This is a genomic window from Streptomyces ochraceiscleroticus, from assembly GCF_000720485.1.
In the GTDB taxonomy this organism is placed as follows: Bacteria; Actinomycetota; Actinomycetes; order Streptomycetales; family Streptomycetaceae; genus Streptomyces; species Streptomyces ochraceiscleroticus.
On sequence record NZ_JOAX01000006.1, the window covers coordinates 1 to 115343 of the forward strand.

The 115343-nt window shown below is 70.7% G+C and carries 87 protein-coding genes and 6 pseudogenes (1 of these 93 running past the window's edge); 56 read left to right on the forward strand and 37 right to left on the reverse strand.

Annotated elements, in window-relative coordinates:
* Window positions 1–463 precede the first annotated feature (463 nt).
* The 3 genes and pseudogenes from IG84_RS37825 to IG84_RS0109935 form a co-directional block, all read right to left on the reverse strand.
* Window positions 464–1502, reverse strand: a pseudogene (locus IG84_RS37825) (NAD(P)-dependent alcohol dehydrogenase).
* A gap of 53 nt (window positions 1503–1555) precedes the next feature.
* Window positions 1556–2494 carry a PQQ-dependent sugar dehydrogenase gene (locus tag IG84_RS0109930; RefSeq protein WP_245659295.1) on the reverse strand — a complete coding sequence of 313 codons (939 nt, stop codon included), beginning with the start codon at window positions 2492–2494 and terminating at the stop codon, window positions 1556–1558.
* A 256-nt stretch (window positions 2495–2750) separates the two neighbouring features.
* Entirely contained in the window at window positions 2751–3416 is a 666-nt protein-coding gene (locus IG84_RS0109935) for an SDR family NAD(P)-dependent oxidoreductase (protein ID WP_031054014.1), read from the reverse strand.
* A gap of 267 nt (window positions 3417–3683) precedes the next feature.
* On the opposite strand from IG84_RS0109935, the gene IG84_RS0109940 reads away from it, so the two are divergent.
* The gene (locus IG84_RS0109940; RefSeq protein ID WP_031054019.1) at window positions 3684–4883 is read left to right on the forward strand and encodes an MFS transporter; all 1200 of its coding nucleotides are present in this window, start codon (window positions 3684–3686) and stop codon (window positions 4881–4883) included.
* A 78-nt stretch (window positions 4884–4961) separates the two neighbouring features.
* On the opposite strand, the gene IG84_RS0109945 is transcribed toward IG84_RS0109940, so the two are convergent.
* Window positions 4962–5846, reverse strand: coding sequence for a helix-turn-helix transcriptional regulator (locus IG84_RS0109945; RefSeq protein ID WP_031054020.1), 885 nt, complete (start codon window positions 5844–5846; stop codon window positions 4962–4964).
* A 244-nt stretch (window positions 5847–6090) separates the two neighbouring features.
* Here IG84_RS0109945 and IG84_RS0109950 point away from each other — a divergent pair, with 244 nt between their 5' ends.
* The 5 genes from IG84_RS0109950 to IG84_RS0109970 all read left to right on the forward strand — a co-directional run bounded on the left by IG84_RS0109950 (window position 6091) and on the right by IG84_RS0109970 (window position 13152).
* Entirely contained in the window at window positions 6091–7416 is a 1326-nt protein-coding gene (locus IG84_RS0109950) for an MFS transporter (protein ID WP_031054022.1), read from the forward strand.
* Between the two features lie 73 nt (window positions 7417–7489).
* Window positions 7490–10033, forward strand: coding sequence for a beta-glucosidase family protein (locus tag IG84_RS0109955; RefSeq protein WP_078648728.1), 2544 nt, complete (start codon window positions 7490–7492; stop codon window positions 10031–10033).
* A gap of 353 nt (window positions 10034–10386) precedes the next feature.
* Window positions 10387–11403 (forward strand): zinc-dependent alcohol dehydrogenase family protein, encoded by a 1017-nt coding sequence (locus IG84_RS0109960; RefSeq protein WP_031054027.1) that lies wholly within the window; start codon window positions 10387–10389, stop codon window positions 11401–11403.
* A gap of 105 nt (window positions 11404–11508) precedes the next feature.
* Window positions 11509–12276: an SDR family oxidoreductase gene (locus tag IG84_RS0109965; protein WP_031054028.1), complete on the forward strand. Its 768-nt coding sequence runs from the start codon at window positions 11509–11511 to the stop codon at window positions 12274–12276.
* Between the two features lie 111 nt (window positions 12277–12387).
* Window positions 12388–13152, forward strand: a complete 765-nt coding sequence (locus IG84_RS0109970; protein WP_031054029.1) for an SDR family NAD(P)-dependent oxidoreductase — start codon at window positions 12388–12390, stop codon at window positions 13150–13152.
* Between the two features lie 218 nt (window positions 13153–13370).
* Here the strand turns inward: IG84_RS0109970 and IG84_RS0109975 are convergent, their stop codons facing one another.
* The 7 genes and pseudogenes from IG84_RS0109975 to IG84_RS0110010 form a co-directional block, all read right to left on the reverse strand.
* Window positions 13371–14060, reverse strand: coding sequence for an N-acetylmuramoyl-L-alanine amidase (locus IG84_RS0109975; protein WP_031054032.1), 690 nt, complete (start codon window positions 14058–14060; stop codon window positions 13371–13373).
* Window positions 14061–14293: 233 nt separating this feature from the next.
* A complete protein-coding gene (locus IG84_RS0109985; protein ID WP_031054034.1) occupies window positions 14294–14761 on the reverse strand; it encodes a PPOX class F420-dependent oxidoreductase in 468 nt (155 codons plus the stop codon).
* 190 nt (window positions 14762–14951) lie between these two features.
* Window positions 14952–16154, reverse strand: coding sequence for a MarP family serine protease (locus IG84_RS0109990; protein WP_031054035.1), 1203 nt, complete (start codon window positions 16152–16154; stop codon window positions 14952–14954).
* A gap of 324 nt (window positions 16155–16478) precedes the next feature.
* Window positions 16479–17958: pseudogene (locus IG84_RS37830) on the reverse strand (SulP family inorganic anion transporter).
* Between the two features lie 13 nt (window positions 17959–17971).
* Window positions 17972–18561: pseudogene (locus IG84_RS37835) on the reverse strand (carbonic anhydrase).
* Between the two features lie 151 nt (window positions 18562–18712).
* A complete protein-coding gene (locus tag IG84_RS0110005) occupies window positions 18713–19129 on the reverse strand; it encodes a hypothetical protein (RefSeq protein WP_031054036.1) in 417 nt (138 codons plus the stop codon).
* Between the two features lie 44 nt (window positions 19130–19173).
* Window positions 19174–20460, reverse strand: a complete 1287-nt coding sequence (locus IG84_RS0110010; RefSeq protein WP_078648729.1) for a multidrug effflux MFS transporter — start codon at window positions 20458–20460, stop codon at window positions 19174–19176.
* 175 nt (window positions 20461–20635) lie between these two features.
* On the opposite strand from IG84_RS0110010, the gene IG84_RS0110015 reads away from it, so the two are divergent.
* The 10 genes and pseudogenes from IG84_RS0110015 (at window position 20636) to IG84_RS0110060 (ending at window position 33419) form a co-directional block, all read left to right on the forward strand.
* Window positions 20636–21526 carry a helix-turn-helix transcriptional regulator gene (locus tag IG84_RS0110015; protein ID WP_031054039.1) on the forward strand — a complete coding sequence of 297 codons (891 nt, stop codon included), beginning with the start codon at window positions 20636–20638 and terminating at the stop codon, window positions 21524–21526.
* 439 nt (window positions 21527–21965) lie between these two features.
* On the forward strand, window positions 21966–22601 hold the full coding sequence (locus IG84_RS0110020) for a (2Fe-2S)-binding protein (RefSeq protein ID WP_031054041.1): 636 nt from the start codon (window positions 21966–21968) through the stop codon (window positions 22599–22601).
* Between the two features lie 12 nt (window positions 22602–22613).
* On the forward strand, window positions 22614–23591 hold the full coding sequence (locus IG84_RS0110025) for an FAD binding domain-containing protein (RefSeq protein WP_031054042.1): 978 nt from the start codon (window positions 22614–22616) through the stop codon (window positions 23589–23591).
* Window positions 23588–25783, forward strand: a complete 2196-nt coding sequence (locus IG84_RS0110030) for a xanthine dehydrogenase family protein molybdopterin-binding subunit (protein WP_031054043.1) — start codon at window positions 23588–23590, stop codon at window positions 25781–25783. The genes IG84_RS0110025 and IG84_RS0110030 overlap by 4 nt, the downstream gene beginning before the upstream one ends.
* 117 nt (window positions 25784–25900) lie before the next feature.
* A complete protein-coding gene (locus tag IG84_RS0110035; protein WP_031054044.1) occupies window positions 25901–27049 on the forward strand; it encodes an XdhC family protein in 1149 nt (382 codons plus the stop codon).
* Window positions 27050–27140: 91 nt separating this feature from the next.
* The gene (locus tag IG84_RS0110040) at window positions 27141–28460 is read left to right on the forward strand and encodes a metallophosphoesterase (protein WP_031054047.1); all 1320 of its coding nucleotides are present in this window, start codon (window positions 27141–27143) and stop codon (window positions 28458–28460) included.
* Between the two features lie 90 nt (window positions 28461–28550).
* Window positions 28551–28845: pseudogene (locus tag IG84_RS42135) on the forward strand (helix-turn-helix domain-containing protein); the annotation flags it as partial.
* A gap of 1314 nt (window positions 28846–30159) precedes the next feature.
* Complete coding sequence (locus tag IG84_RS0110050) at window positions 30160–30846, forward strand: DUF488 family protein, N3 subclade (RefSeq protein WP_051861578.1); 687 nt, start codon at window positions 30160–30162, stop codon at window positions 30844–30846.
* Between the two features lie 92 nt (window positions 30847–30938).
* Window positions 30939–31754: a hypothetical protein gene (locus tag IG84_RS0110055; protein WP_031054049.1), complete on the forward strand. Its 816-nt coding sequence runs from the start codon at window positions 30939–30941 to the stop codon at window positions 31752–31754.
* Between the two features lie 477 nt (window positions 31755–32231).
* Window positions 32232–33419 carry a restriction endonuclease gene (locus tag IG84_RS0110060; RefSeq protein WP_031054051.1) on the forward strand — a complete coding sequence of 396 codons (1188 nt, stop codon included), beginning with the start codon at window positions 32232–32234 and terminating at the stop codon, window positions 33417–33419.
* A 201-nt stretch (window positions 33420–33620) separates the two neighbouring features.
* On the opposite strand, the gene IG84_RS0110065 is transcribed toward IG84_RS0110060, so the two are convergent.
* Window positions 33621–35009, reverse strand: a complete 1389-nt coding sequence (locus IG84_RS0110065) for an AlbA family DNA-binding domain-containing protein (RefSeq protein ID WP_031054052.1) — start codon at window positions 35007–35009, stop codon at window positions 33621–33623.
* A 465-nt stretch (window positions 35010–35474) separates the two neighbouring features.
* Entirely contained in the window at window positions 35475–36737 is a 1263-nt protein-coding gene (locus IG84_RS0110070) for an MFS transporter (RefSeq protein WP_031054054.1), read from the reverse strand.
* Window positions 36738–37399: 662 nt separating this feature from the next.
* Here IG84_RS0110070 and IG84_RS0110080 point away from each other — a divergent pair.
* From IG84_RS0110080 to lacZ, 4 genes are all read left to right on the forward strand, one after another.
* Window positions 37400–38152, forward strand: a complete 753-nt coding sequence (locus IG84_RS0110080) for a (Fe-S)-binding protein (protein WP_031054059.1) — start codon at window positions 37400–37402, stop codon at window positions 38150–38152.
* A gap of 46 nt (window positions 38153–38198) precedes the next feature.
* Window positions 38199–39695, forward strand: a complete 1497-nt coding sequence (locus tag IG84_RS0110085) for a lactate utilization protein B (RefSeq protein WP_031054062.1) — start codon at window positions 38199–38201, stop codon at window positions 39693–39695.
* Window positions 39692–40336 (forward strand): LutC/YkgG family protein, encoded by a 645-nt coding sequence (locus IG84_RS0110090; RefSeq protein ID WP_031054063.1) that lies wholly within the window; start codon window positions 39692–39694, stop codon window positions 40334–40336. Before IG84_RS0110085 ends, IG84_RS0110090 begins: the two co-directional genes overlap by 4 nt.
* Before the next feature lie 132 nt (window positions 40337–40468).
* The gene (gene lacZ, locus IG84_RS0110095) at window positions 40469–43654 is read left to right on the forward strand and encodes a beta-galactosidase, LacZ type (protein WP_031054065.1); all 3186 of its coding nucleotides are present in this window, start codon (window positions 40469–40471) and stop codon (window positions 43652–43654) included.
* A gap of 17 nt (window positions 43655–43671) precedes the next feature.
* Here lacZ and IG84_RS0110100 read toward each other — a convergent pair whose 3' ends face one another.
* Both IG84_RS0110100 and IG84_RS0110105 read right to left on the reverse strand, forming a co-directional pair.
* Window positions 43672–44304: an AAA family ATPase gene (locus IG84_RS0110100; protein ID WP_031054067.1), complete on the reverse strand. Its 633-nt coding sequence runs from the start codon at window positions 44302–44304 to the stop codon at window positions 43672–43674.
* Window positions 44305–44314: 10 nt separating this feature from the next.
* The gene (locus IG84_RS0110105) at window positions 44315–46165 is read right to left on the reverse strand and encodes an ABC transporter ATP-binding protein (RefSeq protein WP_031054070.1); all 1851 of its coding nucleotides are present in this window, start codon (window positions 46163–46165) and stop codon (window positions 44315–44317) included.
* Between the two features lie 156 nt (window positions 46166–46321).
* On the opposite strand from IG84_RS0110105, the gene IG84_RS0110110 reads away from it, so the two are divergent.
* Together IG84_RS0110110 and IG84_RS0110115 are read left to right on the forward strand one after the other, a co-directional pair.
* Complete coding sequence (locus tag IG84_RS0110110) at window positions 46322–46780, forward strand: MarR family winged helix-turn-helix transcriptional regulator (RefSeq protein WP_031054071.1); 459 nt, start codon at window positions 46322–46324, stop codon at window positions 46778–46780.
* 52 nt (window positions 46781–46832) lie between these two features.
* Window positions 46833–49775, forward strand: a complete 2943-nt coding sequence (locus IG84_RS0110115) for an FAD-binding and (Fe-S)-binding domain-containing protein (RefSeq protein WP_031054074.1) — start codon at window positions 46833–46835, stop codon at window positions 49773–49775.
* A gap of 52 nt (window positions 49776–49827) precedes the next feature.
* Here IG84_RS0110115 and IG84_RS0110120 read toward each other — a convergent pair whose 3' ends face one another.
* Window positions 49828–51207 (reverse strand): alpha-amylase, encoded by a 1380-nt coding sequence (locus IG84_RS0110120; RefSeq protein WP_031054077.1) that lies wholly within the window; start codon window positions 51205–51207, stop codon window positions 49828–49830.
* A gap of 277 nt (window positions 51208–51484) precedes the next feature.
* Here IG84_RS0110120 and IG84_RS0110125 point away from each other — a divergent pair, with 277 nt between their 5' ends.
* On the forward strand, window positions 51485–53020 hold the full coding sequence (locus IG84_RS0110125) for a Gfo/Idh/MocA family protein (RefSeq protein ID WP_031054079.1): 1536 nt from the start codon (window positions 51485–51487) through the stop codon (window positions 53018–53020).
* A gap of 88 nt (window positions 53021–53108) precedes the next feature.
* Here the strand turns inward: IG84_RS0110125 and IG84_RS0110130 are convergent, their stop codons facing one another.
* Both IG84_RS0110130 and IG84_RS0110135 read right to left on the reverse strand, forming a co-directional pair.
* Window positions 53109–54515 (reverse strand): cation:dicarboxylate symporter family transporter, encoded by a 1407-nt coding sequence (locus tag IG84_RS0110130; protein ID WP_051861579.1) that lies wholly within the window; start codon window positions 54513–54515, stop codon window positions 53109–53111.
* A gap of 230 nt (window positions 54516–54745) precedes the next feature.
* Window positions 54746–55510 (reverse strand): L,D-transpeptidase family protein, encoded by a 765-nt coding sequence (locus tag IG84_RS0110135; RefSeq protein WP_031054082.1) that lies wholly within the window; start codon window positions 55508–55510, stop codon window positions 54746–54748.
* Window positions 55511–55820: 310 nt separating this feature from the next.
* On the opposite strand from IG84_RS0110135, the gene IG84_RS39720 reads away from it, so the two are divergent.
* Together IG84_RS39720 and IG84_RS0110145 are read left to right on the forward strand one after the other, a co-directional pair.
* The gene (locus IG84_RS39720; protein WP_078648749.1) at window positions 55821–57977 is read left to right on the forward strand and encodes an ABC transporter transmembrane domain-containing protein; all 2157 of its coding nucleotides are present in this window, start codon (window positions 55821–55823) and stop codon (window positions 57975–57977) included.
* Window positions 57974–59755, forward strand: a complete 1782-nt coding sequence (locus tag IG84_RS0110145) for an ABC transporter ATP-binding protein (RefSeq protein ID WP_031054087.1) — start codon at window positions 57974–57976, stop codon at window positions 59753–59755. Before IG84_RS39720 ends, IG84_RS0110145 begins: the two co-directional genes overlap by 4 nt.
* 302 nt (window positions 59756–60057) lie before the next feature.
* Here IG84_RS0110145 and IG84_RS0110150 read toward each other — a convergent pair whose 3' ends face one another.
* On the reverse strand, window positions 60058–60849 hold the full coding sequence (locus tag IG84_RS0110150) for a metal-dependent hydrolase (protein ID WP_031054089.1): 792 nt from the start codon (window positions 60847–60849) through the stop codon (window positions 60058–60060).
* Between the two features lie 154 nt (window positions 60850–61003).
* Here IG84_RS0110150 and IG84_RS0110155 point away from each other — a divergent pair, with 154 nt between their 5' ends.
* Window positions 61004–63517 carry a DEAD/DEAH box helicase gene (locus IG84_RS0110155; protein ID WP_031054092.1) on the forward strand — a complete coding sequence of 838 codons (2514 nt, stop codon included), beginning with the start codon at window positions 61004–61006 and terminating at the stop codon, window positions 63515–63517.
* A gap of 142 nt (window positions 63518–63659) precedes the next feature.
* Window positions 63660–64529, forward strand: coding sequence for an acyl-CoA thioesterase (locus IG84_RS0110160; protein ID WP_031054094.1), 870 nt, complete (start codon window positions 63660–63662; stop codon window positions 64527–64529).
* Here IG84_RS0110160 and IG84_RS38810 read toward each other — a convergent pair.
* From IG84_RS38810 to IG84_RS0110185, 5 genes are all read right to left on the reverse strand, one after another.
* Window positions 64460–65938: a DUF6397 family protein gene (locus IG84_RS38810; protein WP_051861580.1), complete on the reverse strand. Its 1479-nt coding sequence runs from the start codon at window positions 65936–65938 to the stop codon at window positions 64460–64462. The genes IG84_RS0110160 and IG84_RS38810 overlap by 70 nt on opposite strands.
* Before the next feature lie 79 nt (window positions 65939–66017).
* A complete protein-coding gene (locus IG84_RS0110170; RefSeq protein WP_031054099.1) occupies window positions 66018–66425 on the reverse strand; it encodes a roadblock/LC7 domain-containing protein in 408 nt (135 codons plus the stop codon).
* Window positions 66426–66732: 307 nt separating this feature from the next.
* Window positions 66733–67350 (reverse strand): GTP-binding protein, encoded by a 618-nt coding sequence (locus IG84_RS0110175; RefSeq protein WP_031054102.1) that lies wholly within the window; start codon window positions 67348–67350, stop codon window positions 66733–66735.
* Window positions 67351–67627: 277 nt separating this feature from the next.
* Entirely contained in the window at window positions 67628–68050 is a 423-nt protein-coding gene (locus IG84_RS0110180; RefSeq protein ID WP_031054104.1) for a roadblock/LC7 domain-containing protein, read from the reverse strand.
* Window positions 68050–70230 (reverse strand): sensor histidine kinase, encoded by a 2181-nt coding sequence (locus IG84_RS0110185; RefSeq protein ID WP_051861581.1) that lies wholly within the window; start codon window positions 70228–70230, stop codon window positions 68050–68052. The genes IG84_RS0110180 and IG84_RS0110185 overlap by 1 nt, the downstream gene beginning before the upstream one ends.
* Window positions 70231–70522: 292 nt before the next feature.
* On the opposite strand from IG84_RS0110185, the gene IG84_RS0110190 reads away from it, so the two are divergent.
* Complete coding sequence (locus IG84_RS0110190; protein WP_051861603.1) at window positions 70523–71191, forward strand: class I SAM-dependent methyltransferase; 669 nt, start codon at window positions 70523–70525, stop codon at window positions 71189–71191.
* Window positions 71192–71198: 7 nt separating this feature from the next.
* Here the strand turns inward: IG84_RS0110190 and IG84_RS0110195 are convergent, their stop codons facing one another.
* Complete coding sequence (locus IG84_RS0110195) at window positions 71199–72101, reverse strand: oxygenase MpaB family protein (protein WP_031054111.1); 903 nt, start codon at window positions 72099–72101, stop codon at window positions 71199–71201.
* Window positions 72102–72197: 96 nt separating this feature from the next.
* Here IG84_RS0110195 and IG84_RS0110200 point away from each other — a divergent pair, with 96 nt between their 5' ends.
* The gene (locus IG84_RS0110200; protein ID WP_031054115.1) at window positions 72198–72509 is read left to right on the forward strand and encodes a hypothetical protein; all 312 of its coding nucleotides are present in this window, start codon (window positions 72198–72200) and stop codon (window positions 72507–72509) included.
* 127 nt (window positions 72510–72636) lie between these two features.
* Window positions 72637–73449, forward strand: coding sequence for a hypothetical protein (locus IG84_RS0110205; protein ID WP_245659297.1), 813 nt, complete (start codon window positions 72637–72639; stop codon window positions 73447–73449).
* A 97-nt stretch (window positions 73450–73546) separates the two neighbouring features.
* Here the strand turns inward: IG84_RS0110205 and IG84_RS0110210 are convergent, their stop codons facing one another.
* Entirely contained in the window at window positions 73547–73729 is a 183-nt protein-coding gene (locus IG84_RS0110210; RefSeq protein WP_030612121.1) for a hypothetical protein, read from the reverse strand.
* Window positions 73730–73876: 147 nt separating this feature from the next.
* On the opposite strand from IG84_RS0110210, the gene IG84_RS0110215 reads away from it, so the two are divergent.
* From IG84_RS0110215 to IG84_RS0110300, 19 genes are all read left to right on the forward strand, one after another.
* Window positions 73877–76846: a DEAD/DEAH box helicase gene (locus IG84_RS0110215; RefSeq protein WP_031054119.1), complete on the forward strand. Its 2970-nt coding sequence runs from the start codon at window positions 73877–73879 to the stop codon at window positions 76844–76846.
* Window positions 76843–78210 (forward strand): SWIM zinc finger family protein, encoded by a 1368-nt coding sequence (locus IG84_RS0110220; protein WP_031054121.1) that lies wholly within the window; start codon window positions 76843–76845, stop codon window positions 78208–78210. Before IG84_RS0110215 ends, IG84_RS0110220 begins: the two co-directional genes overlap by 4 nt.
* Before the next feature lie 125 nt (window positions 78211–78335).
* Complete coding sequence (locus IG84_RS0110225; RefSeq protein WP_031054122.1) at window positions 78336–79304, forward strand: aminoglycoside phosphotransferase family protein; 969 nt, start codon at window positions 78336–78338, stop codon at window positions 79302–79304.
* 294 nt (window positions 79305–79598) lie between these two features.
* Complete coding sequence (locus IG84_RS42905) at window positions 79599–79694, forward strand: putative leader peptide (protein ID WP_382467494.1); 96 nt, start codon at window positions 79599–79601, stop codon at window positions 79692–79694.
* 222 nt (window positions 79695–79916) lie between these two features.
* Entirely contained in the window at window positions 79917–81056 is a 1140-nt protein-coding gene (sfnG, locus tag IG84_RS0110230; protein ID WP_031054124.1) for a dimethylsulfone monooxygenase SfnG, read from the forward strand.
* Window positions 81053–82291 carry an acyl-CoA dehydrogenase family protein gene (locus IG84_RS0110235; RefSeq protein WP_031054127.1) on the forward strand — a complete coding sequence of 413 codons (1239 nt, stop codon included), beginning with the start codon at window positions 81053–81055 and terminating at the stop codon, window positions 82289–82291. The genes sfnG and IG84_RS0110235 overlap by 4 nt, the downstream gene beginning before the upstream one ends.
* 110 nt (window positions 82292–82401) lie before the next feature.
* Window positions 82402–82953, forward strand: a complete 552-nt coding sequence (ssuE, locus tag IG84_RS0110240; RefSeq protein ID WP_031054129.1) for an NADPH-dependent FMN reductase — start codon at window positions 82402–82404, stop codon at window positions 82951–82953.
* Window positions 82950–84143 carry an SfnB family sulfur acquisition oxidoreductase gene (locus IG84_RS0110245; RefSeq protein ID WP_031054130.1) on the forward strand — a complete coding sequence of 398 codons (1194 nt, stop codon included), beginning with the start codon at window positions 82950–82952 and terminating at the stop codon, window positions 84141–84143. Before ssuE ends, IG84_RS0110245 begins: the two co-directional genes overlap by 4 nt.
* Window positions 84144–84214: 71 nt before the next feature.
* Window positions 84215–87157 (forward strand): glycoside hydrolase family 2 TIM barrel-domain containing protein, encoded by a 2943-nt coding sequence (locus IG84_RS0110250; RefSeq protein WP_051861582.1) that lies wholly within the window; start codon window positions 84215–84217, stop codon window positions 87155–87157.
* Between the two features lie 13 nt (window positions 87158–87170).
* The gene (gene mmuM, locus IG84_RS0110255) at window positions 87171–88091 is read left to right on the forward strand and encodes a homocysteine S-methyltransferase (RefSeq protein WP_031054134.1); all 921 of its coding nucleotides are present in this window, start codon (window positions 87171–87173) and stop codon (window positions 88089–88091) included.
* Window positions 88092–88277: 186 nt separating this feature from the next.
* Complete coding sequence (locus IG84_RS0110260; protein WP_031054135.1) at window positions 88278–89075, forward strand: ABC transporter substrate-binding protein; 798 nt, start codon at window positions 88278–88280, stop codon at window positions 89073–89075.
* A 34-nt stretch (window positions 89076–89109) separates the two neighbouring features.
* The gene (locus tag IG84_RS0110265) at window positions 89110–89895 is read left to right on the forward strand and encodes an amino acid ABC transporter permease (RefSeq protein WP_031054137.1); all 786 of its coding nucleotides are present in this window, start codon (window positions 89110–89112) and stop codon (window positions 89893–89895) included.
* Window positions 89896–89900: 5 nt separating this feature from the next.
* Window positions 89901–90743 carry an amino acid ABC transporter ATP-binding protein gene (locus tag IG84_RS0110270; protein ID WP_031054138.1) on the forward strand — a complete coding sequence of 281 codons (843 nt, stop codon included), beginning with the start codon at window positions 89901–89903 and terminating at the stop codon, window positions 90741–90743.
* 125 nt (window positions 90744–90868) lie between these two features.
* Complete coding sequence (locus IG84_RS0110275) at window positions 90869–91834, forward strand: acetylxylan esterase (protein WP_031054140.1); 966 nt, start codon at window positions 90869–90871, stop codon at window positions 91832–91834.
* A 55-nt stretch (window positions 91835–91889) separates the two neighbouring features.
* Window positions 91890–93320 carry a xylulokinase gene (gene xylB / locus IG84_RS0110280; RefSeq protein ID WP_031054141.1) on the forward strand — a complete coding sequence of 477 codons (1431 nt, stop codon included), beginning with the start codon at window positions 91890–91892 and terminating at the stop codon, window positions 93318–93320.
* Between the two features lie 261 nt (window positions 93321–93581).
* Window positions 93582–95000: a family 2B encapsulin nanocompartment shell protein gene (locus IG84_RS0110285; protein ID WP_051861583.1), complete on the forward strand. Its 1419-nt coding sequence runs from the start codon at window positions 93582–93584 to the stop codon at window positions 94998–95000.
* A gap of 145 nt (window positions 95001–95145) precedes the next feature.
* Complete coding sequence (locus IG84_RS0110290; RefSeq protein WP_031054144.1) at window positions 95146–96561, forward strand: family 2B encapsulin nanocompartment shell protein; 1416 nt, start codon at window positions 95146–95148, stop codon at window positions 96559–96561.
* Between the two features lie 334 nt (window positions 96562–96895).
* The gene (locus IG84_RS0110295; RefSeq protein ID WP_031054146.1) at window positions 96896–97507 is read left to right on the forward strand and encodes an N-acetylmuramoyl-L-alanine amidase; all 612 of its coding nucleotides are present in this window, start codon (window positions 96896–96898) and stop codon (window positions 97505–97507) included.
* Between the two features lie 136 nt (window positions 97508–97643).
* A complete protein-coding gene (locus tag IG84_RS0110300) occupies window positions 97644–98903 on the forward strand; it encodes a phosphodiester glycosidase family protein (RefSeq protein ID WP_382467495.1) in 1260 nt (419 codons plus the stop codon).
* Between the two features lie 11 nt (window positions 98904–98914).
* On the opposite strand, the gene IG84_RS0110305 is transcribed toward IG84_RS0110300, so the two are convergent.
* The 5 genes and pseudogenes from IG84_RS0110305 to IG84_RS0110325 form a co-directional block, all read right to left on the reverse strand.
* On the reverse strand, window positions 98915–99109 hold the full coding sequence (locus IG84_RS0110305; RefSeq protein ID WP_031054150.1) for a hypothetical protein: 195 nt from the start codon (window positions 99107–99109) through the stop codon (window positions 98915–98917).
* A 99-nt stretch (window positions 99110–99208) separates the two neighbouring features.
* Window positions 99209–99600, reverse strand: a pseudogene (locus IG84_RS39270) (ATP-binding cassette domain-containing protein).
* Window positions 99601–99610: 10 nt separating this feature from the next.
* Window positions 99611–99937, reverse strand: a pseudogene (locus IG84_RS37850) (oligopeptide/dipeptide ABC transporter ATP-binding protein); the annotation flags it as partial.
* Complete coding sequence (locus tag IG84_RS0110320; protein ID WP_031054155.1) at window positions 99924–101351, reverse strand: hypothetical protein; 1428 nt, start codon at window positions 101349–101351, stop codon at window positions 99924–99926. The gene IG84_RS0110320 and the pseudogene IG84_RS37850, both read right to left, overlap by 14 nt.
* A gap of 130 nt (window positions 101352–101481) precedes the next feature.
* Window positions 101482–102597: an FAD-dependent monooxygenase gene (locus tag IG84_RS0110325; protein ID WP_031054158.1), complete on the reverse strand. Its 1116-nt coding sequence runs from the start codon at window positions 102595–102597 to the stop codon at window positions 101482–101484.
* A gap of 183 nt (window positions 102598–102780) precedes the next feature.
* On the opposite strand from IG84_RS0110325, the gene IG84_RS0110330 reads away from it, so the two are divergent.
* The gene (locus IG84_RS0110330; protein WP_031054161.1) at window positions 102781–103722 is read left to right on the forward strand and encodes a TetR/AcrR family transcriptional regulator C-terminal domain-containing protein; all 942 of its coding nucleotides are present in this window, start codon (window positions 102781–102783) and stop codon (window positions 103720–103722) included.
* Window positions 103723–103790: 68 nt separating this feature from the next.
* Here the strand turns inward: IG84_RS0110330 and IG84_RS0110335 are convergent, their stop codons facing one another.
* The 4 genes from IG84_RS0110335 to IG84_RS0110350 all read right to left on the reverse strand — a co-directional run bounded on the left by IG84_RS0110335 (window position 103791) and on the right by IG84_RS0110350 (window position 107898).
* Window positions 103791–104963 (reverse strand): acyl-CoA dehydrogenase family protein, encoded by a 1173-nt coding sequence (locus IG84_RS0110335; RefSeq protein WP_037799840.1) that lies wholly within the window; start codon window positions 104961–104963, stop codon window positions 103791–103793.
* The gene (locus tag IG84_RS0110340) at window positions 104960–106165 is read right to left on the reverse strand and encodes an acyl-CoA dehydrogenase family protein (protein ID WP_031054164.1); all 1206 of its coding nucleotides are present in this window, start codon (window positions 106163–106165) and stop codon (window positions 104960–104962) included. The genes IG84_RS0110335 and IG84_RS0110340 overlap by 4 nt, the downstream gene beginning before the upstream one ends.
* Window positions 106162–107160 carry an NADPH:quinone oxidoreductase family protein gene (locus IG84_RS0110345; RefSeq protein ID WP_031054166.1) on the reverse strand — a complete coding sequence of 333 codons (999 nt, stop codon included), beginning with the start codon at window positions 107158–107160 and terminating at the stop codon, window positions 106162–106164. The genes IG84_RS0110340 and IG84_RS0110345 overlap by 4 nt, the downstream gene beginning before the upstream one ends.
* Window positions 107161–107262: 102 nt before the next feature.
* Entirely contained in the window at window positions 107263–107898 is a 636-nt protein-coding gene (locus tag IG84_RS0110350) for an SAM-dependent methyltransferase (RefSeq protein ID WP_031054169.1), read from the reverse strand.
* Window positions 107899–108002: 104 nt separating this feature from the next.
* Between IG84_RS0110350 and IG84_RS0110355 the strand changes: the two genes are divergently transcribed.
* A complete protein-coding gene (locus tag IG84_RS0110355; RefSeq protein WP_031054172.1) occupies window positions 108003–108596 on the forward strand; it encodes a helix-turn-helix domain-containing protein in 594 nt (197 codons plus the stop codon).
* Window positions 108597–108609: 13 nt separating this feature from the next.
* On the opposite strand, the gene IG84_RS0110360 is transcribed toward IG84_RS0110355, so the two are convergent.
* On the reverse strand, window positions 108610–109092 hold the full coding sequence (locus IG84_RS0110360; RefSeq protein WP_031054174.1) for a phosphatase domain-containing protein: 483 nt from the start codon (window positions 109090–109092) through the stop codon (window positions 108610–108612).
* A 3-nt stretch (window positions 109093–109095) separates the two neighbouring features.
* Entirely contained in the window at window positions 109096–109782 is a 687-nt protein-coding gene (locus tag IG84_RS0110365; RefSeq protein WP_051861604.1) for a winged helix-turn-helix transcriptional regulator, read from the reverse strand.
* Window positions 109783–109888: 106 nt separating this feature from the next.
* Between IG84_RS0110365 and IG84_RS0110370 the strand changes: the two genes are divergently transcribed.
* The 5 genes from IG84_RS0110370 to egtD all read left to right on the forward strand — a co-directional run.
* On the forward strand, window positions 109889–111100 hold the full coding sequence (locus IG84_RS0110370; RefSeq protein WP_031054180.1) for a pyridoxal phosphate-dependent aminotransferase: 1212 nt from the start codon (window positions 109889–109891) through the stop codon (window positions 111098–111100).
* Between the two features lie 167 nt (window positions 111101–111267).
* Entirely contained in the window at window positions 111268–112632 is a 1365-nt protein-coding gene (egtA, locus tag IG84_RS0110375) for an ergothioneine biosynthesis glutamate--cysteine ligase EgtA (protein WP_078648732.1), read from the forward strand.
* Entirely contained in the window at window positions 112629–113945 is a 1317-nt protein-coding gene (gene egtB, locus IG84_RS0110380; RefSeq protein ID WP_031054185.1) for an ergothioneine biosynthesis protein EgtB, read from the forward strand. The genes egtA and egtB overlap by 4 nt, the downstream gene beginning before the upstream one ends.
* A gap of 61 nt (window positions 113946–114006) precedes the next feature.
* Entirely contained in the window at window positions 114007–114768 is a 762-nt protein-coding gene (gene egtC, locus IG84_RS0110385) for an ergothioneine biosynthesis protein EgtC (RefSeq protein WP_031054188.1), read from the forward strand.
* A protein-coding gene (gene egtD / locus IG84_RS0110390) for an L-histidine N(alpha)-methyltransferase (RefSeq protein WP_031054190.1) crosses the window boundary here: on the forward strand, window positions 114765–115343 show its 5' portion. 384 nt of this gene lie beyond the right edge of the window; only the first 579 of its 963 coding nucleotides appear in the window; the start codon lies at window positions 114765–114767; its stop codon lies beyond the right edge, outside the window. Before egtC ends, egtD begins: the two co-directional genes overlap by 4 nt.

Genomic DNA, 115343 nt, shown 5'->3' on the forward strand with positions numbered 1-115343 from the left:
GCATCCAGGTCGTGCTCGGCACCACCCAGCCCCAGCGCGTCACCGACGCCGCCGCCGGCTCGGACATCCCGCTCTCCCGCAGCGAGTGGTACGGGCTCATCCAGGCCGCCGGCCACAACGTCCCCTGATCCCGCGTCCCGTGCGCGACCTCAACCACGAAGAGGAGGTCGGGGACCTGCCCCACAAGCTGTCCACCAAGGACGCCCCGACGGGGGCCGCGTGTCACCTATTCCGCCCCGGCAGCAGGACTGCGAGGTCCGCGAGGTCGGCATTCCAGGGGAGCTGGCTGTAGCTGGTGCTGCCCGGTTCCCTACCGACAACCACTGGCCGGTCCACTGAGGCCCTTGGCGATCCCGCCCCGTGCCTGGACCACCGTATTGCCCCCGTCCCTCCGACTGCTGCTGGAGGGACGGGGCAATGTGTCGAACAGGACGGCGAAGCCTGCCGATTCAGCTGACCGCCTTCAGCTCGCCAACGTCGAGTTGTCGACCACGAACCGATATCGCACATCCGAGGCGAGGACCCGGTCCCATGCCTCGTTGACCTGGTCGGCGCGGATGATCTCGACGTCCGGTGCGATGCCGTGCTCCGCGCAGAAGTCGAGCATCTCCTGGGTCTCGGCGATGCCCCGATCTTCGAGCCGGCGAAGGAGCGCCCGTTCTCGAAGAGGGTGAACAGCGTCACCGGGACCGGCTCCGGCGGCGCTCCCACGCTGACGATCGTTCCGCGGAAGGCCAGCAGCCTGAGGTAGCTGTCCAGGTCGAGCGGGGCGCTGACGGTGTTGACGATGAGGTCGAAAGTGTTCGCCAGGTTCTCGAACGTGGCCGGGTCACTCGTCGCGTAGTAGTGATCCGCGCCGAGGCGCAGCGCGTCGTCCTTCTTGTTCATGCTGCGTGACAGGACGGTGACCTCCGCGCCGAGCGCGTGGGCGAGCCGGACGGCCATGTGGCCGAGTCCGCCGAGCCCCATGACGGCGACCTTCTTGCCTGGTCCGGCGTTCCAGCGGCGCAGCGGCGAGTAGGCGGTGATTCCGGCGCACAGCAGCGGCGCGGCCTTCTCGAAGGGGATCGCCTCAGGGATACGCAGCACGAAGCGCTCGTCGACGACGACGTGGGTGGAGTACCCGCCCTGTGTGACACTGCCGTCGCGGTCGACGCCGTTGTACGTGTCGGTGAACCCGTTCAGGCAGTACTGCTCGTATCCGGCTCGGCAGTTGGTGCACTCCCGGCACGAGTCGACCATGCAGCCCACCCCGACCCGGTCACCGAGCTTGTGCCGGGTGACCTCGGAGCCGACCTGGGTAACGACCCCGGCGATCTCGTGACCGACCGTGAGCGGGTACGGGACCTCGCCCCCCGGACGGTATGGATGTCGGAGTGGCAGATGCCCGCCCAGGAGATGTCGATGAGCACGTCCTTCGGGCCGACCGGGCGCCGTTCGACCGTCCCGGGTACAAGCGGCCCCGTGGCGGACGTGGTGATATAGGCATCTCCGCGTGACATGAGTTCCTGACGTGAAACGGATGCCGTGCTGCGGCATCGGTGAGCTTGCCGTGTCAGTCGTCGACGCGGATGCCGAGGACACGGTCGTCGTCGGGGCCGGGGTCTCCCCGGCCGTCGGTGTTGTTGGTGAGCACCCAGAGCGAGCCGTCCGGCGCGGGCACGACGTCCCGGAGCCGCCCGTGCCGGCCGGCGAGGAGCTCGGTCGATGTCCCCGGGTCCGACAGCGGAACCTCCCGAAGCCGCTCCCCGCGCAGGTTCGCCACGTACAGGGCGTCTCCGACGACGGCGATGCCGCTGGGGCTGGCGTTCGCGGGAGCCCACTGCTGCACGGGGTCGATGAACTCGTCCTCCCCCGCGATGCCTTCGACCCTGGGCCAGCCGTAGTTGCCGCCCGGCTCGATGACGTTGAGTTCGTCCCAGGTGTCCTGCCCGAACTCCGAGGCGTACATGGTGCCGTCGTCGGCCCAGGCGATGCCCTGCGGGTTGCGGTGGCCGTAGCTCCAGGTCAGGGACGCACGGAAGGGGTTGTCGTCCGGTACCCGGCCTTCGGGGGTCATGCGGAGGATCTTCCCAGAGAGTGCGCGCCGGTCCTGGGCGCGGTCTCCGTCGCCGGCGTCACCAGCGGTCGCGTACAGCATTCCGTCCGGGCCGAAGGCGATGCGTCCGCCGTTGTGGTAGCTCGCCGCGGGAATCCCTCCGAGGATCTCCTCGGGCGGCCCCAGGCGCAGTGATCCCGCCCGGCCTTCGATTGCGTACCGCTCAATGCGGTTCTCGTCGATGGCGGTGAAGTACGCGTAGAGGTGGTCGTCGCGCACGGCGAGCCCCAGGAGTCCGCCTTCGCCCATGGCCCGGGCCCCGGCGATCGTGCCGACCTCGCGGCTGTCGCCGTCGCGGCCCAGCTCCAGGACTCTGCCCGAGTCGCGCTCGCTGACCAGCGGGACATCGCCGTGGAACGCGATCGACCACGGCGCTTGGAGTCCCTCGGCGACCACTCGAGGTTTCTCAACTCCGGGCTCTGCCGAGGCACTTCGACTCGACGAGGATGGCGGTCCGCCCTCGGTACCGCTTACACACGAGGTCACCGAGACGGTCACGACGAGGGCACCGAAGAGAAGCCCGAACCGCCGCCTGACACCGAACAGTCGGGCTGCCCGCCTCCGGGGGCGGACGCCCCTCGAGGGAGTGTCCCCCGTCGTCAAAGACCGCGGACAGCCTGTTACTGGTCGATGCGCCGGTGACCGCACGGTGTCAGTCCGTTCCAGCGCCGACGGTCGTACGGAACGGTCCTCGCTCGGCGTGGATCGCCCACAGCCGGTCCGCCAACGCTTCGGGGGCATAGAGCGGATCGCCGCCCCCGATGGCGCCAGGGATGATCAGCTGTCCGACGTGGATGTTCCGCTCGGCAAGGGCGTCATGCAGCATCTGCCCGTACGCGGACTCGCCGGCGAAGGCGACCGAGGTTCCCGCCACGTTACCGTTGGGACGCGCCGCACTCGCCCCGTTGACCAGCAGGATCGTGCCGCGTCCCTGCTCCGTCATGCCTGGCAGCACCTGCCGCACCGCGGTGGCCGGTCCGAGGATGGAGAACTCGGCGGCAGCGGCGAGGTCGTCGGCCGCCGTCTCCAGGACGGGACGCAGGAAGTCCCGGCGCGGGACCGGGCTGTACTGCAGCACGTCGATCGGGCCGAGATCCTCGGTGGCCGCTGCGAGCGCAGCACCGAGGCCGGCCCGGTCCTGTACGTCGGCCGCATAGCCGCGCGCCTCGATGCCCTCGGCGGAGAGGCCGGCGGCGAGCCGCTCGACGTTCTCCTTGGTGCGCGAGATCAGCGCGACAGAGAATCCTTCGCGGCCGAAACGTCGGGCCACGGCGGCACCGAGTCCCGGACCAGCACCAATGATGGCGATCGTCGTCATGACATCCCTCCTGGCCAGCGGCAGGGCTGCAGTGCATGGCTCTCTTGCGTGGGTCGGGGGCGACCAGGGGCGGCCACAGTCCACTCAGGTCTCCCACGCTAGGCAGCGATCTCTCACGCCGGGAGTCCCTCTCAGTACCCCCCTCGACCGGGACTCCCTTCGTCACAGAAAGACTGATGTCCTGTACAAGCAGACGGCCGCCGTCGCCACGGACGTTCCCGGCCTCTCCTTCCGCTTCGCTGATCAGAAAGTTTTTCTCCCCCCGCCATGACGACCGTCATAAGCCCGAGTCAGACCACACCCACGATTCCCCGAACACGCCTGCCGCTGGTGATCTACGTGCTGGCCGCAGGCACCTTCCTCATGGGAACGACAGAGTTCGTCGTCGCGGGCATCCTTCCGGAGATCGCCCACGACCTGGACATCTCCATGGCGAGTGCGGGCTTGGTGATCACCGTGTTTGCAATCGGCATGATCGTCGGCACCCCGTTGATGGCCATCCTCACCCTCAAATTCGCCAGGCGCCTGACACTCAGCCTCTCGCTGCTCGTCTTCACCGTTGGCCACGTCATCGTCGCGCTGACCTCGAACTATGCACTGATCCTCGGCGCCCGCTTCCTCACCGCCTTGGCGACGGGCGCCTTCTGGGCTGTCGCAGCTGTTGTGGCCGCCAAGGCCGCGGGACCTGCGGCGAGCTCTCGCGCGCTGGGCATCGTGCTGGGCGGCGGGATGCTCGCCAACGTGCTCGGTGTCCCGCTCGGAGCCTTCGCCGGGCAGATCGTCGGCTGGCGCGGCCCGTTCTGGGCGCTCGCCGCCCTGGCCACGCTCGGCGCCCTCGTGGTCTACCGCCAGGTGGCCCCGGACCCGACATCCAGCCCGCTGCCCTCCGTGCGCGCCGAGCTGGCCAGTCTGCGGGACGGCCGCGTCTGGCTCGCCCTGGCCTGCTGCGCCATCGTCTGCGGCTCCTCGCTGGCCGCGTACAGCTTTATCTCGCCGCTCCTGGTCACCAACACCGGCCTGCCCACCTCCGCGGTGCCGCTCGTCCTGGTCGCCTACGGGGTCGGTGCGCTGATCGGCTCCTACCTCGGCGGACACCTCGGTGCCCACCGGCCGTACCGAGTTCTGTTCACCTGTGCCGCGATGACGTTCCTGGTGCTCGGCGCGCTGGCGCTGTTCTCCCACAACGCCATCGTGACCGTCATCCTCGTGGCACTGCTCGGCCTGTTCGGGATGGCCACCAACCCGATCCTCATCGGCAAGGCCGTCGGCTACGCCGACCAGGCACCCACACTCGCGTCCGCGCTCAGCACCTCCGCGTTCAACTTCGGCACGGCGGTGGGCTCGTGGATCGCCGGTTTCGCCCTTGAATCCGCACTCGGCGCGACCGGCCCCGTCATGGTCGGCACGGCCATCGCCGCCCTCTACTTCCTCCCGCTCACGGTCCTCTTCGCCCGCGACCGTCGCTGAGCGCACCGAACCGCCAGCGACACGGAAGAGGGGCGGGGCCGCTATGGCGGTCCCGCCCCTCCTTCGTGTTGTTCAGCGCTACGTACGGTGCCGCTGCTCCGGCGACGCCGTCTCGAACTCGCCCGCAGCCCAGGAGGAGAGCAGGCGCAACCGCTCCTCGGACGCAGAGCCCGGCTCCGCGCTGTAGATCGTCAGGGTCAGGCCGGGCTCGGCGGCCATTTCCAGGCCCTCGAATGCCAGTGTCATCTCGCCCACGACAGGGTGCCGGAAGGTCTTGAAGCCGGTGCCGTGGTGGCGGACGTTGTGCGCACCCCAGCGACGGCGGAACTCCTCGCTGCGTGTGCCGAGCTCGCCGATCAGATCATGCAGCTCTTTGTTGTGCGGATCCCGGCCGGCCTCGGCCCGCAGGATGGAGATCGTGACCTCCGCGAAAGCGTCCCAGTCCGGGTAGAACTCGCGCGCCCGGTCGTCCAGGAAGACATGCCGGGCGATGTTCGGCGGCTGGTCGGGCATGTCGTACAGCTCCATGTAGAACGCCCGCGCGAGCTGGTTCACCGCGAGGAGATCCATACGGCCATTACGTACAAACGCAGGCCCTGCGATGACGGCGTCCAGCGCCCATTGCAGGCTCTCGTGCGGGGTCCAGCCCTTTGCACTGCGCCGTCGCGGCGGCCTGGCGACCGGGCTCGCGGCGTGCGCGAGGTCGAAGAGATGGGCTCGCTCGGCGTCGTCCAGGCGCAGCGCCTTGGCAAGCGCGTCGAGCACTTCCGGGGACGCTCCGCTGATTGCGCCGCGCTCCAGGCGGGTGTAGTACTCCACACTCACCCCGGCGAGCGCGGCGACCTCGCTGCGCCGCAGGCCGCTGACCCGCCGGTTCGTTCCGGCCGGCAGTCCGACGTCTTCGGGCGAGACTCTGGCACGTCTGGAAGTGAGGAACTCGCGGACCTCTGCACGGTTATCCACGCTTTCCACGATAGCCCGCGCAAACGGCTCCGAAGGAGACCCTCGCGGTACCCCCCTCCCCAGGGACTCCCCGTGGAATTCCCGACGTGGTCATCTGCATGTCAGCGGCCTGCTACCGCCTCCGCGAGGCATCCACCTTCTTCGCCCGCGATCCCGCTCTTCTCTCCCCCTTCTCTTCGCCGCTTCCCCGCCGCCGGCGCCTGGTCACAGCCGCTGCGGTCGCCACCGGACCCCGGAGACAATGATGTCCACTACTTCGACGAGCAAGGCCCCCGAGGACCCGCCCACGGTCGAGGCGTCCTCCCAACCGGCCGCGCAGCTCCCAGGAGAGTCGCCGCAGCCGAAGCGCGTCCTCTTCATCTCCGCGTTGGCCTTCGGTCAACTGGGCCTGTTCATCGCCCTGTTCGCACCGATCATGATCGGCATGTCGGTCAAGGCAGGTGAGCTGGCGCAGAGCGACACGGAGCTCACCACCATCGTGGGGAACGTGCTCGGGTACGGCGCGATCGGCGCCTTCCTCGGCAACTCGATCTTCGGTCGCCTCTCGGACCGGTCACGCTCGCGCTTCGGGATGCGCCGCCCGTACATGATCAGCGGTGTCGCGATCATGGTAGTGGCGTTCTTCCTGATCGCCGTGGCCTCGAACGTCTGGATGCTCGCGGCCGCCTGGTTCGTCGCCCAGTTCGGCGCGAACGCGGCGTACGGCCCGTTCACCGCGACGCTGGCCGATCAGCTGCCGGAGAAGCAGTACGCCCGGGTCTCCGCAGTGCTCGGCATCATGCAGAACATCGCGATCTTCCTCGCGACGTGGATCTCTTCGCTGCTGTCGACGAACACGCTCGCCATGTTCATGGCGCCTGCCCTTGTCGGTGCCCTGGCGATCGTGATGTACGCACTGGTGCTGCCGGACAAGGTGCAGCGGCACGGGGAACCGGAGCCGTTCCGTCTCGGCGTGCTGCTCCGCACCTTCTGGGTCAACCCCATCAAGCACCCCGACTTCGGCTTCGCCTGGCTGTCGCGGCTCTTCGTGATCACCGCCAACATGCTGTTCGTCACCTTCCGGTTCCCCTACGTGATGAACCGGCTCGACGTTCCCAGGGCCGACGTGCCGGGCATCGTCTCCCAGGGCGTGCTGTGGTACACGATCTCCCTGATCATCAGCGGCTTCGCTGCGGGCTGGCTGTCGGACCGCCTCGGGCGGCGCAAGGTGTTCGTGTTCGCATCAAGCGCGATCTTCGCGATCGGCACGTACCTGCTGCTGCACATCGACACGGTCGAGCAGTTCTACCTGGTGGAGGCGCTCATCGGCGTCGGCTACGGCATCTACATGGCCATCGACCTCGCCCTGGTCCTGCAGATCCTCCCGAACCCGGAGGATCGCGGGAAGGACCTCGGCGTCTTCAACATCGCCAACGCGCTGCCCTCCTCGTTCGCCCCGTTCATCGGCGCGGGCCTGCTCACCGTAGCGACCACCGCCGGGGCCCCGAACTACGACCTGCTGCTCACCACGGCCGCACTGGCAGCTCTGGCCGGCGCCTGCGCCATCCTCCCGATCAAGAAGGTGCGGTGAGCGGAGAACGCCCTCCCCCGCCGTCGGCGGCTGCACTGCGCCCCGAACACTCCACGCCTGAAAGAACGCCTCGATGAACGCCCCTTTCAATGACTCGACGATCACCACGGACGACACCGATGAGACCGTCCTCCCCGACTCGCTCGTACGGCAGCTGCCGCTGATCGCCCGCCTCTCACTGGAGGAGAAGGTCCGCCTGCTCACCGGGGAGACGGCCTTCACCCTCCCCGGCGCCGACTCCATCGGACTGGCACCCATGGCATTCTCCGACGGCCCCACGGGCGTACGGGGACTGAAGTTCGCCGGCGGCGAGCCAGTGGCGCTCTTCCCCAACGCGACGTTGATCTCCGGCTCCTGGGACGACGACATCGCCCGGGAGGTGGGCGAGATGCTCTCCGACGAGGCGCGCCGCCAGGACATCCATGTCGTCCTGGGGCCGACCGTCAACCTGCACCGTTCGCCCCTGGGTGGCCGTCTCTTCGAGGCGTACTCCGAGGATCCGTATCTGACCGGCCGTACCGCTTCCGCGTACGTGTCCGGGATGCAGGCGCGGGGGACGGCCGCCTGTCTCAAGCATCTCGTCGCGAACGAGTCGGAGACACTGCGCAACTTCGTCGACTCCCGGGTCACGGAGCGGACGCTCCGCGAGGTGTATCTGCTGCCGTTCGAGATGGCGGCGGAGGACGCCGGGGCCTGGTCGATGATGGCGGCGTACAACGACATCAACGGCGTCACCGCCACCGAGCACCGCGAGATCCAGCAGGACATCGTCAAGCGCGAGTGGGGCTGGGACGGGCTCATCATGAGCGACTGGTTCGCCGTCAAGCGCACCGTCGCTTCCGCGAACGGCGGCCTGGATCTCGTCATGCCCGGACCTGACGGCCCCTGGGGCGACCTGCTCGTCGCCGCCGTCCGCCGGGGCGAGGTGCCCGAGGCAACGGTCGACGAACACCTCGCGCGCCTGCTTCTCCTCGCCGAGCGCACCGGCGCCCTGAACGCGGTCACGGCTGGCGAGGGGCCCTGGCCCGCACCCGACTCGGACCTGCGCCGCGAACAACTGCGCCGGATCGCGACCCGGGGCATGGTCCTGGTCAAGAACAACGAGAATGTCCTCCCACTGGATGCCCCGGACGCGCTCGCGCTCTTCGGGCGGCACGCGTACGAGACGCAGGGGATGGGCGGCGGCTCCGCACAGGTCAACCCACCTCACCTCACCAGCATCGCCGACGCGCTCACGGCCCGGCTGGGCGACCGTCTGACCGTCGTGGACGGTGTGGACGTGCGCACACGGCCGGTGCCCGCCGATCCCACGTTCGTCAGCGACCCGGTCACCGGGGAACCCGGGGTGCGCGTCACCTACCTCGCCGCCGACGGCTCCGAGCTCCTCAGCCGGCACGAGGACGGCACCACGATCACCATCGGCTGGGACGACGACTTCACCGAGGAACCCGCCGCCGTGACGTTCACCGCGCGGCTGAACAACCAGGAAGGACCTGTACGGCTCGGCGGGATCGCGGCCGGAACCTGGACCGTGTCGGCCGAGACCGGTGCCGTCCAGCGCCACGAGCTGCCCATCACCGGGTACGACCCCGCCGAGGCGATGCTGCGCCCGCCCTCCTGCGTGGCGGCCTTCAACCTTCCCGCCCATGCGCTCGTCACGGCACGGCTCGACATCGCCGGTGTCGACTGGGCGGCGATGTTCGCGGCGAACCCGGCCCTGGACATCGCGGAGGAGAGCCATCTGCTCGCCACGGGCTCCTTCGGGTCCGTCGCCCTCGTGGCCGAGCAGCGGACCACCACCGACGACGAGGCGCTGGCTGACGCGGAACGTGCGGCGCGGGCGGCCGACACGGCGGTGGTCGTCGTGGGCCTTACCGAGGAGGACGAGACCGAGGCCGTCGACAAGTCCACCCTTGCCCTGCCCGGCCGGCAGGACGAGCTGGTGCGCCGCGTGGCTGCTGCCGCCGAGCACACGGTCGTGGTGGTCAACGCTGCGACGCCGATCCTCATGCCGTGGCTCGACGACGTCGACGCCGTGCTCGTCGCGGGGCTGCCGGGGCAGGAGGCGGGCGATGCGGTCGCCGACGTTCTCACGGGCCGGGCCGAGCCCACCGGCCGCCTCGTCACGAGCTATCCCCGCGCCGACGGTCAGACCCCCGCGTGGGCCGTCACCCCGGGCGAGGACCTCGCCGTCCGCTACACCGAAGGTCCCTCGATCGGGTATCGCGGCCACCACGCCAGTACCGCACCCGAGCCGCTGTTCTGGTTCGGGCAGGGCCTCGGCTACGGCTCGTGGGACTACGTCGGCGCCACCTTGGTCTCGGGCGGCCGTGCCCCGGTCGTCCAGGTCGAGCTCGCCAATACCGGGTCGCGTACGTCGCGCGAGACCGTTCAGGTGTACTTCCAGCCGGTCGACGCGGCCCACCCGGTACGCCTCGTCGGCTACACGGGCGTTCTCGTGGAGCCCGGAGCGACGGCGAAGGTCGAGGTCGCCTGCGACAGCCGTCTTCTCCGCTGCTGGGACGAGGACGGTCGGGCGTGGAGGCCGCTCGGCGCCGGTGAGCTGCTCGTCGCACGCGGTCTGGGCGATGTGCGGGCGCGGATCCACCTGCCGTAGGCGGAGGAACGGGCCCCCGAGCTGTCGGCCTCACGGAGGCCCGCAGCTCGGCCACCCCTCAGCCGTACTGCTGTGGACCGGTCCGAGGGGACGAGATCCCGTTCAGCGATCCACGAGGCGAGTGCGCGCACCACGTGTCGACCGTACGTAGCACACGCGGCGGGAGGGGGGCCCTGGCAGTACACCCCCTGCTGGTAACTCGCTGCCCACGCGGAATCACGGTTACCTGGAAGAGTTGGCATCTCCCGGGACGGGCGTTACGGCGTCACGGACCGCGGGGGCCGATCGAGTACGACGAAGGCACCAGCGGCGTCAGCATGTGCGGCCCGCTTCAGCACGTAAGGAAACCCCGCATGCGCGGAGCAGTGATCCACGCCCCCGGCGACGTCCGCTTCGAGACCCTCGAGGACCCGAGAATCCTGACGCCGACCGACGCGATCATCCGCACCACGGTCACGTGTGTGTGCGGCTCAGACCTGTGGCCGTACCGCGGCCTGGAGCCGATCGGGGCCCCACACCCGATGGGGCACGAGTACGTCGGCGTCGTCGAGGAGGTCGGCAGCGAGGTCACCAACGTCAAGCCGGGGCAGTTCGTCGTCGGTTCCTTCGCCACCTCGGACAACACCTGCGCCAACTGCCGCAACGGCTACCAGTCCAGCTGTCTGCACCGCGAGTTCATGTCCACCTGCCAGGCCGAGTACGTTCGAATCCCCAACGCCCACGGCACCCTCGTCGCCACCGACGGGCACCCGGCCGATGAGTTCCTGCCCGGCCTGCTCGCCGTGTCCGACGTGATGGGCACGGGCTGGTGGGCCGCCGAAGCCGCCGAGGTCAAGCCGGGTTCAACGGCCGTGGTCGTCGGTGACGGCGCGGTCGGGCTGTGTGGTGTCATTGCTGCGAAGGAGTTCGGCGCAGAGCGGATCATCGCCATGTCGCGGCACGAGCCCCGGCAGAAGCTCGCCCTGGAGTTCGGCGCCACGGACATCGTCACCGAACGCGGCGAGGAGGGCGTGGCCCGTATCAACGAGCTGACCGGCGGGATCGGCGCGGACTCGGTCCTGGAGTGCGTCGGCACCGCGCAGGCCATGCAGCAGGCGCTGCGCTCGGCCCGGCCCGGCGGGAACGTCGGTTTCGTCGGCGTCCCGCACGAGGTGGCGGTCGACGGCCAGGAGCTGTTCTTCTCGCACGTCGGCCTGCGCGGCGGACCCGCCCCCGTACGCCGCTACCTGCCCGACCTGATCGACCGCGTCCTGACCGGCCGCATCGATCCCGGCAAGGTCTTCGACCTCACCCTGCCGCTGGACCAGGTCGCCGAGGGCTACCAGGCGATGGACGAACGCCGCGCCGTCAAGACCCTTCTCAAGCCCTGACCGACCGCTGCACCGACCACTGCCACCGGCGCCGCGCCGAGCAGCGGGCACCCGGTGGCAGGGAGCCAGTTCAACCACCCGATCGAGAAAGCGAAGTGACAGAACGTGACTGCACGGCAGTTCGAACGCAAGGTCGTGTTCATCTCCGGTGCCAGTAGCGGCATCGGCCGCGCAACGGCCGTCGCGTTCGCCAAGGAGGGCGCCAACGTGGTCGTCACCGGCATCGACGCGGAGGGCAACACGGAGACAGCACGGCAGGTCACCGAGCATGGCGGACGGGCCCTGACGCTGAAGTGCGACGCCACACGCTCCGCGGACATCGCAGCCGCCCTGGAACAGACGATCGAGGAATTCGGCCGACTCGACATCGCCTTCAACAACGCCGGCGTCGAGCAACCGCCCGCGCCCCTCGCGGACATCGAAGAAGCCGAGTTCGACCGCCTCCTCGACGTCGACCTGCGCAGCGTATTCCTGTGCATGAAGCAGCAGATTCCGCTGATGCTGAGGTCCGGCGGCGGCGCCATTGTCAACACCTCCTCGGGCGCGGGTGTGATCGGTTTCCGTGGCCAGGCCGCCTACGCGGCGGCCAAGCACGCGGTCATCGGCCTGACGAAGTCCGCGGCACTGGACTACGCCGCGGACAGGATCCGGATCAACGCGATCTGCCCTGGCATCATCGAGACCCCGATGATGAGCCGCTTCTCGGGCGGCACGCCGGAAGGCCGCGCACGCGTGATCGCCCAGGAGCCGGTCGGGCGCATGGGGCGCCCAGAGGAGATCGCTTCCGCGGTGCTGTGGCTGTGCTCGGACCTGGGTGCGTTCACCACCGGGCACGCGATGGTCGTCGACGGCGGGCAGACGGTCGGTCTGTGACCTCTGCGACCTTGTGGCCACTGTGCTCATGACACAGGCGCGCCACCGGCTGCGACGGTGGCGCGCCTGTCTCCCCTTCAGGCCATCACGAACGAAGGACAGCAACTCTCCATGGTGCAGTGCGACTTCACGGGTCAGGTCGCGTTCATCACGGGCGCCAGCGCAGGTATGGGCGCGGCTACGGCCCGAGCCTTCGCCGAAGCAGGAGCCGCGGTCGCGCTCGCGGACGTCAACCGTGACGCCGTGGTCCGATTCGCCGACGAGCTGACGAGCAAGGGCCTCCGCGCACTGGCGATCGAGTGTGACGTGGCGAACGAACAGCAGGTCGCGGATGCCGTCGCCGCGACGGTCGAGGCGTTCGGCCGCCTCGACATGGCCTTCAACAACGCCGGAATCATGATCCCGCCCGCCGGCGCCGCGGAGGAGTCCGCTCAAGCCTTCGACTCGGTCGTCGCGGTGAACCTCCGCGGTGTCTGGGCGTCGATGAAGCACGAGCTGGCGCAGATGCGCCGACAGGGCTCCGGCGCGATCGTGAACTGCTCATCACTCGGCGGACTTGTCGGCGGCAGCGAACGCGCGTCGTACCACGCGACCAAGCACGGGGTACTCGGCCAGACCAAGAGCGTCGCCCTCGAGTACGCACCGCTCGGAGTACGCGTGAACGCAGTCTGCCCCGGCACGATCGCCACGCCGATGGTCGACCGCATGAGCGCCGCGGGCGAGCTCGACGTGGACGCCACGCTCTCTGTGACACCGATGGCCCGGCTCGGCGATCCGGAGGAGATCGCGGCCGCGGTGCTGTGGCTGTGCAGCGATGCCGCCAGTTACGTCACCGGAGTGGCGCTTCCCGTCGATGGGGGCTTCACGGCACGCTGAGCGGAGCCTCGCTGCTCCTGCCGGCCTCGGAGGTCCTGCCCGTGCGGACGGACCGGCGGGGCCGGCAGCTTCGTTTTCGGGCCTTCTCCCCGGTGCCCGGCGTGGGCCCACTCGCCGCCGGGGCCAGCGGCGAGTGGGTATCCGTACAACGCTCTCATGCGCCCAGCCCTCCCGTACGGTCGCCGCCGACGACGACGCCGTACGCGAAGGGGCGCTGTTCAGGCCGTGGTGCGGCCGCCCTGTGCAGCGCGGACCAGCTGCAGATAGCGGTCCCAGTCCCAGTGTCGGCCGGGGTCGGTGTGGTCCGCGCCGGGGACTTCGTTGTGGCCGACGATGTGCTCGCGGTCGATGGGAATGTCGTGGCGGTCTGCGATATCGGCGGCCAGTCGTGCCGAAGCCTCGTAGGCGGTGTCGGTGAACCAGCGCTGCGGGTCGTCGACATACCCCTCGTGCTCGATACCGATGCTGCGTTCATTCCACTCCCTGTTGCCCGCGTGATACGCGACATCGGCCTCGCGGACGGTCTGAGCTATATGGCCGTCGGAGGCACGGACCACGTAGTGAGCGGCGGCCTGGTGTGCGGGGTTGCGGAAGGCACGGGTGGCGTCGATGAACCGCGACTGGGTGACGTGGACGACGATGCGGTCGACGGAATAGTCATCGGGGCGGTCGGCCGTGCGGTAGTTGGCGGACGAGGCAGCGATCCACTCGGCGGCCGCCGTGTCCACCACGCCGGGTCTGTTGTCGCTGACCTGGCCGGGTCCGCGCATACCGACAGCGCCGCCGTCACCGCCGACGGTGACGGCGACTGCGGTGATGCCGAGCGCACCGGCCAGGGCGGCGCCCGCGAGGAGCACGCTGCGCGGTCGGCGGGCCGCGCGGTCCGTTCTCTTGCTCGTGGCAGCCACGGTACGGGAGTTGGGTTCGGACTCGGATTCGGGATGTCGATTCACAGGGTTGTTTCGTCCGGTGTGAGAGATCGAGGTGACGCGGGAAGTGGGCGATGGCGGGAAGGAGCACCGTCGAGCAGGCAGCGGAGGTCAGGGAGACCCGGCGCAGACAGCGAGCTTCATGGTGACGATGACGCCCACGGCGGTCAGGGCGCGAACGAGCATGAGGCCCGAGATGCGTGTCACGGTGTTCAGTCCTCCGCCAGCCGAGCCGGGAAGCCACCCGTAGCGACCGGACCCCACCGCTCCGGCGTGATGCGGATGATCGACTTGCCCTGCTTGAGCATCGCCGCGCGGTACTCGTCCCAGTCGGGGTGTTCACCGGAGATGTTGCGGAAGTACTCCACGAGCGGTTCCACCGAGTCCGGCACATCGAGCACCTCGGCCGAGCCGTCGACCTGCACCCAAGGGCCGTTGAAGTCGTCGCTGAGCACGATGACGCTGACTCGGGGGTCACGCTTGGCGTTACGGGTCTTCGCCCGCTCGGGGTAGGAGGAAACGACGATGCGACCAGAATCGTCTAGCCCGCACGTGAGCGGGGAGCCCTGCGGACTTCCGTCGGAACGCCTGGTGAGCAGGATCGCGCGGTGCCTGGGCCGAACGAAGTCCAGCAATTCGTCGAGGTCGACGCGAGTGTTCGTTGCGATACTGCGTGCCACAGTAAGGGTCTCCTTGAATTTCATGGCGGGCGAGCAGGGGGGCTCGCTTCATTTAGCCCGATGGGGAACGGCACTGAATATCAGGACGATTTTCCAGAATTCTTCACGGCGTCGACCGTGCCGAGAGAGCAGCACCGTCACGCCATCTTTTCTTGGTTCAGGTGGGGAATTTCCCTCTCGGAATTCTCTCCTACTCTGCCGGCCTTGTGCCTGTGTCGACGGGCTCCGTGGCAGCCGCTCCGTCTACGGCGATGTCTCGCAGCTGGTCGGCCGTGAGCGCATAGCCGGTGTCCCCGTCGCCGGCGGAGCGGGCGAAGACCATGCCGTAGACCTGTCCGTCGGTGCCGAGGAGCGGACCGCCCGAGTTACCGGGGCGGATGGTGGAACGGACTTGGTAGACGTCCCGGGTCACGGGTGATTCACCGCGGATGTCCAGGCCGGTGGCGTGCATCCGGGTGGCCACGGTGGCCGCCCGCAAGTCGAGGCCCCCGTTCTCGGGATAGCCGGCGACCACGGCGGCAGTGCCGCGCGCAGCACCGGTATCGGCGAACGAGAGTTCAGGCGCGTTGAGGCCAGGCACCCGAAGCACTGCCGCATCGGCCGCCGGGTGGTAGCTGACCACGCTGGCCGCGAGCCGCTGCCCGACACCTGCGACCTGCACGTACGGGCTGTCGACACCGGCGACGACGTGAGCGTTGGTCATCACCAGTCCGTCGCCGAAGACGAAGCCGCTGCCTTCGGAAGTGCTCATGGTGCCTTCTATCGAGCCGGTCACCTTCACCGTGCTCTGCTCGGCGGCACGGGCGACGTCGGCGGTGACCGTGTCACCGGAGGGCTCGGGCACACCGGTGGCGGGCTCGTTCTGGAACGGGTTGAGGACCTGCGGGAAGCCCGCGTCGGTGAGGGCTCCTGAGGCGTGGCCCATCCAGGTGGAGGTCTGCGCGGGCAGACGGTCGGCCAGGACGTTCATCGTGGCCAACTCGCGTATCCGGTCCTGGAGCTCGGAGGAGGCATATGGGGAACCGAGAGCGGCGTTGCCCGCGATCCAGACGACGCCGATCAGAGCGGCCGCTCCAACGAGCGCGCCGCCCGCGCCGTCGGCGCAGCGCAGTGGCCCGCGGGCGAGGAAGCGGCCGCGCAGCCACAGCCCGGGCCGGTGGGCCAAGGCCGCGCCGAGAGCCGCCGGAAGCAGGACGGTCACGAGGGCGACAACGGCCACCGATGTTGCGGAGTCCCCTACTTCGCCGAGAATCCAGGGCAGTAGGGCGAGGCCGAGCAGGGCGCCCGCCGCAGTGAACACAAATGCGACCAGAGAAGCCGCGAACCCACGTCGCCAGCCCGAAGCAGCGAAGAGGACCACCGTCAGCAAGATGGTGAAGTCGAGCATTGCCATCGAAGAACCTTTCTCATCCGGATTTCGAAGAGACCGGTAATCGAGAGAACGCCAAGAAAGCCACATCGGTTCCGACACGTGAGGTATGCCACTCGAATCCAGAAAGGACGGGAAGGCCGAAGGAACTGCGTACGGACGTACGGAATTCCCAGCGGGCGTTCCAGAAATCCGCCCCTCGGGACGACATCCGGCAGGGACCATGAGCAATCCGCAAATACTCCACAGCTGGACCAGAGCGGTTCCACGGCCCGCGGGCCTGTGGCCGAGAGACTCGATGTCTCGGCCACAGGCCCGGGGCACGAGGACCGCCGGCGCACGGGTGGTTCAGCCGACTGCGGACTTCACCTCCAGGGGTTCGGTCATCTCGACCGGCTCTGTCCCGGGGCCGGCGTGCCGCGCTGCCCAGTCCTCGAGGGCCGCCCGGCACGCGTGGTCCAGGTGGGACAGGCCGGACAGGTCCAGGCCGATGGGCCTGCCCTGGGGCAGCGACTCCAGACGGTCGAGCATCTTCGGCAGCCGCAGGAAGCTCGCGTTGCCCGTCAGATAGGCATGGATGGGGCCTGAGCCCTTGTCGATGACCTCGATCCTGACGTTCGAGGCATCCCAAGCCGCCTTGACCACGGACAGAGCCAAGCCGATCAGGACGCCCTCGAACATGTTCACCGCGACGATGGAAACCGCCGTGACGACCAGGATGAGCGCCTCCCCGCGGTGCTCGCGCCACAGCGTCGCGATCGCGCAGGGGAATCAGCTTCCAGCCGGCGTGGATGAGGATGCCGGCGAGGGTGGGCAGCGGGATCAGTGCCAGAGTGGACGGCAGCAGCGCAGCGAAGAGCAGCAGCCACACGCCGTGCAGGACTCGGGATGCCTTGGTCTTCGCCCCTGCCTGGACGTTGGTGGCGCTGCGTACGATCACCGCGGTCATCGGCAGCGCCCCGAGCCCGCCGCACACCACGTTGCCCGCGCCTTGAGCCATCAGCTCCTTGTCGTAGTCGGTCTTCGGGCCGTCGTGCAGCCGGTCAACGGCCGCCGCACTGAACAGGCTCTCCGCGGAGGCGATCAGGGTGAAGGCCAAGACCGTACCCAGGACGCTTACGCTCGCTAGCTCACCGAAGGCGTCGAGCCCGGGCACCTGGATGGCGCCGACAAGGCCCTGCACCTCGACCGTCGCGACCGGCAGGCTGAAGGCCAGGGAAGCGAGCGTGGCGAGGACGACCGCGGCGAGCGCGCCCGGCACGGCCGGAACGCGCTTCGGCATGCGCTTCCAGAGCGTCATGACAGCGATGGTTCCGGCACCGATCGCGAGCGAGGCGAGGGCCTGGGTACTCCCGGCGGCGTCGGCCAGCGCCCCCGGCAGCCCGGCCAGCTTGCCGAGGCCGGAGGCCGGTGCGTCCATGCCGGCTGCCGCGTAGAGCTGACCCGCGATGATCACGAGCCCGATGCCGGCGAGCATGCCCTCGACCACGGAGACGGAGATGGCGCGGAACCAGCGTCCCCACCTCAGTGCCCCCATGGCGAGTTGGAGCAGCCCGGCGGCCAGCACGATCACGCCGAGCCCGGGCAGGCCGAATTCCCGTACGGCTTCGAAGACCAGCACGGTCAACCCGGCCGCCGGACCTGAGACCTGGAGGCTGCTGCCACGCAGTACACCCGTGACGAGACCGCCCACGATGCCGGTGATCAGGCCCAGCTCGGCAGGAACACCCGACGCCACGGCGACACCCACACACAGGGGCAGGGCGACCAGAAAGACGACGAGGGAGGCGGCAAAGTCCTGCCGCAGGTGAGGCAACTTCGACGAGATGTCCACGATGACCTCACAGTGCCCGGAAGGCGTCGGAGTGCAGGTCGTGCGTCAGGACGGTGCCGGTGTGCACCTCGTAGAACCAGCCGTGCAGGCTCAGCCGGCCGTCGTTCAGGCGCTGTTCAACGCACGGGTACGAGCGCAGCCGCAGCAACTGCGCCAGCACATGGCTCTGCACGCCCTCGGCGACGGTCGGATCCTCGACCGCACCGGCGGGTAGGTCGGCCGCGTGGGACAGCCAATCGCGTACTGCGGGCACGGCGGTCAGGTCGTCGCCCCGGACGAGTGCACCGACGGCCCCGCAGTGCGAGTGGCCGCACACGACGATGTCCTCGACCCCGGCACTTCCACCGCGTATTCGATGGTTGCCGCCTCACCCGTGGGCTGCTGTGAGGCGTAGGGCGGGACGATGTTGCCCGCAGTACGCAGTTCGAACAGATCGCCAGGGCGGGCGCCGGTGATCAGGGCGGGCACCACCCTCGAATCGGAGCAGGTGATGAACAGGACCTGCGGAGACTGGCCCTCGGCCAGCGGGGCGAGCTCCGTGGAGCGCTCCGCGTACTGGCTGCCGAAGGAGCGGGCGTAATCGATGAACGGTTGCATGTTCTGTAGTTCCTCCTGGCGCGTCGTGGACGACGCGTCGGTGTGTTGAGCACAGCGCGGAGGCGGGCGCGGCCACATTCCCCGGGTCGACTCAGCAGTCGATTCAAGCGAGGTGAGGTCAGAGGGTGGCGTCGCCGGCCCGCGGAGCGGCTCAGCAGCGGAACACCTGAAGTGATGTGAGGGATGGGGTGGTGGTCGGTCCCCATTCGACCTGAGAGCCCGTCAGGCCGCCATGGGAGGCGACCCTGAAGTCATGCATTCCGACGCAACCGGTCGAGGACTTCGTCGGGGGCTCGGTGGCAGGCCGGTAGCGGTCGCGGTTCCCCGGCCAAGCGGTCGGCTCCTCGTCGGTGTCCTCGTCGGGGCAGGAGGCGACGAACGCTTCCTCGTATTGGGCGTCGTGCCCTCCGTCTCCTACCACGACCACGTTCGAGGACGATGCGGGCGCAGCCGAGGTGATGCCGAGCGTGACATGCCCGGAGGTGCTGGGCAGCAGCGCGCAGATGAACTGCAGGGCGACCAGGAGGACGCCCAGAACGCACAGGAACCAGGGTGCTTTGCTACGCATGGGATGCCTCCTTTCGGTCGCTGTGACGGGTATGGGGGGACTCATTAGGGAGTCGGCGCGGGTTCTCGAGTCAACTCCCCGGGACGCTCATCTACTTGGCGAGGGAGCACGTCCGCGGAACGGCGGATCAGTGACACGTAGACGGCTGTGGCGAGCGCGGCGGAGACGAGCGTGACGACTCCCAGTGGTACTGCGGTGTCGGGGCCGCCGATGCCCGCGAGCGGGGCGACCAGGCCGCCGAAAGCGAACTGGGCGAGCCCCAGGAGGGACGACGCCGTACCCGCGATGTCCGGGTAGTGCGCCAGGGCGAGCGACGTGGCCGGCGGAGTCGCGGTGGCCACCCCGCTCACCATCAGGAACAGCGAGACGACCATGGCGGGCAGTGGCAGCTGCAGGAGCGCGGTGACGAACAGCCCGCCGGACCCGGCCAGGCACATGCCGAGCCCCGTCACCAACGTTCCCCGTTCCGACCACCGCTCCGACAGGCGGCCGGCGGCGAAGCCGAACGCCATGAAGCCGAGGGAGTTCAGTCCGAACGCGAACGAATAGCCCTGCGGGGAGAGCCCGTAAATGCCCTGCAGTACGTACGTTGCGCCGCTGAGGTAGGCGAAGATCGCGGCGTTCAGGAAGCCGATGACGGCCACGGCGCCGAGAAACACACGGTCGGACAGCAGCCTTCGGTAGGCACGGCCGGTGTGCTTGAGCTCGCCGGCGACGCGGTTCTGCCGCGGCAGCGTCTCCCGGAAGACCAGCAGGACAGCGACGAGAATCGCCACTCCGACGGCCGCGAGGAACAGGAAGATCCCGCGCCAGTCGGTGACGGAGGCCAGCTGACCGCCGAACACCGGCCCGACGATCGCGGCGAGCCCGGCGATCACGGTGAGGCGCCCGTAGTACCGCACCAGCCGCTTGCCCGAATAGAGATCACGTCCCGCGGCCTGCGCGATCACGATGCCCACGGCCCCGGCCAGCCCCTGCACGAAGCGTGCGGCGATCAACGTCTCCACGGTCGGGCTGATCGCGCAGAGCGCCGAGGTGAGGACGTAGGCGATCACGCCGATCAGTAGCGGGCGCCTACGGCCGAACCGGTCCGACAGCGGCCCGGCCACGACCTGGCCCAGCGCGAGCCCGAACAGGCAGGCTGTGACGGTCAGTTGGGCCGTGGAGGTCGCCGCGGCCAGCTCGCCGGTGAGCGCGGGCAGGACGGGCAGATACAGGTCCATGGAGATGGGACCGAAGACCGTCAGCAGGCACAGGACGAGGGCCAGGGGACGGCCGACGGCCTGTGCACCGGTGGCAGGGGTGCCAGAGGTGGCGGGGGCGGCGCTCACGCGCCTCCTTTCGAGGTCGGCGGGGACGGGACGGTTCCTCTGACCACTGCGCTGTGCCGGTGGCCGTCCTCTCGGCAATCAAGCAAACCGCAGTCCGCGCCCGCCGGGGAGTCCCTGTCGAGAGGGGTACTGACAGGGCACCCCGTCTTCGCCATCCTGCGCGTACGGTCCTGATGTGGACAATCGGAAGGAAGTCCGCGAGTTCCTCGTCTCGCGGCGAGCAAAGATCACACCCGAACAGGCCGGGCTGCAGGCGGGGAGCAACCGCAGGGTCCCCGGACTGCGGCGCAAAGAGGTCGCCGCACTGGCCGACGTGAGCATCGAGTACTACGCCAAGCTGGAGCGCGGCAACGTGGCCGGGGTGTCCGCGCGTGTACTCGACGCGGTCGCTCGTGCGCTCCAGCTCGACGATGCCGAGCGGGCCCATCTGTTCAACCTGGCGCAGACTGCCGGGGGATTCACTGCGGTGAAGCGGCCCCGACGGCGCGCAACGAAGAAGTGGACCCCGCGCCCGAGCCTGCAGTGGATGCTCGACTCGATCACCGAAGGGCCGGCGTTCGTCCGCAACAGCCGGATGGACCTGCTGGCCACGAACCGGCTGGCACGCGCCTTCTACTGCGACCTGTACGCCAACCCGCAACGTACTCCGAACTTCGCCCGCTTCGACTTTCTGGACGAAAGGGCCCGCTTTTTCCATCAGGACTGGGACCTGATGGCCGACGTCACCGTGGCCATCCTGCGCACTGAAGCCGGCCGTAATCCCTACGACAAGGAATTTCACGATCTGATCGGCGAACTGTCGGTCTGCAGTGAAGAATTCCGCAGGCGATGGGGCGCGCATGACGTGCGGCACCACGGCACCGGCGTGAAGCACTTCTCCCACCCTGTGGTCGGCGATCTCTCCCTGGCGTACGAAGGGATGGAATTGGCCGCGGAGCCGGGGCTCACCCTCACCGTCTACACCGCGGAGCCCTGCTCTCCTTCCGATGAGCGCCTGCGCCTGCTCGCCTCCTGGGCGGCGTCGCAGGAGCCGGCCCCCTGCAAGCCATCACTGTCGACCGACTGACGATCACAGGCCCGGTGTGCCCACTCTTTCACTGCCCAATGCTTGAGGAGCGAAATATTTGCGGCGCGCGGCGGCATCGGAAGAGTATTGTCCGCCCGGCGCCTCGGCAGCGCACAAAGGACCCAAGGGGTTACTGCTGAGGGGTGTACCAGCAGGGCACCCCAAAATCATCCCGCAGCCTCCTGCTTCGTCGTAAGATCGCGGTGTAGGCATCCAAAAGGAACTCCGCGATCACCTCTCGCGGAGGTAATCCAGAGGTCCCACAATTCGCTCTCCACTACTCCGTCTGTGTATTTTTCGGAAACACCGCACAACGTCCCGTCAGCCGATAAATATCAGACAGCGGGAACCCAAAAGAGCCGTCGGCGATAACGGTGCGGATTATGCTGCGGCTCCGCCAGCAGCGAGTCCCCCTCCCTTCGCAAGCGAAAGACTGCGTATGTCAACCGAGCTACCCGAGTCAGAATCGTCCCCTCCGACCGAGGAGTCCGCGCCGACCCGGCGTACGTTCGTCGCCACGACTACCGCAGTGGGCGGCGTCGTGATCGCGGGCGGTGTGTTCGGAGGGAGCATCCTCTCCAAGCCGGAGGCGGCGGCCGCCTCCGCGGCCCCCAGCAGCCGGGTCACGCTGACCGTCAACGGCCGCAAGCACACCGTCACCGTCGACAACCGCACCTCGCTGCTCGACCTGCTGCGCGAGCACCTGGACCTGACCGGCTCGAAGAAGGGCTGCAACGCCGGGGCCTGTGGCGCGTGCACGGTCCTGGTCGACGGGCGGCGCGTCAACTCCTGTCTGACGCTGGCCGTTCGGCTCGACGGCGCCGAGGTCACCACCATCGAGGGACTCGGCGACGGGGACCGACTGCACCCACTGCAGCAGGCGTTCATCGACGAGGACGCCTTCCAGTGCGGCTACTGCACCCCCGGCCAGATCATGTCCGGCGTCGGCTGCATCGAGGAAGGCCACGCCGGGTCCAAGGACGAGATCCGGGAGTGGATGAGCGGCAACATCTGCCGCTGCGGCTGCTACCCCAAAATCGTGCGCGCGGTCGAGCAGACCGCGCGCCGGAAGTGAGGCGCGGCCGGTATGCATCCCTTCACCTTCACCAAGGCCTCCGACACCCGTGAGGCCCTCAACGCGGGCCGCCGAGGCCGTTACATCGCCGGTGGCACCACCCTCGTCGACCTGATGCGCGAGACCGTGGAACGCCCGGAGACGCTGGTCGACATCAGCGGACTGCCCCTGCGCGATGTCACCGTCACCAAGGGCGGGGGCCTGCGTATCGGCGCGCTGGTGACGATGAGCGACGCCGCCGCCCATTCCAAGGTGCGCAGCCTCTTCCCGGTTGTGTCCGAGGCATTGGAGCTGAGCGCGTCCGCCCAGCTCCGCAACATGGCCACGATCGGCGGCAACATCATGCAGCGCACCCGCTGCACCTACTTCCGTGATGTGACGGCCAACTGCAACAAGCGCGAGCCGGGCTCGGGGTGCGCCGCGCGCGAGGGTTTCAACCGCACGCACGCGATCCTCGGCACGTCCGAGAGTTGCGTAGCCACACACCCGTCCGACGTGGCCGTCGCCTTCGCGGCCCTGGAGGCGCAGGTCCACCTGCTCGGGCCCGGCGGCGAGCGCACCGTGCCGTTCGGCGACTTCCTGCTCCGGCCCGGCAGCACACCCAACCACGAACAGGCTCTGACGCGCGGTGAGTTGATCACCGCTGTGGAGCTCCCCGCACTCCCCCGCCCGCTCAAGTCGGGCTACCTCAAGGTCCGTGACCGGCAGTCGTACGAGTTCGCACTGACCTCCGCAGCCGTCGCCCTGCACATCAGCGGTGGAGTCATCCGTGACGCGAAGGTCGCCGCCGGTGGCGTCGGGACTGTGCCGTGGAAGCTGCCCGCCGTCGAGAAACACCTCATCGGTCAGCGCCCGTCCGAGTCCCTGTGGGCCGCCGCCGCGGAGAAGGCCACCGAGGGTGCACGCCCACTGAAGCACAACCGTTTCAAGGTCGACCTGCTCGAGCGGACCGTCGAACGTCAGCTGCGCACCGTAGGAGACAACACATGAGCCCCCAGCCGCAGGCCGCCGTCGGCGCGCCGCTCTCCCGTGTCGACGGACGGCTGAAGGTCACCGGCAAGGCCCGCTACGCAGCCGAGCACGAGGTGAACGGGGTGGTGTACGCCGTCATCGTCGACGCCTCGATCGGACGCGGCCGGATCACTGGCATCGACACCAGCGCCGCCGAGGCCCAGCGCGGCGTCCTGAGCGTCATCCACCACGGCAACGCTCCCAAGTTGCCGTACAAGGACAACAAGGCGTCCAACAACCCGCCGGGCGCGCGTCTTCGGGTCTTCCAGGACGACAAGGTCCGCTTCCACGGACAGCCCGTCGCCGTGGTCGTCGCCACCTCTCTGGAAGCGGCCCAGCACGCAGCGAGCCTCGTCAAGGTGCGCTACGACGCCGAACAGCCCTCGACCGAACTGAGCAAGGGCAAGCCGGACAAGCCGACGTCGTATGCGCGGGGTGACGTCGAGGCCGGGCTGCGGAAGGCGGACGTACGCCTCGACCTCACGTACCGGTTGGCGCGCAACCACCACAATGCGATGGAGCCACACGCCACCATCGCCCGCTGGAACGGCAACAAGCTCACTGTGTGGGACAAGACGCAGTGGGTGGTGGGCACCCAGACCGAGCTCTCCACGGTGTTCGATCTGCCGTTGAAGTCCGTGCGGGTCATCTCGCCGTTCGTCGGCGGTGGCTTCGGCAGCGGCCTGCGCTGCTGGCCCCACACCGTCGTCGCCGCGCTGGCCGCCCGGGTGGCGAAGCGCCCGGTGAAGCTCGTCCTCAGCCGGAAGCAGCAGTACTTCGCGACAGGCTTCCGGCCCGAGTACGAGTACCGCCTGCGGCTCGGCAGCAACCGCCAAGGCCGACTGATCGCCATGGCCCACGAGATGGAGCACGAGACTTCCTCGTACGAGACGTTCAGCGAAGGCGTCCTGGACCCGGGCCGCATGCTCTACAGCACGCCCAACGTGAGCCAGGCATACCGGACGGTGCCGCTGGACGTGAACACCCCGATCTGGATGCGCGGCCCGGGCCCCGCGACGGCGTCGTACGTGATCGAGTCGGCGCTCGATGAACTCGCCGACCGGATCGGGGTCGACCCGATCGAGCTGCGCCAGCGCAACGAGCCGGACGAGGACGAGTCGTCCGGACTTCCCTGGTCCACGCGGCGGTTGCGGGAGTGCTACACCGTGGGTGCCCGTGAGTTCGGCTGGGACCGACGATCAGCCAAGCCCCGCTCGCGCCGGGAGGGCGACTGGCTGATCGGCATGGGGATGGCCGCGGGTGTCTATCACACCGCGCGCATGCCCGCCGAGGCTCACGTCCGTCTGGACGCCGACGGCACGGCGGTCGTCGAGACCGCGGCCAGCGACATGGGCCCCGGTACGTACACGTCCCAGACCCAGGTCGCCGCCGACGCTCTCGGCCTCACCGTCCGCACGGTCACGCTCAAGCTCGGTGACTCCCTCTTCCCGCAGACCCCGCCGCACGGCGGCTCGATGACGATGGCCAGCGTCGGCTCCGCCGTCCTTGATGGCTGCAACCAGGTCCGCCGCCAGGCGATCAAACTCGCCATCGAGGACAAGGAATCACCGCTGTACGGGGTGAACGCCGACGACGTCGTGGTACGGGGCGGCCGGCTGCACGCGAAGGGCAACCCGACACGCGGCGAGACGTACCAGCGCCTGCTGTCCCGCAACGACCGCACACACCTCGAATCCCTCGGCTCGTACAGCGGGGCTCCGAGTACCGAGCGGCATTCCCTCCACGCCTACAACGCGACCTTCGCCGAGGTGGCCGTCGATGCCGCCCTGGGCCTGGTGCGCGTGCGGCGAGTTCTGGGCGTGTACGACGCGGGCCGCATCATCAGCCCCAAGCTCGCCGAGAGCCAGGCATTCGGCGGCATGGTGGGCGGCATCGGACAGGCTCTCCTCGAGCACACGGTCACTGACCACCGCGACGGACGCATCGTCAACGCCAACCTCGCCGACTACCTCGTCCCTGTCAACGCCGACGTCCCCGACCTCAAGGCGATCTACCTCGACGGCGAGGACCGCGAGGCCGACCCGCTCGGCGTCAAGGGACTCGGCGAGGTCGTCATGGTCGGCGTGGCCCCCGCAATCGCCAACGCGGTCTTCAACGCTACCGGCCGTCGCGTCCGTCAACTCCCCATCACTGCTGAGGCATTGATCTGAGAGAAGCCGAGTGCCCCGGGTCCCGGTGGAACGCCGGCCCGGGGCACTTGCGGACTTCGGCCGGCCCCACCAGGCGACCGCCTCGGGCACACGGAGAACAACGGAGAACCACCACTCATGCTGAACATCGCGGACACACTGCACCGCTGGTGCCGCGAAGCCCGCCCGTTCGCCCTAGCCACCATCGTCGACGTCACGGGAAGCGCACCCATGCCCGTCGGCACGTCGGTCGCGGTCGACAAGAACGGCAACGTGGCCGGAAGCATTTCCGGCGGCTGCGTCGAGGGCGCCGTCCACGAGTTGTGCCTTCAGGTCCTGGAGGGCGAAGGCCCACCCCAACGCGTCCGCTTCAGCTACTCCGACAACGACGCCTTCGCCGTAGGTCTCACCTGCGGCGGCGAACTCGACGTCCTGATCCAACGCGTCGACCCCGTCGCCGAGCCCCACCTCCTGCCGGCCCTCGAAGAAGCCGTCCAGGGCTGGCCCGTCGCCGTGGCTCACGTCTCCGGCGGGCCAGGAGAGTTGGTCGGCCGTACGGTGTGCGTCTTCAGCGACGACATCACGTCGTACGGAACGCTGGATGGCGGCGGCCCGACAGACCATGCGGTGGCCGCGCACGCCAGGGCACTGCTACGGGCGGGCCGCACCGCACACGTAGCGCTCGGCGGCGACGCGGACACATGCCCCGAGCAGATCTCCGTCCTCGTCCACGTCCAAGCCCCTCGCCCCCGCATGCTGATCTTCGGCGCCGTCGACTTCACCGCCGCCCTCAGCCAGGCCGGACAGTTCCTCGGGTACGAGGTCACCGTGTGCGACGCCCGCCCCGTCTTCGCCACCAAGGCCCGCTTCCCGCACGCTGACGAGGTCGTCGTCGACTGGCCCCACCGCTACTTGGAACACACAACGGTCGACTCTCGCACGGCAATCTGCGTTCTCACCCACGACGCCAAGTTCGATATCCCCCTACTGACCCACGCACTCCGCCTGCCCGTCGCGTACGTCGGAGCGATGGGCTCCCGGCGCACCCACGAACACCGCCTGCACCACTTGCGCGAGGCGGGCCTCACCGAAGCGCAACTCGCCCGCCTGCACTCCCCGATCGGTCTGGACCTCGGTGCCCGTACGCCGCAAGAGACGGCTATCTCCATCACCGCCGAGATCATCGCGCACACCAACCGGGCCACAGGACTGCCACTGTCGCAGAGAACTGGGCCGATTCATCGGCCCGTTGACGTAGCGCCGGTCCGCACGCTCCTGACGACGTAGAAAGCCACGACTCCTGCTCCACGGCCGGCCGCCAACGGCACAGGGACACGTCCGTCCCCCTGATCATCCCGAGAAAGGACCACGCAGAGCCGTGTTCGTCGTCATATTCCTCATAGTGTTCGGCGCGCTCCACTTCTACGTGTGGCGGCGCCTCGTACGCGACACGACGCGGCCCGGCTCGGCCCTCCGCCGTGCCGGAACCTGTGTGATGGTCGCCGGTCCACTCCTTACGGCCGGGGCCCAGACGGCCGGAGCCATCGCCCCGTTCACCGTCCGGCAGCTCATGGCCTGGCCCGGCTACCTGTGGCTGGTGCTGTTCCTGTACCTGCTTTTGGCGCTGCTCGCGGGCGAAGTCGTCCGGCCCATACTGCTGCGTCGGCTCGCCCGGCGAGACGGAGCAAGAGCGGCGGAAACCGCTGAGCCCGCGACGCTTCAGAACGAGGAACTCGCCGTCGGTGAGCCCCAGTCCATGGCGGTGACGGCGTCCGGCGGGTCCACTCCGCATGAACCCACGGGGCCCGTCGCGCTGGCCGAGCGCCCGCACACACCGGAGCCCGAGGCTCGTCCGCGGCCCGAGCGGGCAGGCCCGTCGCGTCGGCTGTTCGTCTCACGCGTGGTCGGCGGCACTGCCGCGGCAGTCGCCCTCGGCACCGTCGGCTACGGCACCCACAGCATGCTCAGCGGCCCGAAAGTCAAGCGGCTGACGGTCCCGCTGGCGAACTTGCCACGCGCCGCCCACGGTTACCGCATCGCCGTTGTCAGCGACATGCACCTCGGCCCGGTCCTGGGCCGCGGCTTCGCCCAGCACGTCGTCGACACGATCAACCGCACCCAGCCCGACCTGATCGCCGTCGTCGGCGACCTGGTCGACGGCAACGTCGCAGACCTCGGCAACGCCGTGGAGCCACTCGCTCAACTCCGGTCCCGCCACGGCTCGTACTTCGTCACCGGCAACCATGAGTACTTCGTCGGTGCCGAGCAGTGGGTCGACAAGGTACGGGACCTCGGCCTGCACCCACTGGAAAACACCCGCACCGAGCTGCCCGGCTTCGACCTCGCCGGCGTCAACGACGTGACCGGCGCCGACCAGGGCCAGGGCCCCGACTTCGCCAAGGCACTCGGCGACCGCGACCGCTCCCGCGCCTCCGTTCTCCTCGCCCACCAGCCCATCGTCATCGACGACGCCGTCCGCCACGGCGTGGGCCTCCAGCTGTCCGGCCACACCCACGGCGGCCAGCTCTGGCCCGTCAACTACGTCGCCGAACTCGCCAACCCGACCGTCGAGGGCCTCGAACGCTACGGCGACACCCAGCTGTACGTCAGCCGCGGCGCCGGAGCCTGGGGCCCACCGGTCCGCGTAGGTGCCCCGTCCGACATCACCATTGTCGAACTCGCCTCGAAGCAGGCTTGAACCGTCGTCGCTCCCAAAGCGCGTTGCAGAAGGCCGTGGTCAGGGCATTTCCTCTGCGTGGCTGGGGTGCTGAGGGCTGAGGGCTGAGGGCTGAGGGCTGAGCAAGTGTGGGTGGAGACGTTCACCGGGCTACGGGTGGATCAGTTCTGGCGGCTGCTAAAACGGTCCGCGAACGCGCTGGGGAGGGCTGCGGATGAGGCCGTCCGTGGCGGCTGCCGCGGCCCGAACGCGTGCTACTGGTGGCCGTTGTGATAGCGCACGAACCTCTCCATGTGGCAGCTCGCGCCGCTGTTCGGCGTCTCGCCGGCCACCGTATGCCGGGTCATCCAGCGCCTTGGCCAGTTTGCTCGCGCTGGAGCCGGTGCGGACCCCGCATGCCAGCGACCACCAGAACCGCCCCGTCGCAGCGTTGCGGCCAGGCAGTCGACCACCGGCCTCGCTCGGCACGTCGACCAGCTCGGCCAGGTCACCGGAGCCGTGGTGCCCGGACCAAGCCATCGACCGCGACCTGCATCTCCAGCAAGGTGCGTCGCACCCACCCGTGGGCAGCTCGGGACCGTGCGGCGGGCTCGGTACGCGACAACGGGGGCACCGCGTGGAGCCTCAAGAACGCTGCTCTTCAGCTCACTAACGTTGCGCCCCTATCCCGACAGTGATCGTCCGACGTATGACCGTGGTCATCAGCAGACGGTGGAAGTCGCTCTGAGATTGGAAGGGGCGGGCCTTCCCCCTAGACGTTGCCTGCAGGCCGCGTCCAGACTCCCCTGCCTCTGACAACGCAGGACACGGCAGGCGTGCTCGCTACGGAGCGTAGATCCGGACAGAGGGCCACTCTCCAACGCCCCCCTTGGGGAGTTTCTGGGGAGAGTGGCCCCCGCCGGGGAGGCCGTGGGGAGTTCCAGCCGCACAAAGGCGTACGAACGTGAAAGTTTCCGTAAGGCGCATTTACGCATGTTAGGAGCCTGATTGCGATCAGAACCGCAAGTCAGGGGCGTTGATCGGGGAAGTACATGACGTAAACATCGAGGTACCCTCGGGTTCCTGACAGCGTCTCCTCAGGCAAGTAAGCCGCAGTATCACCAAAAGAGGGCGTGCTCAACGGGCAACGCTCAGAATTGTTCGTCGATTCGGAAATGTGCTGAACGCCACTGGTGAGAATTTCGCCGCCCAAACGGCGCCTCCCGCACCGCCGGCCGACGAGGGCATGCACTTCCACCCAATCGCCTCGTCGGTGATCGTGGGTCACAGCTTCCACCGCGGGACGGGACTCCTGATACAGGTAAGCCACCTTTCGGACGATCGGGACTCCTTTTAAGTCCGCCCACGACTTCCGGTAGAGCCTTATTATCTCGCGTGGGGATCTTCGGGCGCACCAACAGCCCTCTACTCCCGGCCGAACAAATCGGTTCCGCACTCCGGGCGGCGAGCGCGGGCAGGTGTACCACCTTCCAACGGCCGCCACCTTCACTGCGGCCCCTCTCCTGCCATCATCGGACGACGAAGTCACCGGGCGGTTTGGTCGCATTCCAGTCGGAGACGCGTGCATGCGGACCTTCCGGCCCAGCTCGGCACGGGTAGGCGTGCTGCCCACGCGGACGAGCATGACTTGCGAGTAAGTCTCGTCGCTGCGGCTGAACCATCGACGGCCCCTTGAGCGCGGTTCGCGTTTCCACCCAAATGGGAGCTAGGATCGCGGCCCATGTCAGGTCGACCGGCGGCAAGCCGCCAGGAGAGAACCCAGGCACAGAAACTTGCCCGGCAGGTGCGGTCGTTGCGTGAGGCGCGCGGGTGGACGAGGGATCGGCTGGCCAAGGAGGCGGGCATACACTCACGCACGCTGATGCGGCTGGAGAATGCGGGCGCGACACAGCCAGGCTTCTTCACCATAGGCGCCCTTGCCGCGGCGTTGGAAGTCAGCCTGGATGGTCTCTTCCGCGCCGCTCGGCCGGAACCGGGGCTGTGGTCGATCGGCTATGAGGGCCGAGACATCGACTCGTTCATCGCGGCACTGGCCAGTGAGCGAATTGACACAGTAGCGGACGTGCGCCTCACACCGATCAGCCGCAAACCCGGCTTCAGCAAGACACGCTTGCAGACCGCGCTTGGCACTGCCGGGATCGAATACGTACACCTGCGGGCGCTGGGCAACCCCAAAGACAACCGTGCGCCCTTTTGGGAGGGGCGACTGGCCGAGGGCCGAGCACGGTTTGCCACCGTGCTTCGTTCCGAGGCGGCGGCAGCACAACTGAATGCTCTGGCAGAGCTAGCCCGCATCTCCCGGGTGGCGGTGCTGTGCTATGAACGCGATGCCGATCACTGCCATCGCGCCTTGGTCTTGGAAAAGGTGGCCACGCATGTCGGCCGGGAAGTCACCGTTCTTGTCTGAGCGCGGCTGCAGACTCGCTACGCCCCCTTGCGGCAGACGGTGCCGTTGCCTCCAATGTAACCGTTGAGGTCGCATCGGGCTGGGGGGCAACGATGGGCAGAACGCCGCAGCGCGCCCGCATCATGGTGACAGTCAAGACCTATCCTGAGCTGTCGAAGAAGTACCGGGAGACCAGCTGTGTGGCTGGCGTTCGCCTCGACGATGGGGCCCCACGACATGTGCGGCTCTTCCCCGTGCCTTTCCGGCTACTCGCGCAGGAGGCACAGTTCACGAAGTACTCGATCATCGAGGTCGATGTCGAGCGGCACCGCCATGACCAGCGCCCGGAAAGCTTGCGTCCACGCCTGGAGAGCCTCAAGGTTCTCGATCAACTCTCCCCCGCCGATGGCTGGTCCCGACGATGGGAATACCTGCGGCCACTGGTGTCACCATCGCTGTGTGCAATACGCCGCGAACAGGCGCGCCACGGCTCCTCTTTGGGGCTCTTCCGGCTTCCCAGTACCCCCACACTCAAGCTGGCCGACGCAGAGCCGTGGCCGGCCTCCAAGGCCGCTCTGGCTGATCAGCTTGACCTGTTGGAGCAGGACCTGAAGCCTCTTGAATGGGTACCTGTACAGCTGCGTTACAGATTCACCTGCTCCGACCGGTACTGCCCCGGTCATGCCATGCACCTCAAGGACTGGGAAGCCGGGGAGAGCTACCGCAAGTACCTGCACCGCTATGGGCAGGGCCTGGTGCGCGAGAAGCTGTACGAGCGTTGGCTGACGAGGATGTTCAGACCCGACCGCGCGGTACACGCCTTCGTCGGCAACATCAAAGCTCATCCCCACACCTTCATGCTTCTCGGTTTGGCCTACCCCTTACGCACGGTCGCCGAGTACGCACAGGGCGACCTGTTCGCCATGTGACCGACGGGCACGCCGAACGCTTTGGGACCGGGGTTGGTGTGGCCAACTGGGTAATCAGTGCGGCGAAGCGCACGTGAATGATCTGGGGGCAAAGTGGCGAGTAGAGGCGGGGGCGAAGCGTACGCGCGGGAGATGGCGCGGCAGGCCCGGGAACGGGAGAAGGCACGCAAGCCGTGGAAGCCGAGGCCAAGCGGAAGGCACGGGAGGAGAAGCTGGCGTATGAGGCCGCTCGCGCACAGGAGGCCGTGGACAAGACCAGCGTGACCGAGCACGACATCGCACAGCTGCAGACGGTGCTGCGCACCGCGGTGGTCGACCGCTCTCCCCTGACGTTCGAGGCGCTGCGACAGGAGTTCACCGCGCCGGCCTTTACGCCGAAGGGGCGGAACCGCCCAGCACCGGCGCCGCGCTGGGAGGAGTACGAGCCGGAACCTCCGCGCGGGCTGCTGGGTGCGCTGGGGTTCGGGCGCCGGGGCTATGAGGCGGAAGCGGAGCTGGCGCGACCAGCGCTTCGACCGGGCACTCCAGGAGCACACCCGAGAGGAGAAGAAGCGGGTGGACAAGCTGGAGGCGGCCCGGGTTCGGCATGAGGAGCATGACCGCCGCGAGACGGACCGGGTCACGCAGTGGAACGTCAAGATCGACGAGCGCCGCGACGCCTATCGAGAGCGCGATGTCGAGGCGGTGGAGTGGTTCGTGGACCAGGTCCTGGCGGCCTCGGTCTATCCGCATGGCTTTCCCAAAGCGCACCGGGTCTCCTACCAGGCGGATACCGGCGACCTCCTGGTCGAGATCGACCTGCCGCTGGAGGACGTGGTGCCGGCGGCCCGCGGCTACCGGTATGTGAAGAGCCGCGATGAGATCACGCCGGTTCCACGGCCGGAGAAGGAACGCAAGGAGCTGTATGCCTCGGTGCTGGCGCAGACCGCGCTGCGTACCGTCTATGAACTCTTCGCCGCCGATACCGAGGGGGTGGTGGCGTCGGTGGCGCTCAACGGCCATGTGGCCACCATCGACCGTGCCACCGGCCGCGAGGTGCACCCTTGCCTGATCACTCTCCAGGCCGACCGGGCAGAGTTCGAGCAGCTGGTGCTGACCCAGGTCGATCCGCGGGCCTGTCTGCAGCGCCTGCGGGCGCTGATCTCCCCCAACCCCTACGACCTGGAGCCGGTGCGCCCGCTGGTCACCTTCGACCTGTCGAAGTTCCGGCTGATGGACGGCCTGGACGTCGTGGCGGGCCTGGACAGCCGGCCGGTGCTGATGGACCTCTCCCCCACCGAGTTCGAGCACCTGGTGCGGCAGCTGTTCGAAGCGATCGGCCTGGAGAGCGTCAACACCCAGCCGTCCAAGGACGAGGGCGTCGATGCCATCGCGATGAACACCGACCCCATCATGAAGGGCCTGTGCATCATCCAGGCCAAGCGCACCCGCAACGTGGTGCCCTTCGAAACCGTCTCCGCCCTCGCCGGAGTGGTAGAGCACAAGCGCGCCGCCAAAGGCATCCTGGCGACGACCTCCTGGTTCGGCCGGGCCAGCGAAGCCTTCGCCAACGACCACGGACGGCTGGAACTCCTGGACGGCGCCAACCTCGTACATCTGTTCAAAGAGCACATGAACCTCGACGTTATTCCCGGTGCCGTGCCGCCCAAGCGCCGGCCGCGGTAAGTCTCATCGCGTCAGCTGAAGGCGGTCACCTCGCGAGGTGACCGCGGAGCTGGCACAGCTCCCCGTCCCCGACCAACCTTGCCGCGTCGACGAAGACAGTTGCAGTGCAACTATCCGTCGTCTATCCCGAAGCCCTGAGGCGATTTCCGGTACGCCACGGTGTCAGCACGCTGTTGGCGAGGTGTGAATCGGTCCAATTGACTACCCGTCAAGAAACTGGACGCCGTGGGTAGTGGCCCATGCTGTGATCTGGTTTAGGAGGCTGGACTGCCACTCGCTGCGTCGCAGGTGCCCAGACTGGGTGATAGGACGGGCTTCCGGAATGCCGAACGCTTGGAAGAGCTCGTCGGCCAGCAAGGCAGCGGTCTGTACGAGGCCGACATTGGCGTCGGCGAGGTCGTCCAGGAGTGCGGTGCCGTGTGCGGTGGCCTGCTTGCACGCCTGCGTGCTCAGCTCGATCGGTTCACTTTCTCGCGGGTCGTAGCGGTCAATCCGCAACGGGAGCGCAGGTGTCCGGCGCGGGAGAGGGAGGGATAGCATCGGCAGCACCTTAGGATGCGTGCTCGGTTCATCGAGAAGCCATACGGAGACGTAGGTTGTTCCCGTGGCGGCGGCACGGTCACGTGCGTGCGATCCGAGGAAGTGCAGCGCGGACATCAGTATGTGGACCACAGCGTCCGGCTCAGCGCTGTGGATCTCCCCATCCTCCAGGGTGATGGGACGGGTCCGCAGTGGGATAGCCCAGGCAGCAGCCCCGTCTCGGTGCAGTTCTGCTCGACTGGCTGTTGAGTACTGGCGCGGCTCTTCCACGATGAGACGGCGGGCGCCGATGCGTACTGTGGCAAAGGGCTGATCTTGACGGCCGAGGAACGGCTGGATTGTCCGCAATTCGTTGCCGTAGCGGTCGAAGGAATCGTGATTGATCGGCATGCATCCGGCGATCTCGGGCATCAGTGAGACCAGCAGGTGCGGGGTGTTGCGATTCCTGATTTCCGATAGCAGGTCATATTCAACCTGATTAATCCGCTCTTCCCGAGCGGCTGCCGCGGCGAATCGGTCACGGTAGGCCGTAGCGACGAATGTCTCGGATAGCCAGTCGGTCTGGCTGCGTGCACGCCGGGGATACCGCAGGACCTCCTTGCTACCTTTCACGGGCGGCGCGGTGACGGCGTGCGGGCCCAGGGGGCTGCGGGGGACAGCGATGATCCAAATTCCCTTCCCAGGGCACGTGGGGTTCGTTAGGCGGTATTCCTCCCACGGCACCTTCGGTTCGGTATTGGAGGCGATCACCTGGTGCATGTGACGCAGATCCTTGTCCTGCAAATCAACGTCAAAGACCTTGCTGGGAATGCCGTTGACCTCGGCCATACCTAGGATGATGAGGCCGCCAAGGTGGTTGGCGAAGGCGGCGACATCCTTGGCCAGCTCCTCACGACCCTTGTCATCGGCGCTGTAATGAGCCTGCTTGTAGTCAAGGTCTTCGGCTTCTGCGGCGTCCGGGTTGCCGACGAGCGCCGCTAGATCGTTGTAGGCCAGGTCGTCCAGGCGCCCGCCGAATAGATCTTCCAATCGGCGTGAACGGAACAACATGTCGACGACAGTAGCCGGGAAAGGCCTGAAGTCCCGGCTATTTCCAGCAGGGCGGCGCGGTCGGGGAATGCGTCCGGCCGCCGACCGCCAGCCATGAGAGCAAGGTCCCGGTATTTCCGGCCTGCGCGTGAGCAGTCCCCTGACTCGGTCGTCTCCTGTGTCGAGAGGATGCCTGCAGCCAGAGAGTGAAACGATGGCCAGCGATGGCAGCCCTCCCAACTCGTCGAGCAGTGCAGAGCTCCACTTGCCTCACGCGCCTTCCCGCTGTGGAGCCTACGGCCGAAGCGGCCCGCGAGAGGTGACGCGGTGGGCGCCCTGAAGGACTTGGCGGATGCTCGCAGTGCCAGACGCCCGTCGGGCTGTCTCCAGCCCCTACTCACCTGTAAAAGGACGTGCCCCAAAGCACGCCTTGTTGACTCGCGGGCCATTTCCTAGCGCCCTCTCCGGTAGCCGGTGCCCCCAGCCTCACCGCTCCAGCGGGCGATGAGCGGTTTCGGGCAGCCGGAGGTAGACGGCGGAGGAGACCAGGCACAGCACGGCCACGTACACGGGGAAGAGGCCGGCGTGCCCCATGTCCTTGAACAGCGTGCCGATGTAGGGCGCCGTGCCGCCGAAGAGGGCGACGGTGAGCGAGTAGGGGAACCCGATGCCCGCGGCGCGCACCCGTGCCGGGAACGTCTCCGCGTTCACGGCCGCCGAGATGGCCGTGAAGCCGCTCAGCAGGATCATGCCCGCGCACTGCACGAGCAGCAGCGTGACGAAGGAGTCATCGAGCGCGCTCAGCAGCGGCACGCTCAGCACGGCGAAGCCGATCCCGAACATCAGCAGCAGCGGCTTGCGCCCGAAGCGGTCGGACGCGATCCCCGCGACGGGCTGGAGCACGGCGAAGAACGTCAGCGAGAGGGTGCCCGCCAGCAACGCGTCCGCCTTCTCCACCCCGGCGTTGAGCTCAGCGTACGTCGGCAGGTACGACGTCCACGTGTAGTACGCGAGCGTGCCGCCCGCCGTGATCCCGCAGATCAGCAGCGACTCGCGCGGATGGCGACGCAGCGCCTCGAAGAGGCCGGGGCGGGGCGCCTTCGCCTGCTCCTCACTGCGCGTCTCGCGCGCGCCGCGCCGGATCCAGAAGCCCACAAGGCTCAGCAGCGCGCCCAACACGAACGGGACCCGCCACCCCCAACTGCCCATGGTGGCGGGCGCGAGATTCGCGACGAGCAGCGCCGCGACGCCGGACGCGACGAGCTGCCCGATGGTCGTCGACACGTACTGGAAGCTGGAGAAGAGCCCCCGCCGCCCGGGCCCGGCCGACTCCACGAGGAACGTGGTCGACGCGGCGAACTCCCCGCCCACCGACAGCCCTTGCAACAGCCGGGCCAGCACGAGGACGACCGGCGCGAGGATCCCGGCGGCGGCGTACGTCGGCGTCAGCCCCATCAGCAGGCTGCTGCCGCCCATCAGCAGAATCGTCACCGTCAGCGCCGCACGGCGCCCGCGCCGGTCGGCGACCGCGCCCATCACCAGCCCGCCGACGGGCCGCATGAAGAACCCCACCGCGAAGACCGCAAACGTCGAGAGCAGCGGCACCAGTGAGTTCGACGCGCTCTTGGGGAAGATCTGCGCGGCGATGTACGTGGCCAGGAAGGTATATGTGTACCAATCATACCATTCGACCGCATTACCGACCGAGGCGGCGAACAGTTGCCGGACAGGACGCGCCGGAGGGGTCACAGCACCCGCGCGAGACCCCTCACCAGTAGCGGAATCCGACCCATCCTCGGGCGCGGGCCCTTTTCTGGAAGCTGCCATGATCCGAATCTCCCCGTCTACGGGCACGGCGACTACGCCGCGCCAACCTCTCCAGAAGTCGTAGCGCTACGCGCCACGGATGAACCTTCACCGGCGACCGCCTCATCGAGACCGCCTGACATCAAGAGCGAGAACCTGCACCCTCGCAAGGACTCACCGCAGACACTCGCAGCGCACCTGACTACCCGTCAGGCAAGTCAGCAAACAGTCAGCATCGACCCGGCCAGAGGCGGCGAAACCCAGCAACACCTGCACATGAATGATCGCTCATGTATCTACGCCGACCTGCGTTGATGCAGGTACGGGGCGCTCAAGTAGACTGCCTGCGCGTCCGTGCAGGGGAACCAGTCGTACCATTCGACCGCATTGCCTACGGACGCCGCGACGAGCTGTCGCACCGCGGACACCGGGCGCCGCTCCCCCGCCTGCCGGTCCGCTTTCTTGTTCTCCGCGCTCGACATGCGCCTCCGCTCCCGGGTCCTTCACGTGGCCCTGCCGCTCGGGCAGGATGAGCCGTCAGGTGATCATGCCTCCGCGAGGCCGGTGGCCGCCAGGGGATTCGGCGGCCGAAAGGAGATGGCAACGTGCGCGTAGCGCTCTTCGTCACCTGTATCAACGACACGCTGTACCCACGGACCGGCCGGGCGGTGGTCACCCTCCTGGAACGGCTGGGCGTGGAGGTCGGCTTCCCGGCCGAGCAGAGCTGCTGCGGGCAGCCGCAGTTCAACACCGGATACCGGCATGCCACCGAGCCACTCGCGCTGCGGTACGCGCGGGCCTTCCGCGACTACGAGTACGTCGTGGTGCCCTCAGGATCGTGCGCGGCGATGGTGCGGGACAACTATCCGCGGCTGGGCGAGAAAGCCGCGGCGGAGGGGCGCGGCCGGGCGCTCGCCGAGGCGGCGGCGGAAGCCGTGCCCAAGACGTACGAGCTGACGGAGTTCCTGGTCGACGTGTTGAAGGTGACGGACGTGGGCGCGTACTACCCGCACACCGTCACCTACCACCCGACCTGCCACGGCCTGCGGATGCTGGGACTCGGGGACCGGCCGCGTGCCCTGCTCCAGCATGTGAAGGGCCTCGAACTGCGCGAGCTGCCGGGCGCCGAGGAGTGCTGCGGCTTCGGCGGCACCTTCGCCGTCAAGAACCCGGCCGTCTCCGCCGCGATGGGCGCCGACAAGACCCGGCACATCCAGGAGACCGGCGCCGAGGCGGTCTGCACGGTCGACAACTCCTGCCTGATGCACATCGGCGGCACGCTCTCGCGGCAGGGCTCGACGGTCCGGCCCGTCCATATCGCGGAGATCCTGGCCAGTACGGAGGGGAACGTGCTGTGAGCGCATGCCCTGGGAGGACATGCCCTGTGAGTGAAGGGAACGTGCTGTGAGCGTCACCGACCTGGGCATGCCCGCCTTCCCGGCGGCCGCCGCCCGCTCCACCCGCGACACCCGGCTGCGTGCCAATCTCCGGTACGCCACACACACCATCCGGGACAAGCGCGCCAGGGCGGTGAGTGAGCTGGGCGACTGGGCGCAGTTGCGCGCGGCGGGGCGCGCGATCAAGGACCGCACGCTGCGCCACCTGGACCACTATCTGGAGCGGCTGGAGGAGGCGGTGACCGCGGCGGGCGGCCAGGTGCACTGGGCGACGGACGCGGCGGAGGCCAACCGCATCGTGACGCGCCTCGTGCGGGCCACCGGGGAGCGCGAGGTCGTCAAGGTCAAGTCGATGGCGACGCAGGAGATCGGGCTGAACGAGGCGCTGGCCGAGGCCGGGATCAGCGCGTACGAGACGGACCTCGCGGAGCTGATCGTGCAGCTCGGCAAGGACCGCCCGTCGCACATCCTGGTCCCGGCGATCCACCGCAACCGCTCCGAGATCCGCGACATCTTCCGTTCCGAGATGGGCAGTTGGGGACGGCCCGCGCCGGACGGGCTGAGCGACCGGCCGGCGGAGCTGGCCGAGGCGGCCCGGCTGCACCTCCGGGAGAAATTCCTGCGCGCCAAGGTCGGCATCTCCGGCGCCAACTTCATGGTGGCGGAGACCGGGACGCTGGTCGTCGTGGAGTCCGAGGGCAACGGCCGGATGTGCCTGACGCTCCCGGAGACGCTGATCTCCGTCGTCGGCATCGAGAAGGTGGTGCCCACCTGGCAGGACCTGGAGGTCTTCCTCCAGTTGCTGCCGCGCTCCTCAACGGCCGAGCGGATGAACCCGTACACCTCCATGTGGACCGGCACCACGGACGGCGACGGGCCGCAGACGTTCCATCTGGTCCTGCTGGACAACGGCCGGACGGACACGCTCGCGGACACGGTCGGCCGGCAGGCACTGCGCTGCATCCGGTGCTCGGCCTGTCTGAACGTCTGCCCGGTGTACGAGCGGGCCGGCGGGCACGCGTACGGCTCGGCCTACCCGGGACCGATCGGCGCGATCCTCACGCCGCAGCTGCGCGGCACGGCGAGCGCGCTGGACGCCTCGCTGCCGTACGCGTCGTCGCTGTGCGGGGCGTGTTACGAGGTGTGCCCGGTCGCGATCGACATCCCGGAGGTGCTGGTGCATCTGCGCGAGCGGGTCGTGGAGGGCGGCAAGGTCACGCGGCGCGGGGTGAAGACGCTGATCAAGCCCGCGAAGGGGCACGCTGCGGAGCGGGCGGCGATGCGGGCGGCGGGGCTGGTCTTCGACCGGCCCGGTGTGCTGCGCGCGGGCCAGCGGCTGGCGGCACGTACCCGGAAGCTGCACCCGCGGCGGCTGCCCGGCCCGGGGCGCGCCTGGTCGGACACGCGCGACCTGCCACCGGTACCCGCCGAGTCGTTCCGGGACTGGTGGCAGCGCACCCGAGGCGGGGAGCGCGGCAACGGACGTGAGGAGGGCGGGAAGTGAGCAGCCGGGACGTGGTGCTGGCGCGGGTGCGCCGGGCGCTGGCGGACGTACCGCGGGCCTCGGGCCCCGAGGAGACCGCGGTGCCGAGGGACTATCTGCGGGAGCACGGCGAGCACCCCGCGGAGGACACCGTGCAACTGCTGGCGGCGAACCTCGCGGACTACCGCGCGATCGTCCACGACATCGACGCCGCCGGGCTGCCGGGCCTGCTCGCGCACCTGCTGGGCGAGCGGGGGTCGCGGTCGGTGGTGGCGCCCGCGGGGCTGCCGCCCGAGTGGCTGGCGGCCTGTGACCTGGAAGTGGTGCCGGACGTGCCGGAGACGACGCCCGGCGAGCTGGACGCGGTGGACAGCGTGGTGACGGGCTGCGCGGTCGCCATCGCCGAGACCGGCACCCTCGTCCTGGACGGGAGCCCGGACCAGGGCCGCCGCCGCATCACGCTCGTGCCGGACCATCACATCTGCGTCGTACGGGTGCCGGAACAGGTCGTGGCGTCGGTGCCGCAGGCGCTGGAGCGGCTGGCTCCGGGCCGCCCGCTGACCTGGATCTCGGGGCCGTCCGCGACGAGCGACATCGAGCTGGACCGGGTGGAGGGCGTGCACGGGCCGCGGACGCTGGAGGTCGTGCTGATGAGGCCCTGAGTGGGTCCTTGAGTGGAGCCCCGAGTGAGGCTCGCGTGGCTTTCTGAGTGAAATGGCGTGCGTGAGGCTTGTGTTGCGTCGGCTTGCGTTCGATCCTGATGCTTCCTGTTGCCTTACGTTCGGAGCTGTCGCATGTCCTCGCGTCGTTTCAGCCGCCGGTCGTTCCTCGCCACCGGCACAGCCCTGGCCGGCTGGGCCGCCTTCAGCGCGCAGAAAAGTGCCTTCGCCGCCGTGGCCGGACGGGCCTCGGCAGCGGGCGAGGAGTGGAACGGCGCGCCCCGCACGTTCCAGGTCAACCGGGAGCCCGCCCGCCCGCGCCTGATCCCGTACGCGAGTGCCGCGGCCGCGCTGGCCGGCAAGGTCTCCGGATCGCCGTACCACCGCTCCCTGAACGGCACTTGGCGCTTCCACTGGTCGAAGAACCCGGACGAGCGCCCGACGGGCTTCCACGCCCCCGGCTACGACGACAGCTCCTGGGACCGCATCCCCGTCCCCTCCAACTGGGAGATCGAGGGCTATCCGGAGCCGATCTACCTCAACATCAAGTACCCGTGGATCGGTTATGAGGACCCGCAGCCGCCGCAGGTCCCGCACGACTTCAACCCGGTCGGCTCCTACCGCCGTACGTTCACCGTCCCCAAGGACTGGGACGGCCGCCGCACCCTGCTCTCCTTCCAGGGCGTGAAGTCCGCGTTCTTCGTGTGGGTCAACGGCGAGAAGGTGGGTTACAGCGAGGACAGCTACACCCCCGCCGAGTTCGACATCACCACGAAGCTCAAGCCCGGCGAGAACAGCCTGGCCGTCGAGGTCTTCCGGTGGTCCGACGGCAGTTGGCTGGAGGACCAGGACATGATCGACCTGTCCGGGATCTTCCGCGAGGTGTATCTGTACTCCGTCCCGCAGGTACATCTGCACGACCTCTTCGTGCACACCGACCTGGACGCTGCGTACCGGGACGCGACGCTGAAGGTGTCGGCGACCGTACGCAATGGGGGCTCCGCCGCGCCCGGCGAACACCGGCTCTCGGCGGTGCTGTACGACGCGCAGGGCAAGCCGGTACTCCCCCGGCCCCTCGCCGCCGAGGTGCGGTTCGGCGACGACGAGCAGGTCACGGTAGAGCCGGAGGCCACGGTGCGGGCTCCTGCCCTCTGGTCCGCCGAGGCCCCCAACGTGTACACGCTCGTCGTCACCCTCACAGGCCCCGACGGCAAGGCCGTTGACATCCAGCGCACCCGTGTCGGTTTCCGTTCGGTCGTGTGCGAACCGGGGAAGTTCACGGTCAACGGCGTGCCGATCGTCTTCCGCGGGGTCAACCGCCACGAGTCCGACCCGGACCACGGCCAGGCGGTCCCCGAGGAGCGGATGATCGAGGACATCCGCATCATGAAGCAGCACAACGTGAACGCGGTGCGCACCGCGCACTACCCGAACTCCACGCGCTGGCTGGAGCTGTGCGACGAGTACGGGCTCTACGTGATCGGCGAGGCGAACGTGGAGTCGCACGGCGTGCGCGACAAGCTCCCGGCGAGCCTGCCCGAATGGACCGAGGCCTGCCTCGACCGGATGCGCACGATGGTCGAGCGGGACAAGAACCATCCCTCGATCGTGGTCTGGTCGCTGGGCAACGAAGCGGGCCGGGGCGACAACTTCAAGGTGATGGCGGAGTGGACGCACGGCCGGGACTCCTCACGGCCCGTCCACTACGAAGGCCAGAGCGCCGTGGCCGACATGGAAAGCCAGATGTACACCAAGCCGGCCGACGTGGAGAAGTACGGGAAGTCCGGGAACCCGAAGCCGTTCATCCTGTGCGAGTACGCGCACTCCATGGGCAACAGCACCGGCAACTTCCGCGAGTACTGGGACGTCTTCGAGCGCTATGACAACCTGCACGGCGGCTTCATCTGGGACTTCTGCGACCAGGCCATCCGGCTCCCGGTCCCCGGTGACCGCAAGCGCACGTACCTCTCCTACGGCGGCGACTGGAAGCCCGGCTACCCCACCGACGGCAACTTCAGCTGCAACGGCATCGTCTCCTCGGACCGCGTGCTGCACCCGGCGATCCACGAGGTCAAGAAGTGCTATCAGGCCATCCGGATGGCCGCGGCCGATCTGGCGTCCGGCACGGTGAAGGTCACCAACAAGCAACTCTTCCTCGGCCTGGACGCGTACGAGCTGCGCTGGGAAGTGACGCGTAACGGGGCGTGCATCCAGCACGGCACGCTCCCCGCGCCGCAGATCAAGCCGGGCCAGGACGGCACCGTACGCATTCCGTACCGGCGTCCGGCGCGGCCAGAGCCCGGTGCCGAGTACTGGCTGAACCTCTCCTTCGTGCTGCGCCGCGGCACCCGGTGGGCGGACGCCGGGCACAGCGTCGCCGCCGAACAACTGGCGCTGCCCTGGCACACGAAGGCTCCGACCGATCCTCCGGCGTCCTCGCTCCCCGCCCTCGAGGTCTCCGAGACCGACAAGGCGGTCACGGTCAGCGGCAAGGACGTCGAGGTGGTCCTGGACAAGTCCACCGGGACGCTGTCCTCTTACCGTCACCGCGGCCGGACCCTGCTGGCCGGCGGCCCGGTCCCCAACTTCTGGCGCGGGCCGACCGACAACGACATCGGCCGCAAGGCCCAGCAGACGCTGCGCACCTGGCGCGACGCGGGGACGAAGCGGACCGTGGACTCCGTGAAGTCTGGGCAGCCCTCACCGTCCGAGGTGACCATCGAGGTCGTCTGCACACTGCCCACCTCCCCCGCCGCCTCCACCTGGCGCACGGTCTTCACCGTGCGCGGCGACGGCGAGGTGCGCGTCGCGCACACCCTGAAGCCGGGCGCCGGCCTGCCCGACCTGCTGATGGTCGGCGCGCTCCTCACCGTCCCGGCCGGCTTCGAGACGCTGTCGTGGTACGGCCGCGGTCCGCACGAGAACTACCAGGACCGGCGCACCGCCGCGTTCGTCGGCAGCTACCGCTCCTCGGTGGACGACCAGTACGGCCCCTACGTCCGGCCGCAGCAGACCGGCAACGTGGTGGACGTCCGGCACGCCTCGCTCACCGACCGGGACGGCGCGGGCCTGACCGTGCGCGCCGAGCCGGGCGACGACGCGCCACTGCTGGAGATCAGTGCGCTCCACTACACGCCGCATGATCTGGACGGGCCGCGCCATCCGTACGAGCTGAAGCGCCGCCCCGAGACGGTGCTCGGCGTCAACCACCGCCAGATGGGCGTCGGCGGCAACGACTCCTGGGGCGCACCCCCACTGGAGCAGTACCTGCTGCACGCCGACCGTGAGTACACGTACGCGTACCGGCTGACGCCCGCGTAACAGGGCCTGCGAGCAGGTCAGTCGAAGCGGATGTGGCGGAGGCCGACCCCGGCCCGGCGGATCCTTCCCCGGAGGGGGCCGTCGGTGTTCGGGGTCAGCCGCAGGCCGGCGGAGGCGGCGATGCGGTCGGCCACCTCGGGGACGGTGCGGCGGTCGGTCCACAGGTGCTCGGCGAACTCCGGTTTTGCTAACTGCTCCAGGCACCGGTCCAGCCGCCGCACGGCGAAGCTCTCGTGGTGTGGGGGCACGTCCCGGCCCGCGAGGAGATGGAGGGCGCGGCCGACACCGCGCTCGCGCAGCCGCCGCAGCACCGTCCGGCGGTCCGCCAGGAGGGCGAAGTGCCGTACGTCGTGGCCGCGGTCGCGCAGCCGGCCGACCGTCTCCTGGAAGTAGGCCGGTTCCACGACCGTCATCGGGACGATCACCGTACCGTCGTGCCCGTCCAGGGCCCGGTCCAGTACTTCGTACACGCCCTGCCGCCAGGCGGGCAGGTCCTGGAAGTCGCCGCGCAGCCCGGGCGGCAGCGTCCGGTGCAGGCCGAAGCCGATGTGCTCGGGGTCGCAGACCACACTGCCGGGGAGGCGCCGCCGGAGCTCGTGCGCGGTCTGCGTCTTGCCGCCGCCGAAGGGGCCGTTGATCCACAGGAGCATGGGCCCGAGCTTAAGAGAGGGCGGCGCGCGACGGGGAGAGCGGCTCTTCTTCGTCCGGTGCCGGTCCGTCCGGTGTCACGTGCGCGTCCCGGCGTACCAGAGCCGCGTACCGGCCGTCGGCGGCCAGCAGCTCGTCGTGCGTGCCGCGCTCGGCGATCCGGCCCGCGTCCAGGACGACGATCTGGTCGGCGTCGCGGACGGTGGAGAGCCGGTGCGCGATGGTGATCGTCGTGCGGCCCGCCGACAGCTCGTCGATGGCCTGCTGGACGGCGTGCTCGGTACGGGTGTCCAGCGCGCTGGTGGCCTCGTCCAGTACCAGCACGGGCGGGTCGCGCAGGATGGTGCGGGCGATGGCCAGACGCTGCTTCTCGCCGCCGGAGAAGCGGTAGCCGCGCTCGCCCACGAGGGTGTCGTAGCCGTCGGGCAGGCCGGCGATGTGGTCGTGGATCTGGGCGGCCCGCGCGGCGCGGCGGATCTCCTCGTCGGTCGCGTCGGGCTTGGCGAAGCGCAGGTTGTCGGCGACCGAGGCGTGGAAGAGGTACGTCTCCTGGGAGACCACGCCCACCGAGCGGGCGAGCGTGTCGAAGTCCAGCTCGCGGACGTCCACCCCGTCCAGAGTGACGCGGCCGCCGGTCACGTCGTACAGCCGCGGCACCAGATAGCTGAGCGTGGACTTGCCGCTGCCGGTCGGGCCGACCACGGCGAGGCTGCCGCCGGCCGGGACGGTCAGGTCGATGCCGCTCAGGGTGGGCGCGGCGGCCGGGTCGTACGCGAAGGTGACGTCCTCGAAGCGGACCTCGCCGCGGGGCGCCGCCAGCCGCACCGGCTTCTCGGGCTCGGTGATGGCCACCGGCAGGTCGAGGTATTCGAAGATGCGCTGGAAGAGCGCGAGCGAGGTCTGCATCTGCACGCCGGTGGTGAGCAGCGAGACGGTCGGGCGCAGCAGGCCCTGCTGGAGGGAGACGAAGGCGACGAGCGTGCCGATGGAGAAGACCGGGCCGCCGAGCTGGAGCACCAGGCCCGCGGCCCAGTAGATCAGCGCGGGCATGGCCGCCATGACGATGCCGATGGTGGCCATCCGCCAGCGGCCCGCCATGTTGGCGCGGATCTCCAGGCCGACCAGCCGTTCGGATTCCTTGGTGAAGTTCTCGGTGAGCGAGTCGGCGCGGCCCATCGTGCGGCCGAGCAGGATGCCGGAGACGGAAAGCGATTCGGTGACCATCGCGGACATCGTGGCCATCTGCTTCTGCCGCTGGGTGGTGATCCGCTTGCGCTCGTTGCCGACCCGCCGGCTGACCCAGACGAACAGCGGGAGCAGCAGGAGGGAGACGAGGGTGAGCCGCCAGTCCAGGGCGAGCATGGCCACGACGGTGGCGATGACGCTCGTGAGGTTGGAGACCAGGGAGGTCGCCGTGGAGGTGACGGTGGCCTGCATACCGCCGATGTCGTTGGCGATGCGGGACTGCACCTCGCCGGTGCGCGTACGGGTGAAGAACGCCAGCGGCATCCGCTGCAGCTTGGCGTAGACACCGGTCCGCAGGTCGTGCATGACGCGCTGGCCGACGGTGGTGGAGATCAGCGTCTGCAGCACGCCGAAGACGCTGTTCATCACGGCGGTGACGATCATGCCGAGGGCGAGCAGGCTCAGCAGTCCGGTGCGCCGCTCCGGGATCGCCACGTCGAGGACCGCGCGCAGCAGGAACGGCGAGGCGACGGAGACCAGCGAGGCGGCGGCCACCAGCAGACCCACCAGGGCCAGCCGGCCGCGGTAGGGGCGGAAGAGGCGCAGGATCCGCCGTACCTGGACGGGCTGCTGCTCGTCCTTGGGCGGCGGGGTCCAGTCAATGGTGTCGGGACGCAATGAGCTCCTTCGAAGGTCGGGGCCGACGGGCGGCTTCCGGGATCGCGGCGGCGGCTTCCGGGGTTGCGGCGGCCCGCGTCGGGGCCCGGGTGCCTGCCGAGGGTAGCCCATTGTTACCTATACTCACAATGAACATGGTCCTGATACTCTCCCGGCATGTCCTCCCCCCAGTCCGGCCCCCGTACCGCCCCCGACACCGACCTCGCCGAACAGCTGGTACGGCTGACCCGGCGGATGCACCGCGCGCAGAAGCGGCACCTCGAACCGCTCGCCCTCACCCCCGCGCAGTCCCGGCTGCTGCGCATCGTGGCGCACTGCGACACCCCGCCCCGGATGGCGGACCTGGCGGCCCGCCTGGACGTCGTACCGCGCGCGGTGACCACTCTCGTGGACGCGCTGGAGGCGGCGGACGCCGTACGCCGGGTCCCCGACCCGGCCAACCGCCGCGTCGTGCGGATCGAACTGACCGAGACCGGCCGGACGACACTCGGGGCGCTGCGAAGCGCGCGCAGGGCCGCCGCGGAGGACATCCTGGCTCCATTGACCGCCGACCAGCGCGAGCTGCTCGGCGGGCTGCTGTCCACCCTGGTCGACGAGCCGGGGCGGCGCTGCTGAAGGACGCTGAACCGATGGGCCGCTACCAAGGGGCCGCCGACGAGGAGAAGCCATGCCGCTGCTGGAGCCGGAGCCGACCGTACTGCGCCCCGCCACGACCGAGGGCCCGGCCGTCGACCGGGTGGCCGACGAGCAGGCGTCCGGGACGCCCGAGCCGCTGCGCGGCGACCTGACCGCCCTGCTCGGCCCGGAGAAGGTGCTGCACGGCCTCTCCGACCTGGTGAAGTACGCCTCGGACGCGAGCCCCTACCGCTTCGTCCCGCAGGTGGTCGTGCTCGCCGAGGACATCGACGACGTCTCGGCGGTCTTCTCCTACGCGCACGGCCACGGCCGCAAGGTCGTCCTGCGCGCCGCCGGCACCTCCCTCAACGGTCAGGCACAGGGCGAGGACATCCTCGTCGACGTACGCCGCCACTGGGCCGGCATCGAGGTACTGGGCAGCGGCGAGCAGGCCCGTATCGGCCCCGGTACGACCGTCGCGCGAGCCAATGTCACGCTCGCCCGCCACGGCCGGCTGCTCGGCCCCGACCCCGCCAGCGCCATCGCCTGCACCCTGGGCGGCGTCGTCGCCAACAACGCCTCCGGCATGACGGCCGGCACCACCCGGAACTCCTACCGCACGCTCGCCTCCGCCACGGTCGTGCTGCCGTCAGGGACGGTCGTGGACACCGCCGACCCGGCCGCCGACGAGGAGCTGGCCCACGCGGAACCGGCCCTGTGCGACGGGCTGCTGGCCCTGAAGGCGGAGATCGAGGCGGACCCCGAGCTGGTCGCCCGCATCCGCGCCAAGTACGAGCTCAAGAACACCAACGGCTACCGGCTCGACGCCTTCCTCGACGGTGCTACCCCCGTCGAGATCCTGCGCGGCCTGATCGTCGGGTCGCAGGGCACGCTCGGCTTCATCGCCGAGACGGTATTCGACACCCTGCCCCTGGACCGCTGCACCTCCACCGCACTGCTCTTCTTCCCCGATCTGCGGGCCGCTGCCGCCGCCGTCCCGCGCTTCAACGAAGCGGGCGCGCTCGGCGTGGAGCTGATGGACGGCAACACGCTGCGCGCCTCGGTCCGCGTCGCCGGAGTACCCGCCGACTGGGCGGCACTCCCCACGGAAACGACCGCGCTGCTCGTGGAGTTCCGCGCCCCGGACGAAGAACGTCAGGCGGCCTACGAAGAGGCCGCCCAACAGGTGCTCGGCGACCTGGAACTGGTCGCGCCGGTCGAGTCCGTCACCAACGAGTTCACCCGCGATCCGGGCACGATCGCGGGCTACTGGAAGGCCCGCAAGGCGTTCGTCACCGCGGTCGGCGGCTCCCGGCCCTCCGGTACGACGCTGCTCACCGAGGACTTCGCCGTGCCGCCCGCACAGCTCGCGGACGCCTGCACGGCGCTGCTGGAGCTGCAGGCCCGGCACGGCTTCGACGCCGCCGTCGCCGGCCACGCCGCCCACGGCAACCTGCACTTCCTCCTCGCGTTCGACGCCGCAAAGCCCGCGGACGTGGCGCGCTACGCGGCCTTCATGGACGACTTCTGCCGGATGACAGTGGAGCGTTTCGACGGCTCACTCAAGGCAGAGCACGCCACCGGACGCAACATCGCGCCCTTCCTGGAGCTGGAATGGGGCCCGCGCGCGACGGACCTGATGTGGCGGATCAAGGACCTGTTCGACCCGCACGGCATCCTCGCCCCGCGCGTCGTCCTGGACCGCGACCCCAAGGCGCATCTCCGTGGCCTGAAGACCATCCCCGAGGTCGAGGCGGTCGCCGACCCCTGCATCGAGTGCGGCTTCTGCGAGCCGGTCTGCCCCAGCCGCGACCTCACCACCACGCCCCGCCAGCGCATCGTGCTGCGCCGCGAAATGATGCGCCAGCGCCCGGACTCGCCCGTCACCGACGCGCTCCTGGACGCGTACGGCTACGACGCGATCGACACCTGCGCGGGCGACTCGACCTGCAAACTGGCCTGCCCGGTCGGCATCGACACCGGCGCGATGATGAAGGACTTCCGGCACCGCCGGCACTCCCCGCGCGAGGAGAAGGCCGCCGCGCTCGCCGCCAAGCGCTTCAAGGCGGTCGAGGCATCGGCGCGGCTTTCGGTCGCCGCGGCCGAGCGGATCAGCGACCGGATCGGCGACCGGTTGCTGGAGACCGTGACCGACGCCGCCCGCAAGGCCGTACGCCCCGACCTCGTACCGCGGTGGCTGCCGGAGATCCCGGGCGCGGCGGCCCGCCGGCTGCCGCCCACCCGTAAGCAGGACGTGGTCGCGGTCTACTACCCGGCGTGCGTCAACCGGATCTTCGGCGAACCGGACGGGTACACGGGCCCCTCCCTCCCCGAGGCCGTCGTCGCGGTCTCCCGGCGGGCCGGCAAGCCGGTCTGGATCCCTGGGGACGTTGCGGGCACCTGTTGCGCCACGATCTGGCACTCCAAGGGGTACGACGAGGGCAACGCCGTGATGGCCAACCGCATCGTGGAAGCGGCCTGGGGCTGGACCGCCGGCGGCCGGCTCCCCCTGGTCGTCGACGCCTCCTCGTGCACGCTCGGCATCGCCCACGAGATCGTCCCGTACCTCACCGAGGACAACAAACAACTGCACGCCGAACTGACCGTCATGGACTCCGTCGTCTGGGCGGCCGAGGAACTGCTGCCGCACCTGGAGGTGGTGCGGACCGTGGACTCCGTGGTGCTGCACCCCACCTGTTCGATGCGCCACCTGGGTGACGAGGCGCAGCTCCGTACGGTCGCCGAGGCGTGCGCCCAGGAGGTCGTGGTACCGGACGACGCGGGCTGCTGCGCCTTCGCGGGCGACCGCGGGATGCTGCACAAGGAGCTGACAGAGGCGGCGACGGCCCGGGAGGCGGCCGAGGTGACCTCCCGTCACTTCGACGCGCACCTGTCGGCGAACCGCATGTGTGAGGTGGGCATGGACCACGCGACGGAGGGCCGGGGGTACTACTCGGTGCTGCTGGAGCTGGAACGGGCGACGCGGCCCGCCTGAAGGACGGGCCGCGTCGTACGGGTGCGCGCGTTCAGCTCTTGGCGCCCACAGCTCAGCTCTTGGCGCCCACGTGCAGGGCCACCGCACTCTTGGCGGGCACGGTCAGTTGCGCCTTGCCGTCATCACCGACCGTGACGGTGTTGCCGTCGCAGGAGTCCGGCGCGGCCTTTGCGACGTTGCAGTACGTACCGGCGGGCAGCGACGTCGCGAAGGTCTCGGACAGCTCGCCGTCGCCTGCGTTGAGGGCAACGAAGCCCTTGTCGCCGCGGCCGAAGGCGATTGCGCTCGACCCGTTGTCCCACCAGTCGCTCAACTCGGCATCACCGACCGCGTTGCGGAACCCGACCAGGCCGGTGATCTCCTGCTTCGCGTGCATGTCCGTCCAGCCGTCGGCGCCGCTGGGCGGGCCCGCGTCCTTGTCGGACCACTCGTAGCCGGAGAAGACGTTGGGCGAGCCGTAGGGCGAGGCCAGCATGAAGACATTCGCGAGCGTGTACGCCGCGCCGTCCTTGTACGTGAGTGTCGAACCGTTACGCTCGGTGTCCCAGTTGTCGACAAAGGTACGTGCCGACCCGCTGCTGAGCTTGCCGTCGGCGACGGACTTCAACTGGGCGATGCTACCCCCTTGGAAGGCGCTCTTGAGGTGGCCCCCGTAACGGAATTCATCGACGTCGCCGATCTCCGTGTACTCCTCCGGCTTGACCGCCTCGCCGCCCCCGTAGATGACTTCGGAGATCCAGAAACCCGGATCGCTCATCTTTCCCTTGATCGCGGCCATGTCGTCGGCCGCCATGTGCTTCGCGGCGTCGACACGGAAGCCGTCGACGCCGAGCGAGCGCAGGTCGTCGAGGTACTTGGCGATGGTGGTGCGGACGGCGTCGCTGCCGGTGTCCAGGTCCGCCAGGCCCACCAGTTCGCAGTTCTGTACGTCGTCGCGGTTGCCGTAGTCGGCGATGTCCTTGCGGCAGGAGTGGAAGTCCTGGTCCTGGTAGTACCCGGGGTAGCTGTACTTCGTGTACTGCGTGCCGCCGGTGCCCGTGCCGGACCCGGAGGACATGTGGTTGATGACCGCGTCGGCGATGACCTTGACGCCGGCCTTGTGGCAGGCGGAGACCATGGCGGCGAAGGCGTCGCGGTCGCCGAGCCGGCCCGCGATCTTGTAACTCACCGGCTGGTACGACGTCCACCACTGGTCACCCTTGATGTGCTCCGAGGCGGGCGAGACCTCGACGTAGCCGTAACCGGCCGGGCCGAGCTGGTCGGTGCAGGCCCTGCCGACGTCCGCGTACGGCCGCTCGAACAGTGTGGCGGTGACGGTCTTCTCGCCGGGCGGGGTGGCCTGGGACTGCCAGGGCGCGAGGGTCGCGAGGCCGGCGGCGACGAGCACACCGGCCAGCGCGCCGCCGAGTATCCGGGATCGTTGATGCAGCATGCGGCTCCTTCTGCATACGGACGCGGTGGGGGACGCGTCCACGAAGGCAGCCACGCGCCTGGCCGCCGTGGGGGGATTCCGCGAGGGAGCTTGCCTTTACGAAGTGAACACGTCAAGGCATTCCGCAAGAATTTCCAGGAGCTTGCGCAAGAGAAGAGTCCAAGAACTCGCCCCAGGAGTCCAATGAGCCCCCTTGTGGCCCACTGGTCTCAACCACCAGGGTCCTCTTCGAGCTTGGACGTATTCGCCGCGCACCATCCGCACCCCGGGAGGGCCCATGCACGACGCACGACCTGAGCCTCACGACCAACACGACGAGCACGGCGGCGCCGGCGCGACCGATGGCGGGGCCGGTATGGCCGATGGCGGGGCCGGCGCAGCCGGCGGCAACGGTACGGCCGACGGGGCCGGTCCGAGCCGTCGTTCGGTGCTGTGGACCGCGGGCGCCGCGGGCGCCGGGCTCGGACTCGCCGGAATGGCCGCGGACACGGCATCGGCGGCTCCGTCAGCAGCGACGCCGACCGCTGCCGGGTCCGCCCCTGACACCGCGGCGGTGCCGAAGCGGCGCGGCAAGACGATGATCGGCGTGCCCTTCGAAGGACGCAGCACCGTACGCGTCGGCATCGTCGGCCTCGGCAACCGCGGCGGCTCCATGATCGACCTCTTCCTCGCCGTGCCGAACACCCGCGTCGTGGCGATCTGCGACCCGGTCAAGGAGAAGACCGCCAAGGCCGCGAAGAAGGTCACCGACGCCGGCCAACCCGCCCCGGCCGTGTACACCAAGGGCGACCGCGATTTCGAGAACCTCTGCAAGCGCGGCGACATCGACTTCGTGTACGTCGCCACGCCCTGGGACTGGCACTTCGAGATGGCGAAGACGGCCATGCTCAACGGCAAGCACGTGGGCGTCGAGTGTCCGATTGCGCTCCGGCTGGACGAACTGTGGGAGTTGGTCGATCTCTCCGAACAGACCCGTAAGCACTGCCTGCAACTGGAGAACTGCTGCTACGGGCGGAACGAGATGCGGGTGCTGCGGATGGCGCACGCGGGCCTCTTCGGCGACCTGCTGCACGGCGCCGGTGCCTACAACCACGACCTGCGCGGCCTGATGTTCGACCCGGAGTACTACGAGGGCCCGTGGCGCCGACTGTGGCACACCCGGCTGCGCGGCGACCTGTACCCCAACCACGGGTTCGGGCCGGTGGCCAACTACATGGACGTCAACCGCGGCGACCGGGCGGTACGGATCTCCAGCTTCGGCACTCCCTCGCTGGGCCTGACCGCGTACCGCAAGGAGCACATGCCGGCCGGCGACCCGAGCTGGAAGGAGACGTACATCGAGAGCGACCGGACGATCTCCCTCGTCCAGACGGCCAAGGGCCGCGTGATCCGCTTGGAACACGACGTCTCGACCCCGCACCCCTACAGCCGCATCAACAGCCTCGGCGGCACGAAGGGCGTCTTCGAGGACTACCCGGAGCGGATCTATCTTGAGCCCGGCCACAGCGATGACCAGTGGCACGACTTCGGTGAGTTCGCGGAGTGGGACCACTGGCTGTGGAAGGAGCACGCGAATCCGCCCGGCGGGCACGGCGGCATGGACTACATGCTGGTCTTCCGGCTGACCCAGTGCCTGCACCTGGGCCTGGTACCGGACTTCGACGTGTACGACGCGGCGACCTGGACCGCGCCGGTACCGCTGAGCGACCTGTCGATCAAGGCGCACGGCATGCCGCTGGAGGTCCCGGACTTCACACGCGGCGACTGGAAAAAGGCCCGGCCGGGGATGGATTCGGAGAAGCCGGCGGGGTGACGGCGGAGGCCGTGGGGGCGTGACGGCGGATGGCGTTGCGAGGTGACGGCCGCCGCCGGGGCCCGGCTTTGCGCCGGGCCCCGCGGGGTCATTTTTCTGCGGGTGCGTCGGCGGGGACGGGGTTCGCTGCGGGGGCGGATTCACCGGCCGCAGTGGGTTCACCGGGCGCGGCGGGAGTGGCGGGGGCTGTGGCGGTGGCGGGGGCTGTGGCGGTGGCGGGCCCTGCGGACGTGGCGGGCGTCGCGGGCGCCTCCCCGTTGAGGACCTTCTTCGCCGTCACGCGGTCCAGGGCGCCCTCCCAGCGGGAGACCGCGAAGACCGCGACGCAGTTGCCGAGCAGATTGGTGACGACCCGCATCGAGTCCATGATCCGGTCGACGCCGAGCAGCAGCGCCACGGCCGCCGCGGGGATGACGCCCAGCGCGGAGGCGGTCGCCGACAGCGCCAGGAACGCCGAACCGGGTACGCCCGCCATCCCCTTGCTGGTCAGCATCAGAATCAGCACAACGGTGATTTGCTGACCTATCGACAGATCGACCCCGACGGCCTGCGCGATGAAGAGCGTGCCGATGGAGAGATAAATCGACGCACCGTCGAGGTTGAAGGAGTAACCGGTCGGCAGGACCAGCCCGACCGCGTCGTCCCGGCAGCCCGCGGCACGCAGCTTCTGCATCATGCGCGGCATTACCGTCTCGCTGGAGCCCGTACCCAGCGCCAGCAACAGCTCCTCGCGGGTGTACCGGACGAACTTCCACAGGCTGAGCCCCGTGACGGCCTTGAGCGCGAGCCCCAGCAGCACGAGGAAGGCCAGCGCGACGCCGTAACAGACCGCGATGAGCTTCGCGTACGTCGTCATCGCGCCGAGGCCGTACTCCCCCACGAGGTGAGCGGTCGCTCCGAAGACGGCGAGCGGCGCGAGGCGCATGATGTAGCCGACGATCGTGAAGACGACCTCCTGTGCCTGCTCGATGAACGGCAGGATCTGCGGCACCTTCGTCTGCCCGAGGTGCAGCAGCGCCGCGCCCACCAGGCAGGACAGGACGAGGACCTGGAGCAGCGAGTTCTCCGCGAACGCCCCGACCGCGCTGTCCGGCAGCGATTCGAGGATGAACTGCGAGGTCGACGGCAGTTGCCCACCGCCGGTCTTCTCGTCCACCGCACTCTGGTCGAGCGACGCCGGGTCGACGTGCATGCCGGTTCCGGGCCCGAAGACATTGCCCGCGAGCAGGCCGACGACGAGCGCGATGGTGGTCGCCACCTCGAACCAGATCAGCGCCTTGAGGCCGATCCGCCCGAAGGCTTTGAGGTCACCGGCCTTGGTGATGCCGGCGACGACGACGCAAAAGACGAGCGGGGCGATCATCGCCTTGATGAGGCGGACGAAGCCGTCGCCGAGCGGCTGGACGGCCGAGCCGAACTCCGGCCACAACCGTCCGACGAGGACTCCGATGAGCAGGGCGACGAGGACCTGCGTGAACAGACTGGTGCGCAGCATGCGGCCTGCTCGGCGAGCGAGCGATCCGGTGGCGTGCGACACGGGCACTCCCTAGGACGGATTCTGGGATGCGAAAACGGACTTCCGTTCTCCGCTGATCCGCCACTATGGCTGAGCCCCATGCCGCACAGAAGGGGTCGGTGTTACATCCAAGAAAATCTTGGAGCTTGCTCCAAGTAACCGCCGGTACGACAGCCTGTCACCGGCCTGTCATCCTTCGGGGTGCGCGCTCACGCCTCCAGGTGGGCCTTGTCGCCCATCACCACGACCGGGTGCTGCGCGGGATCGAGCGTGCGCAGCAGGTACCGCATGCCGGACTTGGAAAGACTCACACAGCCGGACGTACCGCTCCCGTGGTCCATGTGCAGCCAGATGCCGCCCCCCTTCGACTCCCCCTCGGGCCGGGTCGGATCCAGCGGCGAGACACCCTTGGCACGGTTGTAGTCAATGGCGATGACGTAGTCGAAGTCGTGCCGGGTCCGCTTCGCCCAGTACGAGGGCGGAGTGAAGGCTGCGGACGCGGTGTACGGCAGCTTCGCACCCGGGTCGGGCAACACACCGCCCGCGTCCGAGAGCGTGAACACGCCGACCGGGCTGCGTTTGTCCCCCACGTGGTGGTGCAGCGTCCAGCCGCGCTTGCCGTTGTGCGCCTCCCAACTACGCTCCCTGCTCCAGGTGCTGCCGTCCCCTTTCGCGTCGCCGCCCTTCGGACCCTTGTCCTCCGTGTCGCTGTCCTTCGTGTACAGCACGACCGTCGAGGTGGTGGCGTTCTCGCCATCGCCGTAGACCGCGATCACCTGCCGCGAATCGGCGGGGATGCGGGACTGCAGCTTCTGCCCCACGCCGGGTATGCGCGTCAGCCCCGTCGACGGCGTGGCGCTGGGCTTCCCCGCGCGACCGGCGGCCTCCTTGCCGTCGCTCTGGGCACCGCCACAACCCGTCACCAGGACCAGCCCCGCGGCGACCAGCACGGCCGCCTTACTTGTACTCCGCATGGTTCACATGGTCGCACCCTCCTGTCCCGGTCCATCCGGCGAGGCGGACGCGGCTCCCGAACCGCACATCGTGGCCCGATCCATGCGTTCCGCCAGAAAAACGATTGAAAATCCCGGCCATTCCACGCCAACCTTCCATGGCTCTGCCCTGCTCCTGTCGCAGACGCAAGCGGCACAGCCATGCCCTGTTCCGCCGCGCCTGCCGCGCCCGGTGGGCTCCCGGCCCGCTCCCTCCGGCCGGGGCTCCGTACCCGGACTCCCGTCCGGGTTCCGTGTCCGGGCTCCGTACTCGACGAAACGCTTGGACGTCATGCAGATTCGCGATCTACCGCATCCCGACCCGGGTGTCCCCGACGTCCGTACCGGCGGCCGCTTCCTGGTCTGGCTCTACCGCCGGCAACTGGGCGGCCAGTTCAAGGCCATGGCCTGGGGACTGGTGCACACCGGTGCCGTGGCCTCCTTCCCTGTTCCGGTGGGCATCGCCGTCCAGGCCGTCGCCGACCGCTCCGGCGCCGGCCTGGCCCTCGCGGGCGGCCTGATGGTGGTGCTGGGCGTACTGGTCTCGGTCGGCGACACGATGCTGCACCGCGCCGCCGTCACCAACTGGATCACCGCCGTCGCCCGAATCCAGCAACTGCTCGCCCGCAAGACCGCGGAGCTGGGCTCCGCCCTGACCCGGCGGGTCGCGGCCGGCGAGGTGGTCGCGGTCAGCACCGGCGACCTGGAGAAGATCGGGTGGTTCGTCGAGGCCATCTCCCGTTTCTCGGCCGCCGCGCTCACCACGGTCGGCGTGTGCGTGGCCCTGGTGATCTACCAGCCCACGCTGGGCGTTGTGGTCGCGATCGGCGTACCCGTACTGGCACTCGCCGTGCTGCCGCTGCTGCCGCGCGCGACGCGCCGCGCCGACGAACAGCGGGAAAAGGCCGGCCGCGCCACGGAACTGGCCTCCGACACCGTCGCGGGCCTTCGCGTGCTGCGCGGCATCGGCGGCGAGGAGCTCTTCCTCGGCCGCTACCGCACCGCCTCCCAGGACGTCCGCAAGGCCGCCGTCCGCAGTGCCCGAATGTGGTCGCTGATCTCGGCCGTCCAGGTCGCACTGCCGGGACTGCTGCTGATCGTGGTCGTCTGGTACGGCGCCCGGCTGGCCCTGGACGGCCGTATCGAGATCGGCGCGCTGGTCACCATGTACAGCGCGGTCACCTTCCTGCTCTATCCCCTCCAGCACTTCGAGGAGATCGCCCAGGCGTACTCCTTCTCCCGGCCGTCCGCGAAACGGGCGGCCCGCGTCCTGGCGCTCAGCCGTCCGGCCGACGGCCGCATCACGGACCACGCCCCGCTTCAGGGCGACCTCTACGACCCGGCCACCGGCCTGCTCGCCCCGGCCGGCCGTCTCACGGCGGTGGTCTGCGGCGACCCGGACGCGGCGGGCCGACTGGCGGAACGACTGGGCGGCCATCCGGCGAGCGAACCGGACGAACGGGATGAGCGGGACGAGCGTGGTGAGTGCGCCGCCGGTGGTCCGGGCGAGGCTAACTCCGCGAGCCACTCGGCCGACCGGGCCGACGCCGGCGAAGCGACCGCGAGCCGTACGGGCGGCGCGGGTGACCCGGGCAACGCCACGGGTGAGGGCGGCGAGAAGGATTGCGGGGAGGCCGCGGCGGACGCGGCCGCTCCCACGCTCGCCCCTCTCCCCTCCGTGGAACTCGGCGGCACCCCCCTGGACGACGTACCGCGGGACGCCGCCCGCCAGGCGGTCCTGGTCCAGGACAAAGACCCGGTACTGCTGTCCGGAACACTGCACGAGCTGTTCGACGTGCCGTCCTCCGGCGCCGTCACCGCCGAACAGGCCCTGGCCGCCGCCCAGTGCGACGACGTACTGGCCGCGCTCACCCAGTCCGGCACCGACGGCTCGGGCGACCCGATGCACAGCCGCATCACCGAACGCGGCCGCTCCCTCTCCGGCGGCCAGCGCCAACGGCTGGCGCTGGCCCGGTCGCTGGTCACCGACCCCGAGGTGCTGGTACTCGACGAGCCGACCAGCGCGGTCGACTCCCACACCGAGGCCCGGATCGCCGACGGTCTGCACGCCCTGCGAGACGGCCGCACCACGGTCGTCCTCACCTCCAGCCCGCTGGTACTGGACCGCGCGGACCAGGTGGTCTTCCTGCCCTACGGCGAGGTCACCGCGGTCGGCCCGCACCGCGACCTGCTCCGTACCTGCCCGGCCTACCTCTCGGTCGTCACCCGGGAGACCGACGAGGAACGTGCGCGGAAGCAGACCGCCGACGCCTCCGTCCCGCGGAAAGATCCGCAGGAAGACCCGGGTGAGGGCCTGCCCGCAGGCCCGCGTGACGGAGCGCAGGACACCTCGCACGAAGCCTCGGCGGACATCCCGCGGGACACGGGATCCGCCACCCCACCGCACGCCCGCGTAGGCGCGCTCGACTCCATCGAGGAGACGGCATGATCGGCCTGGCGCCGCCGGAGCACGATCCGGAAGCCGCACGCACCACGACCATTCTCCCCGTCGGCTCCCCCGCGACCGTACGCAGTTACGTCGCTGGGCTGATCCGCCGTCACCGAAAAGCATTTGTCCTCCTCGTTACCGTCAATGCCGTCGCCGTCGTCGCCTCGATGGTCGGTCCGTATCTCCTCGGCGGCCTCGTGGAGGACCTCGCCGACGGCGCGCGCGGTCTGCATCTGGAGCGCACCATCGGGCTGTTCGCGCTCGCCCTGGTCATCCAGACGGTGTTCGTGCGGATGGTCCGGCTGCGCGGTGCGATGCTCGGCGAGCGGATGCTCGCGGACCTGCGCGAGGACTTCCTCGTACGGTCCGTCGGACTGCCGCCCGGCGTACTCGAACGGGCCGGCACCGGCGATCTGCTGTCCCGGATCACCACGGACATCGACCGGCTGGCCAACGCGATGCGCGAGGCCGTGCCGCAACTGTCCATCGGCGTGGTCTGGATCGGGCTGCTGGTCGGGGCGCTCGGCGTGACCGCCCCGCCGCTCGCTCTGTCCGTACTCGTCCCGCTGCCCCTGCTGATCGCGGGCTGCCGCTGGTACTTCAAACGCGCGCCGAGCGCCTACCGTTCCGAGTCCGCCGGTTACGCGGCGGTGGCCGCCGCGCTCACCGAGACGGTCGACGCGGGGCGCACCATCGAGGCGCACCGGCTCGGCGACCGCCGCATCCGGCTGTCGGAGCGGCGCGTCCGCGAGTGGACCCAGTGGGAGCGGTACACGCTCTACCTCCGCTCGGTCCTCTTCCCGGTGATCAACGCGACCCACACCCTCAACCTCGCCGCCGTCCTGATGCTCGGCGGTGTCTTCGTCCTGCAGGGCTGGATGACGCTCGGACAGCTCACCACGGGCGCGCTGCTCTCCCAGATGATGGTCGAGCCGATCAGCATGATCCTGCGCTGGTACGACGAACTGCAGGTCGCCCAGGTGTCGATCGCACGGCTCGTGGGCGTGCGGGAGATCGAGCCCGCGGCGGCTGACGAACGGATCACCCCGGACGGCCGGCACGTCCACGCCGACGAGGTGCGGTTCGGCTACCGCGACGGTGTCGACGTCCTGCACGACGTCTCGCTGCGGGTACGGCCCGGCAGCCGCGTGGCGCTCGTCGGTCCGTCGGGCGCGGGCAAGTCGACACTCGGCCGGCTCCTCGCGGGCATCTACGCGCCGCGCACGGGCCGGATCACCCTGGGCGGCGCCGAGCTGTCCCGGATGCCGGCGGAACGGGTACGCGCCCACGTGGCGCTGGTCAACCAGGAACACCACGTCTTCGTGGGCTCGCTGCGCGACAACCTGCTGCTGGCCCGCACGGGCGCCGACGACGCGGAGCTGTGGGCCGCGCTGGGCGCGGTGGACGCGGACGGCTGGGCACGCGGGCTGGCGGAGGGACTGGACACGGAGGTCGGCTCGGGCGGACATGCCCTGACTCCGGCGCAAGCTCAGCAGATCGCGCTGGCCCGGCTGGTCCTGGCGGACCCGCACACGCTGGTACTGGACGAGGCAACCTCGCTGCTGGACCCGCGGGCCGCCCGTCATCTGGAGCGCTCGCTGGGCAAGGTGCTCGACGGCCGTACGGTCGTCGCCATCGCCCACCGGCTGCACACCGCCCATGACGCGGACGTCATCGCCGTGGTCGAGGACGGCCGCATCACCGAGCTCGGCAGCCATGACGCGCTGGTGTCCGCCGACGGCCCCTACGCCGCCCTCTGGCGCTCCTGGCACGCCTGATCCACTCGTCCTGCCTGTGCTCTCCAGGGGCCGATGACCTCCAGGGAGCACGGCCGGGGAACTCCGGCCGGAGGAGGCGGACCCCCGCGTCCGGGCGTCAGGCCGCTCGCTCGGGGCCCGGCGCCCTGGCCGGCCGACCGGCCCGGCCGGCCCGCCCAGGCCGGCTGAGCTACTCCGCCCGATCGAGCCACTCGGACCGGCAAGGCCACTCGAGCTGGCTGGACCGCCCGGCTCAGCGAGGCCGGCCCGGGGGCTCGGAGCGCCGAGGGCGCCCGGTTTGCCGCGGGCTCCGTGCCCAAGGGCTACAGGAAGCCGAGGGCCGTCAGGCCGCCTATGCCGCCGAGGAGGGTGAAGACCGGCATCAGGACCTTCAGCTCCACCCAGCTGCCGGCGCGGAAGCGCATGCCCTTCGGCGGACCGACCGGGTACCAGCGCTTGCGGCCTATCGGGATGGGCCACATGATCGGGCAGCCCGAGACGGTCAGGGCGTCGCCGATGTCGTGCACCAGCGCGCCCAGCACGATCGGCAGGCCCAGCCAGAGGTACCCCTGGCCCGGGTCCGTGAAGAGCCAGTGCGAGCCGTTCCCCGGCTGGTCCAGCACCCCGGCGAGAATCCACGCCGAGGCCGCGCCGAGCAGCCACACCAGCACATCGCTGGAGACCCGCGCCGCCCGCCACAGCAGCCCTTCGATGGCGAGGACCATGTGTACAAAGAGGATGGCGAGCACCGCCCAGCGGCCACCCTGCACGGCCAGTACTGACATGCCCGCGCCGACGAGCACCGCCCACAGCCAGGTGTGGGTCAAGGTGCGGTGACCACCGGAACGGCGTGCGTCGCCCTTCATCCGAGTGGCTTTGTAGACGGCGTGGGAGATGTTGTCGACGACCTCGCACAGTCCCCGGGACAACGGGCCGAAGGCGCGCGAGATCGTGGCCGCCTTGTGATCCAGGTCGGGGGCGAGGGCCGCACCGGCACAGATCAGCGCGCCGACGACAACCACCGGCCAGGGCATCGGGTGCCCCGCGGCGCCGGCCGCCGCGCCCACCCCCAGCCAGGCCGCGGCCCCGGACAGCGAGTGCGCCGGTCCCATCATGGTTGTTCCCCACCCCTTGTCGTCTTTGTTCTCGCCCCGGCGACGGGTGTTCGCGCGCCGGTGACGTGTGGTCGGCGACACAGCGTAGCGCCCGATGATCATCGCAGAACCCGCCGGTTCCCGCTTCCGGGGTGAAGGAAGGCAGTATGGGGGCGTGACCCTCATCGATCATCTGCCGAACGACGCCGACCCCGATGCCCTCTTCGAAGCCTTTTCGACCTGGGCCGAGCAGCAGGGCATCTCGCTCTACCCTGCCCAGGAAGAGGCAATGATCGAGGTGGTCTCGGGGGCGAACGTCATCCTGTCCACCCCCACCGGCTCCGGTAAGAGTCTGGTCGCGGCGGGCGCGCACTTCACCGCCCTGGCCAAGGACCAGGTCACCTTCTACACCGCCCCCATCAAGGCGCTGGTCTCGGAGAAGTTCTTCGACCTGTGCAAGCTCTTCGGCACCGAGAACGTCGGCATGCTCACCGGCGATGCCTCCGTCAACGCCGACGCACCCGTCATCTGCTGCACCGCCGAGGTACTGGCCTCGATCGCACTGCGGGACGGCAGGGACGCGGACGTCGGCCAGGTCGTCATGGACGAGTTCCATTTCTACGCCGAGCCGGACCGCGGCTGGGCCTGGCAGATTCCGCTGCTGGAGCTGCCGCAGGCCCAGTTCATCCTGATGTCGGCGACGCTCGGCGACGTCTCGATGTTCGAGAAGGACCTGACCCGGCGTACGGGCAATCCCACCTCGGTCGTCCGGTCCGCGACGCGCCCCGTGCCGCTGTCGTACGAGTACCGCTCGACACCGATGACGGAGACGCTGACCGAGCTGCTGGAGACGCACCAGGCACCGGTCTACATCGTGCACTTCACGCAGGCCGCGGCCGTGGAACGGGCGCAGGCGCTGATGAGCATCAACATGTGCACGCGGGCCGAGAAGGACGAGATTGCCAAGCTGATCGGCAATTTCCGCTTCACCACCAAATTCGGGCAGAACCTCTCGCGGTACGTGCGGCACGGGATCGGCGTGCACCACGCCGGCATGCTGCCCAAGTACCGGCGTCTGGTGGAGAAGCTGGCCCAGGCGGGTCTGCTGAAGGTGATCTGCGGGACGGACACGCTCGGCGTCGGGGTGAATGTCCCGATCCGCACCGTGTTGTTCACCGCGCTGACGAAGTACGACGGAAGCCGGGTGCGCACGCTGCGGGCCCGCGAATTCCACCAGATCGCCGGCCGGGCCGGACGGGCCGGCTTCGACACCGCGGGCTTCGTCGTCGCCCAGGCGCCCGAGCACGTCATCGAGAACGAGAAGGCGCTCGCAAAGGCGGGCGACGACCCGAAGAAGCGCCGGAAGGTCGTCCGGAAGAAGGCCCCCGAGGGCTTCGTCAACTGGGGCCAGAACACCTTCGAGAAGCTGATCGCCTCCGAGCCGGAGCCGCTGACCTCCCGCTTCCGCGTCACCCACGCGATGCTGCTCTCCGTCATCGCCCGGCCCGGCAACGCCTTCGAGGCCATGCGCCGCCTGCTGGAGGACAACCACGAGTCGCGCAGGAACCAACTGCGGCACATCCGGCGCGCCATCGCCATCTACCGCTCGCTGCTGGACGGCGGGATCGTGGAGCGCCTGGACGAGCCGGACGCCGAGGGCCGGATCGTCCGGCTCACCGTGGACCTGCAGCAGGACTTCGCGCTCAACCAGCCGCTGTCCACCTTCGCGCTGGCCGCCTTCGACCTGCTCGACCCCGAGTCGCCCTCCTACGCGCTCGACATGGTCTCGGTCGTGGAGTCCACCCTGGACGACCCGCGGCAGATCCTGGCCGCGCAGCAGAACAAGGCCAAGGGCGAGGCGGTCGCCCAGATGAAGGCCGACGGCGTCGAGTACGAGGACCGCATGGAGCGCCTCATGGACGTCGAGTATCCCAAGCCGCTGGACGAGCTGCTCTCCCACGCCTACGGCCTCTACCGGCGCAGCCACCCGTGGGTCGGCGACCACCCGCTGTCGCCCAAGTCGGTCATCCGCGACATGTACGAGCGGGCCATGACCTTCACGGAGTTCGTCTCGTTCTACGAACTGGCCCGGACCGAGGGCATCGTGCTGCGCTACCTCGCGAGCGCGTACAAGGCCCTGGATCACACCGTGCCCGACGACCTGAAGTCCGAGGACTTCGAGGACATCATCGCCTGGCTCGGCGAGATGGTCCGCCAGGTCGACTCCAGCCTCCTGGACGAGTGGGAACAGCTCGCCAACCCCGAGGCGGAAACGGCCGAGGAGGCCATGGAGCACGCGGACGAGGTCAAGCCGGTCACGACCAACGTCCGCGCCTTCCGCGTGCTCGTCCGCAACGCGATGTTCCGCCGGGTCGAGCTCGCGGCGCTGGACAAGGTCGAGGAACTGGGCGAGCTGGACGCCGACTCCGGGTGGGACGAGGACGCCTGGGCGGACGCGATGGACGCCTACTGGGACGAGTACGAAGACCTGGGCACCGGCCCGGACGCGCGCGGCCCCAAGCTCCTGCAGATCGAGGAGGACCCCGCGCACGGACTGTGGCGGGTCCGGCAGACGTTTGCCGACCCGAACGGCGACCACGACTGGGGCATCTCCGCCGAGGTGGATCTCGCCGCCTCGGACGAGGAGGGACGCGCGGTCGTGCGCGTCACCTCGGTGGGTCAGCTCTGACCATGGAAGCCTGCTCGGTACTGACGGTGGGCGCCCGCCCGGTTCCGACCGTGGGCGCCTGCTCAGGTCCCACCGTGGGTCTCGTGCCGGCCGAGCGCCTCTGCCCCGACTCCTCTCCGACACCGAGGAAGGACGCCCGTAGATGACCAATCCGGCGGAAAAGCTGGTCGACCTGCTCGATCTGGAACAGATCGAGGTGAACATCTTCCGCGGCCGCAGCCCCCAGGAATCCCTGCAGCGGGTCTTCGGCGGCCAGGTCGCCGGGCAGGCGCTGGTGGCCGCCGGACGGACCACGGAAGGCGACCGGCCGGTCCACTCACTGCACGCGTACTTCCTGCGGCCGGGCCGTCCCGGGGTGCCGATCGTGTACCAGGTCGAGCGGGTGCGTGACGGGCGTTCCTTCACCACGCGCCGGGTCGTGGCCGTCCAGCAGGGGCGCACGATCTTCAATTTGACCGCCTCCTTTCACAAGCCCGAGCCGGGCTTCGAGCATCAACTTCAGATCGGCCGGGCAGTACCGGCTCCCGAGGACCTGCCGACGGTGGCCGAGGAGGTCCGCGAGCACCTCGGCGGACTGCCCGAGGCGCTGGAGCGGATGGCCCGCCGCCAGCCCTTCGACATCCGCTACGTCGACCGCCTGCGGTGGAAGCCGGAGGAGATCGAGGGGGCGGAACCGCGCAGTGCCGTGTGGATGCGGGCGGTCGGGCCGCTGGGTGACGACCCGCTCGTCCATACCTGCGCGCTGACGTACGCCAGCGACATGACGCTGCTGGATGCCGTGCGCATCCCGATCGAGCCCCTGTGGGGTCCGCGCGGGTTCGACATGGCGTCCCTGGATCACGCGATGTGGTTCCACCGGCCGTTCCGCGCGGACGAGTGGTTCCTCTACGACCAGGAGTCGCCGATCGCCACCGGCGGCCGGGGCCTGGCCCGTGGCCGTATCTACGACCGTGAGGGCAGGCTGCTCGTCTCGGTCGTCCAGGAAGGGCTCTTCCGCAAGCTCGGCGACTGAGGACGGGAGCGACCGGCGAAGCCCCGGCCCCGGCCGGGCGGGGGCGCGCCGGGCCGATCGGCCGACGGCCGCCGGGCCGGGGACGGTCCGGCCGTCTCGCCGGTCCTTCCGGCCCGCCGCCGGGCGAACAACGAGCCGGGCCTGTCGGTACCGGACCGGGTCGGGACGCCGCCGGTAGCTGCGGTCCTCGGCCGGGTGCGGGAGGTGGTCGCGGTACCTGTCCGTGCGCGGATGAGGCGAGCGCGGCGCGCGGCTGCCTCGGGGGCGAGTGCTCCACCGGGCTCATTGGGCGTGGTTACCGCTCCGCTTGGCATCCCGTCGGGACTGTTGGGCGCGGTTTGCTCATGGGGCGGCGCTTCATCGGGGCCGTGAAGCACAGCGACCTCGTCGCTTGGCGCTCCACCGGAGTCGTTGTGATCTGCGAGCTTGTGGACCAGCGCTTCGGCGGGAGCGGACACGTTGCCGCGATTCGTCGCTCCCATGCGGCTCGCAGTCGCGGAGCTCGCCGTGGCAGGGCTCACCATGTCAGGGTCGGCTGCCATAGGGCCCGTTGCCACACAGAGATCTTCTCCGTACGGCTCCTGAAGGCGGGATTCGTCGAAGGCCGGGCGCGGAGGGGCGGCGCCGGGGCGGGACAGGGGCGGTGCCGGGTGTTCCTGGCGGGCCGCGTCCAGTTGCCGGGAGAGGCTGATGCGGTACCACATCACCTCGTCGAACTCCTCGGCCGTCTCCGCGCGTTCGACCGCCTCACGGGTGCGGTTCGTGTTCGCCCCGGCCGACGACAGGCGTGGCCTCAGCTTGCGCAGCCAGGCCCGCTCCGCGGGGTCACGGACCAGCGACGCCAGCTCTTCCGGCGGCAGTACGGCGGCAATGACGGCCGAGACCGCCCAGGAGCCGTCCGCCTCCTCCACGAGCTGGGCCACCCGCCGACTCCGCCACAGCCTGCCCCGCCAGTCCTGTCCGCGGGTCAGCAGCTCGCGCATCGGCGGCGGAGTGGGCCCGTGGATGAGACTGAACTCCCTGCCCGCAAAAGCCTGGAGCTCCGCCGCGAGGTACTGCCACACGATCGCGCCGTAGCGGTTCACATAAAAGCGGACAGGGCCGAAGCAGCCCGCCCGGGCCAGACGCAGGAACCTGCCGGGGGCGATGCCCAGCAGTTCGGCGCCCTCTGTCGCGCCGACGACGCGGATCCGCTCACGCAGCGTGTCCGGGAATCCTTCTTCCTCCCGCAGCCGCTCGACCTCCGCCGCCGGCACCCGCCGCCGGCCGGGCGCGCCGCCCGGCCCCGGCAGGACCGTGATTACTTCCTCGAGCTGCGTGGCGAGCTCGAACTCACCTGTCTTCAGACCTAGTTCACGAGCCGCCCGCCCCATCGCGAGCGTCTCGGAACCGTCGTACATCGCGGTCATGTCGCACTCCCCCGCTACAGTCCAATCACTGACAGTCACGACTGTAGCCGCGGAGTGTGACAGCGGGTCAACCCCCACCTCAGACCTGTGGATAACTTTCCGGCTGGCGCACCGCGACGCCGAGATGTTCCCCGACCCGGTTCACCAACAGCGTCATTTCGTACGCGATTTGCCCCAGGTCGGAGTCGGCCTCGGCCAGCACGCACAGACAACTGCCGTCGCCCGCCGCCGTCACGAACAGCACCCCGTCGTCGAACTCGACCATGGTCTGCCGTACCCGGCCCGCCCGGAACTGCTGCCCGGATCCCTTGGCCAGGCTGTGCAGTCCGGAGGCGACCGCGGCCAGGTGCTCGGCGTCCTCCCGCACCAGCCCCTCGCTCGCCCCGGTGACCAAGCCGTCGTTGGAGAGCACGAGGGCGTGCCGTACCTGATCGACTCGCCGTGTCAGGTCGTCCAGCAGCCAGTCCAGTCCGCTGCTCAGTGCCATGCCCGCTTCCTCCCCGTAACACCGTGCTACTTACCGGTCGGCAGTGCCATGTGTCGCGCACCGCTGTGCCAGCCTCGCTCACCTCCGCGTTCTCGGCAAGCGGCCCGGACACGTCGGCACCCACCCTCCGGCCTCAGGAACTCCGGATACAGCAGGATGGTTCCGTGGCATGAAGAACGATCAAGGAGGAGTGGCAGACGTTCGTCTCCGCCGGCGAACGTGTGGGCCGACGGCAGGTACGGGTCCATGCCGACAAGGCGCCGGCCATGGCGGGGATCGCGGACTGACTCCGAGCCCGGCTGCGGGGCTAGGGGCGGCTCGCAGTGTCCAGGAGGCGGGCCGTGTGCATCCGTCCTGCGTGCTCGACCAGCCGGATCAGCACTTCCTTCCCGGAGTCCCGGTCGCGCGCGTCGCACAGCAGCACCGGCGTACCGCCGTCCAGGTCCAGCGCCCGCGACACGTCGTCCGCGCCGTGGGGGCGCGTTCCGGGGAAGCAGTTGACGGCCACGAGGAACGGCACCCGGCGGTTCTCGAAGTAGTCCACCGCGGGGAAGCAGTCCGCCAGTCTTCGGGTGTCCGCGAGGACGACGGCGCCCAGGGCGCCTTCGGAGAGGTCGTCCCACAGGAACCAGAAGCGCTCCTGTCCGGGGGTTCCGAAGAGGTACAGCGACAGGCCCGATCTGATGGTGATCCGGCCGAAGTCCATCGCCACCGTGGTGGTGTTCTTACCGACCACACCGCGGATGTCGTCGACCCCCTCCCCCACCTCGGTGAGGTACTCCTCCGTGCGCAGCGGGCGGATTTCGCTGACCGAGCCGACCAGTGTCGTCTTGCCGACTCCGAAGCCGCCCGCTATCAGGATCTTCAAGGCCATCTCGGGCTCGTCCTGCACCGTTCCGGGGTGCACGGAATCCGCGGAAACCATCGGTACTGTCCTCCAGGAAGCGGTGTGCGCACTCGGGACAAGTGCGCAGGTGAAGGTGGACGCGTGCTGGGGTGCCGGGGCCCGGTCACGCCGGTGCCGGACCGTGTGACCGGAGCGGTCCGGTGGGGCCGTTGTGCAGTGCCCGGGCGTTACGGTCAGGACCGTAATCCCTCTCGCGTCACCACGCGGGGCGATTCGGTGAACTGGATCACCGCTGCGGTGCACGGCCGCGGCCCGGTGCAGGCCGTCCCGGGGCATCACGCGCCACCCGCGCCGCTCATGTGGTGAAGCGCGGTGGGGTACGCAGGTGTTCGCCCACGCGCTGGACGAGCCGGGCCATCTCGTAGGCGATCATCCCGATGTCGGCCACCACCGTACTGAGCACCGCCAGACACGAACCGTCCCCGGCCGCGGCGACGAACAGGACGCCGTTGTCCATCTCCACCACCGTCTGGCGCACTCCTCCCGAGGAAAAGTGGCGCCCCGTGCTCTTGGCCAGGCTGTGGAACCCGGAGGCGACGGCCGCCAGGTGGTCGGCGTCCTCCCGAGGCAGCGAGCCCGAGGTCCCGGTCACCAGGCCGTCGCCGGAGAGCACCACGGCATGCCGGACCTCCGGCACCCGGACGGCCAGATCGTCCAGCAGCCAGTCGAGGCCGCTCCGGGGACGCGACGGTGTGCCGCTCGCTCGTTCCTCGTGCATCAGGGTTCTCCGTCCGTGGAGCCGCGGACCCAGCCGTGGCGATAGGCGGTCATACGGGTGCGTGTTTCTTCCGGGACGAGCGTGGGCTCCGCCTCGGGTGACGTGTCCGCCGCGGCAGGGGACGGCTCGCGCAGCTGAACGGCGAGGCTGCGCTGCCGTATGCGGCGCGGGAGCTCGTCCGGGTCGTCGGGCGGGGCCACGCCATCGGGCGAGGCCGTCATCGCTGCGTCTGCCGGCGGCTCCAGTGCGCGGCCGGTCCTGCGTTCGAGGTGTGCACGTACCCGCTCGAGTGGCGCGTCCCGGGGCGGGTCGGCCGGCGCACTCCGTAGAGGGGGCGTGGCCTCGTGCACCAGGGCGTTCGGCAGGAGTACCACCGCCGTCGTGCCTCCATATGGCGAGGCGCGCAGGACGACGCGTACGCCGTGCCGGGCCGCCAGCCGGCTGACCACGAAGAGCCCCAGCCGGTCGCCGTCGGACGGGTCGGGCGAGCCGGCCTGCTCCATGCGTCGGTTTGCCTCGTCCCGTGCCGCCTCCTCCATGCCCAGGCCACGGTCCTCGATCTCCAGCACGTGTCCGGTGCCGACCTGTTCGCCCTGTACCCGGACCTTGGTGTGCGGCGGTGAGAACTGTGCGGCGTTCTCGATGAGCTCGGCCAGTAGGTGGGTGAGCTCCGCGACCGCACTACCCGGGATCGCGCCCGCGGGGAGACGCCGCACCTCGATGCGCGCGAAGTCCTCGGTCTCCGACGCCGCCGCGCGCACCACGTCCGTGAGCGGCACCGGTGACCGCCAGGCGCGTCCTGCAGCCGCGCCCGAGAGGATGAGCAGGCTCTCGGCGTGACGCCTCATAAGGGTGGTGAGGTGGTCGAGCCGGAAGAGGTCGCCGAGTTCGGCCGGGTCCTGGGAGCGGCGTTCCATGCTGTCCAGGAGGGCGAGCTGGCGGTGGAGAAGGATCTGGCTGCGGCGGGCGAGGTTGACGCAGACACCGCTGATGCCGTCGGCCGGTTCGGCCCGCTCCACGACCGCGTCCAGCGTTGCCCGGTGGACGCTGTCCAGGGCAGCGCGGACCTGTGCGATCTCGTCCTCGGCGGGCGGTGTCTCGGGGGCGGTGGGGGTGTCGGCCTGTCGGCCGGCACCTGCTTCACGCAACGCTTCGGTGATGCCGAGCGCACCGTCACGCAGGGCGGTGAGTTCCCTGATCAGGCCGCGAGCGATCCGTAAGGCGACGGCCGAGGAGAGGACAAGGGCAACGAACCCGAGGCCGACAGCCGCAGCAGCGGACTGCGAGACCCCGTACACGAGCGGGCCAGGGCGACGTGCGGCCTCGGCGGCCAGCTCCTTCTCGATGCCGTGCAGTCCGCGCCGCAGGTGCTCGTACGAGGGGCGCCAGCGGGCACCTGGCGCCGCCTGCGCCGCGCCGCGGCCGGGGGCGGCGGCGCTCACCGCGTGCTCCATGGCGCGGACGTCCGCGTGAGCGCGGCCGGTGGCGAGCGTGCGCCAGGCCGCGTCCAGGGTTGCCGGCAGGTCCTCGGTGGCGATGCGCTCCATGAGGCGCCGCGCCGCGACGGTACCGGTGAACGACCGCTGCCGGTCCTTGTCGAGCGTTCCGGTGAGGTCGGCGGCCGTGAGGACGGCGTCCTCCTGGGCGAGCAGCTCACGGACAAGGCCCCATTCCCCAACGTGCCGCGTGCCGTCCGCAGGACCACTCAGCGCTCCGTTGAGGGTGAAGGCCGAGGCGATGGCCGCCGTGTAAGGGCCGTACGCCTGCTGCCAGGTGAGGGAGCGCTCCGTCGTCAGCCGGCGCTGCTCCGGCAGCGCGTCGAGTGCGGTGGTGAGGTCCGTCAGGCGGTCGGCCGTGCGGGCCGGAAACCCCGCGGCCTCGGCCACTGTGCGCCGTCCGCCCTGCCGCAACCGGCTGGTGGCCCTCTCCGTCTCCCTGGTGCGGGCTCCGAAGGTGTCCTTGCGCGCCTGAGTGGGGTCCGTCAGGTACGCGACGGCGGCCCGGCGTTCCTCTTGTAGGGCCCGTACCACCTCGTACACGGGCGCGCGTACCTCGTCCTCGATGCGCTGTGCCTGCCGCGCGGCCGCAGCGTCCTGTAGGGCGGTGACGGTCGCCGAGCCCCAGAGGACGAGCAGGGCCACTACGGGGACCGCGAGCACGCAGAGGAAGCGGGCGCGCACTGTACGGGGGCGAAGAAAGCGGCTATCCCGTGCGACGTGCGCTCCCCGGCCCCGTGGGCCCGACAAATCCCGGCCCTCGGGGCCGGGAAGATGGTCCAGGTGTCCCATGGCCACGGGACGCTAGCCGCGTCGGGGCCGCCCGCCGGGCGCACAGTCCGGAAGTGCTGGCATTTGGCGGTGCGGTGCCGACGCCCGACCGGCCCGCGCCCGAATCTGCGCGCCTACAGATGTTCCGGTCGTTGCGGGATCAGAACCGCACAGAACACGGCCGATGGGGGATCATGACGGCACCATGAACGAATTCAGCGACAGCACCCCTGCCGACAGCGCCCCCGCTGAAGGCGCCGGTCGCCGCGATTGGTCCGGTCACCAGACCCACGACGTGCGGGAGTTCTTCGGGCAGCGGGCACGGTATTGGGACAGCCGCTTCCCCGAGGACGGGCCGGCGTTCGCGACAGGCATCGCGGAGCTGGGCCTGCGGGCGGGCGATCGCGTACTGGACGCCGGATGCGGCACCGGACGGGCGTTGCCCGCGCTGCGCGCCGCTGTGGGGCCGTCCGGCACGGTGTTCGGGGCCGACCTCACGCCGGAGATGCTGGAGGAAGCCGTACGGGCCGGGCGGGGTGCCGAGGCGGCCCTGCTGCTCGCGGACGTCTCCGCGCTGCCGGTCCGGGACGGCGCCCTGGACGCGGTCTTCGCGGCCGGGCTGATCTCCCACCTCGCCGATCCGCCGCACGACCTCGCCGAACTGGCCAGGGTCGTACGGCCCGGAGGGCGGCTGGCGCTCTTCCACCCGATCGGCCGGGCCGCCCTCGCCGCTCGTAAGGGACGACCGCTCACCCCGGACGACCTACGGGCGGAGCCGAACCTCCGGCCGATGCTGGCGCGCAGCGGCTGGGACCTGATCCAGTACGTGGACGAGGACGCGCGCTACCTGGCGCTGGCCGTGCGCCGAGGGTGACCGCACATCAACGGTGGCCCGGCTCCGCAGCGGCGTGCGGCACCGGGCAGCCGACGGCGCCCGGCCGGCCCCTGGGGAAGGTCCCGAGGTCGGCGATGCGGTAACCGTTCGGGTAGCCCTTGATCTCCGGGTTCTGCCGGGCGTAGTGCGGGGCGCGGCGCGGCGGGAGCAGGCGGACCGCCTTGGCGCGCAGTCGCAGCGCGCCGCGTACGGCGGCCTGCACTGCCGGGCGTGGCCGGTCGTAGCGGAACGCGTCCAGCAGGGCGTCGTCCAGGAGTGCCGTGCTCGCGGCGCGCACTACGGGGGCCAGCGGCCCGTACCACCCGGCCATCAGGTCCAGCGAGGCGTCCGAGACGCGCCTGCCGCCCTCGTCCCAGCCGAAGTGCTCGTGTTCGTAGTCGTCCAGGTAGCGTTCGAATTCCTGGTAGGTCCGGGGCAGGTCGGTGATACCCATGTGCTTGCCGAACGTCCTGTAGTACGCCGCCATCGCGCGCTTCTCGTGCTCGCTCAGCCGCCGCCAGCCGTACTGGTCGATCCAGCGCTTCGGTACGACCACGAACGTGCACAGCACATAACGCATGTCGTCGTTGCTGATGTCGTAGCTACGGTGCATCTGATTGATGCGCCGGATGGCCGTGCGGCCGTCCTCGGTCTCGAAGCCGTGCTCGACGACCGAGTCCAGAAGGAGCGCGGTGTCGTCGTAGCGCTTTTGCGTACGCTCCGTCAGCTCCGCGGTCTCCGCGAGCAGACGGCCGATGCTGGGCACCGCGTACGTACGGTAAAGGGCGAGTTCAAGCGCTCTGGTGACGTCCCATGGGAACTCATGCGTCACCGTGATGCGGAAGATCCGCAGGAAGTCGCGCTCAGGATCCAGCCGCTGAATTTCCTTGAGGAAGTCGTAACGCCTCACGAGAACACCGTCCCTTTCGTCGCCGAAGGTCCAACCCTACGGGGAGAGGGGAGACTTGAAAGGCTCCGTACGCTTCTCTATTGGCATGGGGGAATGATGACCGACCTCCTTCGCAGACTCCGGCTCCGTTTCGCCCATGGCCTGTTCGGACCGAGGCCGCCACGTCCGGAGCGGGAGCCGGCCAGGAAGGGCGCGCACAACCTCTTCGATGCGGCGGCCACACATGTGGCGGCGTGCGCCGAAGGGGACGAGGACCGCGGCGCCGAGGCCGCGGACTGGGTGTCACCGGAAGCGCTCGCCTTCGGCATCAACGAACTGGCGTGCAGGGCGCTGATCGCGCTGGCGCGGGAGCGCCGTCAGTCGCCGCAGGAAGTGGCCAGGGACCTGCTGAGCCTGCCGGCCGCCTGAGCCGCGCCGGCTACCGGGAGCGGGCACATGGGCCGTGACAATCGCCTGTCCGGCCAATTAAGGTGCGCCGACGACGTGATCTGTGCGGTCGGCACCTGCCCGGGCCGCGAACCGAGTGGGAGGCCCAGTGTCCGCGACGGAGGGCGCCGTCGGCGACGGCAGCGACATCGGCGAGGTCGATGACGACCAGCTGTTCGTACTGACCGCGGTGCTGCTGACGCCCGGGCAGTTCCCGAGCGTGCTCGGTGACGACTATCCCGAGGTCTGCGCCAAGCTGCGCCTGGAGCCGTACGAGGAGGGCTACGGGCTGGTGCTCGGCCAGGACGGCCGGGGTGCGCGCTGGACCGTCGCGACCGAGGACGTCTCGCTGGTCGCCTGTGCGATAGCGGCCTGGGACTGCGGTATGGAGTACGACCTCTCCCCCGACGAGAACAGCATCGTCGCGGCGCTGCCGGGCTGGCCGCTCGCGCTCGCGGTGGCGGCGCCCGGAGTGCCGGCGCCGCACGACCCGGCGCCCGAGGAGGGCGATCCGAAGCCGCTGGCGCCTCCGGACGCGCTGGAGTGGGGGCCGGCCCAACGGCGCCTCGGAGCGGACGAGATCGCCCTGCAGTGGGCGGCGTGGCGCGAGCAGGTCGAGGGCGAGGTCACGTTCGTCGATCCCGGCACCAAGCCGCACGCGGGGGTGCGGCGGGTACTGGACGAGGCGCGTGAGTACGTGCGGCAGCCTCCGCCTCCGGGGCGGGTGCGGTCGTCCTTCGCCGCCGGTGAGGCGCGCACCCTGCGCGTGGACGGGCCGGGCTGGAGCATGGTCGCCCGGACCGACGACATCGCCTTCGTCCTGCTCGACGACGAACCGGGCGAGGTCCTTCCCGTGGGCCGCGGCCCGGAGCTCCCCGGACTGCTGGAGTCGCTGGACGCGATGGCGGCCCGGCCGGCCTGAGGCAGCACACCGCGCGCGGCGGTGTCACGGCCGTGCCGCGGTGGCGCCGCGCACGGTCATCCGGGCGCCGGCCGCGCCATCGCGGCTTCCGGGATGCTCAGCGGCCCAGCTCCTTGCGGGTGACGCGGCGCAGCCGCCGCCGTTGCGAGGGGTCCAGCGTCAGATACGCGATCGCGGGCACCCCGATCATGACCAGCAGCGCCGCCCAGAACGGCAGCAGCCACAGCAGGATCACGCCTGCCGCCACGCCGCCGACGGCGACCTTCGCACGTGTGGACATCCTTCACGCCCTTTCCGCGGCGGACGCCGCGTTCGCTGTCTTCCATTGAACGCCGGATCGGCGCCGGAGGTTCCACAAAGGCGCGGATCGTGCTGTACCCTCGGCCGCTCCGAAGGCAAGTAGTCAAACTTGAGGAGTCGTCGGCACGTGCCAGCACTTCCCGCGCTCACCCTCGACCGGCTCCCCGGCCTCTCCCGGTGCGCCGCCGTGTACGTGCCAGGTGATCCGCCGCGCAGGGGACGGATCGCCTTCTGGCGGCCCGACGGCGAGCCACTGCTCGACGGTGAGCCACGACCTGAGGGCGAGCCACTGCCCAGCGGCTTCGACGCTGGCGCCGTGTCCGCCGAGAGGCTGACCGTCGCCCTGCCCGCCGATGAGGGCCAGGTCGTCATCCGGGAGGTACCTGCCCTCTTCGTGCCGGTCGCCGCCGCGCTCCCCGTACTGACTCGGGCGCGCGCTTCCCGTACCGCGCACCCCGCCGCGGCCTTCTGGGGCGCCGCCTCGGTGGTCGCGCTGCACCTCGTGGCGCGGGGCAGGCTGCTGCCGGGGCTGAGCGCTGGCGAGTACGACGCCTGGCGCTGCGGCCCGCTCGAACCGGAGGACACCGCCCGCATACGGGAGCTGGCCGGCGCAATGCCTCCGTATGCGCACGCCACGCCGCTCCCCGGGAGCTCCCCTGTCCGGCTGCCCGCACCGGAGCGGCTGCTGCGCTCGTTCCTGGACGCCGTGGCCGACGGGCTGCCGCGCTCCCCCGCCGCCGTGACGGCCCTCGGCGACCCCGCGTACGCGTCAGAGGCGCCGCAGCACATCCCCGAGCAACGGGCCTGGGCGGCCGATGTGGCGGCGGGACACGACGCCGGGGTGCGCCTGTCCCTCCGTATCGAGATCACCGGGCTGGACGGCCAGGACGGCGCGCTCGGCTCCGACGGCGGCCCCACCCCTGCACGCTTCTCCGCCGTCCTCCAGTTGCACAGCCTCACCGACCCGGCACTGGTCGCCGATGTCTCCGACGTGTGGGCGGGCGACTCGCCGGCGGGGCGTGCCTTCGGGGCGCGCGCCCGCACGGACACGCTGCTGACGCTGCGGCGGGCGGCCGCCGCCTGGGCACCGCTGGAGCCGCTGCTCTCCGCCGCGGTACCGGACGCTCTGGAGCTCGCCGAGGAGGAGATCGGCGACCTGCTGGGACCCGGCGCACGGACACTCGCGGCCGCCGGCGTACAGGTCCACTGGCCCAAGCAGCTCGCCCGCAGCCTCACCACGCGGGCCGTTGTGGGCCCACCGGAGGCGGCGGCTCCTTCGGTGTCGGCGCCGGACCGTACGGAGTCCGCTCTGCCGTCGCTGCTGTCCGCCGATGCGCTGCTGTCGTTCAGTTGGCGCTTCGCCATCGGGGAGCACGAGCTGAGCCGGGCGGAGCTGGACCGGCTGGCGGAGGCCGGACGGCCACTGGTACGGCTGCGCGACCAGTGGGTGCTCGTCGCCCCCGAAGCGCTGCGCACCGCACACGAACGCCGGGACCAGAAAGTCACGCCCATGGACGCTCTCGGGGCAGCGCTCACGGGAGCGGTCGAGAGCGGCAGTGGCGAGCACGTGGAGGTACAGGCATCCGGCCCGCTGCGACAGTTGCGCGACCGGCTCGCCGACCCGGAGCATCAGGGGAACGACGCGCCTCCCCAGCCGCCCGCGCTCGCCGCGACGCTGCGCGACTATCAGTTGCGCGGCCTCGGTTGGCTGCACCGTATGACGTCGCTCGGCCTCGGGTGCTGCCTGGCCGACGACATGGGGCTGGGCAAGACGATCACATTGATCGCGCTCCATCTGCACCGCCGGGCCGCACCGGAGACCGCGGGCCCGACTCTCGTGGTCTGCCCGACCTCGCTGATGGGCAACTGGCAGCGGGAGATCGAGAAGTTCGCGCCGGGCACTCCCGTGCGCCGCTTCCACGCGGAGCGGCGCAGCCTCGCGGACCTGGCGGCCGGCGAGGTCGTGCTGACGACGTACGGGACGATGCGGGTGGACGCCGAGAAGCTGGCCGGAGTGGGCTGGGGCATGGTCGTGGCCGACGAAGCCCAGCACGTGAAGAATCCGTTCTCCGCGACCGCCCGGCAGCTTCGGACGCTGCCGGCCGGCGCCCGGGTGGCGCTGACCGGCACCCCGGTGGAGAACAACCTCTCCGAGCTGTGGGCGATTCTCGACTGGACCACGCCGGGGCTCCTGGGCTCCCTCAGCCGCTTCCGAGCGCGCTACGCGCAGGCCGTCGAGGGCGGTACTGATCCGGCCGCAGCGGAGCGGCTGGCGCGGCTCGTACGGCCGTTCCTGCTGCGCCGCCGCAAGTCGGACCCGGGCATCGCGCCCGAACTGCCGCCCAAGACGGAGACCGACCGCGCGGTGGCGCTCACCGCGGAGCAGGCCGCGCTGTACGAGGCGGTGGTGCGCGAGGGGCTCGCCGGCATCGCCGGCACGGACGGCTTCGCCCGCCGTGGCCTCGTGGTCAAGCTGCTGACCTCGCTCAAGCAGATCTGCAACCACCCCGCGCAGTACCTGAAGGAGGACGGTACCGAGCAGGAGCGCGGGCGGCGCTTCGCTGAGCGCTCGGGGAAGGTGGAGCTCCTGGACGAGCTGCTGGACACGCTGCTCTCCGAGGGAGCCGGCGTGCTCGTGTTCACCCAGTACGTGCGGATGGCGCGGCTTCTGGAGGCGCACTTGGCAGCGCGTGGCGTGCCGAGCCAACTGCTGCACGGTGGTACGCCCGTCACGCGCCGGGAGGAACTGGTGCGCCGCTTCCAGGACGGAGACGTGCCGGTCTTCCTGCTGTCACTGAAGGCGGCGGGCACCGGGCTGAACCTGACCCGCGCCTCCCACGTCGTGCACTTCGACCGGTGGTGGAACCCGGCTGTCGAGGCGCAGGCCACCGACCGCGCGTACCGCATCGGCCAGACCCAGCCGGTGCAGGTGCACCGCATGATCACCGAGGGCACGGTGGAGGACCGGATCGCCGACATGCTCGCCCGGAAGCAGCGGCTGGCGGACGCCGTACTGGGCTCGGGCGAGGCCGCGCTCACCGAGCTGACCGACGCGGAACTGGCGGACCTGGTGGAGCTTCGAGGGGGCGAACGATGAGCGTTTTCCACGGCGCCGAGGGCGCGAACGACGACGGGGCCGACGGCACGTACGGCAACGAGCAGACGGGGCGGTCCGAGCGGACTTTCGCCGCTCTGCCGCCCGCCCGTGGGGGCGGCTTCGCGCGCACATGGTGGGGGCAGGCGTGGCTGAAGGCGCTGGAGGACACCGCGCTGGACAGCGCGCAGCTCAAGCTGGGGCGCCGGCACGCCCGTGCGGGGGCGGTGGGCGCGGTGTCCGTAAGGCCGGGGCGGATCACCGCCGTCGTTCAGGACCGCGACCGCACCGCTCACCGTTCGGACGTGCTGCTCCAGGAGCTGGGCGCGGCGGACTGGGACCGGTTCCTGGACATGGTCGCCGACCGGGCGGGGCACATCGCCGCACTGTTGGACCGTGACATGCCGCCGCAGCTCGTCGAGGACGCGGCGGCGGCCGGCGTCGAACTGCTCCCGGGGATCGGCGATCTGGAGCCGTCCTGCGGCTGCGAGGCATGGGACCACTGCGCCCATACGGCCGCGCTCTGCTATCAGATGGCACGGCTGCTGGACCAGGATCCGTTCGTGCTGCTCCTGTTGCGCGGACGCGGCGAGGAGGCGCTGCTGGGCGAGCTGCAGGCGCGCAGTGCGGCGCGCGCACAGGCGTACGCGCCGGATCAGGACGACGAGGGCACTGCCACGTCCGGTGGTGCGCCGGGCGCCGAGGCCGGTGTGCCGGCGGCCGAGGCGTTCGCGGCCCAGGAGGGCCTGCCGCCGCTGCCGCCGCCTCCGCCTCCGGTGAGCGAGGCGGGCGCCGCGCCCGCGCTCGGCGGCGGCACCCCGCCGGCGCCCGGGGTCGACGTACCGGCCCTGGAGTTCCTCATCGGGGACACCGCGGAGCGGGCCAGGAGGCTGCTCGCCGAGGCGCTGTCCACCTGGCACGCGGACGCCCCGCCGGTGAGCGGCCCGACGCCCGCTGAGGACCTCGTACGGCTCGCTGCGGCCGGCCCGCCTGCCCCGGTCGCCGAACGGCTCGCGACGGCCTCGGGGCGGGATGCCAGAGGTCTGGCGGCGGCCGTACGGGCGTGGCGACAGGGCGGCCCGGCCGGGCTCGCGGTACTGGAGGAGGAGTGGAATCCGGGCCCCGAGGCGCTGGCTCGCGCCACCACGGGGCTGGCAGCCGCCTGGGCGGACGAGGGGGACCGGCCGCGGTTCCGGGTCACCCGCAACAGGTGGACGGTCGTCGGCAGCGACGCGCAACTGCGGCTGGGGCGGGACGGTGGCTGGTGGCCGTACCGGAAGGAGCAGGGCCGCTGGCTGCCTTCGGGGCCGCCGGACGAGGATCCGGCAGCGGCCCTCGCGTCCCTCCTGGCGGAGGAAAGGACGTAACACGGGATACGCAGCACACGGGTCCCAAGGGGAGCACGCAGGCTCCGAGGGGCGCAGCTCCTCAAGTCGCGCTCCCCGCCCGAAAATGCGTCGACACCGTCCACACCGGTCGTCACGATCGGACCATGGCGAATCCGAGCCCGGACTCCTCCGGCACTCCCCTCAGCGAACGTGCCGAGCGCGCCGTCCGCATCGCGGTCCGAGCGGCGCGGCGGCTGGGCCTGCGAGCGGACGCACCACGGGTCCTGCACGACGTGTTCAACGTACTGGTGCACCTCGCGCCGGACCCGGTGGTCGTCCGCGTACCGTCGCTCGCCCTGGTGTCCGCCGAGGAGCAGACCATCAAGCAGCGGCGCGAACTGGATGTGGCGGGCTGGCTGGCCGACACGGGGGCGCCGGTCGTACGGCCCAGCCCCCTGGTGCCGCGGGAACCCGTCGCATGCGAGGGCCGATCGCTGACCTTCTGGGAGTTCGTCGACGAAAAGGACCCGCTGCGCGAGGCCGTCGCGGCCGGTCCGGAGGCGCTGGAGGACCGCTTCGTCGAGCAGACGGGCTGGACGGCGCAGTTGCACGGCTTCCTGGCCCGCTATCCGGGCGAGCTGCCCGTTCTGTCCCCCGTGGTGCCCACGGTCGAGCCGCTGCTGGCCGCGCTGCGGAAGGAGCCGCAGGGGCTGACGACCGCCGACCTGGACCGGGCGGAGCAGGAGTACGCGGTCCTCGAAGCGCTCGCGGCCGACCTGCCCGGCCGCTTTCCCGGGGCCCGCATACAGCCGCTGCACGGGGACGGGCCGTCGTACAACCTCCTGCGGACCGCCGAGGGGCATCTCTTCAGCGACTTCGAGGACGTCACCAGTGGCCCCGTGGAGTGGGACCTGGCCATGGTGGGGCCGCGGGCGGCAGCGGAGTACGAGCGCGTGAGCGGCCACTCTCTGGACCGCGCGCTGCTGGACGTCATGGAGCGGGCGCGGCTGCTGCAGGTGGTGGGGGCGCTGGCGGTCGTGCCCTCGATGCCGGAACTGGGCCCGATGCTGGCCCCCATGGTCGATCAGTGGCGTGAACGTCCTCCGCTGGGCCCGGACCTCCTCGTCCGATAACGGAGACCCGCGCCTTCCGGCGTTCTGCCGCCCACCGCACCAGCCGGCTTTCCTTTTTTGGTGGGTTGCGAGCGATTCTCGCATGCTCGACTGCCGGTGCCGATCTTCCGTTGCATATTGACGGAGCGCCACTTCAAGGGGGAACCTGTCACCACCTCAAGGATGCCGAATCGACCGATGCGGCGTCTTGACGCTAAACTCACCGGCAGTGCCGCTGGGAATTGCCCGGAAGGCCCACCCGGAGGCCGTTCACGGCCTGTTCCGGAAGAAATGTTGCAGGGAGGTGACGTGTTGATGAAGCCGCGATCGAGTCTGCCGCAGCGCCTGACGGAGCGGCGCCACGTCGACCTCGTCCGGGTCTCCAGCGCCCTGTGTCGTCCGTCGGCCTGAGCGCCGCCTTCTCGTTTCACGGACACTCACCGGTCCGGTAATTCCGCGTACGCGCGCCGCGCTTGCCCCACGATTCATGCTTGTTCGCGCACGCCGCGGTCTCATTTTCACGAGTTTTCCGTGCGTTTCCGCCACCGGTGATTCCGCCCGCCTTGACGGGCTTTTTCTCCACCCCGAAACCTCGATTCCCCCTGCCCTTTTTCAGCGATCCGGAGTTCTTGCATGTCCGCATCCGCTCATGTTCCACAACCCGCCGGCGGCCCGGCGCGGTTCGCCTACTGGGTGCCCAATGTCAGCGGTGGCCTGGTCACCAGCACCATCGAACAGCGCACCGACTGGGGCTACGACTACAACCGCAAACTCGCCCGGCTCGCCGAGGACAACGGCTTCGAGTACGCGCTGAGCCAGGTCCGCTACATGGCCAGTTACGGCGCCGAGAACCAGCACGAGTCGACCTCGTTCAGCCTGGCGCTGCTGCTCGCCACCGAGCGCCTGAAGGTCATCGCCGCCGTCCACCCGGGGCTGTGGCACCCGGGCGTGCTCGCCAAGTTCGGGGCCACCGCCGACCACCTCTCCGGAGGCCGGTTCGCCGTCAACGTGGTCAGCGGCTGGTTCAAGCAGGAGTTCACCGCGCTCGGCGAACCGTGGCTGGAGCACGACGAACGCTACCGGCGCGCCGAGGAGTTCATCCGCGCCCTTCGGGCGGTGTGGACCGAGGACCACGCCGAACTGGCCGGCGACTTCTACCGGATCCGGGACTTCTCGCTGAAGCCTAAGCCGCTGAACACCGAGGAGCGCCCGCACCCGGAGATCTTCCAGGGCGGCAACTCGACCGCGGCCCGCGCGATGGCCGGCCGGGTCTCCGACTGGTACTTCAGCAACGGCAAGGACTTCGACGGGGTCACCGAGCAGCTCACCGACGTCCGGGCGGCCGCCGCGGCCGCCGGCCGTACGGCCCCGAAATTCGGCCTCAACGGCTTCCTGATCGCCCGGGACACCGAGAAGGAGGCCCGGGAGGTCCTGCGCGAGATCGTCGCCAAGGCGGACACACAGGCGGTCCACGGCTTCAGTGACGCGGTCCGGCAAGCGGGCAGCTCCACCGCCGACGGCAAGGGCATGTGGCAGGACTCCTCGTTCGAGGACCTCGTCCAGTACAACGACGGGTTCCGTACGGGGCTGATCGGCACACCGGAACAGATCGCCGAGCGCATCGTGGCCTACAAGAAGCTCGGCGTCGACCTCTTCCTGCTCGGCTTCCTGCACTACCTGGAAGAGGTCGAGTACTTCGGCGAGCGGGTGCTGCCGCTCGTACGCGAACTGGAAGCCCAGGACGAGAACCTCTCCGAAGGAGTACTGGTATGAGCACCGCCGCACACACCGACTGGCAGCACCGCCCCGCGCCCGCCACCTCCGGTGCCTGGGTCGACCGCGCCGCCGAGGTCGCCGCCGTCCTCGCGACGGACGCCGCCGCCCGGGACCGGGCCGGCGCCACCCCGTACGACGAGGTCCAACTGCTCAAGGATTCGGGACTGGTCACCCTGCTGGGCCCGGTCGAGCACGGCGGGGGCGGCCAGGACTGGCCGACCGCATACCGGGTGGTCCGCGAGGTCGCCAAGGCCGACGGGTCGATCGGCCAGCTTCTCGGCTACCACTACCTGTGGAACTGGGCGGCCCGACTGGTCGGCACGCGGGAGCAGTGGGAACACGTGGAGGCCGAGGCCGCCCGCAACCGCTGGTTCTTCGGGGGCGCCGTCAACCCGCGCGACAACGACGTCGTCGTACGGGACGAGGGTGACACCTTGACGTTCACCGGGCGGAAGTCCTTCTCCACCGGAAGCAGGGTCTCCGACGTCACCGTGCTGGAGGGCGTCCTGGAGGGCAGCGTGGGGCCCGACAACCCCGAGGGCGACCACGTCTTCGCCATCGTGCCGTCCGACAGCGCGGGCCTGACCTTCCACGACGACTGGGACAACATCGGGCAGCGGCTCACGGAGAGCGGCAGTGTGACGATCGACGGGGTGCGCGTCCCGTGGAGCGCGGCGGCGGGCTACGTCGACAAGTCGTTCCAGCGACGTGTCTACAACACCCTCAACGTGCCCACCATCCAGTTGGTGTTCGCGCACTTCTACCTGGGGATCGCGGCCGGCGCTCTGGAGACGGCGGGGACCTACACCCGTACCAAGGCCCGCTCGTGGCTGCACGGCGGCCACGAGCGGGCCGTCGACGAGCCCTACGTGATCGACACGTACGGGGACCTGACGGCGAAGCTGTGGGCCGCCGAGGCGCTGGCCGACCAGGTGGCCGAGGAGGGCTGGGCGCTGCACTCCGACCCCGATGCGGTGACCGAGCGGGACCGCGGTGAGCACGAGGTGCGGGTGGCGGCCGTGAAGGCGCGGGCCACGGACGTGGCCCTGGAAGTGGCGAACCGGATCTTCGAGGTGACCGGCGCACGGTCCACGGCGACCTCCGAGGGCCTGGACCGCTTCTGGCGCAACATCCGTACGCACACCCTGCACGACCCCGTCGCCTACAAGCGCCGCGAGGTCGGCCGCTTCGTGCTCACGGGCGAGCTGCCGGAGCCCACCTGGTACTCGTAAGCCTCCCGCCACCCGGTACTCGTAGGCACACCGCGGCGGGCCCGGACCGGGCGGGCCCGCCGCTCTTCTCATACGCGTTCGCACCACCACACACCCCGAGGTGAACCTCCATGGCCACCGTGCTGTCCCTCTCCGGAAGCCCCTCCCCCACCTCCCGTACGGCGCGACTGCTGCGCCACCTGGACACCGCCCTTGTTGAACAAGGACACGAAGTGATTCCGCTGGATGTCCGGACGCTGCCTGCGGAGGCCCTGCTGGGCGCGGACTTCGGGCACCCGGCGATCGTCCGGGCCACCCGGCTCGTCGAACAGGCCGACGGCATCGTCATCGGCACGCCCGTCTACAAGGCGGCCTACTCCGGCCTGCTGAAGTCCCTGCTCGACCTGTTGCCGCAGTACGCGCTGGCCGGCAAGACCGTGCTGCCGCTGGCCACCGGCGGGTCCACGGCGCACGTCCTCGCGATCGACTACGCGCTGCGGCCCGTGCTGTCCTCGATGGGCGCCTCGCACATCGTGCAGGGCTGGTTCGTCCTGGACCGCGACATCACCGTCCAGGAGGGCGGCGGCGTCCACGTGGCACCGGGGACGCGCGAGGCGCTGGACGGTGTGCTCGGCCAGTTCGCGGCGGCGCTGGACCGCGCGCCCCTGCGAGTCGCGGCGTGACCGGCCCCGTCGCCCATGTGATCGCCGACGACGCGGAGGCGCTGGCCGTCGCGGCCGAACTGGCGGCGGAGTTCCGTACCGGCGCGGCGTACCGGGACGCCGAGCGCCGGCTGCCGCGCCTCGAACTGGACCGGCTCTCCGACAGCGGCCTGCTCGGCATTACAGTGCCGCGCTCGCACGGTGGCGCGGACGTGACGGCCGAAACGCTCGCCGGGGTCTTCCGGCTGCTGGCGAGCGCCGATGCGAGTCTGGCGCAGATTCCGCAGAGCCACTTCGTGTACGTGGCGGTGCTGCGCCGCCAGGGGACTGCGGAGCAGCAGAAGTTCTTCTTCGAGGAGGTGCTGGCCGGGCGGCGGCTGGGCAACGCCCAGTCGGAGGCGGGCACCAAGCACGTCCAGGACATCCGTACCCGGCTCGTACCCCAGCCGGACGGCTCGTACGTCCTGGAGGGCACCAAGCACTACTCCACGGGCGCCCTGTTCGCCGACTGGATCCCGGTGCTGGCCCGCGGCGACGACGAGGAGCTGCACGTCGCCTACGTACCGCGCCACGCGCCCGGTGTGACGGTCGTGGACGACTGGGACGGCATGGGCCAGCGCACCACCGCCAGCGGCACGGTGCGGCTGGAATCCGTGCTGGTCCCGCGCGACCGTGTGGTGCCGCACCACCTCACCTTCCGGGGCCCGCAGCTGCACGGCGCGCTCGCCCAGCTGCTGCACGCGGCCATCGACACCGGGATCGCCGAGGGCGCGCTCACCGAAGCGGCGGAATTCGTCCGGGCCAAGAGCCGGCCATGGTTCGAAAGCGGGCTGGAGACCGCTGCCGAGGACCCGCTACTGATCCAGCAGTTCGGCGAGCTGGCCCTGGGGGTGCGGGCCGCGGGCGCGCTGCTGGCCGAGGCGGCTCGTGGCGTCGACGCGGCGGCGGCCGACCTCACCGACGACAGCGCGGCCGGGGCGTCCATCGCGGTGGCCGCCGCCAAGGTGCAGGCGGCGCGGGCGGCGGTGGAGGCCGGCAGCGCGCTCTTCGAGGTGGCCGGCACTCGCGCGGCGCTGAACGGCCTGAACCTGAACCGGCACTGGCGCGACGCGCGCACCCACACGCTGCACGACCCCGTGCGCTGGAAGGTGCAGCACATCGGGCGGTACGTCCTGAACGGCACCCGGCCGCCCCGGCACGGCCTCCTCTGAACGACGGGGGGACACCCGGTGAACAGCCGGATGTGGTCGCAATCGGGAAGCGTGCGTGCTTCGCTGACGGGATGGTGACGTACGAGGAACACGTACCGCTTTCCGAAGAAGACGTGCCGTACTACGAAGACGTGACGCCGGGCAGCGGCTGTCTGCCGCCCGGCGCCTGGCTGCCCGGGTCGGACGCCGCCCGGCTGCCGCTCGGCGGAACCTGGCGGTTCCGGCTGTCGCCGACCGCGGCCTCCGAGGACGCGAGCTTCGCCCGCCCCGAGTACGACGACTCGGCATGGGAGGAGCTGCGGGTGCCGGGCCACTGGGTCCTCCAGGGACACGGCGCACCGGCGTACACCAACACCGGATATCCGTTCCCCGTGGACCCGCCCCGGGTGCCGGACGAGAATCCCACCGGCGACCACCGGTACGCGTTCGACCTCCCGGCCGACTGGCCGGCGGGCTCCGCCGCGCTCCACTTCGGGGGCGTCGAGTCCTGTGCCAGGGTGTGGCTGAACGGCAGCGAGCTGGGTCACTTCAAGGGCAGCAGGCTGCCGCACGAGTTCGAGGCGGGCTCCTTGCTGCGGCCGGGGCGCAACGTCCTGGCGGTCCGCGTCCACCAGTGGTCGTCCGGCAGCTATCTGGAGGACCAGGACCAGTGGTGGCTGCCGGGCGTCTTCCGCGAGGTGGAGCTGCGGCACCGCCCCGAGGGCGCCGTGCGGGACGCCTTCGTGCACGCCGAGTACGACCACCGCACCGGGCAGGGCACGCTGCGCGTGGACAGCGATCCCGCGGGGCGGGTGACCGTACCGGAGCTGGGCCTGGAGCTGGCGACCGGGGAGAGCGCGACGGTGCCGGTCGAGCCGTGGACGGCGGAGACGCCCCGACTGTACGACGCGGAGCTGGCCACCTCCGGGGAGCGGGTACCGCTGCGCATCGGGTTCCGCACGGTCGTCGTCGAGGACGGGCTGCTGAAGGTCAACGGGCGGCCGATTCTGCTGCGCGGCGTGAACCGGCACGAGTTCGACCCGGCGCACGGGCGCGCGGTGGGAGCGGACGTCATGCGGCGCGATCTGCTGCTGATGAAGCAGCACAACATCAACGCCGTGCGCACCAGCCACTATCCGCCCGACCCGGCCTTCCTGGCCCTCTGCGACGAGCTGGGGCTGTGGGTGGTCGACGAGTGCGATCTGGAGACGCACGGCTTCGCCCAGCAGGGCTGGCGGGCCAATCCCGTCGACGACGAGCGCTGGACGCCGGCGCTGCTGGACCGGGCCCGCCGGATGGTCGAGCGCGACAAGAACCACCCGTCCGTCATCATGTGGTCCCTCGGCAACGAGTGCGGCACCGGGCGCGGGCTGTCCACGATGGCCGCGTGGATGCGGGAACGCGACCCCTCCCGGCCGCTGCACTACGAGGGCGACCCCGGCTGCGCCGACACCGATGTCTACTCCCGGATGTACGCGGACCACGCCGAGGTCGAGCGGATCGGGCGGCGTACGGAGGAGCCGCTCCCGGACGGCACTCTGGATGCCCGGCGCCGCGGCCTCCCCTTCGTGCTGTGCGAGTACGCGCACGCCATGGGGAACGGTCCCGGCGGGCTGAGCGAGTACCAGCGGCTGTTCGAGACCTACGAGCGCTGCCAGGGCGGCTTCGTGTGGGAGTGGATCGACCACGGGCTGCGGCAGTACACCGCGGACGGCGTCCGGTACCACGCGTACGGCGGAGACTTCGGCGAGGAGGTGCACGACGGCAACTTCGTGTGCGACGGGCTGCTCTTCCCGGAGCGCGTGCCCTCCCCCGGGCTGATCGAGTACAAGAAGGTCATCGAGCCGGTCCGCTTCGAAGCGGTCGGCCCGGACGGCGCACCCGGGGCGGTGCGTGTCACCAATCTGCAGGACTTCGCCGACCTGTCCGCGCTCGCCTTCCCCTGGAGTTACGAGGTCGAGGGTCTGCCGGTCGCGGAGGGGACGCTCGCGGTGCCGCCGCTGCTGCCCGGCGAGAGCGCCGAAGTGAAGCTCCCCGCGCCGCCCGAGGACGCCCCTCGGGACGGCGAGGCGCTGTGGACCGTACGGGCGGTGCTGGCCGAGGACGCAGTATGGGCCGAGGCCGGGCACGAGATCGCGTGGGGGCAGTTGCCGGCCGCACCGCTTCCGGTGCCGCGGCCGTGGACGCCGAGCGCGGCCCCGCGGCGGGGCACGGACCGGACCCTCACTCTCGGTCCGGGTGTCTTCGATGCCACGACCGGGGTCCTGAGCCGGCTCGGCGGCTCCCCCGTGACCGGCCCGCGGCTGGACGTCTGGCGGGCGCCCACGGACAACGACGAGGGCGCGCCCTGGCAGCCGGGGCAGCGCTGCGGGCCCGAGTGGCGACGGATCGGCCTGCACCGGATGCGGCACCGCACGGACGCCGTGACGGCGGAGGGGGACGCGCTGGTCGTCCGTACCAGGGTGGCGCCGGCCGCCACGAGTCTGGGCTTCGCCGTGGTGCACCGCTGGACCTCGGACGGAGCGGCGCTGCGGCTGGAGGTGGCGGTGACGCCCCAGGGCGACTGGCCGGCGCCGCTGCCGCGGCTGGGGGTACGGATGGGCCTGGACGGCGATCTGGGCGCCGTTCGGTGGTTCGGCGGCGGTCCGGGCGAGGCATATCCGGACACGTCCGCAGCGGCCCGCGTGGGCCGCTGGTCGCTGCCTGTCGACGCGCTACAGACCCCGTACGTACGGCCGCAGGAGAACGGCGCGCGGATCGGTGTGCGGTGGGCGGAGCTGACGCGTCCGGACGGGACGGGGCTGCGTATCGAAGGAGAGCCGCACTACTTCTTCACCGCGCGGCGCTGGACCTCCGAGGAGCTGGACGCCGCCCGGCACACGCCGGACCTGGTGGCCGGTGACCGGGTGTGGCTGAACCTGGATCACGCACAGCACGGGATCGGCAGCGGGTCGTGCGGCCCTGGCGTGCTCCCGAAGTACCGCCTCGAAGCCGCTCCCGCCGCGTTCGCTTTCACCTTTCGTCCGCTGGAATGACAGGCTTCATGGCATGAGCACTTCCTCCCCCTCATTCGCGGAAGCCCTGGCCCGCGGCCCCCTCGTCCTCGACGGCGGGCTGTCCAACCAGCTGGAGTCGGCCGGGCACGACCTCAGTGACGAGCTGTGGTCGGCCCGGCTGCTCGCCGAGCAGCCGGACGCGATCACCGCCGCGCACCGCGCCTACTACGAAGCAGGCTCCCAGGTCGCCATCACGTCCAGCTACCAGGCCACCTTCGAAGGCTTCGCACACCGCGGCATCGGCCCGGAGGAGGCGGCCGGACTGCTGCGCCGCAGCGTGGAGCTGGCCCGGGAGGCCGCCGGACTCGCCATGAAAGACGGCGTGCCGGGGCCGCTGTACGTCGCGGCCTCCGCCGGCCCGTACGGCGCGATGCTCGCGGACGGCTCCGAGTACCGCGGCCGGTACGGCCTGAGCGTCGACGAGCTGGAGCGGTTCCACCGGCCGCGGCTGGAGGTGCTGGCGGCCGCGGAACCCGATGTGTTCGCACTGGAGACGGTGCCGGACGCCGACGAGGGGCGGGCACTGGTGCGCGCGGTGCGCGGCCTCGGAGTGCCGGCGTGGCTGTCGTACAGCGTCGAGGGCGGCCGGACCAGGGCCGGGCAGCCGCTCGCGGAGGCGTTCGCGCTCGCCGCCGAGGCGGACGAGATCGTGGCCGTCGGGGTCAACTGCTGCGTACCGGAGGACGCGGACGCGGCGGTGGAGCTGGCGGCGCGGGTGACCGGCAAGCCGGTCGTGGTCTATCCGAACAGCGGTGAGGAGTGGGATGCCCAGGCGCGTGCCTGGCGCGGGCGGGCGACGTTCACTCCGGAGCGCGTGACGGCGTGGACGGCGCGCGGCGCGCGCCTCATCGGTGGCTGCTGCCGCGTGGGCCCCGACTCCGTCTCCGCCCTCGCCGGTCTCGTCTCGCCCTGACGCCCCTCTGATGTGCTGCGGCCCCGCCCGTACGTGGCGGGGCCGTTTCGTGCGCGTGACGGATCAAGGTCGTTATGCAGACGCAACCCCCACGGCGGAGACAGCGGACACGGCCGGTGGCAGGATTCAGCCCAACTCGCCGTCGGCAGGTCACTGTTGATCTTCAACGTTTCCCCTGGAGGACCGGTGTCAGCTCGCTCGCCGCTGCCTGTCATAGCCGTCGTCGCGGCCGTCGCCCTGGCGGCCGGCTGCACCAGCACGAAGTCCGAGGGGAAGCAGGGCTCCGGATTGCAGCTCGTGTCCAAGGGCACGCTCAAGACCTGCACGCACCTGCCGTACCCGCCCTTCCAGGTGAAGAAGGGCGACAAAATCGTCGGATTCGACGTGGACCTCGTCGACCTGATCGCCAAGGACCTCAAGGTCCAGCAGGAGATCGTCAATACGCCCTTCGAAGGCATCGAGACCGGCCAGGACTTCAATATTCGCAAGTGCGACCTGGCCGCGGCGGGCATGACCATCACGCCGGAGCGCAGGAGGGTCATGGCCTTCTCCGACCCGTACTTCAACGCCACCCAGGCCCTGATCACGAAGAAGGGCAAGCCCTACAAGAAGGTCGAGGACCTCAAGGGCCGCAAGCTCGGCTACCAGAAGGCCACCACCGGCGGCATCTACGCCAAGAAGCACGCGGGCACGGACGTCGACCTCGTGGAGTACGAGGACCTCGGCCTGCTGCTGACCGCCGTGAAGACCGGCAAGGTGGACGCCGGCATCAACGACAACGGGGCGCTGTTCGACTACGTCAAGTCCAACCCCGACACCGAGGTCACCGCGGAGTTCAACACGGGTGAGCTCTACGGCATCGGCATGGGCAAGGGCAACGACGCGCTGCGCAAGAGGATCAACGCCTCGCTGAAGAAGGCCAAGGCCGACGGCAGCTACGACAGGATCTACAAGAAGTGGTTCGGCACCACGCCGCAGAGCTGACCCGCGCCGTCCACCTCCGAGGAGCTCTGCACGCATGTCGCTGTCCAAACGGCAACGGACCCGGGTGATCCGTGGGTCGCAGTACGCCCTGCTGGCCGTCATCGTGGTCGTCGTCGCGCTGGTCGCCGACTGGGGGCAGCTGCGGCGGGCGTTCTTCGACGTCGGCATCGCGCGCGAACTGTTCCCCGACATCCTCACCACCGCGCTGGTCAACACGGTCCTCTACACGCTGCTCGGCTTCGGGTTCGGGCTGGTGCTGGGGCTGGTCCTGGCACTGATGCGACTGTCGTCGGTGCCCCCGTACCGCTGGATCGCCGTCACGTACATCGAGTTCTTCCGCGGCGTGCCCGCCCTCCTGGTCTTCATCGCGCTGGGCTTCGGTGTGCCGCTCGCCTTCGAAGTGGCGCTGGACCAGTACGTCACCGTGATGCTCTCCTTGGGGCTCGTCGGCGCCGCCTACATGGCGGAGACCATCAGGGCGGGCATCCTGGCCGTGCCCAAGGGGCAGACGGAGGCGGCGCGTTCGCTCGGCATGTCGCACGGCCGGGCGATGGTCTCCATCGTCATCCCGCAGGCGTTCCGCATCGTCCTGCCGCCGCTGACCAACGAGCTGATCCTGCTGACCAAGGACTCCTCGCTGGTGTACCTGCTGGGGCTCTCGCTCGGCCAGTACGAGCTGGCCAACTTCGGCCGGGACGCGCTCAACGAGTACAAGAGCCTGACGCCGATCCTGGTCGCGGGCCTGCTCTACCTCGTGATCACCCTCCCGCTCGGGCACCTCGTCCGGCGGCTCGAGGCCCGAACGGCGAAGGCCAGGTGACCGGTATGACGACCGACAGAGCGACGACGGGCGGGGCGCCGGCGGCCGGGGAGGCGACCGCCATCGAGGTCACCGGGCTGCACAAGTCCTTCGGCGCCCTCGAAGTGCTCAAGGGCATCGACTTCACGGTGCGGCGCGGCGAGGTGGTGTGCGTCATCGGGCCGTCCGGCTCGGGCAAGTCGACATTGCTGCGCTGTGTGAACCTCCTGGAGGAGCCGACCTCGGGGACGGTCACGGTGGCCGGTACCGAGGTCACCGGTCCGGACGTGGACATCGACCGGGTGCGGCGCCGGATCGGAATGGTCTTCCAGTCCTTCAACCTCTTCCCGCACCTGACCGCGCTGGAGAACCTGACGATCGCCCAGCGGCGGGTGCTGCGCCGGGACAGGGCCGCTGCGGAGCGCACCGCGCGGGCGAACCTGGCGCGCGTCGGGCTGAGCGACAAGGAGCGCTCCTACCCGGCGCAGCTCTCCGGGGGCCAGCAGCAGCGGGTGGCGATCGCCCGCGCGCTCTCCATGGACCCGGAGCTGATGCTCTTCGACGAGCCCACTTCGGCGCTGGACCCGGAGCTGGTGGGCGACGTGCTCGCCGTCATGCGGTCGCTGGCCGACGAGGGCATGACCATGCTGGTCGTCACGCACGAGATGAGCTTCGCCCGGGAGGTCGCCGACCGGGTGGTCTTCATGGACGGCGGAGTGATCGTCGAGGAGGGCCCGCCGGACCGGGTGGTGGGCGCCCCGCAGCACGAACGCACGCGGACCTTCCTGGCGCGCGTACTGGACCCGGCGGCGGCGGAGGTCGGCGAGGTGGCCGACACGGGCCCGGAGGGCAAGCGCGTGGACCGGTGAGCCGTACGGAGCGCGTGTAGGGGCGGGTGGCGCGGAGAGGCGCGCCAGCCACCCGGGGGTCGAACACCCGCTCTCGGGGCATGGTGAGCGGTGATCGGTTTTCCCCGAGCCTCAGGAGCCCGCCGGTGTTCGTCGACATGCCCCTCGAAGACCTGCGCACCTACCGCCCCGAACGGCCCGAGCCGGCCGGCTTTGACGCCTTCTGGCAGCGCACCCTCAAAGAGGCGCGCGCCTGCCCTCTTGACGCCCGCTTCACCCCCATCGACGTGGGTCTGGACCTGCTGGACACCTACGACGTGGAGTTCTCCGGCTTCGGCGGGCACCGTATCCGCGGCTGGTTCCTGCTGCCGCGCGGCGCGGGGCGGCCGCTGCCGTGCGTCGTGCGGTACCTCGGCTACGGGGGCGGGCGCAGCCTGCCGCACGACTGGCTGCTCTGGCCGGCCGCCGGGTACGCCACCCTGGTGATGGACCCGCGCGGCCAGACCGGGCCCAACCGGCCCGGTGACACCCCTGACCCGGTCGGCTCCGCCAATCCGTCCGTCGGCGGAATGATGACGCGCGGAGTCCTGGACCCCGACGAGTTCTACTTCCGCAGGCTCTACACGGACGCCGTACGGGCCGTGGAGGCCGCCCGCGAGCACGCCGGGGTGGACCCGGAGCGCATCGTCGTGGAGGGCAACAGCCAGGGCGGCGCGCAGGCCCTGGCGGTGGCGGGCCTGGTGCCGGGACTCGCGGCCGCGCTCATCCGGGTGCCGTTCATGACGCACATCCGGCGCGCCGTCGAGGTGGCCGAGGCCGGCCCGTACACCGAACTCGCCGCGTACTTCGCCGGGGAGCGGCTGCACATCGATGCCGCTCTGGACACCCTGGACCACTTCGACGGGCTGAACTTCGCCGCCCGTGCCGAGGTCCCCGCCCTCTTCGGTACGGGTCTGGCGGACACCATCACGCCGGCCTCCACCGGCTTCGCCGCGTACCACCACTACGCGGGGCCGAAGGACCTTCGGGTGTGGCGGTTCAACGGCCACGAGGGCGGCGGGGTGCACCATCAGGCGGACGAGGTCATGTTCGTGCGGGAGTTGTTCGCATGACGGGGTGTCAGCACGCCGTCTGTCCGAGTGCCGGGCACGCGAGTGAGGAGTGGTGATGGGCGCGTGGGGAGCGGGGCCGCTCGTGGTCGGCGTGGACAGTTCCACGCAGTCCACGAAGGTGTTGGTCGTGGACGCGGCGACGGGAGAGGTGGCGGCGCGCGGCCAGGCGCCGCACACCGTCTCCGCCGGGACCGGCAAGGAGAGCGACCCCGAGGAGTGGTGGGAGGCGCTGACGCGGGCACTGGCGGCCTGTGGTGACCCCGCCCGGCAGGCGTCCGCGGTCTCCGTGGCGGGCCAGCAGCACGGGCTGGTCACTCTGGACGCGGCCGGGCGTCCGGTGCGCCCCGCGCTGCTGTGGAACGACGTGCGGCCGGCGCCGCAGAGCCGCCGCCTCATCGAGGAGCTGGGCGGCCCCGAGGCGTGGGCCGCGCGGGCGGGCAGCCTGCCCGGGCCCTCGTTCACGGTGGCCAAGTGGGCGTGGCTGCGGGCACAGGAGCCGACGGCGGCCCGTGCGGCCGCAGCGGTGCGACTGCCGCACGACTACCTGACCGAGCGGCTGACGGGCGAGGCCGTCACCGACCGCGGCGACGCCTCGGGGACGGGCTGGTGGTCCTCGGCCACCGAGTCCTACGACGCGGAGGTCCTCGGGCACGTGGGACTGTCTACGGAGATGCTGCCGCGGGTGGCGCGCCCCGGAGAGGCTGCCGGGACCGTGCGCCCCGAAGGGCTGCCGCTGCCCCATGGAGCGCTGGTCGCGGCCGGTACGGGGGACAACATGGCGGCGGCGCTGGGGCTGGGCCTGCGCCCTGGGCGCCCGGTCATCAGCCTCGGCACCTCGGGGACGGTGTACGCGGTGACCACCCGGCGCCCGGCCGACCCGACGGGTACGGTCGCGGGTTTCGCGGACGCGCGCGGCGACTGGCTGCCGCTGGCCTGCACGCTGAACTGCACGCTCGCGGTGGACCGGATGGCGGCGCTGCTCGGCCGGGACCGGGAGGCGGTGGAGCCGGGTGGCTCGGCGGTGGTGCTGCCGTTCCTGGACGGCGAACGCACGCCGAACCTCCCCGATGCCACGGGCCTGCTCCACGGGCTGCGGCACGACACCACGGGCGGACAGGTGCTGCAGGCCGCCTATGACGGCGCGGTGTTCGCGCTGCTGCGGGCGCTGGACCTCGTGGCGGGGCCGGAGACCGCGGCGGACGAGCCGCTGCTGCTGATCGGCGGCGGGGCGCGCGGGCGGGCCTGGCGGGACACCGTACGGCGGCTGTCCGGGCGGGCCGTCATCGTGCCGCGGGAAGGGGAACTGGTGGCGCTGGGCGCCGCGGCGCAGGCGGCGGGGCTGCTGCTGGGCGAGGATCCGGCGGCGGTGGCGCGGCGCTGGGGGACGGACCGGGGCGAGCGCTACGAGGCGGTGGAGCGGGACGCGGCGGCGTGGCAGCGGCTGACGGAGACCCTCACGGAGGCGGGCCCCCTCTTCGGAGCTTGAGGCTCGTCTTCGGCCCCGCGGTGCCCTTCAGGGCGAGCACTCCCGCGGGCCCCGTAAGCGCCGTCGTGCGCCCCGCGCGGCATTCCTCCGGTTGGCGTGTTCCGCTGCGCCCGAGAGATAGCTGTTCCGCTGAGCCTATCCACTCAATTCCCTTTCTACGCCACTCATTTGAGGGATTGTGCAGATAAAATCAGTGCGACTACCTTCTCTGTTCGGCGGATAGGCCGATTTCAACTTCTTCCAGAGATGGGTGGGGCAGCTGTGACGGTTCAGCAAGAAACTCTCTCCGACGCCGGAGGCGAAAGCCAAAATACGAACCTGACCAGTCTGGCCACGACCGCGGCGCGCAATCTTGCGACGACCACCAAGACGCAGCCGCAGATGCAGAACGTCACCTCCCGGTGGCTGCTGCGACTGCTGCCCTGGGTGCAGGTGTCCGGCGGCACATACCGGGTGAACCGCCGGCTGACGTACACCGTCGGCGACGGCCACATCGAGTTCGCCTCGGACGGCGCCGAGCTGCGCGTCATCCCCGACGAGCTGCGCGAACTGCCCGCGCTGCGGGAGTTCACCGACACGGAGGTCCTCACCGCGCTCGCCGAGCGCTTCGAGAGCCAGGAGTACGCGGCGGGCGAGCTGATCGCCGAGGCGGGCGCGCAGGCCGACCGCGTCGTGCTGATCGCGCACGGCAGGGTGGACCGGATCGGCACGGGCAAGTACGGCGACGAGACCACGCTCGGCGCGCTGGCCGGCGGTGACCACCTCGGCGACAAGCCGCTCACCACACCGGACACGACCTGGGAGTTCACCTACCGTGCCGTGACGCGGGTCACCGTACTGACGCTCCCCGCGAGCGCGCTCGGCGAGATCACGGGCCGCTCGGAAGCGCTGCGGGCGCATCTGGAGGCGGCGCGGTCCGGCGCCCCGGCACCGCACAACGAGAGCGGCGAGGCGGCCATAGAGATCGCCTCGGGACACCACGGCGAGCCGGTCCTCGGCAGCACGTTCGTGGACTACGAGCTGAAGCCGCGGGAGTACGAACTGAGCGTCGCGCAGACCGTGCTGCGCACCCACACCCGCGTCGGCGACCTGTACAACGACCCGATGAACCAGGTCGAGGAGCAGCTGCGGCTGACCATCGAGGCGCTGCGCGAGCGGCAAGAGCACGAGATGATCAACAACCGCGAGTTCGGCCTGCTGCACAACGCCGACCCGCGCCAGCGCATCCCCACCCGTAGCGGTCCGCCCACCCCCGACGACCTGGACGAACTCCTCGCGCGGGTCTGGAAGGAGCCGTCCTTCCTGCTGGCCCACCCCAAGGTCATCGCGGCCATCGGGCGGGAGTTCAGCAGGCGCAGCCTGTACCCGGCGGCCGTGGACTTCATGGGCCACTCGCTGCCGTCCTGGCGCGGGGTGCCGCTGTTCCCCTGCAACAAGATCCCGGTCAGCAAGGAAGGCACCAGCTCCATCCTCGTGATGCGCACCGGCGAGGAACGCCAGGGTGTCGTCGGGCTGCACCAGACCGGAATTCCCGATGAATACCAGCCAAGCCTGTCCGTCCGATTCATGGGCGTCGACGACAAGGCCGTTCTGAACTACCTCGTGAGCGCCTACTACTCCGCGGCCGTCCTGGTCCCGGACGCACTCGGAATTCTCGACGACGTGGCGATCGGCCACTGAACCGCGAATTCAAGCCACGACCGCGGCAATTCAAGCCGCCGCGTGACGCACCTCACAAAGGGACCCCGCCGAATGACGCCCGACCCTGTGGGCCGGGCCTTCGGCCGCACGTTTCACACCGGCACAGGAATAGGTGAGCATCTCCATGACCACTTCGCTCGACCCGACCTCCGGCCTCGGCGACTCCGCGAACGACCAGGCCCGGTCGAGCCTCGCCACGGCGGCGGCACGGAATCTGGCAACCACCACGAAGACCGTGCCGCAGATGCAGGGGATCTCCTCCCGCTGGCTGCTGCGCGTCCTGCCCTGGACGGAGGTCTCCGGCGGCACGTACCGGGTGAACCGCCGGCTCACCCACACCCTCGGCGACGGCCGGGTGGAGTTCACCAGCACCGGCAGCGAGGTCCGCGTCATCCCCGTGGAGCTGCGCGAACTGGCGCCGCTGCGCGGGCTGACGGACCAGGCGGCGCTGGAGGGGCTGGCCGGCCGCTTCGAGCAGCGCGACTTCGCCCCCGGTGACGTGCTCATCGAGCGCGACACGCCCACGGACCAGGTGGTGCTGATCGCGCACGGCAAGCTGGAGCGCGTGGGCCAGGGGAAGTACGGCGACGACACCGTGCTCGGCGTGCTCGCCGACGGCGACCACGTGGGTGCCACGGCCCTGCTCTCCGGGGAGGGCACCTGGGAGCACACCGTCCGCGCCGTCACCCGGGGCACCGCACTGGTGCTGCCCCGCTCCGCCTACGAAGAGGTGGCCGGCCGCTCCGAGGCGCTGCGCAGCCACATCGAGCAGTTCCGCGCCGCGCTGATCCCCGCGCAGAACAAGCACGGCGAGGCGGCCATCGAGGTGGCGTCCGGCCACGTCGGCGAGCCGCAACTGCCGGGCACGTACGTGGACTACGAGCTGACGCCGCGGGAGTACGAACTGAGCGTCGCGCAGACCGTACTGAAGATCCACAGCCGGGTCGCCGACCTCTACAACGACCCGATGAACCAGCTCGACCAGCAGCTGCGGCTGACGGTCGAGGCGCTGCGCGAGCGGCAAGAGCACGAGATGATCAACAACAAGGAGTTCGGCCTGCTGCACAACGCCGATCTCAAGCAGCGCATCCACACCCGCTCGGGCCCGCCCACCCCGGACGACCTGGACGAGCTGATCTCGCGCCGCCGCAAGACCCAGGTCCTGCTGGCGCACCCGCGCACCATCGCGGCCATCGGCCGGGAGTGGAACGCCCGCAGCATCTACCCGACGGGCGTGGAGTTCGGCGGCCAGGAGGTGCGTGCTTGGCGCGGCATCCCGCTGCTGCCCTGCAACAAGATCCCGATCAACCCCGACCAGACCAGCTCGATCATCGCCATGCGTCTCGGCGAGGACAACCAGGGCGTGGTGGGCCTGCACCAGACGGGCATCCCGGACGAGTACCAGCCCGGCCTGTCGGTGCGCTTCATGGGCATCAATGAGCAGGCGATCATCAAGTACCTGGTCAGCGCCTACTTCTCGGCCGCCGTGCTGGTGCCGGACGCGCTGGGCATCCTGGAGGACGTCGAGATCGGGCACTGAGAGGCCCGCCGGTCCCTGCGGAGGGGGTTCGCCGCAGGGGCCGGTCCCCGCCCCGCATAGACGGGGCGGGGCTGCGCCGCGATGAGGTGGGGCTGTGGGAGCGGGGGGCGACTGCGGTGAGTGGGGCAACTGCGCTGAGTGGGGCGGCAGTAGCGTCCGGAAGAATTTCCGGTGTTCTTGGTCGAGGCATGAGCGGACCGGGCAGAACGATGGCAGAGGCCGTGCGGTTCCTGACGTCGAGGGACCGCATGTGCACGTTCTCACGCCACGGTCCGCGGGCCGTGGCAGGTTCGCGAGCATCCCCCTCCCCCCATGAACACCGGCAGGAGATCGCATGCAGCACGACATCCCCCGGCCGTCCCGCCGCCGCCTGCTGACCGGCGCCGCTGCGGCGGCCGCCGCCCTCGTCCCCCTCGGCACCGGCCTGGCGCAGGCCGCCCCCCACCGCTCCCGCGCCGCCGCCTATCCGGACGTCCACTGGACCCCCGCCGCTGCCGCCAACTACACCGCGGCGAACCGCCCGGCGCAGTACGCCATCGACATGGTGATCATCCATGTCACGCAGGAGACGTACGCCGACACGGTCAAGATCTTCCAGAACCCCAAGGCCCAGGTCTCCGCGCACTACTGCGTGCGCTCCGCCGACGGGTACATCGGCCAGTTCGTCCGCGAGGACGACGTCGCCTGGCACGCGGGCAACTGGAGCTACAACACCCGCAGCATCGGCATCGAGCACGAGGGCTGGGTGGACCAGCCGCGGTGGTTCACGGACGCCATGTACGAACAGTCCGCGCAGCTCACAGCCGCGGTCTGCGCACGGTACGGCATACCGAGAGACCGCAAGCACATCATCGGACACGTCGAGGTGCCCGGGACCGACCACACGGACCCGGGCCCTTACTGGGACTGGGCGCGCTACATGAACCTGGTACGGGCGGCCTCCTGACGCCCCGGCGGCTGCCGCCCGGGTATGCCCCGGAGCGGCGGCCGCCGACGGAGCGGCGTACACCGGTGCCACGGCGCTTCTGCGCGTGTGCGCGCCCCTCCAGTGGTGTACTTCCTTGGCCCAAGGAACAGTCGGCGTGACAACTGGGGTGATCGTGAGGCAGCGGTGCGGTCGTGTCCGCGCGGTACTGACGGTTCTGCTGGCGGCCGGTGCACTGGCCGGCGGAGGCGTGGCGGGCGGGAGTGCCGCCGTCTCGGCGGACGTGCTCCGTACGGGCCGGACGGCCCCGGCGGCGTCCGGGGTGACGTACACCCAGTTCTCGATGGCGGTGCCGCGCGGCATCGCACGCGGTCACCTGCTGACGGTGGACCTGGCGAGACCGGACGTCTCGGTCGACCTGCTGTACGCGGGCGCGGTCGGCGCCCGGAAGGCGGTGTCCGCGATGGCCGACGCACAGGACGCGGTGGCCGGCGTCAACGGCGACTTCTTCAACATAACGGAGGATCAGCACCCGGGTGTCGAGCCGACGGGCGCGTCCGACGGGCCCGCGATCGCGTCCGGGCGGCGGCTGAAGTCGGCGGTGCCGGACGGGCAGCGGTTCGGGCCCCCGTTACCGCCCGGCACGACGGCCGAGGACGTCATCGCGGTGGGCCCGGACCGGCGGGTCCGGCTGGACCGGCTGTCGCTGCAAGGCTCGGTTGCCACGCCGGACGGCCGGCTGCCGCTGCGCGGGCTGAACCTGTACGCGCTGCCGGTCGACGGCATCGGCGCGTACACCCCGGAGTGGGGCACCACCTCCCGGGTGCGCGCCACCTGTGGCACGGACGCCGACCGTGCGGCGCCGTGCAGTGAGGACACCACCGAGGTCACGGTGCGCGGCGGCCGGGTCGAGAAGGTCGCGGACACGCCGGGGCGCGGCGGCGTGCCCGAAGGCACGACAGTACTGGTGGGGCGCGAGGAGGGTGCGCGGCAGTTGCGAAAGCTGTCGGTGGGCGAGCGGGTGCGCGTCACGGACCGACTGGTGGGGCAGCGGCCGGGCCCCGCGCGGTTCGCGGTGGGCGGCTTCCCGGTGCTGCGGGACGGTGCGCCGCTGCCGGGCCTGGACACCGTTGCGTCGGCGGTCCGTACCGCGGCGGGCGTCGGCGGGGACGGGCGGGTGCTGTACCTGCTCGCGCTGGACGGCACGAAGGGGAACGCCGGGCTGACGATCGACGAACTCGCCGGGCTGATGACGCGGATCGGCGCCCGGGACGCGCTGAACCTGGACGGCGGCGGGTCCTCGACGCTCGTCCTGCGCGAGCCGGGGAGCGGCGCGGCGACCGTCCGCAACCACCCTTCGGGCGGCGCGGAGCGACCGGTACCGAACGGGATCGGGGTCTTCGCGCGGGGGCTCTGAGGGGGCTCCGCTCAGGGCCGTACGCTGCTGACCAGGTCGGCGGCGCCGGAGAGGCCGTTGCTGATGTCGGGGGCGAGGCTGCTGCCGGCGAGGAAGAAGCCGAGGAGCACGCACACGAGGGCGTGCGACAGCTTGAGCTGCCCGCTGCGCATAAAGACGACGGCCAGCACGACGAGCAGCAAGACCACTGAGACCGAAATAGCCATGGCGAACCTCCCTCGGTGGCCCGAACGGGCCATCAACGGCGCCAGTTTGGCGTATTTCGCGGCCTTCACTCTCCTGTCAGGCGTCCGCCGAACGGGTGATCACTGCGGGTCACCGGACGGCTGCCGGGGCCGCGAGGGCGCATGCTGCGTCAACGCCTCCCATCGCACCGTACGGCCGCACCGCCGTTCGAGCAGTACCCGGTCGTGGCCGACGGCCAGCAGGCCGGCGCCGGACTCCGCGCGGTACTCCTCCACCACCGCGACCAGCGCGGCCGTCGTCGAGGCGTCGAGCATCGCGGTCATTTCGTCATAGATCAGTGTCCGTCCACGACGACGCTCCCCCGGTCGGGACGGTGCAGCAGGGCCGCCACCTTCGCCAGCGTGGACTTGCCGCAGCCGCTGGGGCCGAGTAGCCCGACCGCCTCACCGGGTGCGACGCGCAGGGAGACGCCGCGCACGAGGGGCCGGGCGCGGTCGTATCCGGCGGTGATGTCCGGGAGGTCAAGCTTCGGCGGCCTCTCCGGGGGCCAGGGCGCCTACGGGTACGTGGTGGCAGGCCACGCCGTTGACCGGCTCGGGCACGACGTCGCACACGGCCGTCGCGTGCGGGCAGCGGACGGCGAACGCGCAGCCTTCGGGGAGCGCGCCCAGCTCCGGCGGCTGGCCGGGGATGGGCGTGAAGGCGCGTTCAGGGAGCGCATCGAGCAGGCCGCGCGCGTACGGGTGCCGGGGTCCTGGCGTACCGAAGAAGTCGGCCGCGTCGGCGAGTTCGACGATGCGGCCCGCGAACATGACGGCGCTGCGGGGCGGGCGGTCAGTCGCCGAAGCCGCCGCCGAATCCTCCGCCGTCGCCCCCGAAGCCCCCGCCGTCCCCGAAGCCGCCCCCGAAGTCGCCGCTGCTGAAGTCGCCGCCCGAGTAGTCCCCGCCGCCGGCGCCGTCCCCGTACGCGCCGTCGCCCCACCCGTAGGCGGCCGGGCCCATCATCGAGGAGCCGAGCAGCGTGCCGAGGAACAGCCCGGGGAGCAGCCCGCCGCCGAGCATCCCGTAGTAACCACCGGCCCAGGGCCCGTAGGCGGGGCCCGCGTCCCAGTACGGACGGTCCTCGCCGTACGGGGTGCGCACCGTACGGGTCATCGGCTCCTGGCCGTCCGCCAGCCGCGTCTGGTCGGCCGCGCAGACCGGGACCGTGCGCTCCGCGCCCCCGGGCGGCGCCCACTGCGCGTCGGCGACGGACGGGCCGTGCCGCGGGTCGAAGAAGCACGGCGGCCGGCGCTCCGGCAGCGGCCGGCCCTCCCGCCGGGCCGCCAGCGTGGCGAGGGCGAACCGGCCGCCCTCCAGTACCTCGGTCACCTTCCGCACGTCCTGGGGGTGCCGTGCCTCCGCCATCCTCTGCTTGGCGTTCTCATACGCGTCCAGGGCCTGCGCGTAGTCGGCGCGCATCGGGTCGTCGGCGCCCGGCTCGCCGGGCCGGAAGTCGAGCCGGTCCAGCTCCTCCCCGTAGGCGGTGATGTCCTCGTCCACCACGACCCGCAGCGCGTCCAGCGCGGCCTGCTCCTCGGCCTCACGGCGGCGCCTGGAGCGGCGGTACACCGTGTACGCGCCGCCCGCCCCGAGGACGACGAGCACGCCGAGCCCGACCAGCGCACCCGTGCTGGCCCCGCTGCCGCCCGCGCCCTGCCAGGTCTCGGGCATGCCGTCCCCCGCCTGCTTGTCGGCCTGGGCGACAAAGTCCTTCAGTTGCGCGGTCGCGTCACCGGGGTGCGCACGCTGGGCGGCCCCCACGAGGTGGCGCACCGACTCCCGGGACAGCACGTCGCCGTCGGCGCGGGCGTCGAACCGGTCGCCGAGCTGGACCGCGTACACGCCCCGGATGCCGACCCGGGTGCGCAGGTCCTCGAAGAGCGTCGCGGACGGATAGTCGGAGTTCGCGGGCAGCACGGCTACGAAGACCGGCTTCCCGGCCTCCTCGATGTCGTTCGCCAGCGCGTCCGCCTGCCCGTCCGGCAGCCGTCCCGCGGCCCGCGGGTCGACGTACACGGGCCCCTTGGAGAGCGCCTTGGCCGCCGCGTCCAGTCCCCCGCTGTCGCGCGCCGCGGAGGCGACGACGGACCCCGCCGACGCCCCGTACGCGGCCGCTGCCCCGGGAGCCGCGACGGGCGCCAGCGCGAGCAGCAGCGCCGCGCCGGCAGCCGGCAGGGCCGGCACCGACCGGAACGCGGGTCGTCGGGGTGCGACCTTCATACGTACGACGCTACCGGAACTTCACTTTTCCGACATGCCCGGTGGGGCGCCATCCGGCCAGTGGGGCGTCGCGTGCCCGGTGAGGCAGGCACACGGGCAGGCACAGAGGCCGGAAACAATGGTCGAACGGTCAACCATCGAGCGCGAGGGCGTTCTTGGCCGCCTCGACCGCCTCCTCGGGAGCGGGCCCGGAGGGGTTCTCCGTTGCCAGCGCCTGATTACGGGCGACGAAGGGGCGCAGCCGCGCCTCGTAGCGGTCGAACGCGGCCCGGTAGTCGTCGGGCGTCCGGCCGAGCTCGGCGGCGAGCACGTAGGCGCCTACCAGGGCCAGGCTCGTGCCCTGGCCGGACAGCGGGGAGGGGCAGTAGCCCGCGTCCCCGACGAGCGCCGCCCGGCCGGCGGTCCAGCGATCCATATGGATCTGCGCCATCGCGTCGAAGTAGAAGTCGGGCGCCTCCCGCATGGCCGCCAGCAGTTTCGGCGTCTCCCACCCGAGGTGGCCCAGCCGCTCCCGGAGCAGCGCCTTCTGTTGCCCGGTGTCCTGGTGGTCGTACGCGAAGGGCTCGGACGAGAAGCCGAGCGTGGCCCTGAGCTCGCTGTTGCCGCGCGCCGGGTAGACGACGTAACTCGTGCCGCCGTCCTGGAGCCACACCTGCCAGTCGTCGAGCTGCAGGAAGTTGCCGGTACTGAACACGCCCACGTAGGCGCCGAGATGGCGGAGGAACTCCGGCTCGGCACCGAAGGCCAGCCGGCGCACCGTGGAGTGCAGGCCGTCCGCGCCCACGACGAGGTCGAAGCTGCGGGCAGGCGCACGCTCGAAACCGACGCGTACGCCGTCGGGTGCCTGCTGGAGGGTGGCGATCGAGTCGCCGAAGAGATACTCGATGCCGTCGCGCGCCTGCCCGTACAGCAGCGCGGTGAGGTCGTCGCGGAGCAGTTCAATGTCATCGCTGTCGAGCCGGCCGCTGCTGAAGGTCTGCTCGGTGGAGCGCCACAGCTCCTCCCCCGTGGCGTCGAGCATCGACATGCCCCGCATCCGGGTGCGCAGTCGGCGCGCGTCCGCCAGTACGCCCATCCGGTCGAGGACGTCCAGCGCGACACCACGGACGTCGATCGCCTGCCCTCCCGGACGCAGCCCCGGAGCGCGCTCGACCACGGTCGGCTCGTAGCCCTGGTGGCGCAGCCAGTAGGCGGTGGCGAGGCCGGCGACGCCGGCCCCTGAGACGAGCACGGTTCTGGCCCTCATGGGTCCCCCTCGGACAGTACGTACGATGTACGCGCTGAATGTACGTCGTACGCGCCATCGGGGGAAGCAGCTCATCGGGACCGGTTCTCCCGGCTGCCCTAGGACAGAAAGCCGCTGAAGAGGCGTCCTCGCCACGTTCTCACTGCTAGCCTCTGTACTAGTACAGATGAGAGAGGGGGCAGGATGGCCGCGGAAAATCTTCCGCCGTACCTGCGCATCGCCTCGGAGATCCGGCGGCGCATCGAGGACGGCGAGCTGGTCGCCGGTGACCGGGTGCCGTCCACCCGGCGGATCGCCGAGGAGTGGCACGTCGCCCTGGCGACGGCCACCAAGGCGCTGAACGCACTGCGGCAGGACGGCTTGGTGGAGGCCCGGCCGCGGGCCGGCACGGTGGTGGCACCGTCCCGGCGTACCGGGGGCACGGCTCGCGGTTCCCGTGCAGCGCCCCCGTCCGACCAGGAACTGACCCGCGCCCGCATCGTGCGTACGGCCATCGAGATCGCCGACGCGGAAGGGCTGGCGGCCCTGTCGATGCGCGGCGTCGCGGCCCGTCTGGGGACCGCGGCGATGTCGCCCTACCGGTACGTGAACGGCAAGGACGAACTGGTCCTGCTGATGGCCGACAGCGTGCTCGGTGAGATCGCGTACCCGGCCGAGCCGCCCACCTGTCGGCGGACGCGTCTGGAGACGGGCGCCAGGGCCCTCTGGGCGCTGCACCGCGTCCATCCCTGGCTGGCCCAGCTCGCCCCGCTCACGCGCCCGTTGGCGCTGCCGAACTTGATGGCCTACTCGGAGTGGATGCTCGCCGCTCTCGACGGCCTCGGGCTCGACGGGACCACCATGCTGGACATCAATGTGCTGCTCTACAGCCACGTCCAGGGGCTCGCCGTCCACCTCGAACGGGAGGCGCACGCCGCAAGCGTGAGCGGCCTCTCCCAGGAGCAGTGGCTGGAGGCTCAGGAAGATGGCTTCGGGGCGATCGCCGCTTCGGGGCGGTATCCGACGTTCGCCCGGCTCCTGGAGTCCTTCGGCGCCGACGGTTACGACCTGGACCTCGACGGGCTCTTCGAGAGTGGCCTCCAAGCCTTGCTCGACGGCCTGGTGGTCGTGCCCCATCCCCACTGAGCCTGACGTACGGCGCCGGCCGACGGCCCCCACAGCCGTCGGCCGGCAGCCGGTGTGCCCGCCGGCTCCTACGGGGCCGTGAGGTCCACCAGCTCGGCGAGGGACGCGCGGTGGCGTCCGGGAGCGCCCAGCGCGATCTCGTCGCTCTTGGCGCGCTTCAGGAAGACGTGCACCGGGTGTTCCCACGTCATGCCGATGCCACCGTGGAGCTGGAGGCATTCCTCTGCCGCGCGGACCGCGACCGGGGCGCAGTACGCCTGGGCGACGGCCACCGCTACCGGGGCGTCCGCGCTGTCGGTGGCCAGCGCGTCCGCCGCGTTGCGCGCCGCCGCCCGCGCCGACACCACCTCCAGCCAGAGCGCGGCCATCCGGTGCTTGAGCGCCTGGAACGAGCCGACCGGGCGGCCGAACTGGTGGCGCTGCTTGGTGTACTCGACGAGCTCGGTCAGGCACCACTCGGCGATGCCGAGCTGTTCGGAGGCGAGCAGCCCGGCACCCGTGAGCAGGGCCCTCCGTACGGCCGCGCCGGCCCGGTCGGAGCCGGCCAGCCGGCGGCCCGCGGCGCCGTCGAAGGTGACGCGGGCGAGCGGACGGGTGAGGTCCAGCGGGGTGACCGTCTCGATGTGCAGCCCCGGCGCATCGGTGTCCACGGCGTACAGCTCGATGCCGTCCGCCGCGCGCACGGGGACGAGCAGCACGTCCGCGGCTGCCGCGTCGGCGACCGAGGCGACCGTACCGAGCAGGGCGCCGTCGGCGCCGGCCCGCACGGGCGGCTCCAGCGGCCCTGCGGGCGCGGTCGGCAGCGGCAGCGCGAGCACGCCGATCCGCTCACCGGCGGCCAGCGCGGCGAGCAGCCGCGCGACCTCGTCCTGGCCGGTGTCGCAGCCGAGCAGGGCGGTGACCGCCAGGACGGCGCTCGTCAGGTACGGCACGGGCGTCACGGCCCGGCCCAGCTCCTCCAGGACGACGGCCGCCTCCCGGGGGCCGGCGCCCTGGCCGCCGAGCTTCTCGGGGACCAGCAGCCCGGCCGCCCCGATGTCGGTGGCGAGCGAGCGCCAGAGGGCGGCGTCGTGCGTGCGGCCCGCTTCCAGCTCGGCGAGGACCGCGGCCGGACCGCCACGGTCGGCCAGCAGGGACCGCACGGCGGCGCGCAGGTCGTCCTCGGGCTCGGAGTAGAGCAGGTCCGGACCCTCGGGCAGCTCGGACGCCGTGGCGTCCGCCAGAGTCTGCTGGTCGGTCATCGGGGCAGGTCCTTCCACGCGACGTCCTTGTCGGTGCGCGGCTCGGACGGCAGGCCGAGCACGCGTTCGGCGACGATGTTGAGGAGCACTTCGGAGGTGCCGCCCTCGATGCTGTTGCCCTTGGCGCGCAGGTAGCGGTAGCCCGCCTCGCGCCCGGTGAAGCTCAGTACGTCGGAGCCGGTGTGCGTCCAGCTGTCGTACGTGAGGCCGTCCTCGGCGAGGAACTCCACCTCCCAGCCGCTGATCTCCTGGGCGAGCCGCGCGAACGACAGCTTCATGCCGCTGCCTTCGGGGCCGGGCTGGCCCTGGATGAGCTGCTGGCGCAGCCGTTCGCCGGTGAGGCGGGCCACCTCGGCCTCCACCCACAGGCGCAGCAGCCGCTGGTGCAGGTCGTGGGTGCGCAGTTCGGGGCGCTCGCGCCAGTCGGCGGCGGCGACGCCGATCATGCCGCCTTCACGGGGGATGCGGTTGCCCCCGATGGCGACGCGTTCGTTCATCAGGGTGGTCTGCGCGACCTTCCAGCCCTCGCCGACCTCTCCGAGGCGCCGGCTGTCGGGAATCCGGACGCCGGTCAGGAAGACCTCGTTGAACTCCGCCTCGCCGGTGATCTGGCGCAGCGGCCGCACCTCGACACCGGGGTCGGTCATGTCGCAGAGGAAGTACGTGATGCCGCGGTGCTTGGGCGCGTCCGGGTCCGTCCGGGCGATGAGGATCGCCCAGCGGGACTTGTGCGCGCCGGAGGTCCACACCTTCTGGCCGTCCACGACCCAGCTGTCGCCATCGCGCACGGCACGGGTGGCGAGCCCCGCGAGGTCGGAGCCGGCGCCGGGCTCGCTGAAGAGCTGGCACCACACCTCCTCGCCGGTCCACAGGGGCGGCAGGAAGCGCTGCCGCTGCTCCTCGGTGCCGTACCGCAGGATGGTGGGCGCTGCCATGCCCAGGCCGATGCCGATCCGTCCCGGGTCGTTGTCGGGCGCCCCGGCGGCCGCCAGCTCCTCGTCGACGACGGCCTGCAGGGCGCGGGGCGCGCCCAGGCCGCCGAGGCCCTCGGGGAAGTGCACCCAGGCGAGCCCTGCGGCGAAGCGGGCGCGCAGGAAGTCCAGTCGCTCCGTGGTGGCGGGCGGATGGGCGGCGAGCAGTTCGGCGGTGCGCCGGCGCAGCTCCTCGGCGTCGACAGGGCGTGCGGTGGTCTCCGCGGTCATCGGGCGCCCGCCTCTCCGGGGAGGACGACCAGGCGTCCGGTGGTGACGCCGTCGGCGACCCGCTGCACCGCGTCGGCGGCGCCGTCCAGCGCTACCCGGTCGCCGATCAGCGGCTTGATGACGCCCTGCGCGGCGAGCTTGGTCAGCTCCTCGTGGCAGGCGCCGATGGCGGCCGGCTCCTTGGTGGCGTACAGGCCCCAATGGAGGCCGAGGATCGCGTAGTTCTTGACCAGCGCGTGGTTGAGCGCGGGGCTGGGGATCGTGCCGCTGGCGAAGCCGATGACGACGATGCGGCCCTCGAAGGCCACGCACTTGGCGGACTGGGCGTACGCGTCGCCGCCCACCGGGTCGTAGATGACATCGGCGCCGCGGCCGCCGGTGGCTTCCTTCACGGCCTTGATGACGTCCTCGGCGCGCCGGTCGATGACCACGTCGCAGCCGAGCTCCCGGGCGACCGCGGCCTTCTCGGGGCCGCCGACGACCCCGATGACGCGGGCGCCGGCGGCCCGGCCGAGCTGGACGGCGGCGCTGCCGACGCCGCCCGCCGCCGCGTGCACCAGCAGCGTCTCGCCGGCCTGGAGGTGTGCGCGGCGGTGCAGCGCGAACCAGCCGGTCTGGTAGCCGATGTGCAGCGCGGCGGCCTCGGCGTCGTCCAGCGCGTCCGGTGCCGGGAGGACGGACTTGGCGTCCACCACGGCCAGTTCGGCGAATCCGCCGTTCGGCAGCGGCGGCTGCGCCAGTACGCGGGTGCCGACGGCGACGTCCGCGCCGTCACCGGCGGCGAGCACCTCGCCGCAGATCTCCACGCCGGGCGTGAACGGCAGCGGCGGGCGTACCTGGTACTGGCCGCGGCAGAGCAGCGCGTCGGGGAAGTTGACGTTCGCGGCCTTCACCCGGAGGAGCAGCTGTCCGGGGCCCGGCTGTGGGTCCGGGACCTCGTCCAGCCGCATCACCTCGCGTGGCTCGCCGTTCGCGTGTACCCGCCATGCCTTCACTGAGCTTCCCCTCACGACGTCGGTGGCCTCGGTGCCATCGGCATACTAAGCGGTCGGTATCCGTGAGGGAACAGATATCGGAGGGGCAATCGTGAGCGGCGGTCAGCCGGCCAGGCGGCGCACCTTGACCGTGTTGTCGGTCCGGACCATCTGCTGTCCGTCCGGCGCCGTCTGGAGGCGCTCGTGCTCCTCGCAGACGAGCACCTCCCACTCCCCCTCGGCCAGCCGCAGGTCCGCCAGGACCTCGCGCGCTACGGGAAGGTGCACATCGGGGTGCGCGTCGGGCTCCCACGGGGGCGGCCCGGAGTGGCCCACCACGAGGAGCACCCCGCCCGGCGCCACCGCGCCGGCGGCGGTCCGCAGGACCTCCTCCCGCGGCAGCTCGCCGAGGGTGTGCAGGAAGTGGGACGAGACCAGGTCGAAGGTGCCCTCGGGGAAGGTCTCGCCCAGGGTGTGGCGCTGCCAGTCGATGCGGTCCGCGACGCCTTCCTCCGCCGCGTGCCCGGCGGCCCTGTCCAGCGCCACACGGGAGACGTCGACGGCGGTGACCCGCCAGCCCTGCCGGGCCAGCCAGATCGCGTCGCCGCCTTCCCCGCAGCCCAGGTCCAGGGCCCGGCCCGGGGCCAGGTCCGCGACCTCCCGGACCAGTGCCGCGTTGGGCTTGCCGCTCCAGATCCGGCCGCTCTCGGCGTACCGGGTGTTCCAGAACTCCTCGTCCGAGATCTGCGTATCGGTCATCGGCACACACGCTCCTTCGTAGCGGCTTCTCGCTGCTTCCCTGCCGATACTCGGACCGCGCCGCCGACTTGACAAAGTTTATTGCCGAAACAGCAAATGGGGGCATGGCAGACGATGACCTCGCCGGTGTGCTCACCGCGGTCGGCCCCCGGCTCCGCGCACTGCGCAGGGACCGCGGGACGACCCTGACCGCGCTGAGCGAGACCACCGGCATCTCCGTCAGCACGCTCTCCCGACTGGAGTCCGGGCAGCGCAAACCCACCCTGGAGCTGCTGCTGCCGCTGGCCAAGGCGTACGGCGTCCCGCTGGACGAACTGGTCGGCGCGCCGCCCACCGGCGACCCCCGCATCCACCCGCGCCCCGTCGTCCGGAACGGCCAGACCTTCGTGCCGCTCACCCGGCACCTCGGCGGCCTGCACGCCTACAAGCTGATCCTGCCCCCGGGGCGGCCCGATGCCCCGCACCCCGAGCAGCGGACCCACGAGGGCTACGAATGGCTCTACGTGCTCTCCGGCCGGCTGCGGCTGAGGCTGGCCGAGCACGACCTCGTACTCAGCGCGGGCGAGGCCGCCGAGTTCGATACACGCACGCCGCACAGCTTCGCGAGCGCGGGCCCCGAACCGGTGGAGTACCTCTGCCTGTTCGGCCCCCAGGGCGAGCGCGTGCACGTACGGGCGCGGCCCACGGGCCACGACTGACCGGCGCGCTCCTTCAGGTGCGGCCCTCTCGCTCCTGGGCGTCCTTCAGGGCGGCGGAGTGGGTGGCCCAGCCGGCCCGCACGACGGGGAAGCCGGCGGCCTGGACCGCGTCGCAGACCAGCTCGTCGTCGTCCACGACGACGCGGACCTCACGGCCACGGGCCAGTTTGCGCAGCAGTTCGAGCTTGGTGTGGCGGGCCGGGCGGCGGTCACCGGAGGGGCGCATCCAGACGCGGCCCTCGGGGAGCCCGTGCCGGGCCAGCCACTCCAGCGTGTCGGCGCGGCACCGCTCGGGCCGCCCGGTCAGGTACACGATCTCGCACTCCGCCGCGCTCTCCAGGGCCAGCGCGATGCCTTCGGGGAGCGGCGGGTCCTCGGGGGCCGCGGCGAAGAAGCCGTCCCAGTCGCGCGGCCGCTGCTCCAGGAAGTGCTGCCGGTGCGCCGTGCCCGCCAGGGTGTTGTCCAGGTCGAAGACCGCCAGGGGCGCCTTGCGCATGTGTCATCCCGTCGCTGTGCCTGCGGTCGCCGCCGGGACGCCGGCCGGCTCGCCGCCGGCCGTCACCCGGATGCGGCCGGTGCCGATGCCGTGGGCGAGTGAGAGCCGATCGTAGATCACCTCGGTGCAGGCCGCCGCGTCCAGTTCCAGTACGGTGTCCGGCGCCGGGGCAGGGCCGTCCGCGTAGCCCCAATCCGCCTGTGCGTCCGTCTCCGCGCCCAGCGTGATGTGGAACGTCCCCTCGTCCAGCCGGACCTCCACGACCCGTACGGGGGCGCCCTGCGGCCGTTGCGCCGTGAAGTACCGGGCGATCCGGGGCATGAGCGGCACGGCGAACCAGTGGGCCCGGACCGCGTCGGTCGGCTGCGGTGCGCCGAGGTCGGCCGCGCCCCAGTCGGCCAGAGCGGTGAGGACGGGGAGCAGGGCGCGGCCGCGCGGGGTGAGTTCGTAGACGAACGCGGCGGCGGGCGGGTCGAGTCTGCGGCGGACGGTCAGGCCGTCGCGCTCCATGTCCTTCAGACGGCCCGCGAGCATGTCCGTGCTGACGCCCGGCAGGTCGGCGTGCAGGTCCGTGTAGCGCCGGGCCCCGGCCAGCAGCTCCCGGACGATCAGCAGGGTCCAGCGGTCGCCCACGGCGTCCAGGGCGCGGGCGACGGCGCAGTACTGGTCATAACTTCGGCGCGGCATGATCCCAGCATAGACAAGAGGTTGGACTTTCCAAGTTCGCGCTTGGTAAAACCAAGGAGAACCATCGATGCGCCGCGCCGCGGCGAGCGAGGGACCGGGAGGCCGCCGCATGGAGTTCAAGCAGTCGAGCAAGATGGCCGACGTCTGTTACGAGATCCGGGGGCCGGTGATCGAGCACGCCGACGCGCTGGAGGAGGCCGGGCACAGCGTGCTCCGGCTGAACACCGGGAACCCCGCGCTCTTCGGCTTCGAGGCGCCCGAGGAGATCCTCCAGGACATGATGCGCAACCTGTCCCGCGCGCACGGCTACACCGACTCCCGCGGCATCCTCTCGGCGCGCCGGGCCGTCGCCCAGCACTACCAGTCGCTCGGCCTCACCGAGACCGGTGTCGACGACGTCTACCTGGGCAACGGCGTCTCGGAGCTGGTCTCGCTGGCGGTCCAGGCGCTGCTGGAGAACGGCGACGAGGTACTGATCCCGGCCCCCGACTACCCGCTGTGGACCGCGGTGACGACGCTGGCGGGCGGCAAGGCGGTGCACTACCTGTGCGACGAGTCCGCCGACTGGCTGCCGGACCTGGACGACATGGCCGCGAAGATCACCGACCGGACGCGGGCGATGGTCATCATCAACCCCAACAACCCGACGGGCGCCGTCTACCCGCGCGAGCTCCTGGAAGGCATGCTCGACCTGGCACGGCGGCACGGTCTGATGGTCTTCGCGGACGAGATCTACGACCGCATCCTGTACGACGGCGAGGTGCACCACAACGTCGCGGTGCTCGCCCCCGACCTGGTCTGCCTCACCTTCAGCGGGCTCTCCAAGGCGTACCGCGTGGCCGGCTTCCGGTCCGGCTGGCTGGTGGTCTCCGGGCCCACGCAGCACGCCGCCGATTACCTGGAGGGGCTGGGCACGCTGGCCTCGATGCGGCTGTGCCCGAACGCCCCCGCGCAGTACGCCATCCAGGCGGCGCTCGGCGGCCGCCAGTCGATCAACGACCTGGTACTCCCGGGCGGCCGGCTGCGCGAGCAGCGCGATCGGGCGTGGGAACGCCTGAACGAGATCCCGGGCGTGTCGTGCGTGAAGCCCAAGGGCGCGATCTACGCCTTCCCGCGCCTGGACCCGGCCGTGCACAAGATCCACGACGACGAGAAGTTCGTGCTGGACCTGCTGCTGCGGGAGAAGATCCAGGTGGTGCAGGGCACCGGCTTCAACTGGCCGCGCCCTGATCACTTCCGTATCCTGACACTCCCGTACGCCGACGACCTCGACGCCGCCATCAGCCGCATCGGACGCTTCCTGGCGGGGTATCGGCAGTGAGAGACTCCCGTGCGGGTGCGCCGTCGTGCTCCGGCGCGACGCCCCGCGGGCCGTGCGCGGCGCGTGCTCTGCCGGGCGCTGATGCGCCCTTGAGTGCGCCGCTCGCACCCGCTTAGGTGGGAGCCTGCGTCCGGCCGTCCGGCCGGACACGGAGGGAGTGGAAGTCCATGCCCGTACAGCGCGCGGTCACGGAAGCGGAGCTGGCAGCCCACCTGCACGGCATTTGCTTCAAGACCGGGCCTCCGCAGCGCATCGGGGTCGAGATCGAGTATCTCGTCCACGACGCGCGCAACCCCCGATGTCCCCTGCCGCGCGAGCGCGTCCGCAGCGCGATGACCGCCCTGCGCGCGCTCCCCCTGCGGTCGCTCCTGACCTTCGAGCCGGGCGGGCAGCTGGAGCTCAGCTCGCTCCCCGCCGCCTCCCTCACCGAGTGCGTCACGGCCGTCTCGGCCGACCTGGCGCTGGTACGCACCGCGCTGCGTGCCATGGACCTGAGCCTGGCGGGCCACGGACACAACCCCTGGCACCCGCCGCACCGCATCCTCGACGAGCCCCGCTACGACGCGATGGAGGCGTACTTCGACCGCTGGGGGCAGGCCGGCCGGTCCATGATGTGCGGCACCGCCTCCGTACAGGTCTGCCTGGACGCCGGATACGAGGAGCCGGGGCCGCTCGGGCACGGCCGGCGCTGGCGCCTCGCCCACCTCCTCGGTGCCGTGCTCGCCGCGGCCTTCGCCAACTCCCCCACCAGCGAGGGATGCCCGACGGGCTACCGCTCCACCCGCCAGGCCATCTGGACCCAGCTCGACCCGGCCCGCACCCTCGCGCCCGCCGACGGCCCCGATCCGCGCGCGGCCTGGGCGGCGTACGCGCTGGACGCGCCCGTGATGTGCCTGCGCGCCGCGGACGGGCCCTGGGACGCGCCCGAAGGGCTGTCCTTCCGCGAGTGGACGCGCACGAAGGCGCCGAGGGCACCCACGGCGGAGGACTTCGACTACCACGTCACCACGCTCTTCCCGCCGGTCCGGCCGCGCGGTCACCTCGAACTGCGCATGATCGACGCGCAGCCGGGCGACGGCTGGATCGTGCCGCTCGCCGTGACCGCGGCCCTGTTCGACGACCCCGAGGCCGCCGAGACCGCGTACCGCGCCGTCAAGCCGCTCGCCGAGACGGCGGGCGACCGCCCCGCGCCGCGCAACCCCTTGTGGCGGCGCGCTGCCCGGAACGGGCTGACCGACCCGGAGCTGGCCGCCGCCGCGACGGTCTGTTTCGCGGCCGCCCGTGCGGCGCTGCCCCGGCTCGGCGCCGGGCCCGACGTGCTCGCCGCCGTCGAGGAGTTCATCGAGCGTTATGTGGCGCAGGGCCGCTGCCCGGCCGACGACCTGCTGGACGCGGCGTACGCGGCACCCGAGTACGCCCCCACGCCCACGGAGAGCCCGGCGGCCCGGCGCGCCGCCGACGCCCAGGAAGCGGCGCTCGCCGCGGAGTACGCCCGCACCGTCGAGCGCATCCCAGGGAAGGACAGCCAGTGATCCACGATCCCGAAAAGCTCCGGGACCGCGCGGCGTCGGCGCTGCTCGCCGCCCGCACCCGTACGCAGGCGCTGACCACGTGTGTCGACGAGCCCGACCTGACAGCGCAGCACTCGCCCCTGATGTCGCCCCTGGTGTGGGACCTCGCCCACATAGGCAACCAGGAGGAGCAGTGGCTGATGCGGGCGGTCGGCGGGCTGGAGGCGCTGCGCCCGGAGATCGACTCGGTCTACGACGCGTTCGAGCACCCCCGGGCCGAGCGGCCCTCGCTGCCGCTGCTGGCCCCCACCGAGGCGCACAGCTACGTCGACGAAGTGCGCGGCCGGGTGCTGGACGTCCTGGAGAAGACCCCGCTGCGCGGCGACCGGCTGGTCGAGCAGGCATTCGCGTTCGGCATGGTCGCGCAGCACGAGCAGCAGCACGACGAGACGATGCTCATCACCCACCAGTTGCGGCGCGGCCCGGCCGCGCTCACCGCTCCCCCGCCCCCGGACACCGCGGAGGGGGTGGTGGGCCCCGAGGTGCTGGTGCCGAGCGGCCATTTCACGATGGGCACCTCCCGGGAGCCGTGGGCGCTGGACAACGAACGCCCCGCGCACCACCGGCTGCTGCCCGCCTTCCGGATCGACACGACACCGGTGAGCAACGCCGCGTATCTGTGGTTCATCGAGGACGGCGGCTATCGGGAGTCGCGCTGGTGGGCCCCCGAGGGCTGGCGGATGGTGTGCGAGAACAAGCTCGAAGCGCCGCTGTTCTGGCGGCGGGAGGGCAGCGGATGGGTGCGTCGCAGTTTCGGTGTCACCGAGCCGATCGCTCCTGAAGAACCGGTTCTGCATGTGAGCTGGTACGAGGCGGACGCGTATGCGCGCTGGGCCGGGCGCCGGCTGCCCTCGGAGGCCGAGTGGGAGAAGGCCGCCCGCTGGGACCCGCACACCGGGTACAGCCGCCGCTACCCCTGGGGCGACGAGGACCCCGGCCCCGAGCACGCCAATCTGGGCCAGCGCCATCTGCGTCCGGCGCCCGTGGGCAGCTACCCCGAGGGCGAGTCGCCGCTGGGCGTCCGGCAGCTCATCGGGGACGTGTGGGAGTGGACCTCCGGGGACTTCCTGCCGTACCCGGGCTTCCAGGCGTTCCCTTACCGCGAGTACTCCGAGGTGTTCTTCGGCGACGCGTACAAGGTGCTGCGCGGCGGGTCGTTCGCGGTGGACCCGGTGGCCTGCCGCGGCACGTTCCGCAACTGGGACCTGCCCGTCCGCCGGCAGATCTTCGCCGGCTTCCGCACGGCCCGGGACGCGGGCCCGGAGGACGCGTGAGGGCCCCGGCGCGCCCCGTGTGCCCGGGGCCCCCTGAGCCCCCCGCCAGGAGGCGCGCCTGATGTGCCGTCACCTTGCCTACCTCGGTCCCGACGTCCCGCTCGGTGACGTCCTCACCGCGCCCGAGTACAGCCTGTTCCGGCAGTCCTGGGCGCCCCGCCGCCAGAAGTACGGCACGGTCAACGCGGACGGCTTCGGGGTCGGCTGGTACGCGCCCGGCGACCCCGTGCCGGCCCGCTACCGCCGCGCAGGGCCCATCTGGGCGGACGCCTGCCTGCCCGACCTCGCCCGGGTCGTCCGCAGCGGCGCCGTGCTGGCCGCCGTACGGGACGCCACCCTCGCCTGCCCGGACGGCGAGGCCGCGGCGGCGCCGTTCGCCGGGGGCCGGTGGCTCTTCAGCCACAACGGCGCGGTCAGCGGCTGGCCAGGCTCGCTCGGCGCCCTGGCCGCCGGGCTGCCTTCCGAGGCGCTGCTCGGCCTGGAGGCGCGCTGCGACGCCGCGTTCCTGTGGGCGCTGGTGAAGCACCGCCTGGAGCAGGGCGCCGACGCCTCCGAGGCGCTGTCCGAGACGGTGACCGAGGTGGCTGCCGCGGCCCCCGGCTCCCGGCTGAACCTGCTGCTCACCGACGGCGCCACGATCACCGCCACCACCTGGGGCGACACGCTCTTCCACCGCCCGCTGCCGGGCCGCGCGCCCGGCATGCTGGTCGCCTCCGAACCCTCGGACGACGGGGACGGCTGGACCGAGGTCCCCGACCGCACCCTGCTGGCCGCCACCCGTACCGATGTCCTGCTCACCCCGCTCAAGGAGCCCGTCGCGTGAGTCCCCTCGCCATCACCCGTACGCTGCCCCCCGACGCCACCACCGCCGCCCTCCGTACCGACGTCGCCCAGGGCCTGACCAGCAGCCCGAAGACACTGCCGCCGAAGTGGTTCTACGACGCCCGGGGCAGCGAGCTCTTCGAGGACATCACCGCGCTGCCCGAGTACTACCCGACCCGCGCCGAGCGGGAGATCCTGCTGGCCCGCGCCGGGCAGATCGCCACCGCCACCGGGGCCCGCACCCTGGTCGAGCTGGGCTCCGGCTCCTCGGAGAAGACCCGGCACCTGCTGGACGCGCTCACCCGGCTGCACACCTACGTGCCCGTCGACGTCAGTGAGAGCGCGCTGGCCGCGGCGGGCGAGGCGCTGCTCGCCGACCACCCGGGGCTCACCGTGCACGCGCTGGTCGCCGACTTCCAGGGCGGCCTGGAGCTGCCCGAGGCGCCGGGGCCCCGGCTGCTGGCCTTCCTCGGCGGCACGATCGGCAACCTGCTCCCCGCCGAGCGGACCGGCTTCCTGCACTCCGTACGGGACCTGCTGGAGCCCGGCGACGCGCTGCTGCTCGGCACGGACCTG

What these genes read in the sequence shown, in the direction of transcription:
- IG84_RS0110180 (WP_031054104.1), bottom strand. Translation starts at nt 68,050, where the DNA reads ATGCACGAGGAACGAGCGAGCGGCACACCGTCGCGTCCCCGGAGCGGC.
- xylB (WP_031054141.1), top strand. Translation starts at nt 91,890, where the DNA reads ATGGGCGCGTGGGGAGCGGGGCCGCTCGTGGTCGGCGTGGACAGTTCC.
- IG84_RS0110055 (WP_031054049.1), top strand. Translation starts at nt 30,939, where the DNA reads ATGGGCAGAACGCCGCAGCGCGCCCGCATCATGGTGACAGTCAAGACC.
- IG84_RS0110210 (WP_030612121.1), bottom strand. Translation starts at nt 73,729, where the DNA reads ATGTCCACACGTGCGAAGGTCGCCGTCGGCGGCGTGGCGGCAGGCGTG.
- IG84_RS0110200 (WP_031054115.1), top strand. Translation starts at nt 72,198, where the DNA reads ATGACCGACCTCCTTCGCAGACTCCGGCTCCGTTTCGCCCATGGCCTG.
- IG84_RS0110160 (WP_031054094.1), top strand. Translation starts at nt 63,660, where the DNA reads ATGACCAATCCGGCGGAAAAGCTGGTCGACCTGCTCGATCTGGAACAG.
- IG84_RS0109970 (WP_031054029.1), top strand. Translation starts at nt 12,388, where the DNA reads ATGGTGCAGTGCGACTTCACGGGTCAGGTCGCGTTCATCACGGGCGCC.
- IG84_RS0110320 (WP_031054155.1), bottom strand. Translation starts at nt 101,351, where the DNA reads ATGAAGGTCGCACCCCGACGACCCGCGTTCCGGTCGGTGCCGGCCCTG.
- ssuE (WP_031054129.1), top strand. Translation starts at nt 82,402, where the DNA reads ATGGCCACCGTGCTGTCCCTCTCCGGAAGCCCCTCCCCCACCTCCCGT.
- IG84_RS0110335 (WP_037799840.1), bottom strand. Translation starts at nt 104,963, where the DNA reads ATGACCGACCAGCAGACTCTGGCGGACGCCACGGCGTCCGAGCTGCCC.
- IG84_RS0109990 (WP_031054035.1), bottom strand. Translation starts at nt 16,154, where the DNA reads ATGGCAATGCTCGACTTCACCATCTTGCTGACGGTGGTCCTCTTCGCT.
- IG84_RS0110360 (WP_031054174.1), bottom strand. Translation starts at nt 109,092, where the DNA reads ATGCGCAAGGCGCCCCTGGCGGTCTTCGACCTGGACAACACCCTGGCG.
- IG84_RS0109960 (WP_031054027.1), top strand. Translation starts at nt 10,387, where the DNA reads ATGCGCGGAGCAGTGATCCACGCCCCCGGCGACGTCCGCTTCGAGACC.
- IG84_RS0110290 (WP_031054144.1), top strand. Translation starts at nt 95,146, where the DNA reads ATGACCACTTCGCTCGACCCGACCTCCGGCCTCGGCGACTCCGCGAAC.
- IG84_RS0110100 (WP_031054067.1), bottom strand. Translation starts at nt 44,304, where the DNA reads ATGCTCCTGTGGATCAACGGCCCCTTCGGCGGCGGCAAGACGCAGACC.
- IG84_RS0110170 (WP_031054099.1), bottom strand. Translation starts at nt 66,425, where the DNA reads ATGGCACTGAGCAGCGGACTGGACTGGCTGCTGGACGACCTGACACGG.
- IG84_RS0110065 (WP_031054052.1), bottom strand. Translation starts at nt 35,009, where the DNA reads ATGTTGTTCCGTTCACGCCGATTGGAAGATCTATTCGGCGGGCGCCTG.
- IG84_RS0110340 (WP_031054164.1), bottom strand. Translation starts at nt 106,165, where the DNA reads ATGACCGCGGAGACCACCGCACGCCCTGTCGACGCCGAGGAGCTGCGC.
- mmuM (WP_031054134.1), top strand. Translation starts at nt 87,171, where the DNA reads ATGAGCACTTCCTCCCCCTCATTCGCGGAAGCCCTGGCCCGCGGCCCC.
- IG84_RS0110110 (WP_031054071.1), top strand. Translation starts at nt 46,322, where the DNA reads ATGTCCTCCCCCCAGTCCGGCCCCCGTACCGCCCCCGACACCGACCTC.
- IG84_RS0110220 (WP_031054121.1), top strand. Translation starts at nt 76,843, where the DNA reads ATGAGCGTTTTCCACGGCGCCGAGGGCGCGAACGACGACGGGGCCGAC.
- IG84_RS0110050 (WP_051861578.1), top strand. Translation starts at nt 30,160, where the DNA reads ATGTCAGGTCGACCGGCGGCAAGCCGCCAGGAGAGAACCCAGGCACAG.
- IG84_RS0110005 (WP_031054036.1), bottom strand. Translation starts at nt 19,129, where the DNA reads ATGCGTAGCAAAGCACCCTGGTTCCTGTGCGTTCTGGGCGTCCTCCTG.
- IG84_RS0110035 (WP_031054044.1), top strand. Translation starts at nt 25,901, where the DNA reads ATGCTGAACATCGCGGACACACTGCACCGCTGGTGCCGCGAAGCCCGC.
- IG84_RS0110030 (WP_031054043.1), top strand. Translation starts at nt 23,588, where the DNA reads ATGAGCCCCCAGCCGCAGGCCGCCGTCGGCGCGCCGCTCTCCCGTGTC.
- IG84_RS0110265 (WP_031054137.1), top strand. Translation starts at nt 89,110, where the DNA reads ATGTCGCTGTCCAAACGGCAACGGACCCGGGTGATCCGTGGGTCGCAG.
- sfnG (WP_031054124.1), top strand. Translation starts at nt 79,917, where the DNA reads ATGTCCGCATCCGCTCATGTTCCACAACCCGCCGGCGGCCCGGCGCGG.
- IG84_RS0110020 (WP_031054041.1), top strand. Translation starts at nt 21,966, where the DNA reads ATGTCAACCGAGCTACCCGAGTCAGAATCGTCCCCTCCGACCGAGGAG.
- IG84_RS0110115 (WP_031054074.1), top strand. Translation starts at nt 46,833, where the DNA reads ATGCCGCTGCTGGAGCCGGAGCCGACCGTACTGCGCCCCGCCACGACC.
- IG84_RS0110325 (WP_031054158.1), bottom strand. Translation starts at nt 102,597, where the DNA reads ATGAGGGCCAGAACCGTGCTCGTCTCAGGGGCCGGCGTCGCCGGCCTC.
- IG84_RS0110145 (WP_031054087.1), top strand. Translation starts at nt 57,974, where the DNA reads ATGATCGGCCTGGCGCCGCCGGAGCACGATCCGGAAGCCGCACGCACC.
- IG84_RS0110235 (WP_031054127.1), top strand. Translation starts at nt 81,053, where the DNA reads ATGAGCACCGCCGCACACACCGACTGGCAGCACCGCCCCGCGCCCGCC.
- IG84_RS0110130 (WP_051861579.1), bottom strand. Translation starts at nt 54,515, where the DNA reads ATGCTGCGCACCAGTCTGTTCACGCAGGTCCTCGTCGCCCTGCTCATC.
- IG84_RS0110355 (WP_031054172.1), top strand. Translation starts at nt 108,003, where the DNA reads ATGGCAGACGATGACCTCGCCGGTGTGCTCACCGCGGTCGGCCCCCGG.
- IG84_RS0110270 (WP_031054138.1), top strand. Translation starts at nt 89,901, where the DNA reads ATGACGACCGACAGAGCGACGACGGGCGGGGCGCCGGCGGCCGGGGAG.
- IG84_RS0110370 (WP_031054180.1), top strand. Translation starts at nt 109,889, where the DNA reads ATGGAGTTCAAGCAGTCGAGCAAGATGGCCGACGTCTGTTACGAGATC.
- IG84_RS0109950 (WP_031054022.1), top strand. Translation starts at nt 6,091, where the DNA reads ATGTCCACTACTTCGACGAGCAAGGCCCCCGAGGACCCGCCCACGGTC.
- IG84_RS0110150 (WP_031054089.1), bottom strand. Translation starts at nt 60,849, where the DNA reads ATGATGGGACCGGCGCACTCGCTGTCCGGGGCCGCGGCCTGGCTGGGG.
- IG84_RS0110330 (WP_031054161.1), top strand. Translation starts at nt 102,781, where the DNA reads ATGGCCGCGGAAAATCTTCCGCCGTACCTGCGCATCGCCTCGGAGATC.
- egtC (WP_031054188.1), top strand. Translation starts at nt 114,007, where the DNA reads ATGTGCCGTCACCTTGCCTACCTCGGTCCCGACGTCCCGCTCGGTGAC.
- IG84_RS0110125 (WP_031054079.1), top strand. Translation starts at nt 51,485, where the DNA reads ATGCACGACGCACGACCTGAGCCTCACGACCAACACGACGAGCACGGC.
- IG84_RS0109955 (WP_078648728.1), top strand. Translation starts at nt 7,490, where the DNA reads ATGAACGCCCCTTTCAATGACTCGACGATCACCACGGACGACACCGAT.
- IG84_RS0109935 (WP_031054014.1), bottom strand. Translation starts at nt 3,416, where the DNA reads ATGACGACGATCGCCATCATTGGTGCTGGTCCGGGACTCGGTGCCGCC.
- IG84_RS0110225 (WP_031054122.1), top strand. Translation starts at nt 78,336, where the DNA reads ATGGCGAATCCGAGCCCGGACTCCTCCGGCACTCCCCTCAGCGAACGT.
- IG84_RS0110305 (WP_031054150.1), bottom strand. Translation starts at nt 99,109, where the DNA reads ATGGCTATTTCGGTCTCAGTGGTCTTGCTGCTCGTCGTGCTGGCCGTC.
- IG84_RS38810 (WP_051861580.1), bottom strand. Translation starts at nt 65,938, where the DNA reads ATGACCGCGATGTACGACGGTTCCGAGACGCTCGCGATGGGGCGGGCG.
- IG84_RS0110350 (WP_031054169.1), bottom strand. Translation starts at nt 107,898, where the DNA reads ATGACCGATACGCAGATCTCGGACGAGGAGTTCTGGAACACCCGGTAC.
- egtA (WP_078648732.1), top strand. Translation starts at nt 111,268, where the DNA reads ATGCCCGTACAGCGCGCGGTCACGGAAGCGGAGCTGGCAGCCCACCTG.
- IG84_RS0109940 (WP_031054019.1), top strand. Translation starts at nt 3,684, where the DNA reads ATGACGACCGTCATAAGCCCGAGTCAGACCACACCCACGATTCCCCGA.
- IG84_RS0110060 (WP_031054051.1), top strand. Translation starts at nt 32,232, where the DNA reads ATGAGGCGGAAGCGGAGCTGGCGCGACCAGCGCTTCGACCGGGCACTC.
- IG84_RS0110025 (WP_031054042.1), top strand. Translation starts at nt 22,614, where the DNA reads ATGCATCCCTTCACCTTCACCAAGGCCTCCGACACCCGTGAGGCCCTC.
- IG84_RS0110135 (WP_031054082.1), bottom strand. Translation starts at nt 55,510, where the DNA reads ATGCGGAGTACAAGTAAGGCGGCCGTGCTGGTCGCCGCGGGGCTGGTC.
- lacZ (WP_031054065.1), top strand. Translation starts at nt 40,469, where the DNA reads ATGTCCTCGCGTCGTTTCAGCCGCCGGTCGTTCCTCGCCACCGGCACA.
- IG84_RS0110250 (WP_051861582.1), top strand. Translation starts at nt 84,215, where the DNA reads ATGGTGACGTACGAGGAACACGTACCGCTTTCCGAAGAAGACGTGCCG.
- IG84_RS0110175 (WP_031054102.1), bottom strand. Translation starts at nt 67,350, where the DNA reads ATGGTTTCCGCGGATTCCGTGCACCCCGGAACGGTGCAGGACGAGCCC.
- IG84_RS0110120 (WP_031054077.1), bottom strand. Translation starts at nt 51,207, where the DNA reads ATGCTGCATCAACGATCCCGGATACTCGGCGGCGCGCTGGCCGGTGTG.
- IG84_RS42905 (WP_382467494.1), top strand. Translation starts at nt 79,599, where the DNA reads ATGAAGCCGCGATCGAGTCTGCCGCAGCGCCTGACGGAGCGGCGCCAC.
- IG84_RS0110295 (WP_031054146.1), top strand. Translation starts at nt 96,896, where the DNA reads ATGCAGCACGACATCCCCCGGCCGTCCCGCCGCCGCCTGCTGACCGGC.
- IG84_RS39720 (WP_078648749.1), top strand. Translation starts at nt 55,821, where the DNA reads ATGCAGATTCGCGATCTACCGCATCCCGACCCGGGTGTCCCCGACGTC.
- IG84_RS0110190 (WP_051861603.1), top strand. Translation starts at nt 70,523, where the DNA reads ATGAACGAATTCAGCGACAGCACCCCTGCCGACAGCGCCCCCGCTGAA.